This window comes from Streptomyces sp. NPDC001606 (assembly GCF_053596835.1).
Map to the genome: position 1 here is coordinate 1 of NZ_JBSFHC010000011.1, position 111,482 is coordinate 111,482.

105 protein-coding genes, 1 pseudogene and 1 riboswitch (1 of these 107 running past the window's edge) are annotated in these 111,482 nt (G+C 72.2%); of the genes and pseudogenes, 48 read left to right on the top strand and 58 right to left on the bottom strand.

The features are described from left to right. From ACWCV9_RS20510 to ACWCV9_RS20520, 3 genes are all read left to right on the top strand, one after another. Positions 1-360 (top strand): acetyl-CoA carboxylase biotin carboxyl carrier protein subunit (locus ACWCV9_RS20510; protein ID WP_450788453.1); only part of this gene is annotated, 360 nt, incomplete at its 5' end. 83 nt (positions 361-443) lie between these two features. Further along, positions 444-893, top strand: a complete 450-nt coding sequence (locus tag ACWCV9_RS20515) for a hypothetical protein (protein ID WP_450788454.1) — start codon at positions 444-446, stop codon at positions 891-893. A 14-nt stretch (positions 894-907) separates the two neighbouring features. Continuing rightward, complete coding sequence (locus tag ACWCV9_RS20520) at positions 908-1,843, top strand: hypothetical protein (RefSeq protein WP_450788456.1); 936 nt, start codon at positions 908-910, stop codon at positions 1,841-1,843. Between the two features lie 30 nt (positions 1,844-1,873). On the opposite strand, the gene ACWCV9_RS20525 is transcribed toward ACWCV9_RS20520, so the two are convergent. Beyond that, the gene (locus ACWCV9_RS20525) at positions 1,874-2,806 is read right to left on the bottom strand and encodes a DeoR/GlpR family DNA-binding transcription regulator (RefSeq protein WP_450788457.1); all 933 of its coding nucleotides are present in this window, start codon (positions 2,804-2,806) and stop codon (positions 1,874-1,876) included. A 574-nt stretch (positions 2,807-3,380) separates the two neighbouring features. Here ACWCV9_RS20525 and ACWCV9_RS20530 point away from each other — a divergent pair. After that, positions 3,381-4,034: a hypothetical protein gene (locus tag ACWCV9_RS20530; protein ID WP_450788459.1), complete on the top strand. Its 654-nt coding sequence runs from the start codon at positions 3,381-3,383 to the stop codon at positions 4,032-4,034. A 149-nt stretch (positions 4,035-4,183) separates the two neighbouring features. Further along, entirely contained in the window at positions 4,184-6,082 is a 1,899-nt protein-coding gene (locus ACWCV9_RS20535; protein WP_450788460.1) for a hypothetical protein, read from the top strand. A 57-nt stretch (positions 6,083-6,139) separates the two neighbouring features. On the opposite strand, the gene ACWCV9_RS20540 is transcribed toward ACWCV9_RS20535, so the two are convergent. After that, positions 6,140-7,588 carry an NAD(P)H-quinone dehydrogenase gene (locus ACWCV9_RS20540; protein ID WP_450788461.1) on the bottom strand — a complete coding sequence of 483 codons (1,449 nt, stop codon included), beginning with the start codon at positions 7,586-7,588 and terminating at the stop codon, positions 6,140-6,142. Positions 7,589-7,703: 115 nt separating this feature from the next. Here ACWCV9_RS20540 and ACWCV9_RS20545 point away from each other — a divergent pair, with 115 nt between their 5' ends. From ACWCV9_RS20545 to ACWCV9_RS20555, 3 genes are all read left to right on the top strand, one after another. Then, positions 7,704-8,141, top strand: coding sequence for a gamma-glutamylcyclotransferase family protein (locus ACWCV9_RS20545; protein ID WP_450788463.1), 438 nt, complete (start codon positions 7,704-7,706; stop codon positions 8,139-8,141). Positions 8,142-8,263: 122 nt separating this feature from the next. Continuing rightward, entirely contained in the window at positions 8,264-9,088 is an 825-nt protein-coding gene (locus ACWCV9_RS20550; protein ID WP_385848483.1) for a purine-nucleoside phosphorylase, read from the top strand. 116 nt (positions 9,089-9,204) lie between these two features. Beyond that, positions 9,205-10,836: a phospho-sugar mutase gene (locus ACWCV9_RS20555; RefSeq protein ID WP_450788466.1), complete on the top strand. Its 1,632-nt coding sequence runs from the start codon at positions 9,205-9,207 to the stop codon at positions 10,834-10,836. A 932-nt stretch (positions 10,837-11,768) separates the two neighbouring features. Here ACWCV9_RS20555 and ACWCV9_RS20560 read toward each other — a convergent pair. Continuing rightward, positions 11,769-12,494, bottom strand: coding sequence for a PH domain-containing protein (locus tag ACWCV9_RS20560; RefSeq protein ID WP_450788468.1), 726 nt, complete (start codon positions 12,492-12,494; stop codon positions 11,769-11,771). Positions 12,495-12,630: 136 nt separating this feature from the next. Between ACWCV9_RS20560 and deoC the strand changes: the two genes are divergently transcribed. From deoC to ACWCV9_RS20575, 3 genes are read left to right on the top strand one after another with little or no spacing between them, the layout of a single operon-like run. Next, positions 12,631-13,590 carry a deoxyribose-phosphate aldolase gene (gene deoC / locus ACWCV9_RS20565; protein WP_450788753.1) on the top strand — a complete coding sequence of 320 codons (960 nt, stop codon included), beginning with the start codon at positions 12,631-12,633 and terminating at the stop codon, positions 13,588-13,590. Between the two features lie 6 nt (positions 13,591-13,596). Further along, positions 13,597-15,027, top strand: coding sequence for an aldehyde dehydrogenase family protein (locus ACWCV9_RS20570; protein WP_450788469.1), 1,431 nt, complete (start codon positions 13,597-13,599; stop codon positions 15,025-15,027). Then, positions 15,020-15,910, top strand: coding sequence for an aldehyde dehydrogenase family protein (locus ACWCV9_RS20575; protein WP_450788471.1), 891 nt, complete (start codon positions 15,020-15,022; stop codon positions 15,908-15,910). The genes ACWCV9_RS20570 and ACWCV9_RS20575 overlap by 8 nt, the downstream gene beginning before the upstream one ends. 103 nt (positions 15,911-16,013) lie before the next feature. On the opposite strand, the gene ACWCV9_RS20580 is transcribed toward ACWCV9_RS20575, so the two are convergent. From ACWCV9_RS20580 to afsQ1, 3 genes are read right to left on the bottom strand one after another with little or no spacing between them, the layout of a single operon-like run. Next, positions 16,014-16,619 (bottom strand): hypothetical protein, encoded by a 606-nt coding sequence (locus ACWCV9_RS20580; RefSeq protein ID WP_450788473.1) that lies wholly within the window; start codon positions 16,617-16,619, stop codon positions 16,014-16,016. Continuing rightward, positions 16,616-18,235, bottom strand: a complete 1,620-nt coding sequence (locus ACWCV9_RS20585) for an ATP-binding protein (RefSeq protein ID WP_450788475.1) — start codon at positions 18,233-18,235, stop codon at positions 16,616-16,618. The genes ACWCV9_RS20580 and ACWCV9_RS20585 overlap by 4 nt, the downstream gene beginning before the upstream one ends. Further along, a complete protein-coding gene (gene afsQ1, locus ACWCV9_RS20590; RefSeq protein ID WP_199272809.1) occupies positions 18,232-18,909 on the bottom strand; it encodes a two-component system response regulator AfsQ1 in 678 nt (225 codons plus the stop codon). Before afsQ1 ends, ACWCV9_RS20585 begins: the two co-directional genes overlap by 4 nt. Positions 18,910-19,124: 215 nt before the next feature. Here afsQ1 and ACWCV9_RS20595 point away from each other — a divergent pair, with 215 nt between their 5' ends. Further along, positions 19,125-19,865 carry a SigE family RNA polymerase sigma factor gene (locus ACWCV9_RS20595; protein ID WP_385843554.1) on the top strand — a complete coding sequence of 247 codons (741 nt, stop codon included), beginning with the start codon at positions 19,125-19,127 and terminating at the stop codon, positions 19,863-19,865. Positions 19,866-20,042: 177 nt separating this feature from the next. Here the strand turns inward: ACWCV9_RS20595 and ACWCV9_RS20600 are convergent, their stop codons facing one another. Further along, positions 20,043-20,645 carry a uridine kinase family protein gene (locus ACWCV9_RS20600; RefSeq protein WP_450788755.1) on the bottom strand — a complete coding sequence of 201 codons (603 nt, stop codon included), beginning with the start codon at positions 20,643-20,645 and terminating at the stop codon, positions 20,043-20,045. Between the two features lie 160 nt (positions 20,646-20,805). Between ACWCV9_RS20600 and ACWCV9_RS20605 the strand changes: the two genes are divergently transcribed. The 3 genes from ACWCV9_RS20605 to ACWCV9_RS20615 all read left to right on the top strand — a co-directional run bounded on the left by ACWCV9_RS20605 (position 20,806) and on the right by ACWCV9_RS20615 (position 22,236). Beyond that, the gene (locus ACWCV9_RS20605; RefSeq protein WP_450788477.1) at positions 20,806-21,210 is read left to right on the top strand and encodes a hypothetical protein; all 405 of its coding nucleotides are present in this window, start codon (positions 20,806-20,808) and stop codon (positions 21,208-21,210) included. 167 nt (positions 21,211-21,377) lie between these two features. Further along, positions 21,378-21,947, top strand: a complete 570-nt coding sequence (locus tag ACWCV9_RS20610) for a VanZ family protein (RefSeq protein ID WP_450788479.1) — start codon at positions 21,378-21,380, stop codon at positions 21,945-21,947. Between the two features lie 85 nt (positions 21,948-22,032). Further along, positions 22,033-22,236: a PspC domain-containing protein gene (locus ACWCV9_RS20615; protein WP_385843551.1), complete on the top strand. Its 204-nt coding sequence runs from the start codon at positions 22,033-22,035 to the stop codon at positions 22,234-22,236. A gap of 86 nt (positions 22,237-22,322) precedes the next feature. Here ACWCV9_RS20615 and ACWCV9_RS20620 read toward each other — a convergent pair whose 3' ends face one another. Together ACWCV9_RS20620 and ACWCV9_RS20625 are read right to left on the bottom strand one after the other, a co-directional pair. After that, entirely contained in the window at positions 22,323-22,682 is a 360-nt protein-coding gene (locus ACWCV9_RS20620; RefSeq protein ID WP_385843549.1) for an ATP-binding protein, read from the bottom strand. Between the two features lie 157 nt (positions 22,683-22,839). Next, the gene (locus tag ACWCV9_RS20625; protein ID WP_450788481.1) at positions 22,840-24,006 is read right to left on the bottom strand and encodes an adenosine deaminase; all 1,167 of its coding nucleotides are present in this window, start codon (positions 24,004-24,006) and stop codon (positions 22,840-22,842) included. Positions 24,007-24,134: 128 nt separating this feature from the next. On the opposite strand from ACWCV9_RS20625, the gene ACWCV9_RS20630 reads away from it, so the two are divergent. Beyond that, positions 24,135-24,896 (top strand): alpha/beta hydrolase, encoded by a 762-nt coding sequence (locus ACWCV9_RS20630; RefSeq protein WP_450788482.1) that lies wholly within the window; start codon positions 24,135-24,137, stop codon positions 24,894-24,896. A gap of 24 nt (positions 24,897-24,920) precedes the next feature. On the opposite strand, the gene ACWCV9_RS20635 is transcribed toward ACWCV9_RS20630, so the two are convergent. Further along, positions 24,921-25,880 carry a LysR substrate-binding domain-containing protein gene (locus ACWCV9_RS20635; protein ID WP_450788484.1) on the bottom strand — a complete coding sequence of 320 codons (960 nt, stop codon included), beginning with the start codon at positions 25,878-25,880 and terminating at the stop codon, positions 24,921-24,923. A gap of 62 nt (positions 25,881-25,942) precedes the next feature. Between ACWCV9_RS20635 and ACWCV9_RS20640 the strand changes: the two genes are divergently transcribed. Both ACWCV9_RS20640 and ACWCV9_RS20645 read left to right on the top strand, forming a co-directional pair. Continuing rightward, positions 25,943-27,232, top strand: coding sequence for an MFS transporter (locus tag ACWCV9_RS20640; RefSeq protein ID WP_450788486.1), 1,290 nt, complete (start codon positions 25,943-25,945; stop codon positions 27,230-27,232). Positions 27,233-27,395: 163 nt separating this feature from the next. Beyond that, positions 27,396-28,400 carry a sigma-70 family RNA polymerase sigma factor gene (locus tag ACWCV9_RS20645; protein WP_450788487.1) on the top strand — a complete coding sequence of 335 codons (1,005 nt, stop codon included), beginning with the start codon at positions 27,396-27,398 and terminating at the stop codon, positions 28,398-28,400. On the opposite strand, the gene ACWCV9_RS20650 is transcribed toward ACWCV9_RS20645, so the two are convergent. From ACWCV9_RS20650 to ACWCV9_RS20685, 8 genes are all read right to left on the bottom strand, one after another. Continuing rightward, on the bottom strand, positions 28,293-28,679 hold the full coding sequence (locus ACWCV9_RS20650; RefSeq protein ID WP_450788488.1) for an STAS domain-containing protein: 387 nt from the start codon (positions 28,677-28,679) through the stop codon (positions 28,293-28,295). The two genes, ACWCV9_RS20645 and ACWCV9_RS20650, sit on opposite strands and share 108 nt — an antisense overlap. 38 nt (positions 28,680-28,717) lie before the next feature. Beyond that, entirely contained in the window at positions 28,718-29,302 is a 585-nt protein-coding gene (locus ACWCV9_RS20655) for a Uma2 family endonuclease (protein ID WP_450788490.1), read from the bottom strand. Between the two features lie 95 nt (positions 29,303-29,397). Next, positions 29,398-30,675 (bottom strand): thymidine phosphorylase, encoded by a 1,278-nt coding sequence (locus ACWCV9_RS20660; RefSeq protein ID WP_385843574.1) that lies wholly within the window; start codon positions 30,673-30,675, stop codon positions 29,398-29,400. Positions 30,676-30,755: 80 nt separating this feature from the next. Continuing rightward, positions 30,756-31,160: a cytidine deaminase gene (locus ACWCV9_RS20665; protein ID WP_385843540.1), complete on the bottom strand. Its 405-nt coding sequence runs from the start codon at positions 31,158-31,160 to the stop codon at positions 30,756-30,758. Beyond that, positions 31,157-32,443, bottom strand: coding sequence for an ABC transporter permease (locus ACWCV9_RS20670; RefSeq protein ID WP_450788492.1), 1,287 nt, complete (start codon positions 32,441-32,443; stop codon positions 31,157-31,159). The genes ACWCV9_RS20665 and ACWCV9_RS20670 overlap by 4 nt, the downstream gene beginning before the upstream one ends. Then, a complete protein-coding gene (locus tag ACWCV9_RS20675; protein ID WP_450788494.1) occupies positions 32,443-33,570 on the bottom strand; it encodes an ABC transporter permease in 1,128 nt (375 codons plus the stop codon). Before ACWCV9_RS20675 ends, ACWCV9_RS20670 begins: the two co-directional genes overlap by 1 nt. Continuing rightward, positions 33,567-35,093 carry an ABC transporter ATP-binding protein gene (locus ACWCV9_RS20680; RefSeq protein WP_450788756.1) on the bottom strand — a complete coding sequence of 509 codons (1,527 nt, stop codon included), beginning with the start codon at positions 35,091-35,093 and terminating at the stop codon, positions 33,567-33,569. Before ACWCV9_RS20680 ends, ACWCV9_RS20675 begins: the two co-directional genes overlap by 4 nt. Before the next feature lie 269 nt (positions 35,094-35,362). Further along, entirely contained in the window at positions 35,363-36,418 is a 1,056-nt protein-coding gene (locus ACWCV9_RS20685; RefSeq protein ID WP_450788496.1) for a BMP family lipoprotein, read from the bottom strand. A 467-nt stretch (positions 36,419-36,885) separates the two neighbouring features. On the opposite strand from ACWCV9_RS20685, the gene ACWCV9_RS20690 reads away from it, so the two are divergent. Further along, positions 36,886-37,197, top strand: a complete 312-nt coding sequence (locus ACWCV9_RS20690; RefSeq protein WP_385843535.1) for a hypothetical protein — start codon at positions 36,886-36,888, stop codon at positions 37,195-37,197. A 100-nt stretch (positions 37,198-37,297) separates the two neighbouring features. Here ACWCV9_RS20690 and ACWCV9_RS20695 read toward each other — a convergent pair whose 3' ends face one another. Continuing rightward, complete coding sequence (locus ACWCV9_RS20695; RefSeq protein WP_450788497.1) at positions 37,298-38,536, bottom strand: amidohydrolase; 1,239 nt, start codon at positions 38,534-38,536, stop codon at positions 37,298-37,300. 1,214 nt (positions 38,537-39,750) lie between these two features. Between ACWCV9_RS20695 and ACWCV9_RS20700 the strand changes: the two genes are divergently transcribed. The 3 genes from ACWCV9_RS20700 (at position 39,751) to ACWCV9_RS20710 (ending at position 41,277) form a co-directional block, all read left to right on the top strand. Further along, the gene (locus tag ACWCV9_RS20700) at positions 39,751-39,987 is read left to right on the top strand and encodes a hypothetical protein (RefSeq protein WP_450788499.1); all 237 of its coding nucleotides are present in this window, start codon (positions 39,751-39,753) and stop codon (positions 39,985-39,987) included. An 8-nt stretch (positions 39,988-39,995) separates the two neighbouring features. Next, on the top strand, positions 39,996-40,937 hold the full coding sequence (locus tag ACWCV9_RS20705) for a DUF2637 domain-containing protein (protein ID WP_450788501.1): 942 nt from the start codon (positions 39,996-39,998) through the stop codon (positions 40,935-40,937). A 142-nt stretch (positions 40,938-41,079) separates the two neighbouring features. Next, positions 41,080-41,277, top strand: coding sequence for a hypothetical protein (locus ACWCV9_RS20710; RefSeq protein WP_450788502.1), 198 nt, complete (start codon positions 41,080-41,082; stop codon positions 41,275-41,277). A 98-nt stretch (positions 41,278-41,375) separates the two neighbouring features. On the opposite strand, the gene ACWCV9_RS20715 is transcribed toward ACWCV9_RS20710, so the two are convergent. From ACWCV9_RS20715 to ACWCV9_RS20730, 4 genes are read right to left on the bottom strand one after another with little or no spacing between them, the layout of a single operon-like run. Then, positions 41,376-42,542: a hypothetical protein gene (locus tag ACWCV9_RS20715; protein ID WP_450788504.1), complete on the bottom strand. Its 1,167-nt coding sequence runs from the start codon at positions 42,540-42,542 to the stop codon at positions 41,376-41,378. A 38-nt stretch (positions 42,543-42,580) separates the two neighbouring features. After that, complete coding sequence (locus ACWCV9_RS20720) at positions 42,581-43,516, bottom strand: N-acetylneuraminate synthase family protein (protein ID WP_450788506.1); 936 nt, start codon at positions 43,514-43,516, stop codon at positions 42,581-42,583. Positions 43,517-43,530: 14 nt separating this feature from the next. Further along, entirely contained in the window at positions 43,531-44,748 is a 1,218-nt protein-coding gene (locus ACWCV9_RS20725) for a cytidylyltransferase domain-containing protein (RefSeq protein ID WP_385843524.1), read from the bottom strand. A gap of 20 nt (positions 44,749-44,768) precedes the next feature. After that, positions 44,769-46,079, bottom strand: a complete 1,311-nt coding sequence (locus ACWCV9_RS20730; protein ID WP_450788508.1) for a DUF6716 putative glycosyltransferase — start codon at positions 46,077-46,079, stop codon at positions 44,769-44,771. 198 nt (positions 46,080-46,277) lie between these two features. Between ACWCV9_RS20730 and ACWCV9_RS20735 the strand changes: the two genes are divergently transcribed. From ACWCV9_RS20735 to ACWCV9_RS20745, 3 genes are all read left to right on the top strand, one after another. Further along, positions 46,278-47,255, top strand: a complete 978-nt coding sequence (locus tag ACWCV9_RS20735; protein ID WP_385843521.1) for a glycosyltransferase family 2 protein — start codon at positions 46,278-46,280, stop codon at positions 47,253-47,255. After that, positions 47,252-48,586 (top strand): alpha-2,8-polysialyltransferase family protein, encoded by a 1,335-nt coding sequence (locus ACWCV9_RS20740; protein ID WP_450788510.1) that lies wholly within the window; start codon positions 47,252-47,254, stop codon positions 48,584-48,586. Before ACWCV9_RS20735 ends, ACWCV9_RS20740 begins: the two co-directional genes overlap by 4 nt. Before the next feature lie 111 nt (positions 48,587-48,697). Next, positions 48,698-49,843: an acyltransferase family protein gene (locus ACWCV9_RS20745; protein ID WP_450788511.1), complete on the top strand. Its 1,146-nt coding sequence runs from the start codon at positions 48,698-48,700 to the stop codon at positions 49,841-49,843. Here ACWCV9_RS20745 and ACWCV9_RS20750 read toward each other — a convergent pair. Continuing rightward, positions 49,828-50,478, bottom strand: a complete 651-nt coding sequence (locus tag ACWCV9_RS20750) for a TetR/AcrR family transcriptional regulator C-terminal domain-containing protein (protein ID WP_450788512.1) — start codon at positions 50,476-50,478, stop codon at positions 49,828-49,830. The two genes, ACWCV9_RS20745 and ACWCV9_RS20750, sit on opposite strands and share 16 nt — an antisense overlap. 71 nt (positions 50,479-50,549) lie before the next feature. On the opposite strand from ACWCV9_RS20750, the gene ACWCV9_RS20755 reads away from it, so the two are divergent. Continuing rightward, positions 50,550-51,920 (top strand): FAD-dependent monooxygenase, encoded by a 1,371-nt coding sequence (locus ACWCV9_RS20755; protein ID WP_450788514.1) that lies wholly within the window; start codon positions 50,550-50,552, stop codon positions 51,918-51,920. 36 nt (positions 51,921-51,956) lie between these two features. Here the strand turns inward: ACWCV9_RS20755 and ACWCV9_RS20760 are convergent, their stop codons facing one another. After that, positions 51,957-53,537, bottom strand: a complete 1,581-nt coding sequence (locus tag ACWCV9_RS20760; RefSeq protein WP_450788516.1) for an acyl-CoA mutase large subunit family protein — start codon at positions 53,535-53,537, stop codon at positions 51,957-51,959. A gap of 92 nt (positions 53,538-53,629) precedes the next feature. Between ACWCV9_RS20760 and ACWCV9_RS20765 the strand changes: the two genes are divergently transcribed. After that, positions 53,630-54,448 carry a L,D-transpeptidase family protein gene (locus ACWCV9_RS20765; protein ID WP_450788758.1) on the top strand — a complete coding sequence of 273 codons (819 nt, stop codon included), beginning with the start codon at positions 53,630-53,632 and terminating at the stop codon, positions 54,446-54,448. Between the two features lie 201 nt (positions 54,449-54,649). Here ACWCV9_RS20765 and ACWCV9_RS20770 read toward each other — a convergent pair whose 3' ends face one another. The 6 genes from ACWCV9_RS20770 to ACWCV9_RS20795 form a co-directional block, all read right to left on the bottom strand. Further along, complete coding sequence (locus ACWCV9_RS20770) at positions 54,650-55,897, bottom strand: hypothetical protein (RefSeq protein ID WP_450788517.1); 1,248 nt, start codon at positions 55,895-55,897, stop codon at positions 54,650-54,652. Beyond that, the gene (locus ACWCV9_RS20775) at positions 55,897-56,559 is read right to left on the bottom strand and encodes an RNA polymerase sigma factor (RefSeq protein WP_450788519.1); all 663 of its coding nucleotides are present in this window, start codon (positions 56,557-56,559) and stop codon (positions 55,897-55,899) included. The genes ACWCV9_RS20770 and ACWCV9_RS20775 overlap by 1 nt, the downstream gene beginning before the upstream one ends. 276 nt (positions 56,560-56,835) lie before the next feature. Then, positions 56,836-57,225 carry a hypothetical protein gene (locus ACWCV9_RS20780; protein WP_385843510.1) on the bottom strand — a complete coding sequence of 130 codons (390 nt, stop codon included), beginning with the start codon at positions 57,223-57,225 and terminating at the stop codon, positions 56,836-56,838. A 185-nt stretch (positions 57,226-57,410) separates the two neighbouring features. Beyond that, positions 57,411-57,977: a hypothetical protein gene (locus ACWCV9_RS20785; RefSeq protein ID WP_450788521.1), complete on the bottom strand. Its 567-nt coding sequence runs from the start codon at positions 57,975-57,977 to the stop codon at positions 57,411-57,413. Positions 57,978-58,069: 92 nt separating this feature from the next. Beyond that, complete coding sequence (locus ACWCV9_RS20790; protein ID WP_450788523.1) at positions 58,070-58,771, bottom strand: DUF4328 domain-containing protein; 702 nt, start codon at positions 58,769-58,771, stop codon at positions 58,070-58,072. Between the two features lie 218 nt (positions 58,772-58,989). Next, positions 58,990-60,672, bottom strand: a complete 1,683-nt coding sequence (locus tag ACWCV9_RS20795; protein ID WP_450788525.1) for a beta-N-acetylhexosaminidase — start codon at positions 60,670-60,672, stop codon at positions 58,990-58,992. A gap of 154 nt (positions 60,673-60,826) precedes the next feature. On the opposite strand from ACWCV9_RS20795, the gene ACWCV9_RS20800 reads away from it, so the two are divergent. From ACWCV9_RS20800 to ACWCV9_RS20835, 8 genes are all read left to right on the top strand, one after another. Then, on the top strand, positions 60,827-61,375 hold the full coding sequence (locus ACWCV9_RS20800) for a 2-oxo-4-hydroxy-4-carboxy-5-ureidoimidazoline decarboxylase (protein WP_450788526.1): 549 nt from the start codon (positions 60,827-60,829) through the stop codon (positions 61,373-61,375). 183 nt (positions 61,376-61,558) lie between these two features. Then, entirely contained in the window at positions 61,559-61,939 is a 381-nt protein-coding gene (gene sdhC, locus ACWCV9_RS20805; RefSeq protein ID WP_385843504.1) for a succinate dehydrogenase, cytochrome b556 subunit, read from the top strand. A 5-nt stretch (positions 61,940-61,944) separates the two neighbouring features. Continuing rightward, entirely contained in the window at positions 61,945-62,427 is a 483-nt protein-coding gene (locus ACWCV9_RS20810) for a succinate dehydrogenase hydrophobic membrane anchor subunit (RefSeq protein WP_385843502.1), read from the top strand. Positions 62,428-62,446: 19 nt separating this feature from the next. Next, the gene (sdhA, locus tag ACWCV9_RS20815; protein ID WP_450788528.1) at positions 62,447-64,201 is read left to right on the top strand and encodes a succinate dehydrogenase flavoprotein subunit; all 1,755 of its coding nucleotides are present in this window, start codon (positions 62,447-62,449) and stop codon (positions 64,199-64,201) included. Beyond that, positions 64,201-64,962 (top strand): succinate dehydrogenase iron-sulfur subunit, encoded by a 762-nt coding sequence (locus tag ACWCV9_RS20820; RefSeq protein WP_450788530.1) that lies wholly within the window; start codon positions 64,201-64,203, stop codon positions 64,960-64,962. Before sdhA ends, ACWCV9_RS20820 begins: the two co-directional genes overlap by 1 nt. A 107-nt stretch (positions 64,963-65,069) precedes the next feature. Then, a complete protein-coding gene (locus ACWCV9_RS20825) occupies positions 65,070-65,612 on the top strand; it encodes a hypothetical protein (RefSeq protein WP_450788532.1) in 543 nt (180 codons plus the stop codon). 39 nt (positions 65,613-65,651) lie between these two features. Next, positions 65,652-66,077 (top strand): VOC family protein, encoded by a 426-nt coding sequence (locus tag ACWCV9_RS20830; protein ID WP_385843496.1) that lies wholly within the window; start codon positions 65,652-65,654, stop codon positions 66,075-66,077. Between the two features lie 63 nt (positions 66,078-66,140). Beyond that, the gene (locus tag ACWCV9_RS20835) at positions 66,141-66,869 is read left to right on the top strand and encodes a TetR/AcrR family transcriptional regulator (RefSeq protein ID WP_385843494.1); all 729 of its coding nucleotides are present in this window, start codon (positions 66,141-66,143) and stop codon (positions 66,867-66,869) included. A 9-nt stretch (positions 66,870-66,878) separates the two neighbouring features. Here the strand turns inward: ACWCV9_RS20835 and ACWCV9_RS20840 are convergent, their stop codons facing one another. Both ACWCV9_RS20840 and ACWCV9_RS20845 read right to left on the bottom strand, forming a co-directional pair. Beyond that, on the bottom strand, positions 66,879-68,423 hold the full coding sequence (locus tag ACWCV9_RS20840; protein WP_450788533.1) for an ABC transporter substrate-binding protein: 1,545 nt from the start codon (positions 68,421-68,423) through the stop codon (positions 66,879-66,881). A 274-nt stretch (positions 68,424-68,697) separates the two neighbouring features. Next, complete coding sequence (locus ACWCV9_RS20845; protein ID WP_385843491.1) at positions 68,698-68,937, bottom strand: SCO4848 family membrane protein; 240 nt, start codon at positions 68,935-68,937, stop codon at positions 68,698-68,700. 97 nt (positions 68,938-69,034) lie between these two features. On the opposite strand from ACWCV9_RS20845, the gene ACWCV9_RS20850 reads away from it, so the two are divergent. Continuing rightward, a complete protein-coding gene (locus ACWCV9_RS20850) occupies positions 69,035-70,270 on the top strand; it encodes a D-alanyl-D-alanine carboxypeptidase family protein (protein ID WP_450788535.1) in 1,236 nt (411 codons plus the stop codon). Here ACWCV9_RS20850 and ACWCV9_RS20855 read toward each other — a convergent pair. Further along, a complete protein-coding gene (locus tag ACWCV9_RS20855; protein WP_450788537.1) occupies positions 70,218-71,141 on the bottom strand; it encodes a YihY/virulence factor BrkB family protein in 924 nt (307 codons plus the stop codon). The two genes, ACWCV9_RS20850 and ACWCV9_RS20855, sit on opposite strands and share 53 nt — an antisense overlap. A 115-nt stretch (positions 71,142-71,256) precedes the next feature. Between ACWCV9_RS20855 and ACWCV9_RS20860 the strand changes: the two genes are divergently transcribed. Then, the gene (locus ACWCV9_RS20860; RefSeq protein WP_450788539.1) at positions 71,257-72,543 is read left to right on the top strand and encodes an FAD-binding protein; all 1,287 of its coding nucleotides are present in this window, start codon (positions 71,257-71,259) and stop codon (positions 72,541-72,543) included. A 38-nt stretch (positions 72,544-72,581) separates the two neighbouring features. Further along, positions 72,582-73,322: an SDR family NAD(P)-dependent oxidoreductase gene (locus tag ACWCV9_RS20865; protein WP_450788541.1), complete on the top strand. Its 741-nt coding sequence runs from the start codon at positions 72,582-72,584 to the stop codon at positions 73,320-73,322. Here the strand turns inward: ACWCV9_RS20865 and ACWCV9_RS20870 are convergent. The 5 genes from ACWCV9_RS20870 to ACWCV9_RS20890 all read right to left on the bottom strand — a co-directional run bounded on the left by ACWCV9_RS20870 (position 73,319) and on the right by ACWCV9_RS20890 (position 78,484). Beyond that, positions 73,319-73,894 (bottom strand): 2'-5' RNA ligase family protein, encoded by a 576-nt coding sequence (locus ACWCV9_RS20870; RefSeq protein WP_450788543.1) that lies wholly within the window; start codon positions 73,892-73,894, stop codon positions 73,319-73,321. The genes ACWCV9_RS20865 and ACWCV9_RS20870 overlap by 4 nt on opposite strands. 192 nt (positions 73,895-74,086) lie before the next feature. After that, on the bottom strand, positions 74,087-75,112 hold the full coding sequence (gene trpS, locus ACWCV9_RS20875) for a tryptophan--tRNA ligase (RefSeq protein ID WP_450788545.1): 1,026 nt from the start codon (positions 75,110-75,112) through the stop codon (positions 74,087-74,089). A gap of 156 nt (positions 75,113-75,268) precedes the next feature. Then, positions 75,269-76,717, bottom strand: a complete 1,449-nt coding sequence (locus ACWCV9_RS20880) for a glycine hydroxymethyltransferase (protein ID WP_385843482.1) — start codon at positions 76,715-76,717, stop codon at positions 75,269-75,271. 42 nt (positions 76,718-76,759) lie between these two features. Then, positions 76,760-76,849: riboswitch (ZMP/ZTP riboswitch) on the bottom strand. A gap of 82 nt (positions 76,850-76,931) precedes the next feature. Further along, positions 76,932-78,116: a glutathionylspermidine synthase family protein gene (locus ACWCV9_RS20885; RefSeq protein ID WP_450788547.1), complete on the bottom strand. Its 1,185-nt coding sequence runs from the start codon at positions 78,114-78,116 to the stop codon at positions 76,932-76,934. A 26-nt stretch (positions 78,117-78,142) separates the two neighbouring features. Next, a complete protein-coding gene (locus ACWCV9_RS20890; protein ID WP_450788549.1) occupies positions 78,143-78,484 on the bottom strand; it encodes a hypothetical protein in 342 nt (113 codons plus the stop codon). Between the two features lie 127 nt (positions 78,485-78,611). Between ACWCV9_RS20890 and ACWCV9_RS20895 the strand changes: the two genes are divergently transcribed. After that, positions 78,612-79,457, top strand: a complete 846-nt coding sequence (locus ACWCV9_RS20895; RefSeq protein WP_450788760.1) for a DMT family transporter — start codon at positions 78,612-78,614, stop codon at positions 79,455-79,457. Positions 79,458-79,461: 4 nt separating this feature from the next. Here ACWCV9_RS20895 and ACWCV9_RS20900 read toward each other — a convergent pair. Next, positions 79,462-79,970, bottom strand: a pseudogene (locus tag ACWCV9_RS20900) (ATP-binding cassette domain-containing protein); the annotation flags it as partial. Between the two features lie 383 nt (positions 79,971-80,353). Then, positions 80,354-81,754 (bottom strand): MocR-like pyridoxine biosynthesis transcription factor PdxR, encoded by a 1,401-nt coding sequence (pdxR, locus tag ACWCV9_RS20905; RefSeq protein ID WP_450788551.1) that lies wholly within the window; start codon positions 81,752-81,754, stop codon positions 80,354-80,356. A 46-nt stretch (positions 81,755-81,800) separates the two neighbouring features. On the opposite strand from pdxR, the gene ACWCV9_RS20910 reads away from it, so the two are divergent. From ACWCV9_RS20910 to ACWCV9_RS20920, 3 genes are read left to right on the top strand one after another with little or no spacing between them, the layout of a single operon-like run. Next, positions 81,801-82,301, top strand: a complete 501-nt coding sequence (locus ACWCV9_RS20910; RefSeq protein WP_385843477.1) for a carboxymuconolactone decarboxylase family protein — start codon at positions 81,801-81,803, stop codon at positions 82,299-82,301. A gap of 38 nt (positions 82,302-82,339) precedes the next feature. Further along, on the top strand, positions 82,340-82,741 hold the full coding sequence (locus tag ACWCV9_RS20915) for a carboxymuconolactone decarboxylase family protein (RefSeq protein ID WP_450788762.1): 402 nt from the start codon (positions 82,340-82,342) through the stop codon (positions 82,739-82,741). Beyond that, positions 82,738-83,460, top strand: a complete 723-nt coding sequence (locus tag ACWCV9_RS20920) for an isocitrate lyase/PEP mutase family protein (protein ID WP_450788552.1) — start codon at positions 82,738-82,740, stop codon at positions 83,458-83,460. The genes ACWCV9_RS20915 and ACWCV9_RS20920 overlap by 4 nt, the downstream gene beginning before the upstream one ends. Positions 83,461-83,466: 6 nt before the next feature. Here the strand turns inward: ACWCV9_RS20920 and ACWCV9_RS20925 are convergent, their stop codons facing one another. From ACWCV9_RS20925 to ACWCV9_RS20965, 9 genes are all read right to left on the bottom strand, one after another. Continuing rightward, positions 83,467-84,423 carry an ABC transporter substrate-binding protein gene (locus tag ACWCV9_RS20925; protein ID WP_450788554.1) on the bottom strand — a complete coding sequence of 319 codons (957 nt, stop codon included), beginning with the start codon at positions 84,421-84,423 and terminating at the stop codon, positions 83,467-83,469. Position 84,424: 1 nt separating this feature from the next. Continuing rightward, a complete protein-coding gene (locus ACWCV9_RS20930; RefSeq protein ID WP_450788556.1) occupies positions 84,425-86,347 on the bottom strand; it encodes an ABC transporter permease in 1,923 nt (640 codons plus the stop codon). Then, positions 86,347-87,411 carry a quaternary amine ABC transporter ATP-binding protein gene (locus ACWCV9_RS20935; protein ID WP_450788558.1) on the bottom strand — a complete coding sequence of 355 codons (1,065 nt, stop codon included), beginning with the start codon at positions 87,409-87,411 and terminating at the stop codon, positions 86,347-86,349. The genes ACWCV9_RS20930 and ACWCV9_RS20935 overlap by 1 nt, the downstream gene beginning before the upstream one ends. Further along, on the bottom strand, positions 87,411-88,940 hold the full coding sequence (locus ACWCV9_RS20940) for a GMC family oxidoreductase (protein WP_450788560.1): 1,530 nt from the start codon (positions 88,938-88,940) through the stop codon (positions 87,411-87,413). The genes ACWCV9_RS20935 and ACWCV9_RS20940 overlap by 1 nt, the downstream gene beginning before the upstream one ends. Positions 88,941-88,984: 44 nt before the next feature. Next, positions 88,985-90,505, bottom strand: a complete 1,521-nt coding sequence (locus ACWCV9_RS20945; RefSeq protein WP_450788562.1) for an aldehyde dehydrogenase family protein — start codon at positions 90,503-90,505, stop codon at positions 88,985-88,987. A gap of 254 nt (positions 90,506-90,759) precedes the next feature. After that, positions 90,760-91,749 (bottom strand): malate dehydrogenase, encoded by a 990-nt coding sequence (locus ACWCV9_RS20950; protein WP_450788564.1) that lies wholly within the window; start codon positions 91,747-91,749, stop codon positions 90,760-90,762. A gap of 354 nt (positions 91,750-92,103) precedes the next feature. After that, positions 92,104-93,315, bottom strand: coding sequence for a DUF2690 domain-containing protein (locus tag ACWCV9_RS20955; protein ID WP_450788565.1), 1,212 nt, complete (start codon positions 93,313-93,315; stop codon positions 92,104-92,106). Between the two features lie 312 nt (positions 93,316-93,627). After that, positions 93,628-94,095, bottom strand: coding sequence for a DUF3017 domain-containing protein (locus ACWCV9_RS20960; protein ID WP_450788567.1), 468 nt, complete (start codon positions 94,093-94,095; stop codon positions 93,628-93,630). Beyond that, complete coding sequence (locus tag ACWCV9_RS20965) at positions 94,085-94,939, bottom strand: bifunctional methylenetetrahydrofolate dehydrogenase/methenyltetrahydrofolate cyclohydrolase (RefSeq protein ID WP_385843464.1); 855 nt, start codon at positions 94,937-94,939, stop codon at positions 94,085-94,087. The genes ACWCV9_RS20960 and ACWCV9_RS20965 overlap by 11 nt, the downstream gene beginning before the upstream one ends. A 263-nt stretch (positions 94,940-95,202) precedes the next feature. Between ACWCV9_RS20965 and ACWCV9_RS20970 the strand changes: the two genes are divergently transcribed. The 4 genes from ACWCV9_RS20970 (at position 95,203) to ACWCV9_RS20985 (ending at position 98,795) form a co-directional block, all read left to right on the top strand. Further along, positions 95,203-95,790, top strand: coding sequence for a hypothetical protein (locus ACWCV9_RS20970; protein WP_450788569.1), 588 nt, complete (start codon positions 95,203-95,205; stop codon positions 95,788-95,790). A gap of 160 nt (positions 95,791-95,950) precedes the next feature. Beyond that, positions 95,951-96,700 (top strand): FHA domain-containing protein, encoded by a 750-nt coding sequence (locus ACWCV9_RS20975; RefSeq protein WP_385843462.1) that lies wholly within the window; start codon positions 95,951-95,953, stop codon positions 96,698-96,700. Further along, complete coding sequence (locus tag ACWCV9_RS20980) at positions 96,697-98,217, top strand: protein kinase domain-containing protein (protein ID WP_450788571.1); 1,521 nt, start codon at positions 96,697-96,699, stop codon at positions 98,215-98,217. Before ACWCV9_RS20975 ends, ACWCV9_RS20980 begins: the two co-directional genes overlap by 4 nt. Positions 98,218-98,339: 122 nt before the next feature. Then, positions 98,340-98,795 carry a hypothetical protein gene (locus tag ACWCV9_RS20985; protein WP_385843459.1) on the top strand — a complete coding sequence of 152 codons (456 nt, stop codon included), beginning with the start codon at positions 98,340-98,342 and terminating at the stop codon, positions 98,793-98,795. Positions 98,796-98,898: 103 nt separating this feature from the next. Here the strand turns inward: ACWCV9_RS20985 and purH are convergent, their stop codons facing one another. Both purH and purN read right to left on the bottom strand, forming a co-directional pair. After that, positions 98,899-100,467, bottom strand: a complete 1,569-nt coding sequence (gene purH / locus ACWCV9_RS20990) for a bifunctional phosphoribosylaminoimidazolecarboxamide formyltransferase/IMP cyclohydrolase (RefSeq protein WP_450788573.1) — start codon at positions 100,465-100,467, stop codon at positions 98,899-98,901. Beyond that, positions 100,464-101,102, bottom strand: coding sequence for a phosphoribosylglycinamide formyltransferase (gene purN, locus ACWCV9_RS20995; RefSeq protein WP_450788575.1), 639 nt, complete (start codon positions 101,100-101,102; stop codon positions 100,464-100,466). Before purN ends, purH begins: the two co-directional genes overlap by 4 nt. Positions 101,103-101,374: 272 nt before the next feature. On the opposite strand from purN, the gene ACWCV9_RS21000 reads away from it, so the two are divergent. After that, complete coding sequence (locus ACWCV9_RS21000; protein WP_450788576.1) at positions 101,375-102,205, top strand: hypothetical protein; 831 nt, start codon at positions 101,375-101,377, stop codon at positions 102,203-102,205. Here the strand turns inward: ACWCV9_RS21000 and ACWCV9_RS21005 are convergent. Continuing rightward, positions 102,202-104,073: a cell division protein PerM gene (locus ACWCV9_RS21005; RefSeq protein ID WP_450788577.1), complete on the bottom strand. Its 1,872-nt coding sequence runs from the start codon at positions 104,071-104,073 to the stop codon at positions 102,202-102,204. The two genes, ACWCV9_RS21000 and ACWCV9_RS21005, sit on opposite strands and share 4 nt — an antisense overlap. A 62-nt stretch (positions 104,074-104,135) precedes the next feature. Here ACWCV9_RS21005 and ACWCV9_RS21010 point away from each other — a divergent pair, with 62 nt between their 5' ends. Continuing rightward, positions 104,136-105,107, top strand: a complete 972-nt coding sequence (locus tag ACWCV9_RS21010; protein ID WP_450788579.1) for an RNA polymerase sigma factor — start codon at positions 104,136-104,138, stop codon at positions 105,105-105,107. Between the two features lie 102 nt (positions 105,108-105,209). On the opposite strand, the gene sucD is transcribed toward ACWCV9_RS21010, so the two are convergent. The 5 genes from sucD to ACWCV9_RS21035 all read right to left on the bottom strand — a co-directional run. Continuing rightward, entirely contained in the window at positions 105,210-106,094 is an 885-nt protein-coding gene (sucD, locus tag ACWCV9_RS21015; protein WP_450788581.1) for a succinate--CoA ligase subunit alpha, read from the bottom strand. A 28-nt stretch (positions 106,095-106,122) separates the two neighbouring features. Beyond that, a complete protein-coding gene (gene sucC / locus ACWCV9_RS21020) occupies positions 106,123-107,301 on the bottom strand; it encodes an ADP-forming succinate--CoA ligase subunit beta (RefSeq protein WP_450788582.1) in 1,179 nt (392 codons plus the stop codon). Positions 107,302-107,627: 326 nt separating this feature from the next. Further along, positions 107,628-108,818 (bottom strand): VWA domain-containing protein, encoded by a 1,191-nt coding sequence (locus ACWCV9_RS21025; protein ID WP_450788584.1) that lies wholly within the window; start codon positions 108,816-108,818, stop codon positions 107,628-107,630. Next, positions 108,815-111,208, bottom strand: coding sequence for a DUF5682 family protein (locus ACWCV9_RS21030; protein WP_450788586.1), 2,394 nt, complete (start codon positions 111,206-111,208; stop codon positions 108,815-108,817). The genes ACWCV9_RS21025 and ACWCV9_RS21030 overlap by 4 nt, the downstream gene beginning before the upstream one ends. Beyond that, on the bottom strand, positions 111,205-111,482 hold the 3' portion of the coding sequence (locus ACWCV9_RS21035; RefSeq protein WP_450788588.1) for an ATP-binding protein. The gene runs 853 nt beyond the window's last position; only the last 278 of its 1,131 coding nucleotides appear in the window; its start codon lies off the right edge, out of view; the stop codon is at positions 111,205-111,207. The genes ACWCV9_RS21030 and ACWCV9_RS21035 overlap by 4 nt, the downstream gene beginning before the upstream one ends.

A 111,482-nucleotide genomic window follows, 5' to 3' on the forward strand; every position in this document is an offset into this window, starting at 1 on the left:
GAGACGGTCGTGGTCGAGGTCGGCGGCAAGCGCCTGGAGGTCTCCCTGCCCTCCTCGCTGGGCATGTCGCTGGCCCGTACCGGTCTCGCGGCCGGTGCCAAGCCCAAGCGGCGGGCCGCGAAGAAGTCCGGCCCCGTCGCCTCCGGTGACACCCTCGCCTCCCCGATGCAGGGCACCATCGTCAAGGTCGCCGTCGAGGAGGGCCAGGAGGTCAAGGAAGGCGACCTGATCGTCGTCCTGGAAGCCATGAAGATGGAACAGCCCCTCAACGCGCACAAGGCCGGCACCATCAAGGGCCTGTCCGCCGAGATCGGCGCCTCCATCACCTCCGGCGCCGCGATCTGCGAGATCAAGGACTGAACAACCGCAGTAGAAGCGTGAGTTGGCCCCCGGTGTCGTCACACCGGGGGCCAACTCGCTTTGCCGTTCCCTAAGCTGGCCGGGTGGATTTCGTCTTCACCGTCACCTTCGCGGAGCCGGGCCGAGCCGCCGAGCTGCGCACCTGGCTGAGGCATGAGGAGCCGGCCTGGGAATCGGCGCTGGAGCTGATCGACGGCCCGGACGGCGGGGTCATGCGGTTCAGGGGCCCCCGGGCCGAGGCGCTCGTCCGGTACGCGCAAGTGCTGATGGCCTGGCTGAACGAGCGAGGTCCGAACGCCCCCGCCCTCACCCTCGCCGTGGAAACGCCCCGGATGCGACGGAGCGTCGAACTCACCGGCCAAGCGGCCGACCGGGACACGCTCGCGCGTCTGGTCAGCGAGCTGACCGCTGCACCGGAACCGGGCCCGGTAACGGGCATCCAGGTCACCGGCGGGACCCACTACATGGGTCCCGCGCGCCACACCTCCCCCGGTCCCGTCCTCGACCCCGATGACGACTGGGACCGGGAGTGAGGGAGCGGTAGCCGGTGGGAGACATCGCCAAGGGGGCCCTGGGGGGCGGCTGGACGCTGCTCGTCGGCTGGGTCCTGCCGACCGCGCTGAACCTGTCCGTGTTCCTGCTGGCGGTCGCCCCCAGCCTGCACCGCCCCGCGTTCCTGTCCGGGCACTGGCCCGCGACAGGGGGCCGTACGGCACTGCTGCTCCTCGTCGCGGCCGTGCTGCTCGGCCTGGTGCTCAACGCCCTCCAGACGCCCCTGTACCGCCTCCTGGAGGGCTATGCGCTGTGGCCGCCGGCGGCGTACGAGCGCGGCTGCCGGACCCAGCTGGCCCGTCGGCGGCGTACGGCCGAGCGGCTGGCGGGCATCCCGGCGGGCTCGACCATCCGGCGGGGTCTGCTCGCCGAGAAGCTGAGCCGCTATCCGGTCAGCGACGAGCAGATCGCCCCGACCCGGCTCGGCAACGCCATCCGCCGCTTCGAGGAGTACGGCCACGACCGCTACCGGCTCGACACCCAGGTGCTGTGGAACGAGCTGATGAGTGCCGCCCCGGAGTGGGCCCGCAGGCAGCACGACACCGCCCGCACGAGCGTGGACTTCTTCGTGGCCCTGCTGTACGGCCATGCGGCGGTGGCCGGCGCGGCGTGCGCCGCGCTGGCGTCCGGGCGGGCCGACCGCCCGGTGCTGGTGGTCACGGGTGTCGTACTGATCCTGCTGATGCCCCTGTGGTACCACGCGGCGGTGGCCGCCACCGACGAGTGGGCGGCGGCGATGCGCGCCCTGGTCAACCTGGGCCGCAAGCCGCTGGCCGAGGCGCTCGGTCTGGTGCTGCCGGGCGATCTGGAGCAGGAGCGCGCCATGTGGCAGCTGGTGACCCGCATGTCCCGCAGGCCCTATGCCCCGGCAGCGGCCACCGCCTTCGCCCCCTACCGGGTCAGGCCTCCCGAGCCCCCCGCCGCGCCCTGAGCCCCGCGGCCGGGCGGGCGGCGGGCGGCCTCAGCGGCGCCGCAGGTCGGCGACGCGTCCCCGCTCGCCGGCCGGCTGTTCGCCCAGTACTCCGCGCAGCCCGCCTCCGGGCACGCCCCGCCGCGGCCCCGGCAGGGACGCGCGTCGCGCCGGGGCCTGCTCACCCCCCGAAGGGACTCCGCCCGCCCCGGCCACGGCGATCTGCACCCCCTGATCGGCGAGGGCCTGCAACTCGGTGCCGGCGCGGTCGTCATGGCCGGGCGGCTCGTCGGTGACCAGCCGGGTGATGAGGTCCGTCGGCACGGTCTGGAACATGGTGTCCGTGCCCAGCTTGGTGTGGTCGGCGAGGACCACGACCTCCGCGGCGGCCTGGACGAGGGCCCGGTCGACGGATGCCGAGAGCATGTTGGAGGTGGACAGCCCGCGTTCGGCGGTGAGCCCGCTCCCGGAGAGGAAGGCCTTGGACACTCTCAGCCCCTGGAGGGACTGTTCGGCGCCGGAGCCGACCAGGGCGTAGTTGGAGCCGCGCAGGGTGCCACCGGTCATCACGACCTCCACCCGGTTGGCATGGGCCAGGGCCTGTGCGACGAGGAGGGAGTTGGTGACGACGGTCAGGCCGGGGACCCGCGCGAGCCGGCGGGCCAGCTCCTGTGTGGTCGTACCCGCCCCGACGACGATGGCCTCGCCCTCTTCGACGAGGCCCGCCGCGAGGTCGGCGATGGCCGTCTTCTCGGCGGTCGCGAGATGGGACTTCTGCGGGAAGCCCGACTCGCGGGTGAAGCCACCCGGCAGTACCGCACCGCCGTGCCGGCGGTCGAGGAGTCCTTCTGCCTCCAGTGCCCGCACGTCCCGCCGTACGGTCACTTCGGAGGTCTGGACGACGCGGGCGAGTTCACGGAGCGACACCGCACCGTTCGCTCGCACCATTTCGAGGATCAATTGGCGACGTTCAGCAGCGAACACGAAACTGACAGTAACCCCAGCGACCGTCTGCTTTCAGCAGTTTGCGCCGAATAACAGAAGTTGTTCGTGCGACAGGGTGGGAAGTGGTATAGGGCCTATCCACCCCGACTATGCCGCCCGCATGCGCGGCAACTCCCCGTGACCAGCGGGAACCCGGAACCGGCCGCCCGGCCCCGCCCCGCTCGCCCACAGGCCGCCGGCGGCGCTCCCGATCGAAGCCGGGCGCCACGGGACCACCCCTGACCCGCAGGGATCGGAACGAGCTGATCAATCGTCAAGAACCGTTTGCTGACGGACAGTCCGTACTCGTACCCTACTGGTCACCATCCGAACCAGCGGCCCACGTCTTCTCGTGAGCACCGGGAACGCGATCGCCTCGCCGGCACCACGTGCGCGGCAACCGCCGTCGCGTCCCCACCCTGCGAACATCGACCGACCGACAGCTACGGGGTGCTGTGGCCGCGCGGTGTGCCCCCGACGGGCTCTCAGGGATGCCCCCGAGCGGCGCCCGGGCCTCGCCCACCGGCACGTATGAGCGCTGTGCGCCCTCATGCGGCCCGAGGAGGTCGAGCACGTGCACGCGGCACCGTTCCGCCCCGACGACGGGGACGAACCGACGGCGTTCTGCGACGAGTCCCTGCGCTGCCGCTCGGCGGGCGGCGTCTACCTGATGGCCGCCGTGGTCCTGCCCGCCCGCGCCCTGGCCCCCGTACGCGAGACGCTGCTCTCCGCACTCCTGCCCGGCCAGCGCAAGCTGCACTGGCGCAGCGAGTCGCGGGCGAGGCGCCGTACCCTCACCGCGCAGGTGACGGCCAGTGCCCCGGAGATCGTGGTCGCCACCGCCTGCCGGATGGAGAACCGCCGTCAGGAGCGCGCCCGGCGCAAGGCCCTGGAGATCCTGCTCGCGGCCGTGGCGGAGCGCGGGGTGACGCGGGTCGTCCTGGAGTCCCGCGGTTCGGTGCGGGACCGGTCGGACACCTCCGGGCTGCACGGACTGCGCCGCGCCGGGGTCCTCCCCTCCGCGCTGCGCGTGGAGCACCTGCCCGGCCCCGAGGAACCGGCGCTGTGGAGCGCGGACATCGCCGTGGGCGCCTTCGGCACGGCACTGGACGGCGACCCGGCGCACTGGTCGGCGCTGTCGGCCGGGGCGAAGACGTCGGTGCTCGGCTGCGGGCAGTGCGGCGCGGCGCACGACCCGTGCTCGGCCGCATGGCCGCATGGCCGGTGACGCTGCCCCGAGCGGCGGCCCTGAGCAGCGCGAAGGCCAGGTGTCCGTCGTCCGGCGGATGACCTGGCCTCACTTCCGGAGCCTCCTGGCCCCGGCCATTCCACTCTGCCTCCCCGGTGGGACGCGGTCAAGCAGAAGGGGCACCACGCATGGGTGAACTGGACATACAGCAAGAAACGCTGGCAGACGAGGACTACGCCGAGCGGCTCGACGTCCTCCAGGAGCGCGTCGCCGCGCTGGTGGTCAGGGACCGCAGATCGGTGGAGGCCACGGCCGAACGGCTCGTCCAGGACGCGACGGTGGACACCGGGCACTCCCCGGAGACGGCGACCGAACTGCTCTCCTGTGTGGTGGACCCGCGCAAGGTCCGCGGAGCGCAGATCCGTACCCACCGGGTGCGCGGCAACCGGGTGCTCCATGTGCTGCGCACCACGGTGTGGACGCCGCTGCTGCTGGTGGACGCGACCAACGGGCGGTTCGTCGTGGGCCAGACCTATCTGTCCGACCCGGCGGTGGGCGAGAAGGGGTCGCCGCGGCTGGCGCTGCCCGCGCCCGAGTCCGCGCCGGACGCGCCCTCGCTGATCTACCGGGGTACCCGGGCCGCGGTCGCGAGCGCCCTCGACGCCAACGCCGACTACGTCCTGAACAACAACAACTGGCGGGACGACATCGCGGCCAACGGTGTGCTGATGCCGCTGCTGGCCGGTCATGTCGAGTTCCGGTTCACGGACGGGACCCCGCGCCAGGCCGTCGGTGTGGTGGACGGCTCGTCCCGGACCGCCTCGGCCCACTCCCTGCTGGGGCTGAAGGAGTCGGCGATCCTGGCCATGGATCCGCTGGAGCAGCGGCGCTGGCTCGGCAAGCTGGTGCGCCGGCTGGCGAAGGAGACGACCGCGCTGGCGGACACCGAGGAGTACCGCCCCGAGGAGCTGCGGTCCATCGAGGCGAGGGTGAACGCGCTGACCGCCGAGGCCGACCTCATCGTCGGCTGGGGCTGGTCGGACCAGGCCATCCCGCAGCAGCGGAACAGCAGGTCCAGCTATGTGAGCACGCTCAACCTGGCGCTCGGCGCGCAGAACATCGAGCCGAAGGCGTTCTCGGCCGAGGCGCAGAAGACACTGCTCGCCGAGCGCGCGGTCAACACGCTGGCCGACTACGGCCTGATCAGCGCCGACGAACTGGTCTTCGCGCTGGGCCGGGAGAACCTCGCGGCCGTGGCCGGCAAGCTGGGCTTCGGGCCGCACCGGGACGAGCGGTGCGCCTGGGTGATCAGGCTGCTGACCACGCCCGCCGCGGCCGAACGCAGGGTCATCAACGAGGTGCTGGGCGCCCGGTCGTTCTCCGCCAAGAACCGCTCGCCGTACGCGATCGAGCTGGCCCTGCGCTCGTTCTCCGGGCAGGACGCCCAGTTGCTGGAGCGGGCCCGCAACGCGGCGGTGCACGCGCTGTGGAAGCGGGCCGGCGGCGAGTGGACGCTGGAGCCCCGGCCGGAGGAGGCGGACCTGGCCCTGCTGGAGCACCATGCGCTGGCGGAGGTGGACAGGGGGGAGAGCGGCCCGCACTGTGACGAGGTGGCGGCGCGCGCGGTGGTGCCGCTGCTGGCGCTCGGCGGTCTGGGCGTGGACCGGGGGTCGGCCGCCTTCCGTGGGCAGGCCTCGGTGGTGCTCGACAAGATGATCACCAACGCCTGGGGCATCCGGCAGCTGATGGCGGTGGTCCGGGCCTCCCGGGCCGGCCGACCCTTCCCCCGCCTCGACGAGGAGGGCCGGGAGATCCCGGAGACGGAACTGCCCAACACCCCGGCCAGCAACAACGACTGGCTGCGCGAGAAGGTGCTGATGAAGCCGACCGACACCCCCGTCTCGGAGGCCGACAAGGCGCGGCAGCGCCTGTTGAGCGGACTGGCGGAGGCGCGGGCCGGCTTCGACACGTACCGCGAACTCATGGAGCCGCACTACCAGTCGCTCAAGGGCGACGCCTGGAAGGAGGCCATGGCGGGCACCGCCGCGCTGACCAGGGATCTGAACCTGTATGTCGTAGCGGAGTGAGCCCCGCTTCCGGTACGGCACACCCCCTGGTGCGCGGCACCAGGGGGTGTCGGGGCGTCAGGCCTCGGCGCCCGCCTTGCGGGTGTGCAGCTGGCGCGCCACCTCCGCGATCGAGCCGGAGAGGGAGGGGTAGACGGTGAACGCGTTGGCGATCTGCTCGACCGTCAGGTTGTTGTCGACGGCGATGGAGATGGGGTGGATCAGCTCGGAGGCGCGGGGCGCGACGACCACACCGCCGACGACGATCCCGGTGCCGGGCCGGCAGAAGATCTTCACGAAGCCGTCCCGGATGCCCTGCATCTTGGCGCGCGGGTTGCGCAGCAGCGGCAGCTTGACGGCCCGGGCGTCGATCTTGCCGGCGTCCACGTCGGCCTGGCTGTACCCGACGGTCGCGATCTCGGGGTCGGTGAAGACGTTCGAGGACACGGTCTTCAGGTTCAGCGGGGCCACGGCGTCGCCGAGGAAGTGGTACATGGCGATACGGCCCTGCATCGCGGCGACGGACGCGAGGGCGAAGACGCCGGTCACGTCACCGGCGGCGTACACGCCCGGGGCGGTGGTGCGCGACACCTTGTCGGTCCAGATGTGCCCGGACTCGCGCACCTTGACCCCGGCCTCCTCCAGCCCGAGCCCGGCGCTGTTGGGGATGGCGCCGACGGCCATCAGGCAGTGCGTACCGCTGATGACGCGCCCGTCGGCGAGGGTGACCTCCACCCGGTCGCCGACGCGCTTGGCGGACTGCGCGCGGGAGCGGGCCATCACGTTCATGCCGCGGCGCCGGAAGACGTCCTCCAGCACGGCGGCGGCGTCGGGGTCCTCGCCGGGCAGCACGCGGTCGCGGGACGACACGAGCGTGACCTTGGAGCCCAGCGCCTGGTAGGCGCCGGCGAACTCGGCACCGGTCACACCGGAGCCGACGACGATCAGCTCTTCCGGCAGCTCGGTGAGGTCGTAGACCTGGGTCCAGTTGAGGATGCGCTCGCCGTCCGGCTGGGCGTCGGGCAGCTCGCGGGGGTGACCGCCGGTGGCGAGGAGGACGGCGTCGGCGGTGAGGGTCTCCTCGGTGCCGTCGGCGGAGGTGACGACGACCTTCCGGGAGCCGTCGAGGGCCTGCATGCCCTCCAGCCGGCCGCGGCCGCGCATGACCCGGGCGCCGGCGCGCGTCACGGACGCCGTGATGTCGTGCGACTGCGCGAGCGCGAGCCGCTTCACCCGCCGGTTGACCTTCCCGAGGTCCACCCCGACCACCCGGGCCGCCTGCTCCAGCGGCGGGGTGTCGTCGGCGACGATGATCCCCAGCTCCTCGTAGGAGGAGTCGAAGGTGGTCATCACCTCGGCCGTAGCGATAAGGGTCTTCGACGGCACGCAGTCGGTCAGCACCGACGCTCCGCCCAGACCGTCGCAGTCGACGACGGTCACCTCCGCCCCGAGCTGAGCGGCCACCAGCGCCGCTTCGTATCCGCCGGGTCCGCCACCGATGATCACGATCCGAGTCACGTATCCCATTGTCCCGCACCCTTCAAGGTGCTACTGCCCGGGGGAGGAAAGCCCCCTTCACAGCTGCCGCGGCGCCGTCGCCGGGGCGTGAAAGGGAACGTTTTCGCTGCCGTACCCTCTCTCCATGTCGCTCTATGCCGCGTACGCCGGCAACCTCGACGCGCGTCTGATGTCCCGCCGCGCCCCGCACTCCCCGCTGCGCGCCACCGGCTGGCTGGACGGCTGGCGGCTGACCTTCGGCGGCGAGCAGCTCGGCTGGGAGGGTGCGCTGGCGACGATCGTCGAGGACCCGCTCGCGCAGGTCTTCGTGGGCCTGTACGACATCGCCCCGCCGGACGAGGAGTCGCTGGACCGCTGGGAGGGCGTCGGCCTCGGCGTCTACCGCCGGGTCCGGGTGCGCGTGCACACCCTGGACGGGGACGAGCAGGCCTGGGCGTACGTCCTGAACGGCTACGAGGGCGGTCTTCCCTCCGCCCGCTACCTGGGCGAGATCGCCGACGCCGCGGAGTCCGCGGGCGCTCCTCACGACTATGTGATGGAACTCCGCAAGCGCCCCTGCTGAGCCGGCCCCCGCGCGTTTCCTCCCTCTTCGCCCGCCCTTGTGGAAAACGACAAGACAACGAAGCCAATCCCGTGGCCTACGTCATCTACGCGCGTAGGCGAATACCGGCTACCCTCGTCGTCGTGAACGCATCTCTTCTTCCGGACGACATCCAGGGCGACCCGTACGCCGCCGCCGACGCCGCCGCCGCACGCCTGCGCGAACTCACCGGCGCCGAGACCCACGACGTCGCCCTCGTGATGGGCTCCGGCTGGGCTCCGGCCGTCGACGCGCTGGGCGCCCCCGACGCCGAGTTCCAGGTCACCGAGCTGCCCGGCTTCCCGCCGCCGGCCGTCGAGGGGCACGGCGGCAAGATCCGCTCGTACACCTTCGGTGACAAGCGCGCCCTCGTCTTCCTCGGCCGCACCCACTACTACGAGGGCCGTGGCGTCGCCGCCGTCGCGCACGGTGTGCGCACCGCCGTGGCCGCCGGCTGCAAGACGATCGTGCTGACCAACGGCTGCGGCGGTCTGCGCGAGGGCATGCGCCCCGGCCAGCCGGTGCTGATCAGCGACCACATCAACCTGACGGCGACCTCCCCCATCGTCGGCGCCAACTTCGTCGACCTGACGGACCTGTACTCGCCGCGCCTGCGCGCCCTGTGCAAGGAGATCGACCCCAGCCTCGAAGAGGGCGTCTACGCGCAGTTCCCCGGCCCGCACTACGAGACCCCGGCCGAGATCCGCATGGCCCGCGTCATCGGCGCGGACCTGGTCGGCATGTCCACGGTGCTGGAGGCCATCGCCGCCCGTGAGGCGGGCGCCGAGGTGCTGGGCATCTCCCTGGTCACCAACCTCGCGGCCGGTATGACCGGCGAGCCCCTCAACCACGAGGAGGTCCTCCAGGCGGGCCGCGACTCGGCCGCCCGGATGGGCGAGCTGCTGGCCCAGGTACTGGGCAAGCTGTAAGCACCCCGCAAGGGCCCTCGCCCACCCTCACCGACCGCGTCGGGAGGGTGGGCGGACGGGGGTCCGGGGGCAGAGCCCCCGGTGGAGCAGGCAAACACGGAGAGGTTGATCCCAAGGTGCACGACGATCTCATCGCCCGGGCCACGGCATGGCTCGCCGAGGACCCGGACGCGGAGACCCGCGACGAACTGGCCAAGCTGATCGAGGCCGGGGACGTGACCGAGCTGTCGGCCCGCTTCAGCGGCACGCTCCAGTTCGGCACCGCGGGCCTGCGGGGCGAACTCGGCGCCGGTCCGATGCGCATGAACCGCTCGGTCGTCATCCGCGCGGCCGCCGGTCTCGCCGCCTACCTGAAGAAGAACGGCCAGGGCGACGGAGTCGTCGTCATCGGGTACGACGCCCGCCACAAGTCCGCCGACTTCGCCCGCGACACCGCCGCCGTGATGACCGGCGCCGGCCTGCGGGCCGCCGTACTCCCCCGCCCGCTGCCCACCCCGGTCCTGGCCTTCGCCATAAGGCACCTGGGCGCGGTCGCGGGCGTCGAGGTCACCGCCAGCCACAACCCGCCCCGGGACAACGGCTACAAGGTCTACCTCGGCGACGGCTCCCAGATCGTCCCGCCCGCGGACGCGGAGATCGCCGCCGAGATCGACGCGATCGTCTCGCTGAACGACGTACCCCGCCCGGACTCCGGCTGGGAGACCCTGGACGACGCGGTCCTGGACGCCTACCTGGCCCGCACCGACGCGGTCCTGGCCCCCGGCTCCGCGCGCGGCGCCCGCACGGTCTACACCGCGATGCACGGCGTCGGCAAGGACACCCTCCTCGCCGCCTTCGCCCGGGCCGGCTTCCCCGAGCCGGTGCTGGTCGCCGAGCAGGCCGAGCCGGACCCGGACTTCCCGACGGTCGCCTTCCCCAACCCGGAGGAGCCGGGCGCGATGGACCTGGCGTTCGCCCGGGCCCGCGCGACCGACCCCGACCTGGTGATCGCCAACGACCCCGACGCCGACCGCTGCGCGGTGGCCGTCAAGGACGGCGCCGACTGGCGGATGCTGCGCGGCGACGAGGTCGGCGCGCTGCTCGCCGCCCACCTGGTGAACCGCGGCGTCCAGGGCACCTTCGCGGAGTCGATCGTCTCCTCCTCCCTCCTCGGCCGGATCGCCGAGGAGGCCGGGCTGGCGTACGAGGAGACCCTCACCGGCTTCAAGTGGATCGCCCGGGTGGACGGCCTGCGCTACGGCTACGAGGAGGCCCTCGGCTACTGCGTCGACCCGGAGGGCGTCCGCGACAAGGACGGCATCACCGCGGCGCTCCTCGTCACCGAGCTGGCCTCGCAGCTCAAGGAAGAGGGCCGTACCCTCCTCGACCTCCTGGACGACCTGGCCGTGCAGCACGGTCTGCACGCCACCGACCAGCTGTCGGTCCGCGTCCAGGACCTCTCGCTCATCGCCGACGCGATGCGCCGCCTGCGCGAGCAGCCGCCGACCGAGCTGGCCGGGCTGCCCGTCACGCGCGCGGAGGACCTGACCCGGGGCACGGAGAAGCTGCCGCCCACCGACGGCCTGCGCTACACGCTGGACGGCGCCCGGGTGATCGTCCGCCCGAGCGGCACCGAGCCGAAGCTGAAGTGCTACCTGGAGGTCGTCGTCCCGGTGGCCACCCACGCCGACCTCCCGGCAGCCCGCACCCGCGCGGCGGACCTCCTGACCGCAATCAAGCGGGACCTCTCCACGGCGGCCGGCATCTGACCCCGGCCCCCCGCACATCCCCACCGCGCCCCGGCCGTCACCCTGTGACGACCGGGGCGCGGTCGTCGTCCTGCCGCCGGGTGCCCTACGGGCATCGCAGGAGCCTGCTACTGCCACCCGCACCCCGTCCCAGCGGGGGCGGAGCAGCCAGACCGCCGGGAGCGGCGCAGCCGAACCCCCAGGGGCCGGAGCGGCCGAACCCCCGAGGCCGGGGCAGCCGGACCGCCGGGATCGGCGTCAGCCGAACCCCCGGGCCGGGGCAACCGAACCCACGGGGCCAGCGCAACCGAACCCCCGGGGCCAGCGCAACCGAACCCCCGGGCCGGGACAGCCGAACCCCCGGGGCCAGCGCAACCGAACCCCCGGGCCGGGGCAACCGAACCCCCGGGGCCAGCGCAACCGAACCCCCGGGCCGGGGCAACCGAACCCCCGGGGCCAGCGCAACCGAACCCTCGGGCCGGGGCAACCGAACCCCCGAAGCCGGGGCAGCCGAACCCCCGAAGCCGGGGCAGCCGGACCCCCGAAGCCGGGGCAGCCGGACCCCTGGGGTGCGGGCGCGCCGGGATCGGCGCAATCAGACCCACGGGGGTGCGGGCAGCCGGACCGCCGGGGCCGGCGTCAGCCGCCAGAAGCCACGTGCGGCCACCGCGGCACAGGCGGACACCACCAAGGCCGCGCCGAAAACGCCCCCACCCGACGAGCGCCACCGCGCCGTTCCCAGCCGCGGAGACGGCGATCGCACGGAACACCCCCTGCCACGACCACCAGCAGACCGAGCCCGGCCCGCCACACGACACGACGACACCCAGCCACCCGCGCCCCACACGGCCGCCTGCTCACCGCCGTAACAAGACCGCGCCCACGTCACCACCGTGACGCAGGCGCCACCCCGCCCACCGGGCGGGCCCCCACGCCCCTCCCCGGAGGAGTCCTCAGCCCAGCGCCAGCAGGATTCCCAGCAGCACCGCTCCCGCGATCACCGGCGCCAGTACCTCGTACGCCCACCGCACGGTGATCTCGCCCTGGGCCTGCTCCGCCTCGCCGCGGCGGTCCAGCAGTTCGCGCAGGTCGTCCATGGCCTGGTCGAACTCCGCGCGGGTCGGCCCGCTGGGGACGCCCGCTCCGGCGCCCGCGCCCGGGCCGCCGAGCGAGCCGAAGCCGCCGAGTCCGCGGCCGCCACGGCCGCCGAACAGCCCGCCTCCGCCGGCGCCGCCCCGGGCCGCGTCCGCCGCGGCCCGCGCCGTGCGCGCCTCGGCCTTCTTGCGGGCGCGCAGCGACACCGGGATGGACCACAGCTGGTACTTCTTGCCGGACTTGGCGACGACCTCGTTGGAGAAGCCGGAGCGCAGTGCGCTCACCTCGCCCCAGGGCACGGTGATCAGCCGGAAGGGGTTGCGGATCCGCAGTCGGTCCTCGCCGGCGAAGACGGCCGGGCGGAGGGTGAAGGCGATCACCAGCGGGACGATCAGGATCAGCGCGGCCAGCGCCAGCCAGGGCGCGCGGCCATGGCCGTGGACCAGCGCGTCGATGCCCAGCCAGCCCACGACCGCGAGCAGCAGCACCCCGCCCGCGATGCCCAGGGGCGAGCGGTAGACGCGGTCTTTGACAGCGGGCGCCGAAGGCTGGGGCGCGGGTGACTCGTGGTCCGGGGTCGTCATGGCCCCGATTGTGCACGACAGCATCACCGGTATCCCCACGCGCCCCGGCGGCACCGCTCATCCGTGATCCACTCCGGCAGAACGAGCACCGGGGCTGTACAGCCGCTACGCGCGTAGATATGCTCGTCTGGTGACCATGCCCACCACTGCTCCCCCAGCACACGCGCTCACCGACGTCACCGCGTCCGACAGCACGCTGCGCCGCTTCCTGCACGGGCTGCCCGGCGTCGACGCGGTCGGCCTGGAGGCGCGGGCCGCGTCTCTCGGCACCCGTTCCATCAAGACCACCGCGAAGGCGTACGCCATCGACCTCGCCATCTCGATGGTCGACCTGACGACGCTGGAAGGCGCGGACACCCCGGGCAAGGTCCGGGCGCTCGGCGCCAAGGCGGTCCACCCCGACCCGACGGACCGCACCACCCCGGCCACGGCCGCGGTCTGCGTCTACCCCGACATGGTGGCCGCCGCCAAGGAGGCCGTCGCCGGTTCCGGCGTCAAGGTCGCCTCGGTCGCCACCGCCTTCCCGGCCGGCCGCGCCGCCCTCGATGTGAAGCTCGCCGACGTCCGCGACGCGGTCGCCGCGGGCGCCGACGAGATCGACATGGTCATCGACCGGGGCGCGTTCCTCGCGGGCAAGTACCTGAAGGTGTACGACGAGATCGTCGCCGTGAAGGAGGCCTGCGGCCCGGCCGCCCGGCTGAAGGTCATCTTCGAGACCGGCGAGCTGTCGACGTACGACAACATCCGCCGCGCCTCCTGGCTCGGCATGCTGGCCGGCGCCGACTTCATCAAGACCTCGACCGGCAAGGTGGCGGTGAACGCCACTCCGGCGAACACCCTCCTGATGCTGGAGGCCGTACGCGACTTCCGTGCCCAGACCGGCATCCAGGTCGGTGTGAAGCCGGCCGGCGGCATCCGCACCACCAAGGACGCCGTCAAGTTCCTCGTCCTGGTCAACGAGACCGTCGGCGCGGACTGGCTGGACAACCACTGGTTCCGCTTCGGCGCCTCCTCGCTGCTGAACGACCTGCTGATGCAGCGCCAGAAGCTGGCCACCGGCCGCTACTCCGGCCCCGACTACGTGACGGTGGACTGATCGATCATGGTTTTCGAGTACGCACCGGCGCCCGAGTCCCGCTCGGTCGTCGACATCGCCCCCTCCTACGGCCTGTTCATCGACGGCGAGTTCGTCGAGGCGGCCGACGGCAAGGTCTTCAAGAGCATCTCGCCGTCCACCGAGGAGGTCCTCTCCGAGGTCGCCCAGGCCGGCTCCGAGGACGTGGACCGGGCCGTCAGGGCCGCCCGCAAGGCCTTCGAGAAGTGGTCCGCGCTGCCCGGTTCCGAGCGCGCCAAGTACCTCTTCCGCATCGCCCGCATCATCCAGGAGCGCAGCCGTGAGCTGGCCGTCCTGGAGACGCTGGACAACGGCAAGCCGATCAAGGAGACCCGCGACGCCGACCTTCCCCTGGTCGCCGCGCACTTCTTCTACTACGCGGGCTGGGCGGACAAGCTCGACCACGCCGGCTTCGGCGCGAACCCGCGTCCGCTGGGCGTCGCGGGCCAGGTCATCCCGTGGAACTTCCCGCTGCTGATGCTGGCCTGGAAGATCGCCCCGGCGCTGGCGGCCGGCAACACGGTCGTGCTGAAGCCGGCCGAGACGACCCCGCTGTCCGCGCTGTTCTTCGCGGACATCTGCCGCCAGGCCGGGCTGCCCAGGGGTGTCGTCAACATCCTGCCGGGCTACGGCGACGCGGGCGCCGCGCTGGTCGCGCACCCCGACGTCGACAAGGTCGCCTTCACCGGCTCCACCGCGGTCGGCAAGGAGATCGCGCGGACCGTCGCGGGCACCCGCAAGAAGCTCACCCTGGAACTGGGCGGCAAGGGCGCGAACATCGTCTTCGACGACGCTCCGATCGACCAGGCGGTGGAGGGCATCGTCACCGGCATCTTCTTCAACCAGGGCCAGGTGTGCTGCGCGGGCAGCCGGCTGCTGGTCCAGGAGTCGGTCCAGGACGAGCTGCTGGAGGCCCTGAAGCGCCGGCTGTCCACCCTCCGGCTCGGCGACCCGCTGGACAAGAACACCGACATCGGCGCGATCAACTCCGCCGAGCAGCTGGCCCGGATCACCGCGCTCGCCGACCAGGGTGAGGCGGAGGGCGCCGAGCGCTGGTCCCCGGCCTGCGAACTGCCGGCGTCCGGCTACTGGTTCGCGCCGACGGTGTTCACCAACGTGACCCAGGCGCACACCATCGCCCGCGACGAGATCTTCGGCCCGGTGCTGTCGGTGCTCACCTTCCGCACCCCGGACGAGGCGGTCGCCAAGGCGAACAACACCCAGTACGGCCTGTCGGCGGGCATCTGGACCGAGAAGGGCTCCCGGATCCTGGCGGTCGCGGGCAAGCTCCGCGCGGGCGTGATCTGGTCCAACACGTTCAACAAGTTCGACCCGACCTCGCCGTTCGGCGGTTACAAGGAGTCGGGCTTCGGCCGCGAGGGCGGCCGCCACGGCCTGGAGGCGTACCTCGATGTCTGAACCGAACCGTCTGAGCGTCTTCAAGACCTACAAGCTGTACGTCGGCGGGAAGTTCCCGCGTTCCGAGAGCGGCCGGGTGTACGAGGTGACGGACTCGAAGGGCAACTGGCTGGCCAACGCACCGCAGTCGAGCCGTAAGGACGCCCGGGACGCCGTCGTGGCCGCGCGCAAGGCGTTCGGCGGCTGGTCCGGCGCGACCGCCTACAACCGGGGCCAGGTCCTGTACCGCGTCGCGGAGATGCTGGAGGGCCGCCGCGAGCAGTTCGTGCGCGAGGTCGCCGACGCGGAGGGCCTGTCGAAGTCGAAGGCGGCCGCGGTCGTGGACGCGACCGTCGACCGCTGGGTCTGGTACGCGGGCTGGACCGACAAGATCGCCCAGGTGGTCGGCGGCGCCAACCCGGTCGCGGGCCCGTTCTTCAACCTGTCCTCCCCGGAGCCGACCGGTGTGGTCGCCGTGCTGGCGCCGCAGGAGTCGTCCTTCCTGGGCCTGGTGTCGGTGCTCGCGCCCGTGATCGCCACCGGCAACACGGCGGTGGTGGTCGCGAGCGAGAAGTCCCCGCTGCCGGCGCTCTCCCTGGCCGAGGTGCTGGCCACCTCCGACGTGCCGGGCGGTGTGGTGAACATCCTGTCCGGCCGTACGGCGGAGATCGCGGCGCCGCTGGCCGCGCACCAGGACGTCAACGCGATCGACCTCGCGGGGGCGGACGAGGAGCTGGCGAAGGAGCTGGAGATCGCGGCGGCCGACAACCTCAAGCGCGTACTGCGTCCCCAGGATGTGGATTACTCCCAGACGCCGGGGATCGAGCGGATGACCGCGTTCCTGGAGACGAAGACGGTCTGGCACCCCACGGGTTCGCTGGGCGCGTCCGGCTCGTCCTACTGACGGCAGGCCACCAGGACGAGAGCCGCGCCTTCCCCCCGTCCGGGGAAGGCGCGGCTCTTCCGTTTCGGCGGTCGGTGGGGCGGCGCGTGCGCGAGCAGGCGCGTCAGGACTTCCCCGTCACCCTGCTCGTCGGCGGCTGTGCGCTGCCCGGGTGGTTGCGCACCGGGTCGGTGCACTCGTAGCGGCTCGGCGGCGCCGGGGGCGGGCCCGCCAGGATGACCGATCCGTCGCCCTCCGTCGCCGCCGAGTCGGACAGCGTGCACACCAGCTGGGCCAGGGCGTAGGAGGTGAGCCGGCTCGGGGCGGTGCTCAGGCGGAGCGCGTCCTCGGGGTCCCGCGGGCCGGGCCCGGACACGCTCAGGCCGCCCGGCACATACGTCGTGTAGCCCGCGGAGCGCTCCGCGGCGGACGGCGAGGCCGCGAGCTGGTCCAGCAGGCCCTGGGCCACGATCACCCGGCGCTTGGCGTCCGGCGTGCCCTCGGGGACGGGCACCGTGCGGTCGACGGCCACCAGGGACGCCCCGCACAGCAGGAAGACCTGCACGGGCACGCCGTGCGCGGTCTGCGTGGACCGGTCCGGCCCGGCCAGCGAGCACGGCACCCGCGAGGGCGCCGCGCCGAAGTCGGTCGGCACCTCCGTGGCGCGGATGCCGCAGCCGGTGAGCAGCGCGCCCAGGAGGGGCAGCGCCAGCAGGCGTCGTACGGTCATGACCCCTCCTTTCCGGAACCGGAATCGTCCGTGTCGGCCGTCGTGCTCTTCTTGCTGTCGTCGGGTTTCTCCTGCGGCTCGTCCGCCGGCTGCTCGGTCAGCTGCGAGGCGTCCCGCGGCAGCCGCAGGGTGAACACCGCGCCGCCCTCGGGCGAGTTGGCGGCCGTGATCCCGCCGCCGTGGATGTGGGCGTTCTCCAGGGCGATGGACAGGCCGAGCCCGCTGCCCTCGGAGCGGGGCCGGGAGGCGCTCGCCTTGTAGAAGCGGTCGAAGACGTGCGGCAGGACGTCCTCGGGGATGCCGGGGCCGTGGTCGCGGACCTGGATCACCACCGAGTCGTCCGACTCCCGCACCGAGACCCGGACCGGCGACCCGCCGTGCTTGAGCGCGTTGCCGATCAGGTTGGCGAGGATGACGTCCAGGCGGCGCGGGTCGAGCAGGGCGTGGATGCCCCGCTCGGCGTCCAGCTCGACGGCGTCCAGCCAGGCGCGGGCGTCGATGCAGGCGGTGATCTGGTCGGCGACGTCGACGTCGTCCAGGACCAGCCGGGCGGTGCCCGCGTCGAAGCGGGTGACCTCCATCAGGTTCTCGACCAGGTTGTTCAGCCGCCGGGTCTCGCTCACCACCAGCCGCACCGCCGGTTCGATCATCGGGTCGATGCTCCCGGACTCGAACTCCAGCTCCTCCTCCAGCACCTCCGTGACGGCGGTGATGGCGGTCAGCGGCGTCCGCAGCTCGTGGCTCATGTCGGCGACGAACCGGCGGGACGCCTCGTCCCGCGCCGCCATCTCCGCGACCCGCTGCTCCAGCGCCTCGGCCGCGTTGTTGAACGTCCGGGACAGGTCCGCGAGTTCGTCGGTGCCGGACACCCGCAGCCGGGTGTCGAGCCTGCCCTCGCCCAGCCGCCGGGCGGCGACACCGAGCCGGTGCACCGGCTTCAGCACGGTCGTGGCGGCGGCCTGCGCGAGCAGCGCGGCGCCGATCAGCGCGAGCCCGGTGGCGATGCCCAGCGACCAGGCCAGCGAGTTGAGGTCCTTCGCCTCCGGCTCCAGGGATTTCGCCATGTAACCGGTCGGCCCGCCGCCGATCACCCGGGTACCGGCCACCAGGTAGGGCGTGCCGTGGTCCACGACCCGCTGCCAGTACAGGTGGTACGGCTCCTTGTTGGTGCCGGTGACCTGCTGCCGCTTGTTCACCGCGGCGCGCAGCGTCTTCGGCACGTCCTCCAGCGAGAAGCCGTTGATGCCGCCCGAGTTGCCGTACACCGTACGGCCGTCGGTGTCCTGGCCGACCAGCAGCACGCTGAAGTGCTGGCTGCTCGCGGCCATCTGGCCCGCCGCGTGCTGGAGTTCGTCCTGGGTGGGGTGCGCGGGCAGGGCGCCCGCGCGGTTCTGCATCTCCTGCCGGAAGTCGCGCAGCACCGCGTCCTGGGCGCGGGTGAGCACGGCTTCCCGGTTGAGCCAGTAGGCGATACCGGACGCCGACACGGCGGCCGTGAGCGCCACCAGCCCGAACACGACGACCAGTCGCAGCCTGAGGCTGGTGAACCGCAGCCGCGACAGATTTCCCTTGCGCCCCGCGGCCCAGCCGCGCAGCCCCCCTCGCGTATCGGTCACTGAGGCGAGTCCAGGCGGTAGCCGACACCACGGACGGTACGGATCAGGGTCGGTGACGACGGCACGTCCTCGACCTTGGCGCGCAGCCGCTGGACACACGCGTCCACCAGCCGGGAGTCACCGAGGTAGTCGTGCTCCCAGACCAGCCGCAGCAGCTGCTGGCGGGAGAGCGCCTGACCGGGCCGCCGGCTCAGTTCGAGCAGCAGCCGCAGCTCGGTCGGGGTCAGCTGGAGGTCCTCGCCGTTCTTCGTCACGGTCATCGCCGACCGGTCGATGACCAGGTTGCCGAAGGTCGCCGAGTCGCTGGACTCCCGTTCCCCGCGCCGCAGCACGGCCCGGATCCGGGCGTCCAGCACCCGGCCCTGGACCGGCTTGACGACATAGTCGTCGGCCCCGGACTCCAGGCCGACCACGACGTCGATGTCGTCGCTCCGCGCGGTCAGCAGGATGATCGGCAGCTGGTCGGTGCGCCGGATGCGCCGGCACACCTCGAACCCGTCGATGCCGGGCAGCATCACATCCAGCACGATCAGGTCCGGCCGCTGCTCGCGCAGCAGCTTCAGACCGTCCTCGCCGCTGGCGGCGGTCGCGACCCGGTGTCCCTGGCGCGTCAGGGAGAGCTCCAGGGCCGTACGGATGGCGTCGTCGTCCTCGATCAGCAACAGGGAAGGCACGGGCTCATTCTGGCCCATGGACGGCCGGTCGTACGACCTGCGGGCGTCATGCCCTCGCCTTTCGTTCCCGCGCGGACCCCTGTGACAGGTCTGTGACAGTCGGCGGACACGGCCATGAAGTCGCCCCGGCAGTCTTTTGGGCACGGGCCGGACGGGGGAGCCACAGCCGGCCCGGCAAGACCGAGTCGCCGGAAGTCCACGACGGGGAGCGCGAGATGAACACGCTGCACAGCATCAGCACCAGCGCAGTGGTCACGCGTCTGCACGACGTGCACCGGGGATCCGAGAAGTCCGGTGCCGTGAGCGGGCGGGGGTGCGCTCGCGGCACCGGGCGTCAGCACACCGCGTTCATGACGGTGATCGACGCCCGCACGGGGGCAGCACACGGGGGAACCGCGTACAGGGAGGACTCGGGGGAGCAGCGCCGTTCGCTGACCGAGGCGGAGTTCACCGCCTATGTCCAGGAGCGCCGCGCCTCCCTGTACGCCACCGCCTACCACCTGACCGGCGACCGCTTCGAGGCCGAGGACCTGCTCCAGAGCGCGCTGTTCTCGACGTACAAGGCGTGGGACCGGATCAGCGACAAGGCGGCCGTCGGGGGCTATCTGCGGCGGACGATGACGAACCTGCACATCAGCGCGTGGCGCCGCCGCAAGCTGAACGAGTACCCGACCGAGGAGCTGCCGGAGACGCCCGGCGAGACGGACGCGATGCGCGGCACCGAGCTGCGCGCGGTCCTCTGGCAGGCGCTGGCCCGGCTGCCCGAGCTCCAGCGCACCATGCTGGTCCTGCGCTACTACGAGGGCCGCACGGACCCGGAGATCGCGGAGATCCTCGGCATCAGTGTCGGCACGGTGAAGTCCAGCATCTGGCGGTCGCTCCGCCGGCTGCGCGAGGACGAGGTCCTCAGCTTCGGCCGTGACGAGGAGAACGCCTTCGGCGAGCTGGTCGCCTGAAGGACGGGGGTCACTGGGGGGTGACCTCGGGGGGGAACACGGGGGAAAACGGGGGGCAACGGGGGAACCACTGGGGGGTGGATCCACGGGGGATCACGGGGGAAAGAGGAACGGGACTGGTGGGCCGTAGGCCTGACCGGTCCCGCTTCCGTTTCCCCGGGCCTATTGCCCGGGGGCCTACGCCACCGGCTGCTGCCGTGCGGGCCGTCCGTCGCCCGCCGCCGCCAGCCGGTCCAGTGCCTCGTCCCGGTCGCAGGGGTACGCGCCGAGGGACACCTGCCGGGCGATGATCGACCGCTCCGCGCGCATCAGCCGCCAGCCGCGGCGCAGCAGGAACGGCACCGACTTGCGGCCCTCCCGCAGATCCCGCAGGAAGCGCCGCCGGAAGGTGGTGACCGATCCGCGGGTCAGGCACAGCGCGTCGGCGAGCAGACCCAGGTCCCGGCACCGCCCGACGATCTCCGCGGCGAAGATGCCCTCCGCGATGAACAGCGGGGTACGGCCGATGTCCAGCGTCTTCTCACCGGTGCGGGCGCTCAGCGCGATGTCGTACACCGGGACCGGTGTGGCGCCCGTGGTGCACAGCCGGGTGATGGCCTCGATGGCGACGTCCGCGTCCCAGGACTCCGGGTGGTCCCAGTCGATGTCGGAACTCCCGTCCACCAGCGGCAGAGTCGGGTCGTCACCTTCCTTGTAGAAGTCGTCCAGACGCAGGACGGGAAGCCCGGAGCGGGCGGCGACGAGGGACTTGCCCGAGCCCGAGGGGCCGCACAGCAGCACGACACGGGCGGGGGACGGGGGATGAATGCTCACGGAACACCAGTTTGACGCATGGCGGGCCGCCTGCCGACCCCGCGGGTCGGCTTTTGAGCGTGACTCCCGCCTCAACTACCCTACGTGTCGACGCCCTTACCCTGCGCACCAGAAGGTGGCACCAGCGATGGCCCCACACACCCCCTCCCAGCACCTCACCACGCGGCGCGCCCTGGTCGCCCTCGCGACCGCGGGGGCGGCCCTGGGCGCGGGCGCCGCGACCGCGCACGCGGACGCGGCCCCCTCGCTCGTGGAGGTGCCCTGGCGGCCGACCTCGCTCGGCCACATCGACCCTCAGGCGGGTCTCACGGTCCTCACCGGCACGGTCGGCTATGTCACCGGACCCGTCGCCGGCCTCAAGCCCAACCCGCTGGCGGGCACCGGCGTCGACCCCCTGGACAACGGCGTGGGCACCCAGCTGGCCGACTTCAAGCCGGTGGGCTCCCAGATGCTGACGGCGCCGCTGGCCGAGGCCCAGTCGCTGGGCGGGGTGCCGGTGGTCGGGCAGGTGCTGAAGGTGCTGGGACACTGACCCCGGATACGGGGGTGCGTGTCCTCGGGGTGGCGGGGAGACGCACCCCGCCGGTCGTGCGGTCCGAGGAAAGCGAAACCGGCGGCCGGGCGGTCGCAGCCCAGGGTGCCCGGACGGAAACGCTCCGATGCGGAACCGTTCGCGCCCGGGGTGGCGTCTTGGGGATCGTGCAGCGTCAAGGCTCCATCGGCGGCACCGCCGCGATCCGCATCCGTGCGACGGGAAGCATCCTCCTCGTCGCACACCTCACCCTCGTCGCCTGGCTGATGCTGCGCCCCCTGGACGTGCCCTGGGTGCTGCCGCCCAACCTGCACCCGCTGGCCGGCATCCGGGCCGACCTCGCGCTCGGCTGGCCGGGCGCGGCCAAACCCCTCGGCGAGGGCCTCGCCCTGCTCGCACCGCTCGGGGTGCTGCTGCCCATGGCGCACGGCCGCCTCGGCGTCTCGCCGGTCGCCTCCCTGCTGCGCACGGCCGCCGCGAGCACCCTGGTCTCCGTCGGCATCGCCCTGCTCCAGACCGGCGTGCCGGGCCGGGTCGTGGACGTCGACTCGCTGCTGCTGAACACGACCGGGGTGATCCTGGCCCATCTGGCCGTGGTCCCGGCGGCCCGGGTCCGGCTGCGGCGCCGGGACGCGCGGGCGGGCGCGGAGCGCGAGGGCAGCGAGCCGGTCACCGTCCAGGAGGAGCTGTCTCAGGGTCGTACCCCGACGATTCCCAGGGTCGGGATCGCCCCGTAGAGCGATGCTTCGTCCGCTTCGTCTCCGTACCGTGGAAGGCAGTTGAGCGACACCGCCACCCACGGACCACCACGGAGGAGCAGCCATGACCGCCCTTGCCCGCCCCACCCACGGCCGCATGATCGGCGGCGTGTGCGCCGCCCTGGCCCGCCGCTTCGGCACGTCGGCGACGACCATGCGGGTGATCTTCCTGCTGTCCTGCCTGCTGCCCGGCCCCCAGTTCCTGGTCTACATAGCGCTGTGGATCCTGCTGCCCGCCGAGGACAAGACCGTCACCGCCGCCTGGTGAGCCGCCCGCGCACGAACGCCGCTGGGACGCTCCCGGACAGCTCCGGAGCGCCCCAGCGGCGTCGAGCGGAAGTCGACGGCGGCCGGTCAGCCGAGCGGGATCCCGTTCACCGGCAGGCCGTGCGTGGGCAGACCCGTCTTGCCCACCGGCAGGCCGCCGAGCAGCTTGCCGACCGGGGCGGTCGGGCCGCCGGCGAGCACCTGCTCGACGACCGGCTGAGCGGCGGCCACGCCGGCGCTCAGCGCACCCTGCCCCTGGGCGAGCGCCTGGGTGGCACCCGGCAGCGCCTTGCCGACGTTCTCGGCCGGCAGCGTCTTGGTGACGCTGTCCAGGGCCTGGGTGGCGTCGGGGGTGGCCGGGGCGGCGTTGGCCGCGCCCGCGCCGACGGCGGCGAAGGCGGCACCGAGGGCGGCGACGCCCAGGGTCTTGGCAGCAGACTGCTTCATGGTGAATGCGTTCCTTGAATAGGGGAAACAGGAGACGGGAGATCACAAACGATCTGAGCGGTCCACGACCGTAAACACGCACACCCGCCCACCGCAAACACCGAAATGCGGACGCCATGTGAAAGTGCGTCCGCATTCCGGGACGGAGTCCGACCCGCTACTCGCCCGAGGAATCCGCAAAGTCGCTGGTCGTGGCCGTCTGCTGGAACAGCCATTCGGATTTCAGCTCGGCATATCCGGGCTTGATGACGTCATTGATCATCGCGAGTCGTTCATCGAAAGGAATGAACGCTGATTTCATCGCATTGACGGAGAACCACTGGAGGTCGTCGAGCGTGTAACCGAACGCCTCGACGAGGTGCTCGAATTCCCGGCTCATACTGGTGTGCGACATCAGCCGGTTGTCGGTGTTCACGGTGGCCCGGAAGTGCAGCCGGCGCAGCAGCCCGATCGGGTGCTCGGCGTACGAGGGCGCGGCCCCGGTCTGGAGATTGGAGCTGGGGCACAGTTCGAGCGGGATCCGCTTGTCCCGGACGTAGGCGGCCAGCCGGCCGAGCCGTACCGTGCCGTCCTCGCGGATTTCGATGTCGTCGATGATCCGCACCCCGTGCCCGAGCCGGTCCGCGCCGCACCACTGGAGCGCCTGCCAGATGGACGGCAGCCCGAAGGCCTCGCCGGCATGGATGGTGAAGTGGTTGTTCTCGCGCTTGAGGTACTCGAAGGCGTCCAGGTGCCGGGTGGGCGGATATCCGGCCTCGGCACCGGCGATGTCGAATCCGGCCACTCCGGAGTCCCGGTAGCGGTTGGCGAGTTCGGCGATCTCCAGGGAGCGGGCCGCGTGCCGCATGGCGGTGAGCAGAGCGCCGACGCGGATCCGGTGGCCGTTCTCCCGGGCGAGCCGCTCGCCCTGCCGGAAGCCCTCGTTGACCGCCTCGACCACCTCCTCCAGGGTCAGTCCGCCACCGAGGTGCTGCTCGGGCGCGTACCGCACCTCGGCGTAGACGACCCCGTCCTCGGCGAGGTCCTCGGCGCACTCCCGGGCGACCCGGACCAGCGCCGCACGGGTCTGCATCACGCCGACGGTGTGCCGGAAGGTCTCCAGATACCGTTCCAGCGAACCGGAGTCGGCGGCCTCGCGGAACCAGAGGCCCAGCTTGTCGGGGTCGCTCTCGGGAAGATCCCGGTACCCGGTCTCCTGGGCGAGGGCGACGACGGTGCCCGGACGGAGCCCGCCGTCGAGATGATCGTGCAGCAGAACCTTGGGCGCCCGGCGGATCTGGTCCGGCGTCGGGACGGTCCCTTTCGGTGCAGTCTGGCTCGTCATTTCCGCACTGTAACGCCTACGCGCGTAGAAGGCGGCCCTTTCGACGCCACCGCTTCTTTTTCCGTCGATACGCAACGGTGACCGCACGTACGGGTTTCGTACACCGCGCCTTCTGACACTGTTCTGTCATGGGACAGCAAGCGACGCCGGTCCGAACGGCCAGGCTGGGGAAGGCAGTCGGCCCGCAGCCGACGGCGGTGAGCGGAGCGGTGCTGCTGCTCCCCGGCGGTGAGGAGGTCTCCGACCGCAGGCCGTCCGCCGTGCGGGCGGCGGTCGCGCTGCGCTCCCTGGGCCGGCGGCTCGCTCGCGCGGGGCGGGCCGAAGGACTCGCCGTGCACACCGTCCACTACCGCTGCCGGGGCTGGAACGGCAGCGCGGCACAGCCGGCCGCCGACGCCGAGTGGGCCGCCGACGAGGTCGTACGGCGCTACGGCGACGTTCCCGTCTGCCTGGTCGGGGTGGACATGGGGGGACGGGCGGCGCTGCGGGCCGGCGGGCACGAGGCCGTCAACTCGGTGGTGGCGCTTGCTCCCTGGCTGCCCGAGGACGATGTCGCCGCGCCCCCCGAGCCGGTGAAACAGCTGGTGGGGCGGCGGGTGCTGATCGTGCACGGCACGAACGACGAACGGACCGACCCCGAGCTGTCGTTCCGGTACGCGGCGCGGGCGAAGAAGGTCAACCGGGAGGTGTGCCGGTTCGAGGTGCACTCCGACGGGCATCGCCTGCGCGGGCACCGGGACGAAGTGGCCTGGCTGGCCGTGGACTTCATGCGGGGCGCGCTGTTCGGGGAGGCGCTGTCCCGGCCGGTGGAGGACGCGCTCGCGGCTCCGCCGCCCATCGGGCTCCGGATGCCGTTGGCCGTGGGCTTCGGGAGGTCGCTGCGGCCGTGAGTCCCGCGCGCCCCGGCCGGCCGCTCAGGGAAGCAGGCTGCCCCTGCGCGACAGCAGGAACTTCTTGAAGGCGGCCACCGGCGGAGTGTCCGGGCGGTCGGCCAGCCAGGCGACGCCGATCTCGCGGGCCGCCCTTGGGGCGGTGACGGTCAGTTCCACGACCCCCGGCCGGGGGACGGTGGGCGGGGGCAGCAGGGCCACCCCGAGGCCCGCCGCGACCAGGCCGCGCAGGGTTTCCGCCTCCTCGCCCTCGAAGGCGATCCGGGGCCGGAAACCGGCCTCCTGGCACAGGTCGTCGGTGATCCGGCGCATGCCGTAACCGGGTTCCAGGGTGACGAAGGTTTCGTCGGCGGCTTCGGCCAGGCGGATGCGGCGGCGGCCGGCCAGGCGGTGCTCGGCGGGGACGACAAGGCGGAGCTTCTGCTCGTCCAGCCGGCGGGCGACCAGGTCGGGGGCGTCCGGGACCGGGGAGGTCAGGCAGAGGTCCAGTTCACCGGCGCGCAGCCGCTCCAGCATGGCCTCGCCGTGGTTCTGCACCAGGCTGAAGCGGACGCGCGGGTGGTCGGCGCGGAAGGCGTGCAGCAGGCCCGGTACCGTCTCGGCGCCCATGGTGTGCAGAAAGCCGAAGGCGACCTTGCCGGTGGCCGGGTCGGCGTCGGCGCGGACCTCCTCGGCGGCGCGCTCGATCTCGGCGAGGGCGCGTTCGACGGAGGCGAGGAAGGTGCGGCCGGCCGTGGTCAGGGAGACGGTGCGGCCGTGCCGGGCGAACAGGTCGACGCCGAGGTCCTGCTCCAGCCGGGCCATCGCCCGGGACAGGGTGGACTGGGGTACGTCCATCTCCAGGGCGGCGCGGGTGACGTGCTCGGTGCGGGCCACCCCGGCGAAGTAGGCGAGGCGCGGCGCGAGCAGCCTCGACATCTCGTTCATGTCTTGTCTGTCACCGGATGGTGACAGGCGCCCCTGTGACCTCTGCTGATGCACCATGGGAACGATTATGGCCGTTTCATGCATTGGACGGATGAGCGGTGCGTGCCTACGGTCGAAGCATGTCTCCCGCCAGTACCGGGGCGTCCACCACCGTGGGCGCCGTATCGTCCGTACCCTCCCGCGAAGTCGCCGCCGACTCCCGGATGACGCCGGGCGGCCCCGGCTACCGCCGGATGAGCCTCGCCCTCTTCCTCGCCGGTGTCGCGACCTTCGCCCTCCTCTACTCCACCCAGGCGCTGCTGCCGCTGATCTCCGGGGAGTTCGGGGTCGCGGCGAGCGAGGCGAGCTGGACGGTGGCCGCCGCGACCGGTGGGCTGGCCCTGTTCGTGCTGCCCATGAGTGCCCTGTCGGAGCGGTTCGGCCGCCGTACGGTGATGACCGCGTCGCTGGCGGTCGCGGTGACGGTCGGCCTGCTGGTGCCCTTCGCGCCGTCGATCGGCGCGCTGGTGGTGCTGCGGGCGGTGCAGGGTGCCGCGCTGGCCGGGCTGCCGGCCTCGGCGCAGGCCTATCTGGCCGAGGAGGTCCGGCCCAAGGCGCTGATCACGGCGATCGGGCTGTTCGTCGCGGGCAACAGCGTGGGCGGGATGAGCGGCCGGGTGATCACCGGCTGGGTGGCCCAGGAGTGGGGCTGGCGGGTCGCGGTCGGGGTGATCGGCGTGATCGCGGTCGGCTGCGCCGTCGCCTTCCGGCTGCTGCTGCCGGCGCCGCGCCACTTCACGGCCGGCTCGCTGCGGCCCCGGGTGCTGCTCGGCACGGTCCGCGACCACCTGGCGAACCCGCTGCTGCGCCGGCTGTACGCGATCGGCGCGCTGTTCATGACGGTGTTCGGCGGCGTCTACACGGTGATCGGCTACCGGCTGACGGAGGCGCCGTTCGGGCTGCCCCAGGGCATCGCGGGCTCGATCTTCCTGGTCTACCTGGTGGGCACGGTGTCCGCGTCCGTGGCCGGCCGGCTGGTGGGCCGGCTGGGCCGCCGGGGCGCGCTGTACCTGGCGGGCGGTACGACGACGGCCGGTCTGCTGCTGTCGCTGGCCCCGGCGCTGCCGCTGGTCCTGCTGGGCCTGGTGCTGATCACGGCGGGCTTCTTCGCGGGGCACGCGGTCGCCTCCTCGGCGGTCAGCAGGACGGCCACGCACGGCCGCGCCCAGGCCTCCGCCCTGTACCAGTCGATGTACTACATCGGCTCCAGCGCCGGCAGCACGGTCGGTGCGCTGGCCTTCCGCGCGGACGGCTGGAGCGGCACGGTCGCGGTGGGGCTGCTGGCGGTCGTCGGGGTGGTCGCGATCACCGTCGCCGGTTCGCGGGCGGCCCGGGTGGCGGCGCGGCGGGAGCCGGTTCCGGCGCACTGACACCGGTGGGCCGCTGCCCGACCCATTCGGTCAGATTCGTACACAAGCCGTCCGAGCTGGACTTTTTCCGGCTCGGGCGGCCGTTGTCAGTGGGGTGCGGTAGCTTCCGAAGTGCTGGGGCGCGAGGACGCGTGACGGTTACGGCCACAGGGGTGGGTGGACGATGGGCAACGGCACGGCGACGGCGGATCTCGAGGTCGCACTGGAGAAGCACCGGACCGAACTGACCGGGTACTGCTACCGGATGCTCGGTTCGTCCTTCGAGGCCGAGGACGCGGTGCAGGACACCCTGGTCCGGGCCTGGCGGAGCTACGGGTCGTTCGAGGGCCGCTCCAGCCTCCGCTCCTGGCTGTACCGGATCGCGACGAACGTGTGCCTGGACATGCTGTCGGCCGGGAGCAAGCGGGCCCGCCCGATGGACCTCACCGATTCGACCCCGCTCGCGCAGGCGGCCCTGTCGCCCCGCCCGGACCACACCTGGCTGGAGCCGATGCCGGACGCCCGGGTGCTGCCGTCGGTGGCGGACCCGGCGGAGGCCGCGGTCGCCAAGGAGTCCGTCCGGCTGGCGTTCATGGCGGCGCTCCAGCAACTGCCGCCCAAGCAGCGGGCGGTGCTGATCCTGCGCGAGGTGCTGGCCTGGCGGGCGAGCGAGGTCGCCGAGCTGCTGGGCACCACCGTCGCCTCCGTCAACAGCGCGTTGCAGCGGGCCCGGGCCACGCTCGCCGAGCGCGCGGACGCGGGCGCCGACGCGGCGGTGTCCGACCCGCTGGACGAGGAGCAGCGAAAGCTCCTGGACCGCTATGTGCAGGCCTTCGAGGGGTACGACATGACGGCGCTGACGGCGCTGCTGCACGAGGACGCCGTCATGACGATGCCGCCGTTCGACCTGTGGCTGCGCGGTCCGGCCGACATCACCGGCTTCATGACCACGCTCGGCTCCGCCTGCGCCGGGTCCCGGCTGCTGCCGGTCCAGGCGAACGGCCTGCCGGGCTTCGCGCACTACAAGCCGGATCCGGAGCAGGGCGGGTTCAGCCCCTGGGCGGTGCAGGTCCTGGAGATCTCAGCCGGCCGGATCACCGGATTCCACTGCTTCCTCGACGCCCAGCGATGGTTCCCGCTGTTCGGCCTCCCGCTCCGTCTGGAAGCGGAGTCCGGTCAGCTCGAGTAGCGCGGCCAGTGCGGCGTCGGGGTCGCGCAGCCGGATCCGCCCGCCGGCCCGGCGGGCGGTCAGCTCCAGCCGCGCCAGCAGCTCCACGGCGGCCAGCCCCGGCGGCCCGAGCGCCCCCACGTCGACCACGACCACCCCTCCCCCGCGCCCCTCCAGCAGCCCCCGCACCTCGGCGCACAGCTGTGCCACCGCCTCCCGGGCCAGGGGGCCGCGCAGCACCAGCACGGCAGGGGTCTCGTCCTCCACATGCGGTAGACCGGCGGAGCGCGCGGAACTCATCGCCGGGAGCCGGTCTCCCCGGTGTGCGGGGCGGCAGGTCAGTCCACGGGGAACTCGCCGGTGTCGATCGTCAGGTCGAAGGGCGCCGGGAGCGTGATGGGATCACCGAACTTCACGGCGCTGAGGACCCGGTACACCTCGCCCTTCGGCTCCCCGTAGAGGGTCGCGGTGGGGCCACCGGGGGCCCAACGGTCGACGAGGACGTAGAGCGGAATACCTGTGGTGGCGTACGCGGCGGGCTTGCTCACCCGGTCGTGCCGCGCGTTGGTCTTGGAAGTCACCTCGACGACCAGTTCGGCGACGGCGCCTGGGATGTGGGAGTCCGACTCGCCGCACTCCTGAACGGGGGCCACCAACAGGTCCGGGATGAACATGCCGAGCCGCGACGGCACGGCGATGGCCTGCGTCTGATAAATACCCCAGTCCTCGGGGATCACGGAGTAGAGGCGACGCTGGATGCGGGCCGCGATCACGTTGTGGCGGACTGCGGGAGGGGGTGACACGGTGATGATCCCCTCGATGATCTCCACCTTGCTGCCCTCGGGCCATTCCATCTCCTCCCAGTACCGGACGAGGTCGTCCCAGTTCTGGTCGGGGTCCTGGCTCACGGTGAGTGCGCTCATGGCGGTCTCCTTCGGTGCGTCACCGATCCCAGCATGCCGAACGGGACCGGCGGTGGTCCGCCGGTCCCGTTCACTCGGAAGGGGAGATCCCCTGGTCAGGCGATGCGTTCCAGCACCACCGGGGAGGGGGTGAAGGCGGTGCCCGGGGCGGCGATGTCGTAGGAGCCCTCGATGGCGTTCAGGGCGTAGTCGAAGCGCTCCGGGGTGTCGGTGTGCAGGGTGAGCAGGGGCTGGCCCTCGGTCACCGTGTCGCCGGGCTTGGCGTGCATCTCGACGCCCGCTCCCGCCTGCACCGGGTCCTCCTTGCGGGCGCGGCCGGCGCCGAGGCGCCAGGCGGCGATGCCGATGTCGTAGGCGTCCAGGCGGGTGAGGACACCGCTCGACGGGGCCTTGATCACGTGCTGCTCGCGGGAGGTGGGCAGCGGGGCGTCCGGGTCGCCGCCCTGGGCCGCGATCATCCGGCGCCACACGTCCATCGCCGTACCGTCGGCCAGCGCCTTCGCCGGGTCGGCGTCCTTCACCCCGGCGGCGTCGAGCATCTCGCGGGCCAGCGCGATCGTCAGCTCGACCACGTCCTTGGGGCCGCCGCCCGCCAGGACCTCGACCGACTCACGGACCTCCAGGGCGTTGCCCGCGGTGAGGCCGAGCGGGGTGGACATGTCGGTCAGCAGGGCCACGGTCTTCACACCGTGGTCGGTGCCCAGACCGACCATGGTGGTCGCCAGCTCGCGGGCGTCCTCCAGGGTCTTCATGAAGGCGCCGGTGCCGACCTTCACGTCCAGGACCAGCGAGCCGGTGCCCTCGGCGATCTTCTTGGACATGATGGAGGAGGCGATCAGCGGGATCGCCTCGACCGTGCCGGTGACATCGCGGAGCGCGTACAGCTTCTTGTCCGCCGGGGCCAGACCGTCGCCGGCCGCGCAGATCACGGCGCCCGTGGTGTCCAGGACGTGCAGCATCTCCTCGTTGGAGAGCAGGGCACGCCAGCCCGGGACGGACTCCAGCTTGTCCAGGGTGCCGCCGGTGTGGCCGAGGCCGCGGCCGGACAGCTGCGGGACCGCGGCGCCGCAGGCGGCGACGAGGGGGGCCAGGGGCAGCGTGATCTTGTCGCCGACGCCGCCCGTGGAGTGCTTGTCGGCCGTCGGGCGGGACAGCGACGAGAAGTCCATGCGCTCGCCGGAGGCGATCATGGCCGCGGTCCAGCGGGCGATCTCACGGCGGTTCATGCCGTTGAGCAGGATCGCCATGGCGAGCGCGGACATCTGCTCGTCGGCGACCTCGCCGCGGGTGTAGGCGTCGATGACCCAGTCGATCTGCTCGTCGGTCAGCTCGCCGCGGTCCCGCTTGGTGCGGATGACGGAGATGGCGTCCATGGCCATGGCGGGTGTCGTTCCTTCCGGGAGGTGCGAAGTGTGCGGCCCCCCTGCGAGCGGGGCAGGGGGGCCGTACGGCATTACGAGGTGAGATGCTCCGGGCCGAAGGCCTGGGGCAGCATCTCGGCCAGCGGGAGGATGCCCGCCGGGGTGTCCAGGAGCAGCTCCGGGCCCCCGAACTCGTAGAGGAGCTGGCGGCAGCGGCCGCACGGGACCAGCAGGCCGCCGGTGCCGTCCACGCAGGTGAAGTGCGTCAGGCGGCCGCCGCCCGTGCGCTGGAGGTCGGAGACCAGTCCGCACTCCGCGCACAGGCCGAGGCCGTAGGAGGCGTTCTCCACGTTGCAGCCGGTGACCGTGCGCCCGTCGTCGACCCGGGCCGCCACGCCGACCGGGAAGCCGGAGTAGGGGGCGTACGCGTGGGACATCGCCTCGCGCGCCACCTCCCGCAGCGCCTCCCAGTCGAACCCGGCGTCGGCGCCCGTCACTTGCCCTGGCCCTTCCGGTACCGCATGCCGTCCGCCTTCGGCATCCGCAGGCGCTGCGCCGACAGCGACAGGACGAGCAGGGTGACGACGTACGGGGTGGCGCCCACGAAGTCGCTCGGGACCTCGTCGGTGAGCAGGTACCAGACCAGGACCATGCCGGCCCAGCCGAGGCTGATCAGGCCCTGGAGCACGGCCTTCTGGTACAGCTTCCAGGCGCCCAGCGCCACGAGCAGGACGACCAGCAGGAGCAGCAGGGCGTGCACGGTGGTGCCGCCGTTGCGCAGCTGGAGCGCGTCGGAGTAGCCGAACAGCCCGGCGCCCATCGCGACGCCGCCCGGGCGCCAGTTGCCGAAGATCATCGCCGCGAGGCCGATGTAGCCGCGGCCGCCGGTCTGGCCCTCCAGGTAGGTGTGCGAGGTGACCAGGGCCAGGAAGGCGCCGCCGAGGCCGGCGAGACCGCCGGAGACGGCCACGGCCGCGTACTTGTACGTGTAGACGTTGACGCCGAGCGACTCCGCGGCGGTCGGGTTCTCACCGCAGGAGCGCAGCCGCAGGCCGAACGGGGTGCGCCACAGCAGCCACCAGCTGCCGACGAACAGCACCACGGCCAGGATCGTGATCACGGACAGGTTGGTGACCAGGCCGCCGAGGATGCCGGCGAGGTCGGAGACCAGGAACCAGTGGTGCTTCTCCACCGAGGCCAGGGCGTCGGAGAGGCCGGGCACCGTGATCTGCGGCAGCGAGTCGACCGGCGGGGACTGCTTGGGGTTGCCGCCCGCGTCGGCCGCCTTGCCGGTGGTGAAGAAGACCTTGGCGAGGTACTGGGTGATGCCGAGCGCGAGCAGGTTGATCGCGACACCGGAGACGATGTGGTCGACGCCGAAGGTGACGGTGACGACCGCGTGCACCAGGCCGCCGAGGACACCGAAGGCGACACCGCAGAGCAGGCCCAGCCAGGGGCTGGTCTGCCAGCCGATCCAGCCGGCGCCGAAGGTGCCGAGGATCATCATGCCCTCGAGGCCGATGTTGACCACGCCGGACCGCTCGGACCACAGACCGGCGAGACCGGCGAGGCCGATCGGCACCGCGAGGCCGACGGCGGCGCTGACCTGTCCGGCGGAGTCGAGCTGGTCGGAGCCGGTGATCATACGGACGGCGGCGACGAGCAGCAGGGCACCGGCGATGATCATGAGGATCTGGCCGAGCGAGCGGCCGGAGCGCTGGGGGGCGTTGCCCGCCTTGGGCGCCGCGGGCGGCGGCGCGTCGGTCATCGTGGCAGTCATCACGCCACCTCCTGATTCTTCGTCGTGGCGGCGGCCAGGGCGGCGAGTTCCGCGCCGACCTTCTGCTGCTGGCGCTTGAGGCCGTAGCGTCGTACGACCTCGTAGGCGATCACGACGCAGAGGACGATGACGCCCTGGATGACGCCGAGGATCTCCTTGTCGTAGCCCTGGAACTCCAGGTGGTTCGTGGTGCGCTCCAGGAAGCCCCAGAGCAGGGCGCCGAGCGCGATGCCGACCGGGTTGTTGCGGCCGAGCAGGGCGATGGCGATGCCGGTGAAGCCGATGCCGGCGGGGAAGTCGTTGCTGAAGGCGTGGCTGTCGTTGAGCAGGGTCGGCATGCCGATCAGACCGGCCACCGCACCCGAGATCAGCATGCTGGTGAGGACCATCTTCTTCACCGACACACCGCTCGCGGAGGCGGCGCTCTCGGACTGGCCGACCGTGCGCAGGTCGAAGCCGAACCGGGTGCGGCCGAGCACGAACCAGTAGGCGACACCGACGATGACGGCGAGGAAGATGAACCCCCACAGCTCACCGGCCGGGCCGGTGTTGATGCTGAAGAAGTACGAGGACGTCGGCAGCGGCTTGGTGGAGACGACCGTGCCGCCCTCCTCCAGCTGGGCCAGCTTGCCGGGCTGGAGCAGATAGCCGATGACCGCGGTGGCGATCGCGTTCAGCATGATCGTCGAGATGACCTCGCTGACGCCCCGGGTGACCTTGAGGACACCGGCGATGGCCGCCCACAGGGCGCCGGTCGCCATGGCGCAGATCATGATCAGCGGGATGGCGATCCAGCCGGGCAGCGTCAGCGCGCCACCGAGCACGGCGGCGAAGAACGCGGCGATCCGGTACTGGCCGTCGACGCCGATGTTGAACAGGTTCATCCGGAAGCCGATGGCCACCGAGACACCCGCGAGGTAGTACGTCGTCGCCTTGTTGAGGATGTAGACCTGGCTGTCGCTGGCGAAGCCGTAGGTCACCATGTCGTTGAAGGCGGGGCCGGGGTTCTTGCCGGTCGCGAGGATCACCAGGGCGGTGATGACCAGCGCGGCGACGACCGCGAGCACCGGTGCCGCGATGCCGAGGAGCAGCCGCTCCTTGTCGATCCGTGAGGTCAGCTTGTTCATCGCTCGTCGTCCTCTGTGTGCTCCAGGTGGCCGGAGGCCGCACCCGTCATGGCGGAGCCCAGCTCTTCGGGGGTGATGGTGGCGGGGTCGGCGTCGGCGACCAGGCGGCCGCGGTACATCACCCGCAGGGTGTCGGAGAGGCCGATCAGCTCGTCCAGGTCGGCGGAGATCAGCAGCACCGCCAGGCCCTCGCGGCGGGCCTCGCGGATGTAGTCCCAGATGGCCGCCTGGGCACCGACGTCCACACCGCGGGTGGGGTGGGCGGCGATGAGCAGCTTGGGGTTGTGGCTCATCTCCCGGCCGACGATCAGCTTCTGCTGGTTGCCGCCGGACAGCGAGCCCGCGGTCACGTCGATACCGGGGGTGCGGACGTCGTACGCCTGCACGATCCGCTCGGTGTCGGCGCGGGCCGCCTTGATGTCCAGCAGGCCGCCGCGCGAGTTGGGCTTCTCGCTGACGTGGCCGAGGATGCGGTTCTCCCACAGCGGCGCCTCGAGCAGCAGGCCGTGCCGGTGGCGGTCCTCGGGGATGTAGCCGATACCGGCCACGCGGCGGGCGCGGGTGTCGATGTGCGAGATGTTGGTGCCGTCGAGGGTGACGACGCCGGAGTCCGGGTGGCGCATGCCCATGATCGCCTCGACCAGTTCGGACTGGCCGTTGCCCTCCACACCGGCGATGCCCAGCACCTCGCCCTTGTGGATGGTGAAGGTGATCTCGTCGAGGATGATCCGCTCGATGCCGTCGAGCCCCGTCTGGGTGAGGTGCAGCCCGGTGACGTCCAGCATCGGGACGTCCGTGACCGTGGACTCCTCGGTCTCCGGGGTGGGCAGCTCGCTGCCGACCATCAGCTCGGCGAGCTGCTTGGGGGTGGTGGCGGACGGTACGGCCGTGCCCACCGTGGTGCCGCGCCGGATGACGGTGATGTCGTCGGCGACCGAGAGCACTTCGCCCAGCTTGTGCGAGATGAAGATGACGGTGAGGCCTTCGGCCTTCAGCTCGCGCAGGTTGGCGAAGAGCGCGTCGACCTCCTGCGGCACCAGCACCGCGGTCGGCTCGTCCAGGATGAGGATCTTGGCGCCGCGGTAGAGGACCTTGAGGATCTCCACGCGCTGGCGGTCGGCGACGCCCAGTTCCTCCACGAGGACGTCGGGGCGGACGTTCAGGCCGTACGCGTCGGAGATCTCCTTGATCTTCGCGCGGGCCTTGCCGCCGATGCCGTACAGCTTCTCCGCGCCGAGGACGACGTTCTCGAGGACGGTGAGGTTGTCGGCGAGCATGAAGTGCTGGTGCACCATGCCGATGCCGCGGGCGATGGCGTCGCCGGGGTTGTGCAGGACGACCTGCTCGCCGTTGACCGTGATGGTGCCCTCGTCCGGCTGCTGCATGCCGTAGAGGATCTTCATCAGGGTCGACTTGCCGGCGCCGTTCTCACCGCACAGGGCGTGGACGGTGCCCGTGCGGACCGTGATGTCGATGTCGCGGTTGGCGACGACGCCGGGGAAACGCTTGGTGATGCCGCGCAGTTCGACGGCAGCGGGAGGGCTGGACGCGTTGATGGCGCACTCTCCTGGGGGGAAAGGGGCTGCGTAGGGGAGGGCTGGGCGTCGGCGACGCTAGCGCGGCAACTCCGTGCTACACGCGTAGAGTTGACACATTGTTATGGCTCGGCGAGGGGGTCCCGAAGGCTCCCCCGCGCCGAGCCGAGGTCCGCTGGACGGACCTGATCCGACGGGTCCTCGGACCGCCCGGGCGCTGGGGCCGCGGGCGGGTCCGGGACCCCCGGACCGTCAGATCACGGGGTGGTCTTGACCTTGATCTTGCCGTCGACGATGTCCTTCTTCGCGGCGTCCAGCTTGGGCTGGATGTCGGCGATGAAGCCACCGCTGGTGGCCAGCGAGACGCCGCCCTTGGCCAGCGAGTAGACGTTGTTGCCGGACAGCGGCTTGCCGTCGTGGACGGACTTGATGAAGTCGTAGACGCCGACGTCGACGTTCTTGACCATGGAGGTCAGGATCGAGCTCTTGTACTGCGCCAGACCCGGGATGTTGTACTGGTCCGAGTCCACGCCGATGGCCCAGGCGCCCTTGACGCCGTGCACGGCCTCGATCGCGCCGTTGCCGGAGGATCCGGCCGCCGTGTAGATCACGTCGGCGCCGCCGTCGAGCATGCCCTGCGCGGCCTCCTTGCCCTTGTCGGGGCTGGAGAAGCCGGAGGTGTCCGAGCCGTGCGACAGGTACTGGGTGTCGACCTTGATCTTCTTGTTGGTGTCGTGGACACCCTGGACGTAACCCGCCTCGAACTTCTTGATCAGCGGGCTGTCGACACCGCCGATGAAGCCGACGTGGTCCTTCTTCGTCTTCAGCGCGGCCGCGACACCGGCGAGGTAGGAGCCCTGCTCCTCGGTGAAGGTGATGCTGTTGACGTTGCTGCCGCCGACCACGGCGTCGACCAGGCCGAAGGAGGTCTTCGGGTACTTCTTCGCGACCTGCTCGACGGCGGGCGCGTAGGTGTAACCGACGGCGATGATCGGGCTGTAGCCGGCGTCCGCCAGGTCGGTCAGGCGCTGCACACGGTCCGCGGGGGTGTCCGAGGACTTCGCGGTCAGCTCCTTGATCGAGCCGCCGAACTCCTTCTGGGCCTTGTCCGCTCCGCGCGCGGCGGAGTCGTTGAAGGACCGGTCACCACGGCCGCCGACGTCGTAGGCGAGACCGATCTTGACACCCTTGCCTCCGCCGGAGGACGGCGAGGTGCCGTTGTTGTCGGACGAGGTGCTGCCACAGGCTGTGGCAGTCAGTGCGAGGGCTGCGGTGGCGAGACACGCAGCGGAAAGCTTGGCTACCCGGCGCACGGGAAGGCTCCTTCACCTGACCTGAGCGCCTTGTCGGCGCTTGATGTGAGCACCATGCCAGTGCTCGGGCCGAGACGCCCCCATCGGCGTCGGCTTCGCGGCATCGTAACGCGCGTAGATGTCAGAAAAACACCCCTCTCGAAGCCGTTATCGATTCGAGGCAAACACTGCCTGAACTCGGGGTCTGTGATCTCTCACGCCGTCGTCGCGCACAGGGCACGAATGGCTTACGGGTGTGTTGCGCCGGACAGCGGAACCTCTCGCTCCGCCTGCCCGGCCTCCGGGAGGCGGCCCGGCAGGTTGATCGAACACCCTTGCAAGCCGCCTCCCGCTTGGCTAGCTTGACCGCGGCGATCTTCGGCTTCTGACCAAAGTCGATCTTTCCGATCGTCCGATCATCCAGATCTTCTGGATCGACCAAGGGGGAACTCTTGAATTTCCGTAAGGCCGTATCCGCCGCTGTCGGCGTGGGTCTCACCGCCAGCACCGCGCTCGTCGTCCTGGCGGCCACGCCCGCCTCCGCCGACTCCACCTGCACCACCTGGACGTCCAAGAACGGTGGCACCGCCTACGGCAAGTGCACCGGCGGCGACACCCGCTTCAGCGTGCACCGCGTCTGGGCCGTGTGCGTAGGCCCGAACGGCCACACCTTCAACATGGAGGGCAACTGGGTCAACACGCGCAAGGGCGAGACCTCCCATGCGACGTGCAGCTCGGACCCGGGACACTCCGGCGTCGGTGTCCTCCGGATGAAGATCGAGACCGACGAGCCGGTCTGATCCTGCCCGGCAGGGCTCTGCCCGGGAGAAGGGCCTGTATACGACAGAAGGCTGTCCGGCATCGCGCCGGGCAGCCTTCTGCCGGTGCCGCTGCTGCGGCTCAGTCCTCCATGGGGGACCTGGCGTCCAGGCAGGCCGCCGCCGTGAACATCTCGACGCCGACCGTGATCGCGTGCTCGTCGGCGTCGAAGTCGCCCTGGTGCAGATCGCGCACCGTGCGCTCGCCGGGCCGGCGGACGCCGAGCCGGGCCATGGCGCCCGGCACATGCTCCTGGTACCAGGAGAAGTCCTCGCCGCCGAGGCTCTGCTCGGTGCTCTCGACGGAGTCCCGCCCCCGCCGGGCGGCCATGGCGCGGCGCAGCAGCTCGGTGGAGTCCTTGTCGTTCACCACCGGCGGCACCCCGCGTACATAGGTGATCTCCGACTTGGCCCGGTGCAGGGTGGCGACCTCGTCGATGGCGGCGTGCACGATGTCCGGGGCCTGCCGCCAGGCCTCCAGGTCCAGGCAGCGCACGGTGCCGGACAGCTCGGCGTGCTGCGGGATCACGTTCGGCGCGTGTCCTGACTCGATCCGCCCCCAGGTCAGCGCCAGCCCCGCCCGGGTGTCGAGCCGGCGGGCGATCAGCGCGGGCACGTCCACGGCGACCCGGGCGGCGGCGGTGACCAGGTCGGTGGTCAGATGCGGCCGGGCGGTGTGGCCGCCGGGCCCGTCGAGGGCGATCTCCAGCCGGTCGCAGGCGCTGGTGATCGCCCCGTGCCGCAGCCCGATCTTCCCGGCGTCCACCCGGGGGTCGCAGTGCACCGCGAGAATCCGCCCGACGCCGGACAGCACCCCGTCCTCGATGGCGTCGAGGGCACCGCCGGGCATCAGCTCCTCGGCGGACTGGAAGACCAGCCGCACCGGCCGGGGCAGCAGCCCCTTGGCGTGCAGGTCCGCCAGCACCAGCCCGGCCCCGAGCACCACGGTCGTGTGCACGTCGTGTCCGCACGCGTGCGCCCGGTCCGGCACGGTCGACCGGTACGGGCAGTCGGTCTTGGTGTCCGGGATGGGGAGGGCGTCGATGTCGGCCCGCAGCGCCAGCAGCGGCACCGCCGACCGCTCCCCCTCGGCGAGTCCGATGTCGCACACGAGTCCGGTTCCGGCGGACAGGACGCGGGGCCGCAGCCCGGCCTGCTCCAGCCGCTCCTTGATCGCGGCGGTGGTTCGGAACTCCTGGTTGCCCAGCTCGGGGTGCATGTGCAAGTCGCGGCGGAACGCGACGAGTTCGGTGTGCAGGGACTCGCTCAGCACCCCGGGGAGCACATCCCCCGCGAGGCCGGCCTCGGACTCTAGGGACATCAATTGCTTCACCCTCTGAAGGGTAGGACGCCCGGCCGGTCAAGTACCCCTGGATCAACAAAAGTTCAGCCCGTTAGGGGAATAAAATCTGACCGGCGGACGCATGGCGGCGGACTCTGATGGGTAAAACCCTTGTTTCCTCCTTCCACGCATACCACGTCACGCCACGATCACGCGCGCGATGTCCACGCACCGGACCCCCCGGACGCGCCCTCCGGCGGCGGGAAGGCGCGGCCGCCGGCCCCCTGCGGAAGCAGTCGGACACCACGGTGACCTCGATCATGGGCGAGCGCGCTGCCGGCGGGCTCCCGCCACAGGCGCAGGTCGGCGGAGAGACGGCCGTCGGACGAGTGGGCCACGAGGGCCGTCCGCGACGAGCGAGACGGTTGGCCTCGTCCCGCACGGGGGCGGTGAGGCCGTCCATGGCGCCGATGGAGTCGGGATGCATGGAGACGTAGGGCGCCTGCTGCTCGTCCGTCAGGTCCGCGCACGACACCGTCGGTGTCGCTCGTGACGTCGGTCCAGTCCCGGCCGGACCCCACCAGGTCGTCGTCGGCCGTCAACGCCCGCAATTTCGGTGCCCACTTGGCGTCCGCTTCCGCGTCCGCCTTCAACTGCTCCCATTCGTCCCACGGCGCGGGTAAAAGATCAAGCTGCGGAGGAACTCGCCCCTAATTTACTTTTAGTCCGCTCTTCGAGTGACGAATTATTCCGTATCGCGCGTATGTGGGGTGCCGCGCCCCGACATGGATAATCTGCGACCCCATCCGCACGTCACACGGGAGAAGAAAAAAATGGGGACCATGCTCGTCTGGACGGTTATCACATGTACTTCCCTCTGTACCGCAGGGTCCATTTTCGTACGACCCCACCAGCTCCGAATGCGGCAGACCGACACCGTGGAATTGCGGCGATGGCGTCGCATGGGGGAAGTGCTGCAGCGCGAGGTGCGGACCATGAGTGACGCACCGGGCTGCTCCGACGGCAGGAAATCCTAACAATCCGCTCCAGGGGCTGCGGCCGGAAGAGAAACAGCCCCTACCCTCTGAGGAAACTTTTCTTCTGATCCCGCCATCGTCGCGTACCACCTGCTTTTCCATTTCTCATACAGGATGGGCATAGGGCCGAACGACACCGAGACAAGGTGTTTGTCCGGCTACTTTCTTCACTCTTTTGCCGCACACCCATCGCCGCCTGGTGCCGTTAGTTGCAGCATGACGAAGGCTCTGAGGGTGCGTCCCGTGCGACTGGGTTCTTATACCTACCTGCCGGCAACCGCCGAAATGCACAGCGCCAAAGGGGTTCTGATGAGGGGCGGTCTCCCTGTCACACTGGAGGCGACCGAGGAGATCCTCCAGGAATTCATGGACAGAATGAACTCGCTGGAGAGTGACATCTCCCAACGCTGGGCGGGCGCGGACACCTGGTTCCGTCTTTCACCGACGGAATGACATCGCCCATGCAACACGAGACAATGGGATCGTACCCGGATTTCCCCGCCGACTATGCCGACGACTACTACCACGGCAGGGGGCGGCACCGGTCGCCCACCGAGGATTTCCCGCACCCTCTGGTCCCCCCGGACTCGGGCTGGGACCCCGCGGAAGAACTGGCCTACATGCTCCGGGACACCATGGAGGAGCAGAGCAGGATCCCGGGCCCGCGCTATGAGGACCACCCCGTGGCTCCGGAGCCGAAGACGCCCCGCGAGGCCCTGGTGGAACTCACGGCGGAGCTGCCCCCGGTGAAGGCGGCTCCGCGGGGCCACCGCAAGGACCGCCGGAGACAGCGTCCCGGCAGGATCCGGATCGCCAGCTGTCTCATCGCCGCCGCCGCGACCGTCATCGCTTCGGGAGTGAGCATCTTCGGTGGCCTGATCGCCTACGACCCGCTGCGCTTAGTGGCGGCGGCCCGGACGGAGAGCGGGGTGGTCTCCTGGTGGCCTGTGCTGGTGTTCGGCCCCTGGCTGGTGGCGTCGCTGTCCATCCTCCGGGCGGCACTGCACCAGCGCCGGGCCTTGCACTCCTGGTCCGTCCTGCTGGTGTTCTCCGCCATCGCCATGGCCCTGTGTGTGGCGCAGGCGCCGAAGAACATCGTGGACACCGTGGCCGCCGCGCTGCCGAGTCTCGCCTCGCTGGCCTGCTTCCAGCAGGTGGTGCGGCAGGTCACCCTGACCAGACCGCCCCGGCGGACCTTCCCCCGGCACCGGTCCCAGCCTTCCGAGAAGGCGGCCGTGGAGGAAGCGGCGGCGCCCCAGGAGGGCACGCCGTACACGAGCGGCGACCTGCCACCGGGGGACTTCGCGGGACCGGTGGGAGGGGTGGGGGCCGGCGGTCCTGCGGCCCACGACCCGCTCTCCGGTCACCCGCGTCGCTTCGGGTGGCCCGGCGACCGTCCCTGACCGTTCTCACGGCGGCGCCGCCGAGCCGGGGTCCGCTTCCGCCTGGCACAGCTGGAGGTTCCACATCGATGCGCAGTTTCCGTACGCCGGTGCGGGCAGCCGCCGTCCGGCCCGCCCGGGGCCGGACGGCCGGGGGTGGCGCGTGAACACCCTTGTCTCGGCGCCCCCGCTCCTGCCCGACGTCGCCCGGCTCCGGCCCCGCCAGCAGATGGGCATCGACTGTGCCGACTGCGGCCTCCCGCTGGGGCCGAGAGGCCGGGTGCTGGGCGAGGTGCGCTACCGCGGACTGCCGTTCCGGCTCTGGGTCTGCCCGACCGGCTGCGGCACCACCCCGACCTAGGGTCTTTCTTCCGGATCAGGCCGGCCCCGAGCGACCGCACGACCTGGCCGACCCGCGACACGGCAAGATCCGGAAGAGAGGCCCTGGGGGGCCGTCCGTCACGCCGGGGTCACCGCCGTCAGCCGGTGGACGTCGCGGGCGGTGCCGGTCACGCCCGACAGGAAGCCCTGGGCGCGGGGGGACGCGGAGTCGGTGAGCCAGCTCGGGTCGATGTCGCAGACCGCCACCCGGACCCCGGTGCCGGTCAGCGCCAGCGGGAGGGTGTGGACGACCGTGGAGGGGAAGCTGAGGATCGTACGGCCGATGGGGCCCCTGCGGGCGATCAGTTCCAGCGGCAGGTCCGGGCGGACTATCTCCAGGCCCGTCTCGGCGGCGAGGCGGTGGAGTTTGCCGGTGTTCTCGCGCCGGTGGGCGAAGTAGCGGGTGGCGCCGTGGGTTTTGGCCAGGTTGCGGACGGCTTCGAGGTAGCGGTCGCCGTCCACCACACCGGTTTCCACCAGTGACGTACCGACCATGTCGGCGCCCTTGGTGATGCGCGGCGGGCCGAAGCGGGCCCGGGTCCAGGCGAAGTCGTTCGCCGTGACCGTCACTCCGTCCGGCGTCTGGGTCACCGGCATGGAGGAGAAGATCTCCACCCGGTGCCGGTCGCTCGGGGTGAGGCGGCGCCGGGCCGAGGCGGAGACCGGGGCGAAGAGCAGGTCCCGGGGGCCGCGGCGGCCGCCCTTGCGGTGCCAGCGCACCAGGCGTTCGCCGCGGGCGAGCTGGGCGACGAACTCCATGGTCGCGGTGCCGTCGTCCACGACCACCAGGTCGCGGGCGCGGGTGATCGTCAGCAGCAGCTGCACATAGCGGGAGAAGGGGTCCCCCATGACGATGCGGTCGGCGCGGCGCAGCGCACCGGCCAGGCCGCCGATCGTCGCGAACGGGGCCGTCGTACCGCCCCGCGCCTCCTCCCAGCGCACCCGGTACCCCTCGTCCCGGGCCAGGTCGGCCATGCGGCGCAGCTGGCCCCGGGTCATGGGGTCGGTCGGGGACAGGACGACGACGGTGAGTTCCGCGCCGGTGCGGGGCGAGTCGCCGGTCACCGTCCGCCGCACCTGCGTCGGCACGCACGGCAGCGGCGCGGCCGGCCCGGTGCCGTCCGGGTCCGCGCCGTGCAGGCCGTGCAGGTGCGCCCACTCCAGTACGTTCAGCAGCTGGACGGGGCTCTCCACGAAGGCGAGCGTGCGGGGAGGGTGGCCGGCGTGACCGGCGCGGGGGCTCATCGGCGTACGACCGTCCCGTCGTAAGGGAATCAGAACGCTCAGACCGCGACCGGCTCGCCGGCCGCGGCCGCGATCTCCGCCTCGGCGACGACACCGGTGACCCGGCGCAGCTTCTTCATCGGGCCCAGCTCGGAGTCGTAGACCTTCTTGACGCCGTCGCCGAGGGAGGCCTCGATGGTGCGGATGTCGCGGACCAGGCGGGTCAGGCCCTGCGGCTCGACGGAGGCGGCCTGGTCGGAGCCCCACATGGCGCGGTCGAGGGTGATGTGGCGCTCCACGAAGGTGGCGCCGAGGGCGACCGCGGCCAGGGTGGTCTGGAGGCCGGTCTCGTGGCCGGAGTAGCCGATCGGGACGTTCGGGTACTCCTTCTCCAGCGTGTTGATCACGCGGAGGTTCAGCTCCTCGGCCTTGGCCGGGTAGGTGGAGGTGGCGTGGCACATGAGGATGTTGTCGCTGCCCAGCACCTCGACCGCGTGGCGGATCTGGCGCGGGGTGGACATGCCGGTGGAGAGGATGACCGTACGGCCGGTGTCGCGCAGGGCGCGCAGCAGCTCGTCGTCCGTGAGGGACGCGGAGGCGACCTTGTGGGCGGGCAGGTCGAACTTCTCCAGGAAGGCGACCGCCTCGGTGTCCCACGGGGACGCGAACCAGTCGATGCCCTTCTCCTTGCAGTACGCGTCGATCTGGCGGTACTCGTCCTCGCCGAACTCCACCCGGTGGCGGTAGTCGATGTAGGTCATCCGGCCCCAGGGGGTGTCGCGCTCGATGTCCCACTGGTCGCGCGGGGTGCAGATCTCCGGGGTGCGCTTCTGGAACTTCACGGCGTCGCAGCCGGCCTCGGCGGCCACGTCGATGAGCTTGAAGGCGTTCTCCAGCTCACCGTTGTGGTTGATGCCGATCTCGCCGCAGATGTAGACGGGGCGGCCGGGGCCGACCTCGCGCGAACCGAACGTGCGCAGACGGGAGTTGCTCATGACTGGGGGTGTCCTTACTCGGGGAGGGAATCGAGAGAGGGGCCGAGGATCCAGCTGGCGATCTCTCGGATCGCGCCGTCACCGCCGGGGACGGTGGTGACCGCGCGTGCGGCGCCGCGTACGACGTCGTGGGCGCTCGCGACCGCCACGGGCCAGCCGACGAGGGCGAAGCACGGGAGGTCGTTGACGTCGTTGCCGACGTAGAGCACGCGCTCCGGCGCGATGCCCTGCTCCTCGCACCACTGCTTGAGGGCGAGGTCCTTGCGGTCGATGCCGTGCAGCACCGGGAGCTTGAGCTTCCGGGCGCGGGCGGCGACCACCGGGTTCTGTTCCGTGGACAGGATCAGCATCTTCAGGCCGCTCTTGCGCAGGGCCGCGATGCCGAGTCCGTCGCCGCGGTGCACGGAGACGAACTCCCGTCCCTCGGAGTCGATCAGCACCCGGTCGTCGGTCTGGGTGCCGTCGAAGTCGAGGACGACGGCGTCGATGTCGTCGTAGGTGGGGAGGGCGCCCGGGCGGTCCGCGTCGAAGAGCGGGGCGAGCGCGCGGGCGCGGGCGAGGTCGTGCGGGTCGTCGATCTCCAGGACCCGGGCGGGGTCGGTGCGGACGAGTTCCGTACGGCCGAAGAAGCGGTGCTGGTGCTTGCGGAAGCCGGCCGCGTCCATCGCGTAGGCGGCGCCGGTCTCCAGGAAGTCCTGGGGGCGGTCCTGGCGGCGGGGGCGGAAGGACTTGTCGTGGTTGACGCCGAAGCCGCCCTCGGCCGTCTCGTCGGAGTGGCGCCACACGAAGCCGTGGAAGGGGGCGACGGTGACGGCGGTGTCGGCGCCCTGCTCGGCGACCGCGCCGGCGACGCCGTCGACGTCCTCGCGGACGAGGAAGGGGCTGGTGCACTGGACGAGTACGACGACGTCGACGGCGGCGCCGTGCAGGGCCTCGTGGGCGTCCATCGCGTGCAGCACGGCCGCCTCGGAGGTGGCGGTGTCACCGGCGATGGCGGCGGGGCGCAGTACGACCTCGGCGCCCGCCTCGCGGGCCGCGTTCGCGATGGCCCGGTCGTCGGTGGAGACGACCACGTCCGTGACCAGCCGGGTGGCCAGGCACTCGCGGACCGCGCGGGCGACGAGGGGGACGCCGCCGATGGGGGCCAGGTTCTTGGCGGGCACTCCCTTGGAGCCGCCCCGGGCGGGGATCACCGCGAGGATGCGGCGCACGCCGACTGCTGTCTCGGACACGGTTTCCACTCCTTGGGGGTTCACAGCTCGCCCATGCGGCGGATCACGGGGGCCACGCGCTGCACGCCGTGGCGGTAGGCGCCGCGCGCGGCCCGGCGGACGATCTGGCGGACCGGTCCGGGTGCCTTGTCGGCGGCGGGCGCGCCGGGCAGCGGGGCGCCGTCGGGGCCGAGGTGGTGCCGGGCGAGGATGCCGGGCAGATAGCCGGGGGCGGTGCGGGGGGTGTAGTAGGGGGTGAGGGGCGGCAGCCCGCCCGGGCGGTCCAGCAGCTCGGCGATGCGGGCGCGGGCCGTGTCGAAGGCCGTCTCGTAGCCGCCGTCGGCGGCCACGCCCTGCCGGGACACCCACTCCTCGTCCGGCACCGGCCGGTGTCCGGCGTCGAGCTGGTCCCAGGAGGCGAGGCAGCCGGAGCCGGTGAAGTGGTGGTTGCCGAGCATCTCGCGCACCCCGAGGTCGGTCAGGACGACCGTGGGGATACGGCGGTGCAGGGCCTCCAGCGCGGCCGTGGAGCTGACCGTCACCAGCAGGTCGGTGCGGTCGAGAACCTCGCCCATGTGGCCGTACACGAGGCGGAAGTTGGCAGGCAGCTCCTTGCCCTGGACCAGCTTCTGGTACGGCAGCTCCTCGATGTGGGTGGTGTGTTCCCCGGGCTTGGAGCGCAGTTTGAGCAGCACCTCGCGCTCGGGGTGGCGGCGGGCGTGCTCGATGAGCCGGTCCAGCAGATAGGTGCGGTCCCGCCGGTTGTCGGGGACGGACGGCTGGGCCGCGAACACCACCGTGTAGGGGTCGTGTTCACCGGTGTACGGCGCTCCGCCGAGGAAGGGCAGCGCGACCTCGGTCACCGCGGAGGCGTCGGCCCCCACCCCCTCGTACACGGCCCGGAACCGGTCCGCGTCATGGCGGGAGTTGGCGAGGACGAGGTCGGCGCCGTGCCGCAGCAGCAGCCCGTCGGCGAGCTTCTCGTAGACGACGCCGACGTATCCGGTGACCACCACCGGACGCGGGCCCGTGCCCCAGGCGTTGCGCAGCCCGTGCAGCATCGCCTGCACACCGCCGCCGACCAGGGCGAGGACGAGGATGTCGTACGGCTCGGCGGTCATCGCACGCAGGAACTCGACGCCGGTGACCTCGCTCAGGGAGTCCGCCCGGACGCCGACTTCCTGAAGCTGGCGGGGGGTCGGTGTGGCGCGCCCCCGCAGGAGGTAGCCGTCGAGCCGGACCCCGGCAGCCGCCGGAGTGAGGCGCTGCGCGGTGAGCGCCCCCCACTTCCACCGGGTGTCGGAGTCCGCCAGAACGGCGACCCGCAGGGACTTCGTTGCACTTGCTGGCACGCCGAAGACGCTAGGAAGGCATTCCGAGGTTCCGCCCAACCGGAATGCAACAAACGGTTAACAGCACACCGCCGAATGGCGAATCGGCCCGGGAACTCCCCCCGAAAAAGCCCGGTTCACAGCTTCGCCACGTGTCGTTCACCCGGTATCAAGCGAAGCGTCAAGACGAATGACGGGCTTCCCCCTAACGTCCCTGACGTGGTCAAGCTCTCCGTCATCGTGCCGTTCTACAACGTGCAGCAATACGCGCCCGACACCCTCACCAGTCTGGGTGCGAACGCGCGTGAGGACTTCGAATTCATTCTCGTCGACGACTGTTCCCGCGACGGGACCCCAGAGATTCTCGCGCGCGCCGAGCGCGAACTGCCGGGGGCCGTGCTGGTCCGGCACGAGAAGAACGGCGGGCTGGCGACCGCGCGCAACACCGGGATCGACCGGGCGCGCGGCGAGTATCTGACCTTCCTGGACGGCGACGACTGGCTCGCCCCCGGCTACTTTCCCCGGCTGGTCGCCGCGATGGACGAGCTGGGCTGCGACTTCCTGCGCACCGACCATGTGCAGTGCACGGCGCGGGCGCGCAGCGTGGTCCGGGTGCCGGTCGGCCGGCGGAACGTGGTGCTGGACCCGCGCGAGGCGATACTGCCCGCCGACCGGTCCACGTCCGTGGACTACCCGTACGCGTGGGCGGGCGTCTACCACCGCCGGCTGCTGGAGCGGGGGCTGCTGCACTTCACCGACGGGCTGCGCACGGCCGAGGACCGGCCGTGGATCTGGAAGCTGCACCGGGAGGCCGAGTCCTTCGCCGTGGTGAGCCTGCTCGGGGTGTTCTACCGGCGCGGGGTCGCGTCCTCGCTCACCCAGATCGGCGATGTGCGGCAACTCGATTTCATTCGGGCGTTCGATCAGGTCATCGCGGAAACCGCCCTGGACCGGGAGGCCGCACGGTTGTTGCCGAAGGCCGTCCGCACCTATTGCGCCATCATTTCCCATCATCTGGGAACCATCGAAAGGTTCGAGCCCGCGGTGGCGAAGAAACTGAAATCCCTGAGTGCCGCCGCGCTGCGGCGCATGCCGCAGGACGTGCTGGACGAGGCGCTGGACTCGATGGACATCCAGCGCGCCTCCCGGCTGCGCCGGCTGCGCCGCCGTCCCGCCGCCGCGGGGGCCGCCGCGTGACCACACAGATCTTCCAGGCGTCGACGCTGTACGGCACGGCCACGCTCGCCGCCGCACTGGACTCCGGCTGCTTCCGCCCGGCCGACCGGCGGATCCTGCTGGTCTGCAACAACGCGGCCGCACCGGAGATCACTCCGGCGCTGGACCAGGCGCCCGGCTTCGAGCGGCTGCGGGACCGCTTCGACGACGTCGTCTCGTACAACGCGGCGATCTTCCCCTTCCACCCGGGTGGCTGGGCACCCCGCGCGGACGACCTGCCGCTCTGGGAGCGCTATCTGCGCCACGAGTGGCAACTCGGCTCCGACGACGTGGAGTTGGCGGTCGAGTCGATCCAGGTCAACCCGTCCCTGGCGCTCGCGCAGATCTTCACCGGCGCCCCGGTCACGGTGTACGCCGACGGACTGATGAGCTACGGCCCGACCCGCAACAAGATCGACCCGCTGGTCGGCACCCGGGTGGACCGGGTGCTGCACCTGGACCTGGTGCCGGGCCTGGAGCCGCTGCTGCTCACCGAGTTCGGGGTGCCCGGCGAGCTGCTGCCGAGCCCGGCCTTCACCAAGGTGCTCGCCGAACTCGCCCAAGAGGCCGCGGAGTTGCCGGACATCGACGAACCGGCGCTGCTGCTGGGCCAGTACCTGTCCGCGCTGGACATCCTCACCGCCGAGCAGGAGGAGGCGCTGCATGTGCGGATGCTGCGCGGCGCGGTCCGGCTCGGCCACCGCAAGGTGGTGTTCAAGCCGCACCCCTCGGCCCCGGCCCGCTACACCCGCTCCCTGGAGCAGGAGGCGGAGCGGCTGGACGCCGAGCTGACCGTGCTCGACACCCCGGTGCTGGCCGAGGTGCTGTACCAGCGGATGCGTCCCGCGCTGGTCGTCGGCTGCTTCTCCACCGCGCTGCTCACGGCGCAGGCCCTGTACGGCCTTCCGGTCGCCCGGGTCGGCACCGAACTGCTGCTGGAGGGGCTGACGCCGTACGAGAACAGCAACCGGGTCCCGGTCACCATCGTGGACGCGCTGCTGCCGGAGCTGACCGACGGGGCCGCCGTCACCGAGCAGCGCCGCGGCATGACCGTCGAGGCGCTGAGCGGGCTGGTGCGCGCGGTGGGCTTCGCGATGCAGCCGAAGATCCTGCCGGGGCTGCGCCCGGAGGCCGAGGGCTGGCTGGCCCGGAACCTGGACGCGCACACCGCGCGCTACTTCAAGCGGCGGCGCCTGTCCGCACTGGCCCTGCCCGGCGGAGTTCCGGCGCAACTGGCCTTCATCCCCCGCAACGCAACAGTCCGCCGCGTGGCCCGCAAGGCCCGCAGCCTGCGCCGCAGCGCACGCGGCTGACGGTCTCCGGGCCGGTGTCGCCGGCCCGGGGACCGTGCCCGGGTGCCGGGTCGGTTCGTGGCAGGTACGCAGGACGTTCGTGGCAGGCACGCAGGAAGGAAGAATCCGTATATGCCCGCTCCCTCTCCCGGGCTTGCCGCCGAGGCGGGGCCTGTCATACCCCGGGCGGCCGCCGGCCGGGTCCTCGCGACGGGTCGCCGGGGCCGGCTGTTCGCCCTGGACGGTCTGCGGCTGGTGGCCGCGCTGCTGGTCTGCCTCTACCACTACGCCGGTCGCGGCGGCACGGTCGCCGGGTCCTGGCACGGGGACCCGCGGCACATCTTCCCCACCCTGTACCGGGTGGCCGTGTACGGCTGTTTCGGTGTGCAGTTCTTCTTCGTCATCAGCGGCTTCGTGATCTGCATGAGCAGCTGGGGCCGCACCCTGGGCGACTTCTTCCGCTCCCGGGTCGCGCGTCTGTACCCCGCCTACTGGGTGGCCCTGGTGCTGGTCACCGGCGCGGCCGCGGCGCTGCCCGTCGTGGTCCACCCGGTGCGGCCGGACGAGTTCCTGGTGAACCTGACGATGCTCCAGCAGCCGATGGGCGCGACCCGGGTTCTCGGCGTGTGCTGGACCCTCTGGGTCGAGGTGCGCTTCTACGTGCTGTTCGCCCTGCTCGTCGTGGTGCGCGGGGTGACCTACCGCCGGGTGGTGCTGTTCGCCAGTGTCTGGACGGCGGCCGCGGTGCTGTGCCACAGCTCCGGCAACGACCTGCTGAACCAGCTGGTCATGCCCGAGTACGCGCCCTACTTCACCGGCGGGCTGGCCCTGTATCTGATCCACCGCTTCGGCAGCGATCTGCTCGCCTGGGGCATCGTCGCGATGTCCTGGCTGCTGGCGCAGAGCGAGGCCACGCGCGGGCTGTGGGGCCCGCATCCGCACCGCGATCCGTACGTCGTGATGCTCGTCGTCACTCTCGCCTTCGCCGCCGTCGCCGCCGTGGCGCTGGGCTGGACCCAGTGGGCCTCCTGGCGCTGGCTGGTCACGGCGGGCGCGCTGACGTACCCGTTCTACCTGGTCCATGAGCACCTGGGCTGGTTCGTCATCCGGGTGCTGCACCGGGGCCTGGGGCTGCCGCCGTGGCCGACGCTCGCCCTGACCGTGGTGGCCATGCTGGTGCTGGCCTGGCTGATCCACCGGCTGGTGGAGAAACCGTTCGGGCCGCGGCTGAAGCGGGCGCTGAAACCGTCGCCGGCCCGCGCTCAGCCGATGCCGTAGCGCGCCTCCACTCCCGCGATCACGACCGCCAGTCCTTCCTCGAACTGGCGGTCGTAGTCGTCGAAGAGCACCTTTCCGGCCTCGGCCGCGAGCGGGTGGTCGGCGAGCCGGCGGGCCCGCTCCCCGATGTCGTACCCCTGCTGGGGTTCGTCCGGGCGGGGCTGCATGCCCTGCTCCTCGGTGACGAAGCCGAGGGTGTACAGGTGCGCCGCGCGGAACGCCTGGACGGCCTGGACCAGGGTGAAGCCCGCGCCGGTGAGGAACCGCAGGTTGGCCTCCAGCTCGGGGGCGTGGTCGGTGCCGGTGAAGCGTGAGCCGCTGAACACCTTGGCGCCGTCGCGGTAGCCGAGCAGTGCGGTGCGCAGCCCGCGGTTGACCTTGCGCAGCCGCTCCTGCCAGGTGTCGTCCGGGTGGTGCGCGGTTCCGGCGACCATCCGCCGGTACATCTCCGTCGCCATCTCGTCCAGCAGTGCCTGCTTGTCCTTGAAGTGCCAGTACAGGGCGGGCGCCTTGACGTCCAGCCGCTGGGCGATGGCGCGCAGGGTCAGGCCGTCCAGGCCGACCTCGTTCAGCAGGTGCAGCGCGGTGTCCGCGACCCGGCGGCGGTCCAGGGGGGCGCGTTTCTCGGGGCTCACCCTTGACACTTTAACAGCGTTAAGGGCATCCTTGCGAGCGACGGAACTTAACGACGTTAAGGAGAGCTGGGATGGATGTCGTGATTGTCGGCGCGGGGCCGACCGGTCTCACCCTCGGTATCGACCTGGCGCGGCGCGGAGTGGACGCGGTGGTGCTGGAGCGGGCCGACGGCCTGTTCCCCGGCTCACGCGGCAAGGGCCTCCAGCCGCGCACCCTGGAGGTCTTCGACGACCTGGGCGTGCTGGCCGGGATCCGCGCGGCGGGCGGTCCGGTGCCGCCACGGCTGATGTGGCGGGACGGCACACCGGCCGACACCAGCCCGATGTTCGACCGGATCACGCCGGACGAGGGCACGCCGTACGCCGAACCGTGGTCGATCGCGCAGTGGCGGACCCAGGAGGTGCTGTACGCACGGCTGCTGGAGACGGGCGGCAAGGTCGCCTTCGGCCACGAGGTGACGGGCGTGGAGCAGGACGCGCACGGGGTGCGGGTCGGCCTCGCCGACGGTACGACGCTCGGCGCGCGGTATATCGTCGCGGCCGACGGCGGCCGCTCGGCCATCCGGCGCGCCGTGGGCGTCGGCATGACCGGGGAGACGGTGGACCCGGCGCCGTTCCTGGTGGCGGACGTGCGGATCGGCGGCCTGGACCGGGAGCACTGGCATGTGTTCCCGGGGGACGAGGGGACCGTCGTCGGCCTGTGCCCGCTGGCCGGCACGGACCGGTTCCAGCTCCAGGCGCGCCTGGCGGAGGACGAGGCGGTGGACCTCTCCCTCGACGGACTGCGCAGGCTGGTCGCCGCCGGCACCCACCTGGACGCCGGGGACCTGGCCGAGGTGCACTGGGCCTCGGAGTTCCGGCCTCGCGCGGCCCTGGCCGACCGCTTCCGGGTGGGCCGGGTCCTGCTGGCCGGCGACGCCGCGCACATCCACTCCCCGGCCGGCGGACAGGGGCTGAACACCAGCGTGCAGGACGCCTACAACCTCGGCTGGAAACTGGGCGCGGTGCTGCGCGACGGGGCCCCGGAGACGCTGCTCGACACCTACGAGGAGGAGCGCCGGGCGAACGCGGCCGCGATGCTGGAGCTGTCGACGGGCGTGCACCGCGGCGAGGTGCGCCGGGGCCGGGCCACGGTCCAGCTCGACGTCGGGTACCGGACGTCGTCCCTGAGCGCGGAGACCCGCAAGCACCCGACCGGCGTCCAGGCGGGCGACCGGGCCCCCGACGGCACGGTGAACGGCGTCCGCCTCTTCGACACCTTCCGCGGCCCGCACTGGACCCTGCTCGGCGCGCCCGCACCGCGCCCGGGCATCCGAGCCCTGCCCGCAGCCCCCGCCGGCTACGGCCCCGGAGTCTTCCTGATCCGCCCGGACGGCCACATCGCCTGGACGGGCGACACGACGGCGGGCCTGGAGTCCTACCTCCCCACGGTCGGCCTCTGAACGGCCGCGGCCGCCCCTACGGGGTATCCGCCCGGATCAGAACGCGTCCGACGGCACATAAGCGCCCCACACCTCGCGGAGCGCGCCGCACACCTCTCCCACCGTCGCCCGCGCGCGCAGGGCTTCCTTCATCGGGTAGAGGACGTTGTCCTCGCCCTCCGCCGCCTTCTTCAGGGCGGCCAGGGCCGAGTCCACCGCGCCCTGGTCCCGCTCCGCGCGGAGCCGGCGCAGCCGCTCGGTCTGCCGGGCCTCGATCGCCGGGTCGACGCGGAGTGGCTCGTACGGCTCCTCCGCGTCCAGCTGGAAGCGGTTGACGCCCACGACCACCCGCTCGCCGGAGTCCGTCTCCTGGGCGATCCGGTAGGCGTTCCGCTCGATCTCGGCCTTCTGGAAGCCCCGCTCGATCGCCGCGACCGCCCCGCCGAACTCCTCCACCCTGCGCATGAGGGCGACGGCCGCCTCCTCCACCTCGTCCGTCATCCGCTCCACCGCGTACGAGCCGGCGAACGGGTCCACCGTCGCCGGTACGTCCGTCTCGTACGCCAGCACCTGCTGCGTCCGCAGCGCCAGCCGGGCCGACTTGTCGGTCGGCAGCGCGATGGCCTCGTCGAAGGAGTTGGTGTGCAGGGACTGGGTGCCGCCGAACACCGCCGCGAGGGCCTGTACGGCGACCCGGACCAGGTTCACCTCCGGCTGCTGGGCGGTCAGCTGCACCCCGGCCGTCTGGGTGTGAAAGCGCAGCATCAGCGACTTCGGGTTCCGCGCGCCGAACTCCTCCCGCATCACCCGCGCCCAGATCCGCCGCGCCGCGCGGAACTTCGCGACCTCCTCCAGGAGCGTCGTACGGGCCACGAAGAAGAAGGACAGGCGGGGGGCGAAGTCGTCGACGTCCATCCCGGCCGCGACCGCCGTCCGCACGTACTCGATGCCGTCGGCGAGCGTGAAGGCGATCTCCTGTACGGGCGAGGCGCCCGCCTCGGCCATGTGGTAGCCGGAGATCGAGATCGTGTTCCACTTCGGGATCTCGGCGGTGCAGTAGCGGAAGATGTCCGCGGTCAGCCGCAGGGACGGCTTCGGCGGGAAGATGTACGTCCCGCGCGCGATGTACTCCTTCAGCACGTCGTTCTGGATCGTCCCCGTCAGCCGGTCCGCCGGGACGCCCTGCTCCTCCGCCACCAGCTGGTAGAGCAGGAGCAGCAGGGCCGCCGGGGCGTTGATCGTCATCGATGTCGAGACCTGGCCCAGCGGGATGCCGTCGAAGAGGACGCGCATGTCCTCGATCGAGTCGATCGCCACACCGACCTTGCCGACCTCGCCGTGCGCGAGGGGCGCGTCGGAGTCGTGGCCCATCTGGGTGGGCAGGTCGAAGGCGACCGACAGCCCGGTCGTGCCGTGCTCGATCAGCTGCCGGTAGCGGGCGTTGGACTCGGCCGCGGTGCCGAAACCGGCGTACTGGCGCATGGTCCAGGGGCGGCCGGTGTACATCGTCGGGTACACGCCCCGGGTGAAGGGGTAGCCGCCCGGTTCGCCCAGGCTGACGGCCGGCTCCCAGCCGTCCAGCGCCGACGGGCCGTAGACCGGCTCGATCGGCAGCCCCGACTCCGACTCACGCGCCATGGATGCCTCGCCTCCGCGGTACGGCAGTACGTCCGTCACTTCTCACCATGCCCGCTCGTTCGGCGGCGGTCACGCGGGGAAGCATCCTCGGCATGAAGCTGCCGGGCGGCCCCGCCGCCGTACGAGCCTGTGCCGTCACCCTCACGGCCCTCACCGCCCTCACTGCTCTCGTCGGCTGCACCGTCCAGCCCGCGGGCACGGACGGCAGACCCGGCGGGCCGGTACCCGCCCGGACCCGGTCCCAGGCCCCGCCCGGCGCGCGGGCGGCGACGCCGTCCCCCGCCGTGCTGTGGCGGCGCGGCGACAGCGGGCCGGGCGTGCGCGAGCTCCAGGCGCGGCTGCGGCAGCTGGACTGGCTGTTCGACGGGCCGACGGGGTCGTACGACGATCTGACCGAGCGGGCGGTCAGCGGCTTCCAGGGCAAGCGGGGGCTGCCGCGGACCGGCGAGACGGACACCGCGACCTGGCGGCGGCTGCTGGCGATGACGCATGCGCCGGGGAAGTGGGAGCTGTATCTGATGGGCGGCCAGCCGGCCGCGGCGCCGGACCCGCGCTGCCTGACCGGGCGGGTGCTGTGCATCAGCAAGACCAGCCGGACGCTGCGCTGGATGATCGACGGGCGGACCGTGTCGACCATGGCCGTGCGCTTCGGCGTGCAGTACACCCCGACCCGCGAGGGTGTGTTCCACATCTACTGGAAGTCACGGAACCATGTGTCGACGCTCTATCACTCGCCGATGCCGTACGCGATGTTCTTCAGCGGAGGCGAGGCGGTGCACTACTCGTACGACTTCGCGGCGCGCGGTTACGCGGGCGGCTCGCACGGCTGCGTGAACGTCCGGGACGAGACGGCGATCGCCCGGCTGTTCGCGCAGGTGCGGGTGGGCGACAAGGTCGTCGTCTCCTGGTGAGGCGTTCGGGGCGCGGGCGGGACCGGGGGAACGTGTCCCGCCCGCGCCATGCGCACGAGCCACGGGTACGGGGGGAACCCCGGCTCAGTGCTACGGCCGATGACCAGTCGGCTCACTCAGTACTGCGTACAAGGCCCCGGAAACGTCACACCTGGCGCCAAGAAATTTTTCGCGAATTTCCGGGGAGGAAAAAACCGCAGGTCAGCTGGGGTGCGGGGCGGGCGAGGAGGGGGTGGCGGCCGCCTTGGGCTGCCCGGCGCCCGTCGCCCCGGTGGTGCTCTTCGGGTGGGAGCCCTTGCCGGTGCCGCCAGCCGTGCCGCCGGAGCCGGCCGCAGGGCCGTTGCCCTTGGCCGAGCCGTGGCCGGGGTGGCCGCTGCTGTGACCGGGGTGGGTGCCGGAGCCCCCGTGGCCGGGGTGGCCTGTGCCGTGGCCGGGGTGGGTGCCGGTTCCGCCGTGGCCGGGGTGGGAGTCGCCCTCGCCCTGGCCGCCGCCGTCCTGCTCGCCCTTGCCCTTGTCCTTGCCCTGGCCCTGGCCGTTGCCGTTGCTCTTGCCCTCGCCCTTGGCGCCCTGGTCCTGCCCCTGGCCGGAGCCGCCCTTGCCGCCGCTCGCCGCGCCGGAACCGCCCCAGCCGCCCGCGTCGCCGGAACCGCCCCAGCCGCCCGCGTCGCCGGAACCGCCCGAGCCGCCCTCGCCGCTGCCCAGGACGACCTTGCAGTACGACTTCACCCGGTTGGAGCCGCCCGCCAGCTTTTCCAGGGCGCGCTTGCGGCCGGTGTCCAGGTCCTTGCCGTCCCGGAGGTCCCGGCAGGCCGAACCGGCCCCGCTCCACCGGCCGGCGGCGCCGGCGGACGGACGGGTCTCGTCCGGCGCGGCGGCCTCGCCGGACGTAGCGCCCCGGTCGGCCGGTGCGCTGCCGTTCGCGGTGCCCGGGCCCTGGCCGGTCGGGGAGGGCGAGGTGAGCGGCCGTCCGTCGGCGGAGGCGGCGGGCCCCGGCTCCCGGTGGCCGAACGGCACGGGCAGCACACCGCTGCCCGCGGCGACGGCGACCCCGCCGAGCGCGCTCGCGGCCACCGCCGCGGCGAGCGCGAGGCGCACCGGGCGGCCCCAGCGCGGGCGGCCGGAGATTCCGGTACGGCCCGGGAAGCCGATCCGGACCAGACCCGCGTCGGAGCCGTTGCCGAAGGCGCGGAAGCGCCGGCCGGAGGCGCCCGCGGTGGCGGCGGGCTCGGCCGCGGCGGTGTCGCGGGCCGTGCGGAACGCGGCCAGGGCGGCCTGCTCACCGGGCAGTTCGGCGGTGCCGCCGGCTGTCCGCGCGGACAGCGCGCCGAGCGCCTCGGAGAGGCGTTCGGCCTGGTCACGGGCGCGGGGGTCGACAGCTTCCAGCGGCTCACCGCGCAGCAGACGTTCCGCCGTCTCCCGGTTCAGCCACCTGTACTGCTCGTCGGCCATCACATGTCCTTCTGCGTCCGCGCGCGTGTATGCGTCACAGTTGCGGACGTCACCGTGCCCTGGCGCGGTTCTCGCGGGGGCGGCAGCGCATCGAGCCCGCCCATGGATTCCGGATCGTCGCCGAGCAGCTCCGCGAGCCGCTTCAGGCCGCGATGGGCGGCGGTGCGGACGGCACCCGCGCGTTTGCCGAGCGTCTCGGCGGCGGTCTTGGCGTCCAGGCCGACCACCACGCGGAGCACGACCGCCTCGGCCTGGTCCTGCGGGAGCCGGGCGATGAGGGAGAGGGTGCGGTCGGTGGTGAGGGCCTCGATGGCCTCGCCCGCGGTGTCGGAGTCGGCGGCGCGTCCGGTCAGCTCCGTCTCGTCGCCGCCGATCGCGGGCCGGCGGCCGCGCATGCGTATGTGGTCCAGGGCGCGGTTGCGGGCGATCCGGGCGGCCCAGCCGCGGAAGCGGTCGGCGTCGCCGCTGAACCGGTCGAGGTCGCGGGCGATCTGCAACCAGGCCTCGGACGCGACGTCCTCGGCGTCCGGGTCGCCGACGAGCGTGCGTACGTATCCCAGCAGCCGCGGATGCACTGCGCGGTACACCGTACGGAACGCGGTCTCGTCTCCGTCCTGTGCCGCACGCACCGCGGCGGTCAGCTCCGCGTCGTCCCCCAGCACCGCACTCCCTTACGCCTGTCTTCGGTCGGCGCGAAAGGCACGTTACGGCGTCAAACCGCTCCCCGTCCATGTCCATAGAAGATGCAACTAACTCGTGATCGAGTGCTGATGTGCGCAGAGTGAGGGCCGTTGGGGACTGAGCGCGCCCGGGGTGTGACAGAAAACGCATCCACGGCGCTGAAGGAAGTACGGGCCGCGCGCGGCCCGTCCGCGCGACGGCCGGGGCCTCTCCTGTGGGGGGTGGCGGCCCCGGCCGTTGCCTGTGGGGGGCTGCGCTCACCCCGTGGAGGCCGTGGCGTCCCGGCACAGCAGGCGGAGCGAGCCATGGCCGCGGTAACAGCGGCGGGCCTCGTCGACGGGGTCCCAGAGTCGGCCGTCCGGGGTGCGGACCCAGTGCTCGCCGCCGGTCGCCCACCATTCGGCACCGGTCTGGCGGACCAGCACCTCACCGGCGTAGGCGCCGAAGCCGCGCAGCACGGTCTCGACCGCCGCGTACGGTGCGCCCTCGCGCCGTATCTCCTCGATCATCCGGTCCACGCGCCACAGGCTCTGCGCCGTGTAGTCGAGGCGCACCCGGGCGCCCTCGCGCATGGCCGCCACCGCGTCCGCGGCCCATCGCACGGGCTTCGCCGCGGCGTGCGGTCTGGTCTCCTGCTGTGCAGTCACGTACTGGGGGGTCACATGGGTCACATACGGAAGAGCGAGCGCGGCGGATCATCCGTCACGGCCGATCGGCGTCTTTCTGCAACCCGCCCAGGACCGCCCCAGCTCCGTCGCAAGACGGTCACAGCACCCGCTCACGCCCGAGGTTTGGCGCCGTGCGTCCCCGGCGGCGGGCCGGCCGGTCCGGCTCAGGCCCCCGCGTCGGCCTCGCTGCGCGCGCGGCGCGAGACCACCGCGCGCAGCACCCGGCGGCCCTCGACCGAGATCTCCAGGGCGCGGCGCAGGGCCTGGCGGCCGTGGTCGCCGAGGATCTCCAGCACGGTGGTCTGCCGGCGCAGCTCGGCGGCGACCAGCGGCGGCAGGTCCGCGGTGTCCCCCTTGCGCCCAGCGTCGGGGCCGGCCGGGTCGGCGCTGCCGTCGGCGGCGGGGTCGAGCAGCCGGTGGATGCGCAGGGAGGCGACCGAGCAGGCGTCGGCCCAGGGGCGCAGCGTGTCGGCGGTGCGCTCGGCCGGGGCGGTGTCCAGCATGCGGCGGGCCAGCAGCGCGGGCTCGTCCCCGGCGGGGGCCGGGCCGAGCGCGGCGCGGGCCTTGTCCAGGCTCACGGCCCAGTCGGAGCCGTCGGCGAGGTGCCCCCACAGCGGCCGCAGCAGCTCGTCGTCGCCGTCGAGCAGGGGCAGGCATCGCTCAAAACAAGCCAGCCCACCGGCGGCCAGCGCGCGCTCGTCCGCCTGTGCGATCAGTTCCACCAGGCTCATGAAAAGCCTCCCTCGCCGGGGCTCCGACCGATACGGAGCCCGCACTTCCCCTTACTGCGTGCAAGGGACCGGGAGTGTCACTGTGATCGTTTTCAGCCATACAGAGGCGCCGGCGCCGGGCCGTACAGCGCCTTCTGGTGCTGCATCCGGGTGAGGTGGACGACCACCACGATGGCCAGCGCGGCGGCCGCGGCGTCGACCGCGTCGGACAGCAGCATCAGCGCGGCGGCGTTGCGCAGGGTGGTCGGGTCGTCGGCGCGGGAGTAGACGGTGTACGCGACCCGGCCGAGGAGCATCGTGCTGATCCACAGGGTCCACCAGGCGGTGACCGGCGCGCGTCCGGTCCGCGAGCCCAGCGGAAGGCTGGCGTCCCAGACGTCCTCGACGATCCGGCGCGGGAACCACAGGTTCACGATCGGGCAGAACCAGCCGCCGATGGTCCAGCCGCGCCGCATCCGGTGCAGGTCCGGGCGGAACACCTCGGCGTTCACCCGCACCCGCCACAGCCAGCACAGATAGACGACCGCCGCGGCCAGCAGGGTGATCCCCTGGCAGAGGCCGGCCATGTTGTACACGGTGTCGGCGCGGTCGGCCCGGTGGATCACGGCGGAGCCGGTGGCCCCGCCGAGCAGCTCACCGGAGACGCTGAACTCCATCCAGTCGGCGACGACGGCGAACAGGTCGGCGGCGATCACCACACCGAGCAGCGTGGCGGCGGCCCGGCCGAGCCCCACCGGCGAGCGCAGGACGGCACCGGGCGTGAAGGGCGGGGCGGCGGGCATGGGCGAGGTCATGTGGAGATCCCCCGGGTGAAGCAGAAGCGCGGGCACGGCCGTCGTACGGCCGGACGCGCGATCTTGGAAAAACGGTCAACGGAACATACGGGCCGACGCCCCGGCACGTCCACTCGGTTCCCGTCGCCCCACCTCGGCCCGGCCGGGCCCCCGCCGCGTCCCTCGGCCCGGCCGGTTCCCGCCGCGTCCCTCGGCCCGGCCGGTTCCCGCCGCGGCCCTCAGCCCAGCCGGCCGGCCAGCGCCGTGAAGGCCGCCCAGGACAGCGCGGGGGTGCCCGGGTCCCACAGCTTCTGCACGGTGGCCCGCAGCGGCATCCGGATCCCGGCCGCGACCTGCGCCTCCGTCTGCGCGTTCGGGAAGTCGCACCACACGGCGAAGGAGCCGCCGGCGATCCGGCCGTCGTAGCGCGCCGGCACGGCGGCCGTGCCGCGCAGCACGCGCGGGTTCCACTGCTGGTAGATCCGCTGTCCGGTCGGATACACGAAGGTCTGCGGCTGCCCGAGGACGTAGTAGAGGAACTCGTCGTTGTAGTTGAGCACCGTGCGGCCCGCGCTCAGATAGTCCAGCGGCGGGCGGGCGCCGATCTCCTTGCCGGTCCAGTAGGCGACCTGGAGATCGCCCGCGGGCTGCACGGAGGTGCCGCGGTAGAAGCCGTCGTTCCAGGCCCGTGCGGTCTTGGCGTGGGCGCGGACGGTGGCGGCGCGGGCGTTCAGCCAGCCGGTGGCGAGGTCGGCGACCGTGCCGCCGGAGCCGTAGGCGGCCCGGGCGGCGGCGGCCAGCTGCGGATACGACGTCTGCGGGTTCCGCACGGTCAGCGCCTGGTACTCGTCGCCGCCGAGGTGCCACTGGCCGCCGGTGAACAGGCCCGCGTACTCGTTCAGCAGATCGTCGACGAGCTTCGCGGAGGCGGGCTTGGAGATGTCGATCGCGCCCTTGGTGGCGATCCCGCTCGCGTTGCGCAGCTGGAGGTCCGGGTGGGCGGCGAGCACGGCGCCCAGATGCCCGGGCGAGTCGATCTCCGGGACGACGGTGATGTGCCGGCTGTCCGCCAGCGCCACGATCCGGCGGACCTGGGCCTTGGTCAGGTGGACCGGGGAGACGATCTCGGGGTGGCTGGTGGACTCGATCCGGAAGGCCTGGTCGTCGGAGAAGTGCAGGCCCAGCTCGTTGAACTTCAGGTCCCCCAGCTCGCGTATCCGGTCCTCGATCCAGGCCTCGCTGAACGGCTTGCGGGCGATGTCCAGCATGAACCCGCGCACCGGCTTGGCGGGTGCGTCCCGGACCACCCCCTCCGGGGCCGTGCCGCCGCCGTGGACCTCCTGCTTCAGGGTGCGGGTGCCGTAGAAGACACCGGCCTCGCCGGGCCCGCTGATGTCGACCCGTCCGCCGCGCACGGTCATGGTGTACGACTCCTGGTTCCCGCCCCCGCCCCCCAGCGCCAGCCGCACATCGCCCGCCCGTACGTCGTCCCGCTCCCCCGCGTACGTCAGCCCCAGCTCCCCGGCGATCAGCCGGCCCTCGTCGGCCAGGGCGCCGTCGCCCACCACCACCCGGTCGCCCTTGCGGGGCTGCCAGCCGGGCCCGCGCGCCGGGGTGTGGGAGCGGACCGCGGGTATCGTGCGCGGCGTCTGCGACAGCGGATAGGACCGGCTGGGCCGCGGCGACACGCCGGCCGGTGGCGGGGCCGTACCGGAGGTCGTACCGGGCGACACGCCGAGGCGTCCGCCGTCCGAGCCGGACGCCGTCCGCCCCGCGTCGGCGGAGTGCCCGCCGCCGCCGGCCGACGAGGCCCACACCCCGACACCCGTTCCGAGCGCCACGGTGCCGACGAACGCCGCCGCCACCACCGCACGCTTCCGTATCACCTGCTGCGCCGTTTCCCGGCGCCTGTGCTGGGTCACCCTGCCAACGTACGACCGAACGGCGCCACACCCGTCACCCAGGCGTTCCGAAACTCTTCCGTCCGGGTGAAATTCAGGCATCGCACGGACACACCGTGACCACTCTCGATAGCCTGACGACACACCTTTCACAAGATCCCCTGCCACATCACCCGTGACGCGAGGACCTACGCTGCCCGGCCACCCGCTCCCTCACCTCCCCACGCCCCTGGCCGCCTTCAACGCGGCCCCGGCCGACGAGGCCCGCGCCCTGCTCCTGCGCTGTCTGCGCAGCCTGCGCTGGTCCGACCGGGTGACCGAGCACCGCCCCTATCCGGATCTGGCCGCACTGCTGGCCGCGGCGGACGAGGCGGCGTACGACCTCTCCCCGGCCGACCTGGCCGAGGCGCTGGCCGGCGAGTCGCTCCCCGAGCTGCCGGCGGACACCTACTCCGCGGCCCATATGGCGCTGAGCGCCGCGAACGCCGCGTACGAGTCCAAGTTCGGCCATGCGTTCGTCATCTACCTGGGTGACGTCCACCCGGACGAAACCCTCGATCACATCCTCGAAGGAATCCGGTCACGATTGACAAACGATCCGGAGGACGAACGGGTGACGACGGCGGAGGAACTCAGGCGGCTGGCGAGAAGCCGGCTGACCGCGGCCCTGGGCGCCGCGCGAACGAGCATGACCAGCCCAAAGGCACCCGCATCCGGCATCTGAGCGAGCCGTCCGCCGCACATCCGATAACCCATCCGGTGCCAGTTCGATCACACAAGTAGGCCCCCTGTAAGCGACACAGGTTGGCCTGGATACGATGCTGAGGGCCGGTGGACCGTACCCGGCCGGGCCCGACCGACAGAGAAGCCGGCGCGGCCCTAGTCCCCGCTCCCGGAGGGTTCTTCCGTGCCGGCTGGAACGCTGTACCGCGGCCGGGAAGGAATGTGGTCCTGGGTGGCTCATCGAGTCACCGGCGTCCTCATTTTCTTCTTCCTGTTCGTCCACGTGCTGGACACCGCTCTCGTCCGTGTCAGCCCCGAGGACTACGACAAGGTCGTAGCCACCTACAAGACGCCGATCGTCGCGTGCCTGGAGTACGGCCTCGTCGCCGCCATCCTCTTCCACGCCCTCAACGGCCTGCGCGTCATCGCCGTCGACTTCTGGTCGAAGGGCCCCCGCTACCAGAAGCAGATGCTCTGGAGCGTCGTCGGGGTCTGGCTCGTGCTGATGATCGGCGCGATCTACCCGGTCCTCGGCCACGCCGCTCGTGTTCTGTTCGGGAGCTGAGATCCATGGCCACCACTGAATCCACCGCGTCCGGAGTCGGCCCCGTCGAGGGTGCCCCCGTCTACACCGTCGACAACCCGGCCCCGCTCATCGAGGCGCCGCGCAAGCGCACCAAGAAGACCCCGCGTTCCACCCGGGGCAACTTCGAGATGGCGGCCTGGCTCTTCATGCGCCTGTCCGGCATCGTGCTGGTCGTCCTGGTCCTCGGCCACCTGCTGATCCAGCTCGTGCTGGACGGCGGCGTCTCCAAGGTCGGCTTCGCCTTCGTGGCCGGCCGCTGGGCGTCCCCGTTCTGGCAGGTCTGGGACCTGCTGATGCTGTGGCTGGCGATGCTGCACGGCGCCAACGGCCTGCGCACGGTCATCAACGACTACGCGGAGCGGGCGGCCAGCCGTATGTGGCTGAAGGCCCTGCTCTACACCGCCACGGTGTTCACCATCCTGCTCGGCACGCTGGTGATCTTCACCTTCGACCCGAACATCCGCTAGGCACGGGGCTGCGAGAAACATGAAGATCCACAAGTACGACACCGTCATCGTCGGCGCCGGCGGCGCGGGCATGCGCGCCGCCATCGAGGCGACCAAGCGCAGCCGCACCGCGGTCCTGACCAAGCTCTACCCCACCCGCTCCCACACGGGCGCCGCGCAGGGCGGTATGGCCGCCGCGCTCGCCAACGTGGAGGACGACAACTGGGAGTGGCACACCTTCGACACGGTCAAGGGCGGTGACTACCTGGTCGACCAGGACGCCGCCGAGATCCTGGCGAAGGAGGCCATCGACGCCGTCCTCGACCTGGAGAAGATGGGCCTGCCGTTCAACCGGACCCCGGACGGCGCCATCGACCAGCGCCGCTTCGGCGGTCACAGCCGCAGCCACGGCGAGGCGCCGGTGCGCCGCGCCTGCTACGCGGCCGACCGCACCGGCCACATGATCCTCCAGACGCTGTACCAGAACTGCGTCAAGGAGGGCGTGGAGTTCTTCAACGAGTTCTACGTCCTGGACCAGCTGATCACCGAGGTCGACGGCGTCAAGAGGTCGGCCGGCGTGGTGGCGTACGAGCTGGCCACCGGCGAGATCCACATCTTCCAGGCGAAGGCCGTCATCTACGCCTCCGGCGGCTGCGGCAAGTTCTTCCGGGTGACCTCCAACGCGCACACCCTGACCGGTGACGGCCAGGCCGCCGTGTACCGGCGCGGGCTGCCGCTGGAGGACATGGAGTTCTTCCAGTTCCACCCGACCGGCATCTGGCGCATGGGCATCCTGCTGACGGAGGGCGCCCGCGGTGAGGGCGGCATCCTCCGCAACAAGGACGGCGAGCGCTTCATGGAGAAGTACGCGCCGGTCATGAAGGACCTCGCGTCCCGTGACGTCGTCTCCCGCGCCATCTACACGGAGATCCGCGAGGGCCGCGGCTGCGGTCCCGAGGGCGACCACGTCTACCTGGACCTGACCCACCTGCCGCCGGAGCAGCTGGACGCCAAGCTCCCGGACATCACCGAGTTCGCGCGGACCTACCTCGGTATCGAGCCGTACACGGACCCGATCCCGATCCAGCCGACCGCGCACTACGCCATGGGCGGCATCCCGACCAACGTCGAGGGTGAGGTCCTGGCGGACAACACCACGGTGGTCCCGGGTCTGTACGCGGCCGGCGAGGTCGCCTGTGTCTCCGTGCACGGCGCCAACCGGCTCGGCACCAACTCGCTGCTGGACATCAACGTGTTCGGCCGCCGCGCGGGCATCGCCGCCGCCGAGTACTCGGCCAAGAACGACTACGTGGAGCTGCCGGAGAACCCGGAGTCCCTGGTCGTCGAGCAGATCGAGCGCCTGCGCAACTCCACCGGCACCGAGCGGGTGGCCACCCTGCGCCGTGAGCTCCAGGACTGCATGGACGCCAACGTCATGGTGTTCCGCACCGAGCAGACGATCAAGGCGGCCGTCGAGAAGATCGGCGAGCTGCGGGAGCGCTACCGGAACGTGGCGATCCAGGACAAGGGCAAGCGGTTCAACACCGACCTGCTGGAGGCCGTCGAGCTGGGCAACCTGCTGGACCTGGCCGAGGTCATGTGCGTCTCGGCGCTGGCCCGCAAGGAGTCCCGCGGCGGTCACTACCGCGAGGACTACCCGAACCGCGACGACGTCAACTTCATGCGCCACACCATGGCGTACCGCGAGGTCGGCGCCGACGGGACCGAATCCATCCGTCTCGACTACAAGCCGGTCGTCCAGACCCGCTACCAGCCGATGGAGCGTAAGTACTGATGGCTACCCCTGTTCTGGACAAGGTCGAGGCGGAGTCCGCGGCCTCCCCGTACATCACGGTCACCTTCCGGATCCGCCGGTTCAACCCGGAGGTCGCGGCGGAGGCCGTGTGGGAAGACTTCCAGGTGGAGATCGACCCCAAGGAGCGGGTCCTCGACGGCCTCCACAAGATCAAGTGGGAACTCGACGGCACCCTCACCTTCCGCCGGTCGTGCGCGCACGGCATCTGCGGCTCGGACGCGATGCGGATCAACGGCAGGAACCGCCTTGCCTGCAAGACGCTGATCAAGGACATCAACCCCGAGAAGCCGATCACGGTCGAGCCCATCAAGGGCCTGACGGTCCTGAAGGACCTGGTCGTCGACATGGAGCCGTTCTTCCAGGCGTACCGGGACGTCATGCCGTTCCTGGTCACCAAGGACACGAACGAGCCGACGCGCGAGCGCCTTCAGTCGCCCGAGGACCGGGCGCGGTTCGACGACACCACGAAGTGCATCCTGTGCGCGGCGTGCACCTCGTCCTGCCCGGTGTTCTGGAACGACGGCCAGTACTTCGGTCCGGCCGCCATCGTGAACGCCCACCGCTTCATCTTCGACAGCCGTGACGAGGCGGGCGAGCAGCGGCTGGAGATCCTCAACGACCGCGACGGCGTGTGGCGCTGCCGCACGACCTTCAACTGCACGGACGCCTGCCCGCGCGGTATCGAGGTCACGAAGGCGATCCAGGAAGTGAAGAGGGCGCTGATCACCCGGCGCTACTGAGCCGACGCCTGGCACAATGCGAGGGGCCGTTCTCCCGGTGACCGGGGGGACGGCCCTTCGTCGCAGTACCCACACACACGGCATCTTCGTCATCGGGGGGCAGCAGCATGTCCGAGCAGAATCCGTACCAGAACGGCGGCGGTGGATGGGGTCCGGGGCAGCCGCCCGCGCAGCCGCCGACCCCGCCCGCGCAGCCCGGTTACGGCTACCCCAACCCCGCCCCGGCGTACGACGCCGCCGGGTACCCCGAGGTGCCGGGGCCGGGCTTCCCCCAGCAGCAGGGGGCTCCGGCGCCGATGGGCGGCGCACCGCTGGTGGCCATCGGGGACATCACGGTGACGGGCGATCAGATCGTCACCCCGGCCGGCACCATGCCGCTGCGCGGTGCGGTGTGGAACGCCACCGACATGTCGCACACCGAGGAGAAGATCCCGTCGCACGCCATCGTGCTGGCGATCATCTTCTTCATCTTCTGCCTGCTCGGCCTGCTCTTCCTGCTGATGAAGGAGAAGAAGACCACCGGCTACGTGCAGGTCACCGTGACCAGCGGCGGCCGGCACCACCAGACCATGATCCCGGCCACCGGTCCGGAGACCTTCCAGATGGTCATGGGCCAGGTCAACTACGCCCGTTCGCTCAGCAGCATGTGAATCACGGGTCGCGGCCGCTCCGGCGCCTATTCTGACGGTATGTCAGACGACCAGTCGTACGAACCGCTCGGATTCGACAACGTCCTGCTGCCCGTCGGGGACCTCGGCGCGGCCGTCGGCTTCTACGAGCGCGCCGGGTTCGCGGTGGCCTTCCGTTTCGACGAGGCGGGCATCGCGCTGCTGAAGGTCGGCGGCGAGACGCCCGGCATCCTGCTGCGGCACGAGGAGGTGCTGGGGCACCGGCCGCCGCCCTGGCCCTCGCCGCGGGTGTGGATCGAGGTGGCGGACGCCCGTACGGCGGCCCGCTCGCTGGCGGCGGCGGGCATCGCACCGCTCGACGGGCCCTTCCCGGTGGCCACCGGCTGGACGGTGGAGATCGCCGACCCGTGGGGCAACGTCATCGGGTTCACGGACTACACCAAGCGCCCGGAGCTGGGCCGCAGCGGCCGCCTGGTGGCGAGCTGAGCGGGCCGGGCCGGCGGCCGACCTGGTCCGAGGGCGCCCGCGTCACTCGTTAGGCTCTGCATCGTGCCCGTGAAGTACGACGGCCCCGAGGCGGCCGGCTCCCCCAGCAGCAAGTCCGAGCAGACCCGCGCGCTGATCCTGGAGACCGCGATGCGGATGTTCCAGGAGCGCGGGTACGACAAGACGACCATGCGGGCCATCGCCCAGGAGGCCGGGGTCTCGGTCGGCAACGCCTACTACTACTTCGAGGGCAAGGAACACCTGATCCAGGGGTTCTACGACCGGATCGCCGCCGAGCACCAGCAGGCGGTGAGGGAGGTCCTGGCCCGGGAGACCGACCTGGAGGCGCGGCTCGCGGGCGTGCTGACCACGTGGCTGGACATCGCGCGGCCGTACCACGAGTTCGCGGTGCAGTTCTTCAAGAACGCCGCCGACCCGGACAGCCCGCTCAGCCCCTTCTCGCCGGAGAGCGAGCACGCCCGCGAGCAGGCGATCAGCGTGCACCGGGAGGTGCTGGCCGGCTCGAAGACGAAGGTGGCGCCCGAACTCCGGGAGGTGCTGCCGGAGTTGATGTGGCTGTCCCAGATGGGGCTGATCCTGTACTGGATCTTCGACCGGACGCCGGGGCGCGAGCGCAGCTACCGGCTGGCGCGGCGCGGGGCCCGGCTGACCGCGCGCGGGGTCTCCCTGGCCCGGTTCCGGGTGCTGCGCCCCCTGGTCCTGGAGGTCCACGAGCTGTTCACGGACTTCCTGCCGGGCATGACGAGGGCGCTGCCGGATCCGGGCCGGTGAGCGGACCGGTCAGATCCACTGGAGGCGCCACAGGCGGAACACGCCCGTGCCGTCGTCCAGGTACTGGCCGCCGCCCACGTCCTCGGTGCTGACCACGTACTCCTTGCGCTGCCACAGCGGGATCAGCGGCACGTCCCGGGCCACGTCGGCCTGGATGTCGCGGAAGTCCTTCGCGGCCCGGGAGCGGTCGGTGTACTGCTGGCTGTCCTGGATGAGACGGTCGACCGCCTTGTTGCTGTAGCCGGTGCTCATCGTGGAGCCGGTGCCGACGAGCGCGGAGCCGAAGGTGTCCGGGTCGGGGTAGTCGGCCACCCAGCCGACCGCCCAGGCGTCCATCTGCCCGGCGGCCCAGCGCTTCTGGAAGTCGGTCCACTCATAGCCCTTGACGTCCACCTGGAACAGACCGCCCGCCTCCAGCTGCTTCTTCAGCGTCGCGGCCTCCTGCTCGCCGGCGCCCCGGTTCCGGCCGTAGCCGAAGGTGAAGCGGACGGGCAGGGAGACCCCGGCCTCGGTGAGCAGCGCCCGCGCCTTCTGCACGTTCTGCGTCGGGTACGCGTCGAAGAACGAGGTGGTGTGGCCGGTGATGCCGGTCGGGATCAGCGAGTAGAGCGGGTCGACGGTGCCCTGGTACACGGTGGCGGCCAGCTGTTCGCGGTTGACCAGCCAGGCCAGCGCCTGCCGTACCCGGGGGTCGTGCAGCGGTGAGCCGGCGCGGGTGTTGAGGTACAGGTTGCGGGTCTCGGAGCTGTCCGACTCGGTGATGCGGCTGTTCGGGTCGCTGGGGTTCAGCTGGGACAGCACGCCCGGCGGCAGGGTGCGGCTGGCCACGTCGATCTGCCGGGACTTCCAGGCGTTGTTCAGCTGGTCGGAGTCGGTGTAGTAGCGCAGCTCGACCGGGCGTCCGGTCCCGCTGAGGTAGCCCTTGTAGCGGGAGTTGGGGTCGAGGTCGGCCTTCGCGCCCTTGGTGTACGAGGTCAGCGTGTAGGGGCCGGTGCCGTCGACGGAGGTGCCCTTGCGCAGGGCGTTCGCCGGGTACTTGTCCTTGTCCACGATCGAACCGGCGCCGGTGGCCACCTTCAGCGGCCAGGTGGCGTCCGGGGTCGACAGATGGAAGGTCACCTTCCTGGTGCCGTCGACGGTGACCGAGCCGAGGGTGCCGAAGAGGGAGGCCGGGCCGACATCGGAGTTGATCTTCTTGACCCGGTCGAAGGAGTACTTCACATCCTCGGCCGTCATCGCCCGGCCGCTCGGGAAGGTGATGCCGTCGCGGAGCGTGCACTGGTACGTCTTCGAGCCGCTGCCCACGAAGGAGCAGCTCTGCGCCGCGTCCGGGACCGGCTCCACGCCGCCCGGCTCGAACGTGAGCAGTGTCTGGAAGACGTTGCTGAACAGGGCCCAGGAACCCGCGTCGTACGCGCCGGCCGGGTCCAGGTCCGTGACGGCGTCCGTCGTACCGACCGTGATCGTCTTGTTCTTGTCCTCCTGCGACGGCAGCAGCTGCCAGCCGCCGATTCCCACGGCCGCGAGCACGAGCAGCGTCACGAGAATGCGCATGCGAACAGATCGCATGGTGGTGCCCTCCCCAGGCCCTTCCAGGCCCTACCCCTGGACCAGCACGAATGAGCCACTTCCCCAGAGTGGCGCGGCTCACCTAATCACACCGGTTTCACCTGGGGGAAGGGCTTTCTGACCAGTAGGCGCAAGAACTTACCGAAGCGTTGTTATCCCCCTGTTTCACAGGCCCTCCACACCGGAGCGATCGTTTCCGGCAGCCGGGTGGTGTGAGAAAGGTCCCGGGTGGGGTGCGGCTCCTGCCCGGGTGAGGGGGTCAGGGGGTGTGGCGGAGGGTGCGGAGACTGCGCAACCCGATGGCGCCGATGGCCGTCCCCAATACGAAGGACACGACGGCCAGCAGCAGGTGGACCCAGAAGTAGGCGGTCGGGTGGCCGTGGTGGAAGGCGAGCCCGCTGGCGTCCATCCATAGATTCTTGACGAAGGTGACCCAGATGACCCAGGACCACACCCCGAAAGCGAGCAGGAACCAGGAGACCGGGCGGCTTAGCTTCATGCGACCAGTATCGCCGTCCGCGCTCCGGCTCCGTGCCGGGGGTGGTGGTGAGGCGGGACGTGGAACTTCGCCGTCCGCGCCAGGTACGTTTCCCAGCGTGCCCGCACCCAAGAAGACCAGCCGACGCCTGCTGTCGGCCGCCTGTGTCACCCTGCTGTCGCTGTCCGTCGCCACCCCCGCCGCCCTCGCCGCCCCCGCCCCCTCCGCGAGTGCGACCGCCACACCCCCGAACGGCATGTCCACCGTGGGCGGCGCCCGGCTGGGCCAGGCCGGTACACAGGTGAACCTCGCCCCGGGCGTGCCCGTGCTGCCGAAGGACCTCACCGCGCTGTCCTGGATCGTCTCGGACGCCGAGTCCGGCGACGTACTCGCCGCGCACAACGCGCACTGGCAGCTGCCCCCGGCCAGCACGCTGAAGATGCTCTTCGCGGACACCGTGCTGCCCCGCTTCCCGAAGACCATGGAGCACAAGGTCATCCCCGGGGACCTGGCCGGCATGGGTGCCGGGTCGAGCGTGGTCGGGATAAAGGAGGGGCGCTCCTACTCCGTCCACGACCTGTGGCTCGGGGTCTTCCTGCGCTCGGGCAACGACGCCGTGCACGTCCTCGCGCACATGAACGGCGGTGTCCGGCAGACCGTCCAGGACATGCAGCAGCACGCCGACGAGCTCCAGGCGGACGACACCCACGTCGTCTCGCCCGACGGGTACGACGAACCGGGCCAGGTGTCGTCGGCGTACGACCTGACGCTGTTCGCCCGGTCCGGCTTGCAGAAGAAGGACTTCCGGGACTACTGCTCGACCGTGCGCGCCACCTTCGAGTCCGGTGAGATCCGCAACACCAACCGGCTGCTCAGCGGGGACACCGATGTGCCCGTCTACCAGGGCATCGCCGGGGTGAAGAACGGCAACACCACGAACGCGGGCGCCACCTTCACCGGCGTCGCCGAGCGCAACGGCCGGGTGCTGCTCGTCACCGTGATGAACCCGCAGAAGCACGAGCACAACGAGGTCTACAAGGAGGCCGCGCGGCTGCTGGACTGGGGCTTCCAGGCGGCCGGCAAGGTCACGCCGGTGGGCGAGCTGGTGCCGCCGAAGAGCGTCGCCGCCGCCAGCGGCCGGCCCAGCGCGGGCGCCTCCGCGCAGGGCGGCTCGGGGACCGGCGGACCCGCGGCGAAGCCGGTGGCCGGCTCGGCCGCCGGGGGCGGGGCCGGCGGGGTGGGCACCGCGCTGGCCATCACGGGCGGCGCGCTGATGGTGCTCGCAGCCGCCGCGTTCCTGGTCAACCGCCGTTGGCCGCTGCCGGACCTGGTACGCCGGCGGACGCGTCCGTGACACCTTCCGGCGCCGCCGTCTCGGTGTGCTGGGTGGCCGTCCAGGACGCGCAGTACAGGACCAGCTTCGAGGTGAAGTTGATCCACAGCAGCAGCGCCACCGGGACGCCGAACGCGCCGTACATGCTCTTCGCGGCGATCCCCTGGATATAGCCGCTGAGCAGCAGCTTCAGCAGTTCGAAGCCGACCGCGCCGAGCAGTGCCGCGACCAGCAGGCGGCGGCGCGGCGGCTCGACGCCGGGCAGCAGGGTCAGGACGTAGAGCAGTACGAGGAAGTCGGCGAGCGCGGCGACCGCGAACGCGGCGATCCGGAGCAGGACCACACCCCAGCCGTGGCCGCTCAGCCCGAGCAGCCCCGAGAGCCCGCCGACGGCGGCCGAGGCGAGCGTGGACGCGGCGAGCGTGATCAGCAGGGCGCCGCCGAGCCCGAACAGGATGCCGGCGTCCTTGGCCTTGGTGACCAGCGGGTTCTCCGGCCGGTCGGGCAGCTCCCAGACCGCGCGCAGACAGTCCCGGGTCTGGCCGACCCAGCCGATGCCGGTGAACAGCAGCAGTGCGCCCGCGATGACGCCGACGGTGCCGGCGTTGTCCACCAGCGAGGTCAGGTTCAGCTGGTTGGAGATGACCCCCGGGAACTGCTCGGCGATCTTGTGCTCGACCGTCTTCTGCCGGCCGGGACTGAGCGTGGCGGCGCTGACCGCGGCCACCAGGGTCAGCAGCGGGAACAGCGCCACGAAGCTGATGAACGTCATCGCCGCGGCCAGCCGCGACCACTTCACCCGGTCCAGCCGCTCGTACGACCGCCAGGCGTGGGTGGCCGTCAGCCAGGTGACGGCCGGCCCGATGACGGGCAGCTTCTTGAGCCAGTCCATGATCCTCTCCTGCCCCGAGGACGCGCTGGTATGACATCCCACTAATCACCCATTGTGTGGAGTGGGCGAATGTTCAGTAACTAACCACCCATACAGGGGCGATACGGTCACCGACATGCCTGGAGACACCGTTTCCGTCATCCGTCCGCGCACGTACGAGGAGGCCGCGGCCGCCGTACGCGACTGCGGGACCCGCGGCACCGTCGCACGCGGTTCCGGCCGGGCGCACGGGGACGCGGCACGCAACGCGGGCGGCGCCGTCCTCGACATGGCCGGCCTCGACCGGATCCATGTCGTCGACGCCGCCGAGGGCCTCGTGCTGTGCGACGCCGGCGTCTTCCTGCACCGGCTCGCCGAGGTGCTGCTCCCGCTCGGCTGGTTCGTGCCGGTCGCCCCCGGCCCCCGCCCGGTGACGGTCGGCGGGGCGATCGGCGCCGACCTGCACGGCCCGAACCAGCATGTCTCCGGCTCCTTCTCCCGCCATGTGCTGTCGCTGGAGATGCTCACCGCCGACGGCGAGGTCCGCACGGTACGGCCGGGCACCCCGCTGTTCGAGGCGACGGCCGGCGGGATGGGCCTGACCGGCGTGATCCTCACGGCCACGATCCGGTTGCTCCCGGTGCGGACGTCGTATCTGACCGTCGACACCGAACGCGCCCCCGACCTCGACGTCCTGATGGACCGTCTGGCCGCCGCCGACCACCGCTACCGCTACTCCGCCGCCCGGGTCGACCTGACCGCCCGGGGCGCGGCGACCGGCCGCGGCGTCCTCGTCCGCGGCGACCACACCCCGCCCGACGCCCTCGGTGCGAGCCCCTGGCGGCGGCTGTCGGCCGCCCTGCCCCGCACCCCGCTGCCCGCGGCCCCCTCCGCCCGGCTCGGCCGGATCGCCGCCGGACTCGTGGACGGCCTGTGGTTCCACACCGTCCCCCGGGCCCGCACCGGCGAACTGCGGCGGCTGTCCGCTTCCTTGCGCCCCCTGCACGCCCTGCCCCAGGGAGGCCGCGGTGTCGTGCCGTACCGGTTCGTCGTCGGGCACGGCCAGGAGGAGACCCTGCACCGCATCGTGCGGCGCGTGGCCGGCCGGCGGGGTGCGGCCGGTCCGGGTGTGCTGAAGCGCTTCGGCGAGGCGGACCCCGGCTGGCTGTCCTTCCCGCTGCCCGGCTGGAGCCTCGCCCTGGAGTTCCCGGCCGCGCTGCCCGGGCTCGCCGGGCTGCTCGACACCCTGGACGAGGAGGTCGCCGCGGTCGGCGGCCGGGTCTGTCTGGCCGCGGACGGCCGGCTGCGCCCCGATCTGCTCGCCGCGATGTACCCGCGACTGGGCGACTTCCGCTCCCTGCGGGCGGACCTGGACCCACGCGGGGTCTTCGTCTCGGACCTGGCCCGCCGCCTGGGCCTGTGACGACCACTGCACGCCCGGCCCGTCTTCCAGGAGTTGTCGTGAAGGACGCCTTCGGCCTCCCCCAGTCCCTGCTCGTGCTCGGCGGCACGTCCGAGATCGCGCTCGCCACCGCCCGCCGGCTGATCGCCCGCCGCACCCGTACGGTGTGGCTGGCGGGCCGCCCCTCCCCCGCGCTGGAGCGGGCCGCCGAGACCCTGCGCGCGCTCGGCGCCGACACCCGCACGGTCGACTTCGACGCCCTCGACCCCGAGTCCCACGAGACCGCGCTCGGCAAGGTCTTCGCCGAGGGCGACATCGATCTGGTGCTGCTCGCCTTCGGCATCCTCGGCGACCAGGCGCACGACGAACGCGACCCGGTACGGGCCGTGCGGGTCGCGCAGACCAACTACACCGGCGCCGTCTCCGCCGCGCTGGTCGCCGCCCGGGCGCTCCAGGCGCAGGGGCACGGCTCGCTGGTGGTGCTGTCCTCCGTCGCCGGGGAACGCGCCCGGCGCGCCGACTTCATCTACGGCTCCAGCAAGGCCGGTCTGGACGCCTTCGCCCAGGGTCTCGGCGACGCGCTGCACGGCACCGGCGTGCACGTCATGGTCGTACGCCCCGGCCCGCTGCGGGCGGCGGGCCCGCTGGGCACGACCCCGGAGGCGGTGGCCACGGCCATCGAACTGGGGCTGCGCCGGGGCTCGGAGGTGGTGTGGGTGCCGGGACGGCTCCGGCTGCTGATGTCGGCGCTGCGCCACACCCCGCGCCCGCTGTACCGACGGCTCCCCTTGGAGGTCTAGGAGACCGTGCTGCGGTCCGCCCCGCGCAGGGCCTGCGGCGGCACCAGCGCGCCGCCGAAGCTGTACTCCCGCAGCTTGCGCCACACCTCGTCGGCGCCCTGCTGGTACAGCGCGAACCCGGTGCACGGCCACTCCGCCTCGAACCCGGCCAGCTCCTCGAAGGCGCGGTCCATCGCCGCCTCCTCGATGCCGTGGGCGACGGTGACATGCGGGTGGTAGGGGAACTGGAGCTCGCGCGCCACCGGCCCGGAGGAGTCCCGGACCCGCTGCTGGAGCCAGGTGCAGTCCTCGGCGCCCTCGACGACCCGGACGTAGACCACCGGGGACAGCGGGCGGAAGGTGCCGGTGCCGGACAGCCGCATCGGGAAGGGCCGGCCGGCCGCGGCGACCGCGCTGAGGTGCGCGTCGACCGCCGGCAGGTCGGCCTCGTCCACCTCGGTCGGCGGCAGCAGGGTGACATGGGTGGGGATGCAGTGAGCCGCGGCGTCGCCGAAGCCCGCGCGCCGCTCCTGGAGCAGGCTGCCGTGAGGCTCCGGAACCGCGATCGACACGCCGATCGTTACGGTCCCCACGTCGTCTCCTGTCGTCGCGTCTGTCGTCTTGTCACAGCCGTGCCGTCCGGCCGTCGGCTATCGACTGTACGGCCATGGAAGTCCTGTGGGCAGGCGCAGCGGAAGTGATGTGCAGCGCTCCGCCCACGAGGACGTGTGTACGACCGTGCGCCTCAGCGCCGGTCCGTGCGGCGCGGCGCCGGTCCGTGCCCCTCAGTGCCTCGGCGGGAGGAAGCCCACGCGGTCGTACGCCTGCGCCAGCGTCTCGGAGGCGACGGCGCGCGCCTTCTCCGCACCCTTGGCGAGGATCTTGTCGAGGCTCTCGGCGTCGTCCAGGTACTGCTGGGTGCGCTCCCGGAACGGGGTGACGAACTCGACCATGATCTCGGCGAGGTCGGTCTTGAGCGCGCCGTACATCTTGCCCTCGTACTCCTGCTCCAGCTCGGCGATCGAGGTGCCGGTGAGCGTGGAGTAGATGGTGAGGAGGTTGGAGACGCCCGGCTTGTTCTCCGCGTCGTAGCGGATCACGGTGTCGGTGTCGGTGACGGCGCTCTTGACCTTCTTGGCGGTGGTCTTCGGCTCGTCGAGCAGGTTGATGAGGCCCTTCGGCGTGGACGCCGACTTGCTCATCTTGATCGACGGGTCCTGGAGGTCGTAGATCTTCGCCGTCTCCTTGAGGATGTACGGCGCCGGGATCGTGAACGTCTCGCCGTAGCGGCCGTTGAACCGCTCGGCCAGGTCCCGGGTCAGCTCGATGTGCTGGCGCTGGTCCTCGCCGACCGGCACCTGGTGGGCCTGGTAGAGGAGGATGTCCGCGACCTGGAGGATCGGGTACGTGAACAGACCGACGCTCGCCCGGTCGGCGCCCTGCTTGGCGGACTTGTCCTTGAACTGGGTCATCCGGCTGGCCTCGCCGAAGCCGGTGAGGCAGTTCATGACCCAGGCGAGCTGGGCGTGCTCGGGGACGTGGCTCTGCACGAAGAGGGTGCAGCGGTCCGGGTCCAGGCCGGCGGCCAGCAGCTGGGCCGCGGCGAGGCGGGTGTTGGCGCGCAGGTCCGCGGGGTCCTGCGGGACCGTGATCGCGTGCAGGTCGACGACCATGTAGAAGGCGTCGTGGGATTCCTGGAGGGCCACCCACTGGCGGACGGCACCGAGGTAGTTGCCGAGGTGGAACGAACCGGCGGTGGGCTGGATGCCGGAGAGCACGCGAGGTCGATCAGCGGTGGCCATGTTGCCCATTGTCTCATCGGCTGGGGGGGTTGTTGGCCCGGGAGGTGGGGGGGTGGTTCGGGGCGCGGGGGGCTGCGGGCCGTCCGTGGCTGGTCGCGCCCCGCGGCGGAGCCGCATATGGATGCGGCCCCGCGCCCCTGGGTTGGCTGCCCCTTGGGGCGTCGGTCAGCCCAGGTCGATTTCCGGGTACAGCGGGAAGCCCGCCACCAGGTCCGTTGCCCGCTGGGCGATTTCCTGGGAGACCTTCTCGTCCAGGACGTGGGCCGCCTTGGAGGGGGCGCCGGACTTGGTGGTGCCCGGCTCGGTGGTGGTCAGGACGCGGTCGATCAGGCCCGCCACCTCGTCCATCTCCGCCGTGCCGAGGCCACGGGTGGTGAGCGCGGGGGTGCCGACGCGGATGCCGGAGGTGTACCAGGCGCCGTTCGGGTCGGCCGGGATGGCGTTGCGGTTGGTGACGATGCCGGAGTCGAGCAGCGCCGCTTCCGCCTGGCGGCCGGTGAGGCCGTAGGAGGTGGCGACGTCGATCAGGTTGAGGTGGTTGTCCGTGCCGCCCGTCACCAGGGTGGCGCCGCGGCTCATCAGGCCCTCGGCGAGCGCGCGGGAGTTGTCCACGATGCGCTGGGCGTAGTCCTGGAAGGCGGGCTGCCGCGCCTCGGCGAGGGCGACGGCCTTGGCGGCCATGACGTGCGGGAGCGGGCCGCCGAGGACCATCGGGCAGCCGCGGTCGACCTGGTCCTTGAGGGAGTCGTCGCACAGGACCATGCCGCCGCGCGGGCCGCGCAGCGACTTGTGGGTGGTGGTGGTGACGATCTGGGCGTGCGGGACCGGGTCGAAGTCGCCGGTGAGGACCTTGCCCGCGACCAGGCCGGCGAAGTGCGCCATGTCGACCATGAGGGTCGCGCCGACCTCGTCGGCGATCTCGCGCATGATCCGGAAGTTCACCAGACGGGGGTACGCGGAGTAGCCGGCGACGATGATCAGCGGCTTGAAGTCCCGGGCCTGGGCGCGCAGGGCGTCGTAGTCGATGAGGCCCGTCGCCGGGTCGGTGCCGTAGGAGCGCTGGTCGAACATCTTTCCGGAGATGTTCGGGCGGAAGCCGTGGGTGAGGTGGCCGCCGGCGTCCAGGGACATGCCGAGCATGCGCTGGTTGCCGAAGGCCTGGCGCAGCTCGGCCCAGTCGGCCTCGGTGAGGTCGTTGACCTGGCGGGCGCCGGTCTTCTCCAGGAAGGGCGCCTCGACGCGGTCGGCGAGTACGGCCCAGAAGGCGACGAGGTTGGCGTCGATGCCGGAGTGCGGCTGGACGTAGGCGTGCCGGGCGCCGAACAGGGCCTTGGCGTGCTCGGCGGCCAGCGACTCGACCGTGTCGACGTTGCGACAGCCGGCGTAGAAGCGGCGGCCGACGGTGCCCTCGGCGTACTTGTCGCTGAACCAGTTGCCCATGGCCAGCAGGGTGGCCGGGGAGGCGTAGTTCTCGGAGGCGATCAGCTTGAGCATCTCGCGCTGGTCGGCGACCTCCTGGCCGATGGCGTCGGCGACCCGCGGCTCGACCGCGCGGATGACGTCGAGCGCCGCGCGGAAGGCGGTGGACTCGGTGGAAGGGTGCTGCTTCGGCATGGGGACCTCCGGACGGCGTGCGTACAACTCATGTACAGCGTTACGTTCGGCCCAGGCGCACGGCACTGTTTTCCCGCCGGGCCGCTCCCCGATGGTCCGTCCCATCCCAGCGCGCCAGTCACGGCCCGCTGATCAGCCTACCGGGCGCGTCGCGCGGCGCAGGTCCCGCGTCCACCATGCGAGCGACACCTCTCGCCGGGGTGCGGCCGGCGGATCAGAGGATCACATGGGGCAGGAAGCGGGCGTACTCGTCGGTGATCAGGCCGGTGGACTCGCGGATGCCGAGCCCGGCCGGTTCGCCGCGGACGGTCCAGGCGCCCAGCACCACGTGGTTGCCGTCGAAGGCGGGCAGGGGTGCGAGCTGCTGGTAGCAGCTGGGTTCGTCGCGTACGACGGGTTCGGCGCCCGGCGGGTGGACGGTGACGCCCTCGCCCTCGCGGCCGAGGAGCGGCTTGGCGACGTAGCCGTGGGTGCCGGCCAGGTCGCGGGGGCCGTCCAGGTAGGCGGGGAGGAGGTTGGGGTGGCCGGGGAACAGCTCCCAGAGGACCGCCAGCAGGGCCTTGTTGCTGAGCAGCATCTTCCAGGCGGGCTCGATCCACAGGGTGCTGCCGGTGCCGCCGCCGTTGTCGAGGGTGTCGAGGACATGGCCGCCGAAGGCGTCGGTGGTGAGCCATTCCCACGGGTAGAGCTTGAAGAGGGCGCGGATGAAACGGAGCCGGTTGTCGACGAAGCGGCCGGAGAGGGTGTCCCAGCCGATCTCCTCCATGGGCAGCCAGTCGGTGTCGAGTCCGGCCTGTTCGGCGGTCTCCTTCAGATAGGCGACCGTCATCAGGTCCTCGCCGAGTTCGTCGGCGGCGGAGTGCGCGAAGTGCAGGGGGCTGCCGGGCGGGAGCAGCGGGGCCTGGGCGCGCCAGGCGTCGACCAGCCGTTCGTGCAGGGAGTTCCACTGGTCGGCGCCGGGGAAGCGGTCCTCCATCCAGAACCACTGGGGCGACGCGGCCTCCACCAGGGAGGTGGGCGTGTCGGCGTTGTACTCCAGCAGCTTGGCCGGGCCGGTGCCGTCGTAGCGCAGGTCGAAACGGCCGTAGAGGGAGGGGAGCTCGGCGCGGCGGGTCCAGGACTCGGCGACCGCCGCCGCCACCCGCGGGTCGGTGATGCCGAGGTCGGCGAGGCGGTCGCCGGTCACCAGGTGGTCGGCGGCCGCCAGGCACATGCGGTGCAGTTCGCCGACCGTGTCCTCCAGCGCCTCGACCTCGGGCAGGGAGAAGACGTAGTAGGCGCTCTCGTCCCAGTAGGGGCGCAGGGAGCCGTCGGGGTGGCGGGTGAGCGGGTAGACCAGTCCCTGTTCCTCGACGGTCTGCTGCCAGCCGGGACGGGGCGTGGTGGTGCGGCGTTCCATGCGGGGTGTCCGACCGGGTGTCCGGCTCAGCCGCCGGAGCTGTGGTAGTGGCTGCCGCCGAAGCCGCCGCGGTGGACCCCGCTGCCGCCGGAGGAGCCGCCGGAGCTCTTGCGGGGCGGGGTGAAGGAGCCGCCGCTCACCCAGGAGCCCTTCTTCTTGCCGCCGTAGTACCAGTCGCCGTCCACGGACGTGACGGACGTGCAGTTCTTGTCGGAGACGGCCTTGTACCCCTTGGCGGCCTGGTAGCTGTCGCGGTCGACGCAGCGCTTGTCCGGGTCGGAGGAGCAGGCGGTGAGGGCGGCGGCCAGCAGGCCCATGCCGCCGAGGATCACCGTGCCGGACCGCAGTCGCCGTCGTGTGTCGGCCATGTCCGTCTCCCCCGTGTGTCGTGACCGCTTCCTTCGTTTCGGCGGTCAGCCTAGAGAACGGTAAGAGCGCAGGCCCAAGTGGGTGACCGGTAGGGCCTTCTCCTAGAGTCCCTTTGTGCTCTTTGGAATGGTGTGCGCCCTTGGCGCGGCGGTCTGCTTCGGTACCGCGACGGTGTTGCAGGCGGTGGCCGCGCGGACGGCCGGTACGGGCGAGGGGGGCGAGGCGGCACTGCTGCTGCGGGCGATGCGGCAGTGGCGGTACATCGTCGGGCTGGCGCTGGACGGGATCGGCTTCCTGTTCCAGATCGCCGCGCTGCGCTCCTTGCCGATCTATGCGGTCGGCGCGGCCCTGGCGTCCAGTCTCGCGGTGACCGCGGTGGTCGCGGCGCGGCTGCTGAAGGTGCGGCTGAGCGGCACGGAGTGGGGCGCGGTGGGTGTGGTGTGCGCCGGGCTCGCGATGCTGGGGCTGGCGTCCGGGCCGGAGGGCGACCGGGCCGGCTCCGACACCCTGCGGTACGCGATGCTCGCGGTGGCGGCCGCGATGCTGCTGCTCGCGTTCGCGGGCGGACGGCTGTCCGGCGGGGCGCGGGCGCTGGTGCTGGGGCTGGGGGCCGGTTTCGGGTTCGGGGTGGTGGAGGTGTCGGTACGGCTGATCGACTCGCTCCGGCCCGCGGACCTGTTCACCAACCCGGCGGCCTATGCGCTGGTCATCGGCGGCGGCGCCGCCTTCATGCTGCTGACCTCCGCGCTGCAACGCGGTTCGGTGACGACGGCCACGGCCGGTCTGGTGATCGGCGAGACGCTCGGCCCGGCGGCGGTGGGCGTGATCTGGCTCGGCGACCGCACCCGGGAGGGCCTGGCCTGGCTGGCGGTGCTGGGCTTCGCGGTGGCCGTCGTGGGCGCCCTGGCGCTCGCCCGGTTCGGCGAGGCACCGGCGGCGACTGAGGCAGAGGCGGAGGTCGAGGCGTCCTGACGGCTCAGGCGTCGGAGAGCTGGTGGAAGGCCAGTCGCGCGTAGAGCGGGCTGGTCTTCAGCAGTTCCTCGTGCGTGCCCGTGGCGCGGACCCGGCCGTCCTCGACGACCGCGATCCGTGCGGCGCCGCGCACCGTGGAGAGGCGGTGCGCCACCGCCAGCACGGCGATCCGGGTGGACAGTTCGCGTACGACGTCCCGCAGCGCCGCCTCGTTGACCGCGTCCAGCTGTGAGGTGGCCTCCTCCAGGAGGAGCAGCCGGGGTTTTCTGAGCAGGGCCCGGGCGATGGCGACGCGTTGGCGTTCGCCGCCGGACAGGGAGACGCCGCGATGCTCGATCCGGGCGTCGAGATCCCCGCCCAGCCGGGCCACGAGGGGTTTCAGCCGGGTCGCGGCGAGGACGTCCCGAGCTCGTCCTCGCCGACGCCGTCGAGGGCGTAGGCGAGGTTCTCCCGCAGTGAGCCGGCCATGACGGGGGCGTCCTGTACCTCCAGGGAGAAGGACCGCAGGGCGGGTTCGGGGCGGCCGGGGTAGGTGAACGTGACGTCCTCGAAGACGGCGACGGAAGCGGACGGGCGGGACTCCGGGCGCGGGTCCGGGCGGATGGCGGCGGACCGGTCCGGTGCCGGCTCCACCGGCAGGGCGGTGATCTCGGCCACCCTCAGAAACGACCAGCAGGAGACTAGCTGCGAAATCTCCTGATTTCACGGGAGTTGGCTGCTTCAGGGGCTCAACGCACGAACCCCGCCTCCGGAATCGGAGGCGGGGTTCGGTTCGAGCGCCGGGCAGGCCTTGCACCTGCATTTCCCCGCAGGAAGCGGGGCGTCTTTCCTTGGACCACCAACGCACTGCCGGTCACCGGGTTTTCCGGCGGCCTTGCGTGATCAACTGTACCCCATCACGGGAGTACCCGGCACAGTGCGTCCAGCGCTCCCGCCCAGGCGCTGTCCGGCGGGGTGCCGTAGCCGACGACGAGGGCGTCCAGGGGTTCGGCGACGGCCTGTTCATGGCGGTGGAAGGAGAGGCCGTGCAGGGCCAGGCCCTGCCAGGCGGCGGCCTGGACCACCGACTGCTCGGTGCCGGGCGGCAGCCGCAGCACCGCGTGCAGGCCGGCGGCGATCCCGGTGACGCGGACGTCGGGCGCGCGGTCGGCGAGGGCCGCGGTGAGGGCGTCGCGGCGGCGCCGGTAGCGCAGCCGGGCGGAGCGGACATGGCGGTCGTAGGCGCCGGAGGCGAGGAACTCGGCGAGGGTGAGCTGGTCCAGCGCGCCGACGGTGTCCACATGGCCCTTCGCCGCGATCACCTCCTCGATGAGCGTGGGCGGCAGCACCATCCAGCCCAGCCGCAGGCCGGGGGCGAGCGCCTTGCTGGCGGTGCCGAGGTAGACCACCTGGTCGGGGTCGAGGCCCTGGAGGGCGCCGACCGGCTGGCGGTCGTAGCGGAACTCGCCGTCGTAGTCGTCCTCCAGGACCAGGCCGCCGGTGCGGCGCGCCCAGTCGACGACGGCCGCCCGCCGGTCCGGGTGCAGGGCGGTGCCCATCGGGAACTGGTGGGCCGGGGTGAGGAGCACGGCCCCGGCGTCGCCCAACGCGCGGGTGTCGGTGCCGAGTTCGTCGTACGGCAGGGCGGGGGTGGCCAGGCCGGCGGTGCGCAGCAGACGCCAGTACAGGTCCAGTCCGTACGACTCGACCGCCACCGTGCGCACCCCGCGCGCCCGCAGCGCCGGGCCGAGCAGCCGCAGGGCGTGCGAGAAGCCCGCGGTGACCAGGACGGAGTCCGGGTGGGCGCGCACGCCCCGGGCACGGGCGAGGTATCCGGCGAGGGCGGTGCGCAGTTCGGGGCGGCCGCGCGGGTCGCCGTAGCCGAGGGCGTCGTTCGGGGCGGCGGCGAGGGCGCGGCGGGCGGCCCTGAGCCACTCGGCGCGCGGGAAGGAGGCGAGGTCAGGGGTGCCGGGGACGAGGCTGTGGACCGGGCGGCCGGGTTCCCGGCGGTGCGGGGGCGCGGTCGCCGGGCGCTCGGGTGGCGGGGCCACGGCGCGGTCCGCCACCCGGGTGCCGGAGCCCTGCCGGGCGGTGAGCCAGCCCTCGGCGACCAGGTCGGCGTAGGCCTCGGCGACGGTGTTGCGGGCGATGCCGAGGTCGGCGGCGAGGGAGCGGGAGGACGGCAGCCGGGTGCCGGGGGCGAGGCGGCCGGTGCGGACGGCGTCGCGCAGCGCGTCGGTGAGGTTGCGGCGCAGCCCGCCGCCGCCGGACGGTTCCAGGTGCAGGTCCACACCCAAAGTGGCCCATGATTTCGCCATGGAAATGGACCATACTCCTGGGCTGCCCGGCTTCTAGGGTCGAGGCATGAGCACAGCACAGGAAACCGTCGAGTACGCCGCCGAACACGCCCCGCGGATGCGCTGGGCCCAGCACGCGCCCGAGGTCTACAAGGCGATGGTCCGGCTGGACGCCGCGGCCCGGCAGGGGCTGGACCCGAAGCTGGCCGAGCTGGTGAAGATCCGTTCCTCGCAGCTCAACCACTGTGCGTTCTGCCTCGACATGCACACCAAGGACGCGCTCGCGGCCGGTGAGAGCGTGGAGCGGATCGTGCAGCTCAGCGCGTGGCAGGAGTCGCGGCACTTCTACACGGAGAAGGAGCTGGCGGCGCTGGAGCTGACCGAGGCGGTCACGGTGCTCACCGACGGTTTCGTGCCGGACGAGGTGTACGACCGGGCCGCGCAGCACTTCGAGGAGGCCGAGCTGGCCCAGCTGATCGCGGCCATCGCGGTGATCAACGCCTGGAACCGGTTCGCCGTGACCACCCGGATGACCCCGGGCCACTACCAGGCGGGGCAGTACAAGTGAGCCGTACCCAGCTGCTGGACCGGCAGGTCGGCGCGGCGATGTCCGCGGTGAGCGCGGCGGCCAAGCGCGGGCTCGGCGACCCGGTCCTCGCCGAGCTGGTGATGATCCGCGCCTCCCAGCTCAACCACTGCGCGTTCTGCCTGGACATGCACCTTGAGGCCGCCCGGAAGAACGGCGAGTCGGAGGACCGCATCCAGCTGCTGAACGCCTGGGAGGAGGCCGGGGACCTGTTCAGCGAGCGGGAGCGGGCCGCGCTGGCCCTGACCGAGGCGGTCACCGTGCTCACCGAGGGCTTTGTGCCGGACGAGGTGTACGACCGGGCCGCCCGCCACTTCGAGGAGGCCGAGCTGGCCCACCTCATCGCTCTGATCACCGTCATCAACGGCTGGAACCGGATCATGGTCAGCCGTCGTACCGCACCAGGGGGTTACCAGCCATGAGCAAGGCCGACGAGTTCCGCGCGCTGCACCTGGGACGGGCCCCGGGCGATGCGCTGGTCCTGCCGGGTCCCTGGGACGCGGCGAGCGCGCGGGTCTTCGCCGAGGCCGGCTTCCCGGCGCTGGCCACGCCGAGCGCGGGCGTCGCCGCCAGTCTCGGCCACCAGGACGGGCAGACCCCGGCCGACGAGATGTTCGCGGCCGTCGCCCGGATCGCGCGGGCGGTGGACGTGCCGGTGTCGGCGGACGTCGAGGCCGGGTACGGGCTCGCGCCGAAGGAGCTGGTGGACCGGCTGCTGGAGGCCGGTGTCGTCGGCTGCAACCTGGAGGACTCCGTCGGGGGCACCCTCAAGGACCCGCGGGAGCAGGCCGAGTTCCTCGCCGAGGTGCGCGCGGCGGCCGGCGACCGGCTGTTCGTCAACGCCCGCGTCGACGTCTTCGTACACGGCGACGGCGACCCGGAACGGGCCATCGAGCGGGCCGCGCTGTACGTGGCGGCGGGCGCCGACTGCGTGTACCCGATCCTGGCGCCGGCCGAGGTGCTGCCGCTGCTGCGGTCGGCCGTCCAGGGTCCGCTGAACGCGCTGGCCCGGCTGGACGGCAGCGGCCCCTCGCCCGCCGAACTCGGCGGGCTCGGGGCCACCCGGATCACCTTCGGTCCGGGCCTCCAGCGCAAGGCCGCGGCCGCGGTCCGGGAGATCGCGGCCGGCCTGCTGGGCTGAGGACGCTCAGGACAGCCATCGCTTCCAGGTGGAGGGGTGGCTGTCCACCCACTTCCGCGCCGCCTGCTCCGGGCTGAGCTTCTGGTCCGCGATCATCAGGGAGACCTGGTCCTGGTCCTCCGTCGTCCAGCGGAACTTCTTCAGGAAGGCCGCCGCCCGCCCGCCGGACTTCGCGAAGCCGGCGTTGAGGTATTTCTTGAGCGGGGTGTGCGGGTAGGCGCAGGCGACCTTGGCCGCGTCCGCGTCGCAGCCCTCCTTGTACGGCGGCAGCTTCACCTCCGTCATGGGGACCTTCTTGAACAGCCACTGCGGCGCGTACCAGTAGGTCAGGAAGGGCTTCTTCTCCTTGGCGAACTGCTTGATCTGGGTGATCTGCGCCGCCTCGGAACCGGCGAAGACGACCTGGTAGTCCAGCTTCAGGTTCTGCACCAGAGCCTTGTCGTTGGTGACGTAGGACGGGGAGCCGTCCATCAGCTGGCCCTTGCCGCCGCTCTCCGCGGTGCGGAAGAGGGAGGCGTACTTGTTCAGGTTCCGCCAGTCGGTGATGTCGGGGTGCTGCCGGGCCAGATAGGTGGGCACGAACCAGCCGATGTGGCCGGTCACCCCGAGGCCGCCGCCGGGCACGATCGTCTTCTTGTCCTGGACGTACCGCTTCTCCTGGTCGGGGTGGCCCCAGTCCTCCAGGAGCGCGTCCACCCGGCCCTGGCTCAGCGCGTCCCACGCGGGCACCTCGTCCACCTGGACGGTGTCCACGCGGTAGCCCAGCTTGTGCTCCAGGATGTACTGGGCGACGGCCACATTGGACTGCGCGCCCACCCAGGACTGCACGGACAGGGTGACGGTCTTGGCGCCCTGCGCGTCGGCGAACGGGCTGGCCTGCTTGGTCATGTCGGCGGCACCGCAGCCGGTCAGCAGGAACAGCGCGGACACCGCTGCTGTCGCGACGGTCGTACGTACGCGCATGTCACGCTCCCTTCTTCGCGCGGCGCTCGGCCGGCTGGGTCACCCGGTCCAGCATCAGACCCAGGCAGACGATGGCGGCACCGGCCACCAGTCCGGTCGCGAGGTCGCCCTGGGCCAGGCCGAAGGCGACGTTGTAGCCGAGGGCGCCGCCGCCGACCAGGCCGCCGATGATGACCACGGCCAGCACCAGGACCACGCCCTGGTTGACGGCGAGCAGCAACGCCCGCCGGGCGAGCGGGAGTTGCACCTGCCACAGCTGCTGCCGGCCGGTCGCGCCGAGTGAGCGCGCCGACTCCAGCGCGGCCGGGTCGACCTGGCGCAGCCCCTGCGCGGTGATCCGTACGACGGCCGGGAGGGCGTAGACCACGGCGGCGGCCACGGCGGGCGCCCGGCCGACGCCGAACAGCGCCACGACCGGGATCAGGTAGACGAACTGCGGCATCGTCTGGAGGACGTCCAGGACCGGGCGCAGGACGCGTTCGACGCGGTCGCTGCGGGCGGCGGCGATGCCGGTCGCGAAGCCCAGCACCAGGGTGACGGCCACGGCCGCCAGCACCTGGGAGAGGGTGTCGAGCGAGGGCTCCCACACCCCGAGCACGCCGATCGCGGCCATGGCGAGGACGGCGGTCAGCGCGGTGCGCCAGGTGCCGATCAGCCAGGCCAGGGCGGCGACGATCAGCAGCACCGACCACCAGGGCAGCCACTGGAGTCCGTCGCGGACCGGGTCGAGCACCCAGGTGGTGAAGTGCCCCGCCCAGTCGGCCGTGCCGCCGACGACCGGGACGCCGGAGTAGAGGTGGCCGGTCATCCAGTCGACGGCGCGGTTGACCGGCTCGGCGATGTGCAGGGTCAGGCCGGCGGGCCAGTCCAGGGCGCCGAGGAGGCGGGCGGCCAGGGCGAGCGCCACGGTGACGGCGAGGACGTAGAGCCGGCCGATGGTCCTGGGGCGGGTACCGCCGTCGCCCGCCGCCGCGGTCACCCGGTCGAGGACGATCGCGAGCAGCACGATCGGGAGGCCGGCCGCCAGGGCGGCGCCCACGTCCACCGAGGCGAGGGCCTGGTAGACGCGGTCGCCGAGACCGCCGGCGCCGATGACCGAGGCGATCACGGCCATGGACAGCGCCATCATGATCGTCTGGTTGAGGCCGAGCAGCAGCTCGCTGCGGGCCAGCGGGATCCGGGCGGTCAGCAGCCGCTGCCGGCGGGTGGCGCCGAGCGACTCCACGGCCTCCAGGACCTCGGGGTCGGCGCCGCGCAGGCCGAGGGCGGTGAGGCGGGCCATCGGCGGGGCGGCGTAGACGACGGTGGCGAGGACGGCCGCGGGGACGCCGATGCCGAAGACCAGGACGACGGGGAGCAGGTAGGCGAAGGCCGGGAGCACCTGCATGGTGTCCAGGACCGGGCGCAGCGCGCGGTGCAGGCGCTCGGAGAGGCCGCCCGCGAGGCCGAGGAGCGCGCCGACGAGCACGGAGGCCAGGACGGCCACGACCATCAGCGCGAGGGTCTGCATGGTCGGCACCCACATGCCGAGGGCACCGCAGGTCAGCAGCGCGACCGCGGTACCGGCGGCGAGCCGGGGCCCGGCCAGGCGCCAGGCGAGGAGGGCGGTGAACGCGGTGACACCGGTCCAGCCCGCGGCGAGCAGGGTGAGGTAGACGGCGCGGACGGAGAGGACGACCGCGTTGCTGACGTACCCGAAGAAGTAGAGGAAGAGGGGGTGGGTGTCGCGGTTGTCGACGACCCAGTTGCTGGCCGCGGCCAGGGGCTTGTCCAGGTGGACCGTGAGGTGCTGCGGCCAGGAGCCGCCGTGCAGGAGGGGGAGGAGTACGGCGGTGAGGAGGGCGAGCAGGAGGAGTTTGCCCGCGGTACGGCTCTTCAGGACCCGGGGTGCGGCCGGGGCGGTCGGAAGACTGAGCGTTGCCATCAGACGGCCTCCGGGGTGCGCGGAGTGGGCACGCGCGGATCCACCCCGGCCACGACGTCCAGCAGCCGTTCGTGGTCCACGGTTCCCACGCACTTGCCGTCCGCGAGCACGCAGGCCGGAGTGCCGAGGGTGGCCACCGTCCTGATCGCGTCCGCGACCACCGCGTCCGGAGCCAGCGCGCCCGGGTGCTCGGAGCCGCCGCAGCCGCCCCACTTCATCGCCGTACGGACCGTCAGCACCTGCTCGCGCGGGACGTCGCGGACGAACTCGCGGACGTAGTCGTCGGCCGGGGAGCCGACGATCTCCTCCGGGGTGCCCAGCTGGACCACCCGGCCGTCGCGCATCAGGGCGATCCGGTCGCCCAGCTTCAGCGCCTCACTGAGGTCGTGGGTGATGAAGACCATCGTGCGGCCCTCCTCGCGGTGCAGCCGGACCACCTCCTCCTGCATGTCGCGCCGGATGAGGGGGTCGAGGGCGCTGAACGGCTCGTCGAAGAGCAGCACCTCGGGGTCGACGGCCAGGGCGCGGGCCAGGCCGACGCGCTGGCGCTGGCCGCCGGACAGCTGGCCCGGGCGGCGCTGCTCCATGCCCTCCAGGCCCACCTTGGCGACGAACTCGGCGGCGCGCTCGCGCCGTTCGGCCTTCGCCACGCCCTGGATCTCCAGGCCGTAGGCGACGTTGTCCAGGACCGTGCGGTGCGGCAGCAGGCCGAAGTGCTGGAAGACCATCGCGGCGCGGTGGCGGCGCAGTTCGCGCAGCCGGGCGCGGTCCATCGCGCGGACGTCCTCGCCGTCGATGGCGATCGCGCCGGCGGTGGGTTCGATGAGCCGGGTCAGACAGCGCACCAGGGTGGACTTGCCGGAGCCGGACAGGCCCATCACCACGAAGACCTCGCCCTTGCGGACGTCGAAGGAGACATCGCGGACGGCGGCGGTGCAGCCGGTGCGGGCGCGCAGCCCGGCGGGGTCGAGGGCGGCCAGCTCGGGGTCGGCGGGGACGCGCTCGGGCCGGGGGCCGAAGACCTTCCACAGGCCGGAGACGGAGAAGACGGGGGTACTACTCATCACGCACCGCCCCCGATCAGCTCGGCGGCTTTCTCCCCGACCATGAGCACCCCGATCATCGGGTTCACGGCGGTCATGGTCGGGAAGACGGAGGCGTCGGCGATCCGGATGCCGGACAGGCCACGGATCCGCAACTCCGGGTCCACCACGGCGAGTTCGTCGTCCACTGCGCCCATCTTGCAGGTGCCCGCCGGGTGGTAGACGGTGTGCGCCACCTTGCGGGCGTACTCGCTGAGTTCGGCGTCGCCGACGATCTCCGGGCCGGGGCACACCTCGCGCTTGAGCCAGCCGGCCAGCGGTTCGGACCGGGCGATCTCGCGGGCGATGCGGATGCCGTCGACCAGGGTCCGGCCGTCGTAGTCGTCCTCGTCGGTGAAGTAGCGGAAGTCCAGGGCGGGCTTGACCGAGGGGTCGGGGCTGGTCAGGTAGAGGCGGCCGCGGCTCTTCGGCTTGGGGATGTTCGGGGTCATCGAGACGCCGTACGCCGGGCGCTCGTAGCCGAGGCGCTCGGGGTTGTCCGTGAACGGGATCTGGTAGAAGTGGAACATCAGGTCGGGGCCCGCGTGTCCGGGGTCGCGGCGGACGAACAGGCCCGCGTCGGAGTCCATCGCGGAGTTCTCCGGGATCGGCCCGTGGGTCTCCCAGACGATGACCGACTCGGGGTGGTCGAGCAGGTTCTCGCCGACGCCCGGCAGGTCCTGTACGACGGGGATGCCGAGCGCCTCCAGATCCGCCCGCGGCCCGATGCCCGAGTGGAGCAGCAGCCGCGGCGAGTCGATGGCGCCGGCGCACAGCACGACCTCGCTCCGGGCCCGGATCAGCAGCTCCTCGCCGTCCTTGGTGCGCACCCGGACGCCCTCCGCGCGGCCCTGGTCGAACTCCAGCTTGTACGCCCAGGTCTCCAGCAGGAGCGTGAGGTTCGGGCGCTCGTCCAGCACCGGGTGGAGATAGGCCACCGAGGCGGAGGAGCGCTTGTTGTTCTCCGGGTGGTAGGCGAGGTCGAAGAAACCGACGCCCTCGGTGAACGGCTTGCGGTTGAAGCCCTCGACGCGGGGTACCCCGAGAGCGGACTGGGCGGCGTCGACGAAGTCGCGGGCGATGGCGTTCCGGTCCTTCTCGTCGACCGGGACGATGTTGTTCTTCAGACGGGCGAAGTAGGCCTCCATGGGGACGGCGCCCCAGCCCTTGGCGCCGGCGGCCTCCCACTCGTCCCAGTCGGAGGGCAGGGGCTTGAAGGCGATGAGGGTGTTGTGGGAGGAGCAGCCGCCGAGGACGCGGGCGCGGCTGTGCCGGATGTGGGAGTTGCCGCGTGGCTGCTCCACGGTGGGGTAGTCGTAGTCGAGTTCGCCGCCGAGCAGGCCCATCCAGCGGCGCAGGGTGAGGACGTCGTCGCGGCCGACGTCGCTGGGGCCGCCCTCGATGACAGCGACGGTGACCTCGGGGTTCTCGGTGAGGCGGGAGGCGATGACCGAGCCCGCGGTGCCGCCGCCGATGACGACGTAGTCGTAGATCTGGGTGTGCTGGGACATGGGAGGGGTACTCCAGGGTGGGGTCAGGCGTGGCGGGGTGTGGCTCAGCCGGCGAACCAGCGGACGGGCTTCGGGGCGAGGTTCTGGTAGACGTGCTTGGTCTCGCGGTACTCGGCGAGTCCGGTGGGGCCGAGTTCGCGGCCCACTCCGCTCTTCCCGAAGCCGCCCCACTCCGCCTGCGGCAGATAGGGGTGGAAGTCGTTGATCCAGACGGTGCCGTGGCGCAGCCGGGCCGCGACCCGGCGGGCCCTGGAGGTGTCGGCGCTCCACACGGCGCCGGCCAGGCCGTACTCCGTGTCGTTGGCGAGGCGGACGGCCTCCTCCTCGGTGCGGAAGGTCTCGACGGTGAGCACCGGGCCGAAGACCTCCTCGCGGACGACCTTCATCTCGCGGTGGCAGTGGTCGAGGACGGTCGGCTCGTAGAAGTAGCCGGTGGCGGGGCGGGTGGCGTCCGGCTCCGGGCGCTTGCCGCCGGTGCGCAGGACCGCGCCCTCGGCGAGGGCGGAGGCGACGTACGACTCCACCTTGGCGCGCTGCTGCTCCGAGACCAGCGGGCCGCACTCGACGCCCGGTTCGGTGCCCCGGCCGAGCCGGATCCGGCCGGCCCTGCGGGCGAGTTCGGCGACGAAGCGGTCCCGGACGGACTCCTCCACGATGAGGCGCCCGCCGGCCGAGCAGACCTGGCCGCTGTGGATGAAGGCCGCGTTGAGGGCCTGGTCGACGGCGGTGTCGAAGCCCTCGTCCGTGGCGCAGGCGTCGGCGAAGACCACGTTGGGGTTCTTGCCGCCGAGTTCGAGGGCGACCTTCTTCACGGTCGGGGCGGCGGCCTGGGCGACCTTGACCCCGCTGACCAGGCCGCCGGTGAAGGACACCAGGTCGACATCGGGGTGTTCGGCGAGCCGGGCGCCGACGGTGTGGCCGGGTCCGGTGACGAGGTTGGCGACGCCGGCCGGCAGCCCGGCCTCGACCAGCAGCTCCAGCAGCGCGATGGTGGTCATCGGGGTGATCTCGCTGGGCTTGACCACGAAGGTGTTGCCGGCGGCGAGCGCCGGGGCGATCTTCCAGCTGGCCTGGAGGAGGGGGTAGTTCCAGGGGGTGATCAGCGCGCAGACACCGACCGGCTCGTGCACCACGGTGCTGTGGATGTCCGGTGAGCCGGCGTCGACCACCCGGCCGGGGGCCTCGGCGGCGACCAGGTCGGCGAAGTAGCGGAAGGCGTCGGCGACACAGTCGATGTCGACCCGGCCCTCCTCGGCGGTCTTGCCCGCGTCCCGGCTCTCCAGCAGGCCGAGCGTCTCGCGGTCGCGTACGAGGAGATCGGCGACGCGGCGCAGCAGGGCGGCGCGGTCGGCGACCGGGGTGCGGGGCCAGGGCCCGTGGTCGAAGGCCTGGCGTGCGGCGGCCACGGCACGCTCGGCGTCCTTCTCGTCGCCCTCGGCGACCACGGCGAACGGCCGGGCGTCCGCCGGGTCGAGGATCTCCCGGGTCGCCCCGGAGATCGCTTCCAGCCACTCGCCTCCGGCGTGAATGGTCGCCTGGGCCTGTCGTTCCGTTCTGTCCGCCATGATCGGTGTTGCCTTCCGTTCCTGTTCGGTTCCCCTCGGTCACACGTGTGACCCCTCGGGGACCGTGGCCGCCTGCCCCAGCCCACAGAACGGCATGCGGAATCGGTGACCGAAAGTGTGCGGCGTCACGGAAAAACAGGAAGAAAAGCTGAGAAAACGGACACGTCTGGGCGGGAAGCAGTCGCCGGTACGTAGGCCACGAGCCCGCACGGCCAGGCCGTACGGGCTCGAAGTGCTGCCGGAGGCGGCGCGGGTCAGATGAGGCCGAGGCCGCGCACCGCGTCGCGCTCCTCCACCAGCTCCTGCACCGACGCGTCGATCCGCGCCCGCGAGAACTCGTTGATGTCCAGGCCCTGGACGATCTCGTACTTACCGTCCTTGCAGGTGACCGGGAAGGAGGAGATCAGGCCCTCCGGGACGCCGTAGGAGCCGTCCGACGGGATGCCCATGGAGGTCCAGTCGCCCTCGGCGGTGCCGTTGACCCAGGTGTACACGTGGTCGATCGCGGCGTTGGCGGCGGAGGCGGCCGACGAGGCACCGCGGGCCTCGATGATCGCGGCACCGCGCTTGGCGACGGTCGGAATGAACTCGTCGGCCAGCCACTTCTCGTCGTTCACCGTCTCGGCGGCGTTCTTGCCGGCGACGGTGGCGTGGAAGATGTCCGGGTACTGGGTGGCGGAGTGGTTGCCCCAGATCGTCACGCGCTTGATGTCGGCGACCGACGAACCGGTCTTCTTCGCGAGCTGGGTGACGGCGCGGTTGTGGTCCAGACGGGTCATCGCGGTGAAGCGCTCGGCCGGGACGTCCGGCGCGGCGGCCTGCGCGATGAGCGCGTTGGTGTTGGCCGGGTTGCCGACGACGAGGACCTTGATGTCGTCCGCGGCGTGGTCGTTGATGGCCTTGCCCTGCGGCTTGAAGATGCCGCCGTTGGCCTCCAGCAGGTCACCGCGCTCCATGCCCTTGGTCCGCGGCCGGGCGCCCACCAGCAGGGCTACGTTGGCGCCGTCGAAGGCGACGTTCGGGTCGTCCGTGATGTCGATGCCCTGGAGCAGCGGGAAGGCGCAGTCGTCCAGCTCCATGGCGGTGCCCTCGGCGGCCTTGAGCGCCGGGGTGATCTCCAGCAGGCGCAGCTTGACCGGCACGTCCGCGCCGAGCAGCTGGCCGGAGGCGATGCGGAAGAGCAGGGCGTAACCGATCTGGCCGGCCGCGCCGGTGACGGTGACGTTCACGGGAGTGCGGGTCATGGCGTTCTCCGTATGACAGCTGGCGGTGGGGCGTCACTGCCCCGGGCGGATGATCGATCTCTTGGCGTCAAGAGAGATCCAGCGGTCAGGCTATCGCGCATCCGGCATGCGAGACGTCCGGGGCGGTGTGGATCAGCCCACAGGCTCGGGGCGGAGGAGGCCGGGCGGCATGGAAAAGGCGGCCGCCCGTCCGGGAGAGGTAGGGACGGAGGCGGCCGCCGTTGGGGGTACCGGCTCACCGGACTCCCGTGGGGGGATACGGTTCGCGTGCCCCGGATCCGGCCGTCCATGCCTACGGATCCCGGGAATTCACCCGGATGCGCCCCCGGGCCGCTCCCCTCCCCCCGCATCGTCCTATTTCGTACAGCCCGTACGGCCGGAGGCGAGAGCGGCGCACGCGGTCGCCTCACCGGCGGACCGTACGGCGACCATCGGCGTGTAGGCGATCGCGTCGCCGGCGGCGGTGATCCGCCCGGTCTCCCGGAGCCTGCCCGCGGAGATCCGGACCTGGTCGCCCTGGGTGGCGCCGGTGATCCGGCCCCAGGCCGCACCGCAGGCCTTGCTGTAGCGGACCTCCAGGACCGTGGAGCCGACGGCGGCGCTCCTGGCGGTGATCACCAGGTCGCCGGTGCAGCCCATGGCCTCCGGGTCCTTGCCGGTGCAGGCGGCGCCGGCGCACTTGACGCCGGGCGGTGCGCTGACCTGCGTACGGGCGCTGGGGGCGGGCGACTTGGCGGTGTGCGCGTTCTTCGGGCCGCCGCCGTGGTCGGTGAAGAAGAAGACGGCGGCGATCACGGCGAGCGTGCCGACCAGGCCCGCGAGGAACATCGTCAGCCGCTGCCGGCGCTCGGCCCCTTCGGCGGCGGGCCGGGCGGCACCGGGAACGTCGGCGACCCCACCGGGAACACGGGCACCTGGAACACCGGCGCCGGGTACACCCGCGCCCGCGGCCGGGCGGGCAGTGGCTTTGGACGGCCCCCGGTATCCGGCCACTCCCCAGGAGTTGCCGCCCGAGCCGGCCCTGTCCGCCGGACCCGCCCCGCGGCCCCCGCCCTCCCGCGCCCCGGCGTCGGCCCCGGCCCTGGCGTCGGCGGCGGCGTCGGCATCGGCGGCCGTCGGCTGCGTCGGAATGGCCGGCGAGACGCCCGCCGGGCCGGCGACCCCCGGGAACGCGGTGGCGCCGCCGCGCGGACGGGCGGGCGGCCCGCCGGTCGCCTCCGCCGCCCCGAAGTCCCCGAGCGCCGCGCGGGCCTGGGAGATCCGGATCGCCTCCATGGTCCGGTCGTGCCGCATCTCCGACCGGCTCCAGGCGCGCTCGGCCAGCTCCCACATGGTGGTCAGATGGACCGGGCTGGTGCCGGTGACCTCCGCGAGCGCGACGATCGCCCCCTTGGGCGCGAGCAGCCGGCCGCCGAGATAGCGCTCCCAGGACGTCTTGCTGTAGCCCGTGCAGTCGGCCAGTGCCGCGATGCTCATGCCGCTGCGGTCGACGAGCCGCCGCAACTGGCTGGTGAACTCCTTGATCTGCGGATCCAGATCGTCCGGCAGGTCTTTCCAACGAGGCATCGCCACCCCCCACTTCCCCCGCTCAGTGCTACCCACAGAGATGTGTTGCCTAAGGATCCCAGTTCCCGGAGCGGGGGCGCACGGGAGCACGGGTCGCCTCGCTTCTGCACCCGGTGCTACGAGGTCTTCACACCGCAAATGGCACGGGCTGACGGAAGTGACGGAGCACGGACACCGTGGCGGAACGGTCACTTCCGTGCCACAGCGGGCGGACAGGCGTTGAACAGGCACTTCATGGCAGGGAAGGCTGACGGAGGACGGCGGTCCGTCCCTCTCGGGGGAGGGGACGGGCCGCCGTACCCGCGCCATGCGCTATCTGCTGATCGTGAAGTGCAGGGTGTCCTTCAGGAACGGGATCTGGAGCCACGGGCTGGGCTGGGCCATCATCGCGAGCAGGACGATCGCGAGGCCGAGGATCCCGTAGGTGGCGATGTCCGTGAAGCGGGAGCGGACGGCGAGCATGCCGACGCTGGGCAGCGTCCACCGCATCACCGCACCGGCCAGCAGGGCGGCGCCGATCAGCAGGGTGCCGACCCGGAACACGTCGAGCGCGGTCACCAGCAGCCCGATCGCCACCAGCCCGGTCACGGTGAGCATCGGCCACTGCCGCGCCGGGGCCGGGGCGGCACCGCCCGCGGCGCGTCCGCCGCCCTCGGGCCGCGCGGTGTCCCTGGTGATCCGCGGGAAGCGCCGGGTGGCGCGGGCGTCGCGCGCGGCCCGGCCGGCCGGCGCACCGGCCGCACCGTCGGCCGGCCGCCCCGCCGCCTGCTCAGCCGACACGGCGCTCCGCCGCCTCGACCACGTTGACCAGCAGCTGCGCCCGGGTCATCGGGCCCACTCCGCCGGGGTTCGGGGAGATCCAGCCGGCCACCTCGACGACGTCCGGGTGGACGTCACCCATGATCTTGCCCTCGGCGTTGCGGGACACACCGACGTCCAGGACGGCCGCGCCCGGCTTGACGTCCTCGGCGCGGATCAGGTGCGGGGAGCCGGCGGCCGCGATGACGATGTCGGCCCGCTTCAGATGGGCGGACAGATCACGGGTGCCGGTGTGGCACTGGGTCACGGTGGCGTTCTCGCTGCGCCGGGTGAGCAGCAGCGGCATCGGCCGGCCGATGGTCACGCCACGCCCCACGACCACGACCTCCGCACCCTTGATCTCGACGCCGTGGGCGCGCAGCAGGGAGATGATGCCGTTGGGGGTGCAGGGCAGCGGCGCGGGCTCGTTGAGGACGAGCCGGCCGAGGTTCATGGGGTGCAGACCGTCGGCGTCCTTGGCCGGGTCCATCAGCTCCAGGATCCGGTTCTCGTCGATGCCCTTGGGCAGCGGCAGCTGGACGATGTAGCCGGTGCAGGCCGGGTCCTCGTTCAGCTCACGGACGACCGCCTCGATCTCCTCCTGGGTGGCGGTGGCCGGCAGCTCGCGCTGGATGGAGGCGATGCCCACCTGCGCGCAGTCGCGGTGCTTGCCGGCGACGTACTTCTGGCTGCCGGGGTCGTCCCCGACCAGGATCGTGCCGAGGCCGGGCGTGACGCCCTTCTCCTTCAGCGCCGCCACGCGGGCGGTCAGATCGGACTTGATCGCGGCTGCGGTGGCCTTGCCATCGAGAATCTGGGCGGTCATGACCCCATCCTCGCGGATGACGGCCCCCCGGTTCCAATCCGGGTCCCCGAGGGCCGTACCCCCTGCCCGGCCGGGTGCCCGGACGATGTTGCACTTGCACAACTCCCCGGGCACCCGGCTGGACAAGCGACTATCCGGTCAAGAACGATGAGCAGAACAGTGCAGCGGGCAGCTCAACGGGGGGACGGACCGCATCTGTAGAACTCTCCTCCGTGCAGTGCCGCGCCTCGTCCCCGCACTTTGACCAACGGAGGAACACCGCCATGAGCTTCGGCGACCCGAACAACCCCTACGGGGCCCCGCAGGGCCAGCAGCCCGGCTACAGCTACCCGCAGCAGCCGCAGCAGCCCGGTTACGGCTACCCCGCCGCCCCCGCCTACCAGCAGCCCGGCTACCCGGGCGGCCCCATGGAGATGCCGGGGAGCGTGAAGGCGGCCCGGGTGTTCCTGTTCATCCTGGGCGGTTTCCAGGCGGTCGGCGGTGTGGTGATGTTCGCGGCCAGCGCCTGGTTCGCCAGCCGGTTCAAGGACCTCATGTCGTCCGAGAACAACGTCTCGTCGGCGGACGCGGACAAGGCCGCCAGCATCGGCGCGGGCGTGATCATCGTCTTCGGGGTGATCGTGCTCGCGTTCGCGCTCTGGGCGATCCTCACCGGCATGAAGTTCAGCAAGGGCCGGGGCGGCGTGCGCGTCTCCGCGATCATCTACGCCTCGCTCGTCACGCTGTTCAGCCTCCTCAGCCTGCTGGGCGCCAATGTCTTCGCGCTGCTCAGCCTGGTGCTCGGCATCCTGATCATCGTGTTCTGCGCCAACAGCAACGGCAGCTCCTGGTTCAACCGCCCGAACTACTGATCCGGCGCGCGGAACCGAACCCGCGCGCCCCGCGGAACGGTTCACGCCAATCCACCTCAAGGGCCGTGTCTCACCCGCTCAGGGGAGACACGGCCCTGGTGTGTTCGCCCTAGTCTGGCCCGGTAGCCGTCAGGCACCCGTCAGGCACGGGAGACGCACCTTGTACAGCATCATCGTCGTACCTCCGCCGACTCCGGAGGACCCACACCGGCGCGAGCGCCTCCGGCTGGCCCCCGGCGAGCGCCTCACCTTCGGCCGGGCGGCCGGCAACGACCTGACGATCCCGCACGACGGGGTCTCCCGCCGGGCCGGCGAGCTGGGCGCCCAGGGGGCGTTCTGGATACTGAGCAACCTCTCGGCACGGCAGACGTACGTCGTGGAGAACCCGGAGGGCGCCGGCGAGCACATCAAGGTCGGTCCCGGCCGGCTCGACGCACCGGTCCCGTTCGAGTTCTCCCGGATCGTGCTGCCCGCCGCCGGTGACCTGCTGGCGCTGGAGGTGTGGGCGCCGCGCCACGACTATCTGCGCGACGGGGCCGGGGCGGACGGCGACACCACCGCGCCCGCCTTCTCCGTCGACCGCACCACACGCTACTTCGCCGTCCTGGCCGCGCTGTGCGAACCGCGGCTGCGCGGCGACCCGCACGCCCCGCTGCCCACCGTCGACCAGGTCGTGGACCGGCTGCGCCCCGCCTGGCCGGCCGCCTCGCGCACCTCGGTGCAGTGGAACATCGACTACCTGGCCGTGAAGCTGCGCCTCAAACCCGGCCCCGAGGAGGCGGAGCAGGGGCCGCGGCTGAACGGCAAGAAGGAGTCCCTGGTCTCCCTCGCGCTCCGCTTCGACCTCGTACGGGAGGACGACCTGGCCGTCCTGGCCGGGACCGGTACGGCCGGCCGGGCACCCCGGTGACCGAGCCGTACGCCGTACCCGTGCCCCGGGGCTACCGGGTCGGCGTCTGGGAGGTGCGCGAGCCGATCGCGACGGGCGCCTTCGGCAGTGTCTACGTCGGCCGACGCGCCGGCGGCTCCCCGGAGCTGCCCCGCACCGCCGCCCTGAAGTTCCTGCCGACCGGCACCGGCACCCCGCGCCAGCTGACCCACCTGCGCGAACTCGTCGAGCGCGAGATCGCCCTGCTGGGCCGGCTCCGGCAACCCCGGCTGATCCGGATGTACGAGACCCTGGTCGTCGACGACCCGGACCACCCGGCGCTCGACGGCGCGACGGTCCTCGTCCTGGAACGCGCCGCGGGCTCCCTGGCCACCCTGCTCGCGGCCGAGCCCCGCCCGGCGGCCGGTCCCGCGCTGCTCGCCCAGATCTGCGCGGGCCTGACCCAGCTGCACCGCGCGGGCTGGGTGCACGGCGATCTGAAACCGGCCAACGTCCTGCTCATGCCGGACGGTTCGGCCCGGCTCGCCGACTTCAACATGGCCGCGGAACTCGAGGGCACCCACGCCTACACCCCCGCCTTCTCCACCCCCGACTACACCCCGCCCGAGCTGCTCTGGTCCGAGATCGGCGAACGCGGCCGCCGGATCCGCCCCTCCGCCGACGTCTGGGCGTACGGCGTCCTCGCCCACCTGGTGCTGACCGGCTCCTTCCCACTCCCCGGCGGCACCCCGTCGGCCCGCCGGGACGCGGCCGTCGCCTACGCCCGCGGCACCGACGAACTCCGTCTGTCCCCCGAACTCCCCACCGTATGGCGGGACGTCATCCGCGACTGCCTGGCCCGCACCCACGCCACCCGCGTCACCACACAGGCCCTGTCCCGCCGGGTGGCAGCCGCCTCCGGTACGACCCCCACCCCCCGCCTGTGCCGCCGTTCCCGCATCGCCCTGGCCGCGGTGTCGGCCACCCTCACCGCCACGCTGGCCTGGACCTGGGCCGCCCGGCCGGACGCCGCCCCCGGCCACCACGGCCCCACCCCGACCGCCCTCGCCTCCTACGGCTCGGCGGAACTCCGCACCGACAGGGGCGTCCCCGTCGCCTACCGCAAACTCATCGTGGACGCCGCGCACTTCTGCTCCCGGCGCGCGGTCACCCCCGCGCTGATCGCCGCGATGCTGAAGGCGGAGAGCGGCTTCGACCCGAACCTCTCCGACCCGGAGAACCAGGAGTTCGGCATCGCCCGCTGGACCCCGGGCGTGCTGCGCTGGTGGATGAACGACAACGGCATCCCCGCGCCCTCCACCCCGGCCCCGCCCCTCTCCCCCGCCCTCTCCATCCCCGCGATGGGCCGCTACCTCTGCTTCATCGACCCCCGCCTCAAGCCGGGCCTGCCCGGCGACAAGCGCCTGCTGATCGCCGCTGCCTACCGGACGTCGTACGCGAAAGTGAACGCCGCTCACGGAATCCCCCCTCGCTGGCGCGGCTACTGCACCCGGGTCGCCCACTACCTCAAGGAGTACACACCGCCGGCCACCAGCTGACCCTCAGACATCCGAGGTACCCCTCCCCCGGAACGGCTGCGACGCTGAAGCCACTTCGCCCCGCGGTGACCACGCCGGGGCGGAGCGACCGACACCGCACAACCGTTCACAAGGGGGAACACGTGAACCTCGCCAAGTCCGCCGCCCTGTTCGTCGCGGCCACCGCCCTGCTCGCCGGCTCCACGGTGGCGGCCACCGCCGCCGCACCGGACAGCCTCCAGCAGGTGGCCGACCACGTCCTCGCGGGCCACCCGAAGCCCCTCTCCGTCTCCGCCGACACGGTCCGCTACGACGGCCTGACCCTCACCAAGGCCCCGAAGAACAGGTCCGCCGCGAAGGACCTCGACTGCGCCTACGGCCACCTGTGCATGCTCGTCAACGGCACCAAGTTCGACTTCTACAAGTGCCAGACCTGGAACCTCGACAACTGGACCGGCGACGGCCCCTACACCAACAACCAGACCCCGGGCACGGTCGCCAAGTTCTTCAACCAGGACGGCAGCGTCCGCTGGACCTCCACGGCCTACGACGCCGGCACGGCCACCTGGGACCCGATCTGGTCCCTCCGCCCCTGCTGACCTGACACGACGACGGCCTCCGACCTCCCGGGGGAGGGCCGGAGGCCGTCGCGGTGCGCGGATGTCACCGACTGTGCGTGGTGGGGCGTACCGCCTGGGGGCGTCAGTGGAAGAAGTGGCGCGTTCCCGTGAAGTACATCGTCACGCCTGCCTTCTGCGCGGCTTCCACGACGAGTTCGTCGCGGATCGAGCCGCCCGGCTGGACGATCGCCCGGACGCCGGCGTCGATGAGGATCTGGGGGCCGTCGGGGAAGGGGAAGAAGGCGTCGGAGGCCGCGTAGGAGCCGCGGGCGCGGTCCTCGCCGGCCCGCTCGACGGCCAGCTTGCAGGAGTCGACGCGGTTGACCTGGCCCATGCCGACGCCGACCGAGGCGCCGTCCTTGGCCAGCAGGATCGCGTTGGACTTCACCGCGCGGCAGGCCTTCCAGGCGAAGGCCAGCTCGGCCAGCTCCGCCGGGGAGAGCGCCTCGCCGGACGCCAGGGTCCAGGTGGCCGGGTCGTCGCCCTCGGCCTGGAGGCGGTCGGCGACCTGGAGCAGGGCACCGCCGTCGACCTGCTTGATCTCGACGGCGTTCGCCGGGCCGTCCGGGGCCTTCAGCACCCGGATGTTCTTCTTCTTGGTGAGGGCCTCCAGGGCCCCCTCCTCGTAGTCCGGGGCGACGATGACCTCGGTGAAGATGTCGGCGACCTGCTCGGCCATCTCCTTGGAGACAGGGCGGTTGACGGCGATGACGCCGCCGTACGCGGAGACCGGGTCGCAGGCGTGCGCCTTGCGGTGCGCCTCGGCGACGTCCGCGCCGATCGCGATTCCGCACGGGTTGGCGTGCTTGATGATCGCGACACAGGGCTCGTCGTGGTCGTACGCGGCACGGCGGGCGGCGTCCGTGTCCGTGTAGTTGTTGTACGACATCTCCTTGCCGTGCAGCTGCTCGGCGTCGGCGAGGCCGCCCGTGCCGTCGACGTAGAGGGCGGCGGGCTGGTGCGGGTTCTCGCCGTAGCGCAGGGTGCTCTTGCGCTCGAAGGTGGCGCCGAGGAAGTCGGGGAAGCCCGAGTCGTCGGCGGGGGCGTAGCCGGTCGCGAACCAGGTGGCGACGGCGACGTCGTAGGCGGCCGTGTGCTGGAACGCCTCGGCGGCCAGGCGCTTGCGGGCGGCGAGGTCGAAGCCGCCGTCCTGGACGGCCGCGAGCACGTCGGCGTAGCGGGCGGGGTCGGTGACGACGGCCACGGACGGGTGGTTCTTGGCGGCGGCGCGGACCATGGAGGGGCCGCCGATGTCGATCTGCTCCACGCACTCGTCGTCCGAGGCGCCGGAGGCGACCGTCTCGCGGAACGGGTAGAGGTTGACGACGACGAGGTCGAAGGGCTCGACACCCAGCTCGGCGAGCTGCTCGCGGTGGCTGTCGAGACGCAGGTCGGCGAGGATGCCCGCGTGCACCCGCGGGTGCAGGGTCTTGACCCGGCCGTCCAGGCACTCGGGGAAGCCGGTCAGCTCCTCGACCTTGGTGACGGGGACGCCGGCGGCGGCGATCCGGCCGGCCGTGGAGCCGGTGGAGACCAGCTCCACACCGGCCGCGTGCAGGCCGCGCGCGAGGTCTTCCAGCCCGGTCTTGTCGTAGACGCTGACGAGCGCCCGGCGAATGGGCCGCTTCGTGCTCTCGGCGGTGGCGGTCACTGGATAACTACCTTTCGTCCCTCAATGCGATGGCCGTGCCGGGCGAGCCGCCCCACGACCTCGACGAGCAGCCTTCGCTCGACTTCCTTGATGCGCTCGTGCAGCGCGCTCTCGTCGTCCTCGTCCCGGATCTCCACCACGCCCTGCGCGATGATCGGCCCGGTGTCGACGCCGTCGTCGACGAAGTGGACGGTGCAGCCGGTGACCTTGGCGCCGTACGCGAGTGCGTCACGGACGCCGTGGGCCCCCGGAAAGCTGGGGAGAAGGGCCGGGTGGGTGTTGACGAAGCGTCCGCCGAAGCGGGTCAGGAACTCCTTCCCGACGATCTTCATGAACCCGGCGGAGACCACGAGGTCGGGCTCGTGGGCGGCGACGGCCTCGGCGAGCGCCGCGTCCCACTCCTCCCGGGTCGCGTAGTCCTTGACCCTGCGTACGAAGGTCGGCAGCCCGGCCCGTTCGGCACGGGCGAGCCCCTCGATGCCGTCGCGGTCGGCCCCGACGGCGACGATCCGCGCGCCGTACGACTCGGCTCCGGTGCGGTCGATCTCGTCCAGAAGCGCCTGGAGGTTGGTGCCGGATCCGGAGACCAGCACGACGAGGCGCTTGACCGCTGGGCCAGCGGGGGTGGCGGCCACGGTGGGGCCCTTTCTCGGGGAAACTGTGGAACTTGTACATTCGTACGAATGCTTCGTGTCCCTCGATACGGGGAACTCTACGAAGCAGCCGACCGTCAGCAACGATACCGGCACACTGGACAACCCCCACGGGGCGGGGGCGGGGCCGGAAGGTAGCGTCTGCGAGGAGCGGGTTCGGGAGTGTCGGGAACGCGGTTGTCGTGCGGTGCGTTCACGAAGTGACCGCCCGTTCCGTACCAGTCGGATTCACCTAGGGGAAGACGCTCATCTTGATGCCGGACCGCAGCCCGCGACTCCTCACGCTCCCCCCGCAGTCGGCGCCGGCCGGGGCGCACGTCACCGTGGTGCTGCGGGAGCGGCCGACCGCGCCGCCGGAGGCGTCCGGGAACGGACGGAACGGCGGCCGCCCGAGCGGTGAGCGCGGGGACGACAATCCGTTCGCGCCCCCGCCGGAGGGCTCCCCGGACCGCCCCTGGCAGCCGCGCCACCCGGAGGGGACGGGCGACGCCCCGGGTTCCGATGCGGGTCAGGGGCACGGTCCGGGTCAGGGGCACGGTCCGGGTGCTCCGTGGGGGAACCAGTGGAGCGACCGGCAGCCCGGGCGCTCCCCCGGCGGCTTCGGTGAGCGGCCCGGCGGCGGCCCGCAGGGCGGTCCGCAGGGTGGTCCGGGCGGCCCCGGTGGGCCCGGCGGGTCCGGCATGCGGTGGGATCCGACCGACCCCGCGCAGCGCCGCGCGCGCTACGCCCTGCTGTCCGGCATGTGGTCGGTCTTCTTCGTCCTCTTCGGCTGGCCGTACGTCGCCCTGCTGCTCGGCGCGCTGGCCCTGTACTGGGGTACCAGCGCGCTGCGCGCCACGTCGCGCCCGAACGGCCCCGGCACCCCGGCCGTCGGTCCCGGCCGCCCCCAGCTGACAGCGGCCATCGGCGGCCTGATCACCGCCTCCCTGGCACTGCTGCTGGTGGCGTCGACCTTCACGGTCCAGCTGGTCTACCGGGACTACTACACCTGCCTCGACGACGCCCTGACCCACGAGGCCAAGCAGTCCTGCGAACAGCTGCTGCCGCAGCAGCTGCGCGGGGTGCTGGGGGCCGAGAACGGCTAGAGGCCGTCCTTCGGCGGCTCCGGTGCCCGTTCTGGTCCCGGTTCCGGTTCCGGCGACACCTCCCGTGCCGGTGTGCGGTCCGGGTCCTGCGGCGTGGGCTCCTCGAGCTGTGTCCGGGGTCCGGCCGGAGGCCACGGCGCCGGCGGCCAGGGGGTCGGCGGCGCGGGGGGTGCCGGGGGCTGTCGTACCGGGTCGTCGGGGAGGGGGAGGTCATCGGGGGCTGCCGCTTCCCTGAGGGCTGCCACTTCTCTCAGGGCCGCCGCTTCCTTCAGGGCCGCCCAGCGGGAGGCGCGCGCGAGATCGTCGTGCCAGTCCGAGGGGTAGGGGTCGGCGGTGGCGTCGACCGGAAGGACCTCGTACATGTCGTCGGCGTCGATGTCCCCGGCCTCGGCCGCACCCGCGTCCTTGGGCGACACCGGCGGCACCGGCTGCACCGGCTGCACGGAGGACGTGGACTTCTCGACGGGCGCCGGCTTCTTGTCCGCTTTCCTGTCCGGCTTCTGGTCCGGCTGCTTCACCGGCTCCGCTCCCTGCACGGGGATGGCCGCCCCCCGCCCGCGCCGGCCGCGCAGCCGCCACGCCCGTACGACCAGCGCGACCGGCAGGCCGGTCACCGCCGTCCACGCCCCGGCCGCTCCGCCGGTCTGCCACCACACCGGACCGAAGCGGACCAGCGCGGCCACGCCCAGCGGGCCGCCCGCCAGCTCGGCGAGCAGCGCGAGGATCCCGGCGCAGAGCCCGGCCGTGAGCAGCACCACGGCGGCGGTACGCCCCGCCGACCAGCGCATCTGTGGGGGCTCCCCCGGCTGCCCCCGCGCTGGCCGCCGTACGGACGCCCGCGCCACGAACCATCCCGCCGTCACCCCGGCGGTCAGCGGCACCAGTCCCGCCGCCCAGTTCAGCGGTGTCCCGGCGCCGGGGTCGGGCACGGCCGCGAGCAGCGGGAACGGCGGCAGCAGCGGGGCGGGGTCGGAGACGAGCGCGTGGATCGGGTGCCCGGCGCCGAGCGTGAAGCCCGGGCCGAGGGCGTAGGAGTCGGCCCACACCGCCGCGTTGGGGATCAGCGCGATGCCGAGCAGCAGCACGGCGAACCGGCCCGTCCAGCCCTCCGTCAGCTGGAGGAAGGAGGCCCGTGCCGTGTCGCCGTGCCACGCCAGTGACGTGCCGAGCAGCAGCGCTCCGCCGCCGAAGAGCACGGCGGTCGCCGCACCGGCCGCGCGGACGGCCGTACCGAGCCGGGCCCGGGCGTCCGCGCCGAACACCAGCCGCCGCACCGGCCCCGGCAGTACCACCAGCACGCTGAGCAGGGGTTCGCGTGGGCGGCCGTGCGCCGTCCACACTCCGGCGGCGGCCGCGCCCGCCGCGACGAGCGGCAGACAGACCGTCACCCAGGGCCCTTCGGGGCGCAGTTCGCCGCCCGAGCAGTAGAGGGTGGCCGCGCCGCCGACGGCGAGGTAGCCGAGGACCACGCCCGTCCACACGGTCCGGGCCGGCACCGGGGGCGGTCCGTCGGGCTCGGTGGGGGCGTCCGTGGCGTCCCGGGCCGCCCGGTACACCAGCCACACCGGCAGTGCGAGCAGCAGCAACGGCGTCACCCCGACCGGCAGGGGGGCGCCGGAGAGGGTCTCGGTGCGGACCAGTTCCACGCCGTGCGCCAGCAGCCACAGCGCGGCGGCGACATGCAGCGCGCCGTCCGGCCCGCTGTCCGGGTACGGCGAGCTGATCCACATCCCGAGGACGAGCACGGCGAGCGAGCCGAGGCCGAGTCCGGCCGCGACCACACCGGCCAGGAGGCTCGCGGCCAGCCCGGGCGAGCGGTCGCGCACCCGGGCGAGCAGGGACGTCGGCGACGGTCGGCGAGCGGTCATCTGGGTCACCCCGCCATGCTCCCAACGACACGCGCTTTCCCGTCGTAACAGGCGAACCTCCGATGTGTCGCTCAATATACGTTTATGTTCTTTTTCGCACGGAAGGACGGTGCCGCACGGTGACGACGCAGAGCACTGCCGGCCCGCTGCCGCCGCCGAAGGAACGCCGACGCCTGCGCGCGGCCCGCTCTCTGACACGGGATCAGGAGCCGTCGGCGCCGGAAGCGGAGGGTCCGGCGCCGCTGACGCCCGCTCAGGCCTTCGACGCGCTGTACGCCTTCTGCGCCCCCGCGCTCGTACGCCAGACCTATCTGCTCACCGGGCGGCGCGAACTGGCCCGCGAGACCGTGGAGCGGGCCTTCCAGCTCGCCTGGCAGCGCTGGCCCGAGGTGGCCGCGGACCGGGACCCGGCGGGGTGGGTACGGGCGGTGGCGTACGACTGCGCGCTCTCCCCCTGGCACCGCTTCCGCCCGCGCTACCGCACCCCGGAGCCACCGCCCGCCGACCCGGCGGACCGGGCGCTGCTGCACGCCCTGCTCCGGCTCCCGCCCTCCTACCGCCGCACCCTCGTGCTGTACGACGGGGTGGGCCTCGATCTGCCGGAGACGGCGGCGGAGACGGAGGCCAGCACCCCGGCGGCCGCCAACCGGCTGACCCATGCGCGCGAGGCGGTGGCCGCGCGGGTGCCCGAGCTGGCCGACACCGCGCTGCTGCACCGGCGGCTGGCCGAACTGGCCTCCACGGAGCGGCTGCGCGCGGCGCGGGCGGAGCCGGTACGGCGGGAGTGCGAACGCCGGAACGCGTTCTGGACGCGGGCGGCGATCGCGTTCACGGTGACGATCATCGGGGCGACGACGCTCACGCTGCGGACGGCGCCGACGCACTACGAGGCGCCGATCGCCCCGGCGCAGGCGGTACGGGGTGTTCCGGCGCCGGTCGCCCTGGGGCCGCTGTCGCGCGAGCAGCAGGCTCTGCGGGCGAAGCTGCGCGCCACGCCGGGCGGGCGGGAGAGGGTGCTGCCGGAGGCGTGGTGAGGGCCGGTGTCCCCTGTGGGGCCTCCGCGGGGCTGCCGATACGCCGGTAGGCCCGTCCCGGGGAAGCGGGACGGGCCTACCGGCGTTCTACTGCTGCGACGCTCAGGCGCTCAGGATCTCCCGAGCCAGCTTCGCCGTCTCGGTCGGCGTCTTGCCGACCTTGACGCCGGCGGCCTCCAGGGCCTCCTTCTTGGCCTGTGCGGTGCCGGAGGAGCCGGAGACGATGGCGCCGGCGTGACCCATGGTCTTGCCCTCGGGCGCCGTGAAGCCCGCGACGTAGCCGACGACCGGCTTGGTCACGTTCTTCGCGATGAAGTCCGCGGCACGCTCCTCGGCGTCGCCACCGATCTCACCGATCATGACGATCAGCTCGGTGTCGGGGTCGGCCTCGAACGCGGCGAGCGCGTCGATGTGCGTGGTGCCGATGATCGGGTCGCCACCGATGCCGACGGCGGTCGAGAAGCCGATGTCACGCAGCTCGTACATCATCTGGTACGTCAGCGTGCCGGACTTCGAGACCAGGCCGATGCGGCCCGGCTTGGTGATGTCGCCCGGGATGATGCCGACGTTCGACTGGCCCGGGGTGATGATGCCGGGGCAGTTCGGGCCGATGATCCGGGTCTTGTTGCCCTTCTTGCCGGCGTACGCCCAGAAGTTCGCCGAGTCGTGCACGGCGATGCCCTCGGTGATCACGACGGCCAGCGGGATCTCGGCGTCGATGGCCTCGACGACCGCGTCCTTGGTGAACTTCTCCGGCACGAAGATGACGGAGACGTTGGCGCCGGTCTTCTCGATGGCCTCGGCGACCGTCCCGAAGACGGGTACCTCGGTGCCGTCGAAGTCCACGGTCTGACCCGCCTTGCGCGGGTTCACGCCGCCCACGACGTTCGTGCCGTCCCCGAGCATGAGCTTGGTGTGCTTCATGCCGGTGGCGCCGGTCATGCCCTGGACGATGACCTTGCTGTCCTTGTTGAGCCAGATAGCCATGGTGTGTTGGTGTCCTCGTCCTGAGTGCTTACTTGGCGGCGTGGGCCAGCTCGGCGGCCTTGTCGGCCGCGCCGTCCATGGTGTCGACGCGCTGCACCAGCGGGTGGTTGGCGTCGGTGAGGATCTGCCGGCCCAGCTCGGCGTTGTTGCCGTCGAGGCGGACGACGAGCGGCTTGGTGACGTTCTCGCCGCGGTCCTCGAGGAGCTTCAGGGCCTGCACGATGCCGTTGGCGACCTCGTCACAGGCGGTGATGCCACCGAAGACGTTCACGAAGACGGACTTGACGTCCGGGTCGCCCAGGATGATCTCCAGGCCGTTCGCCATCACCTGGGCGGAGGCGCCACCGCCGATGTCCAGGAAGTTGGCGGGCTTGACGCCACCGTGGTTCTCACCGGCGTACGCGACGACGTCCAGGGTGCTCATGACGAGACCCGCGCCGTTGCCGATGATGCCGACCTCGCCGTCGAGCTTGACGTAGTTGAGGCCCTTCTCCTTGGCGGCCGCCTCGAGCGGGTTGGCGGCAGCCTTGTCGTGGAGCTCGTCCCACTCGTGACGGAACTCGGCGTTGTCGTCCAGCGACACCTTGCCGTCGAGGGCGATGACGTCACCGGAGGCGACCTTGGCCAGCGGGTTGACCTCGACCAGGAGGGCGTCTTCCTTGATGAAGGTGTCCCACAGGCGGATGAGGACGTTCACGACCTTGTCGGCGACCTCGGCCGGGAACTTCGCGGCCTCGACGATCTCACGGGCCTTCGCCTCGTCCACACCGTCGATGGCGTCGATCGGCGTCTTGGCGACGGCCTCGGGGCGGGTGGCCGCCACCTCCTCGATCTCCATGCCGCCCTCGACGGAGGCGATGGAGAGGAAGGTGCGGTTGGCGCGGTCCAGGAGGAAGGAGACGTAGTACTCCTCGACGATCTCCGGAGCCGTCTCGGCGATCATCACCTTGTGGACCGTGTGGCCCTTGATGTCCATGCCGAGGATGTTCTCGGCGTGCTTGACGGCCTCGTCCGTGGAGGCGGCCAGCTTGACGCCGCCGGCCTTGCCACGGCCGCCGACCTTCACCTGGGCCTTGACGACAGACTTGCCACCGAGGCGCTCGGTGGCTGCGCGGGCCGCCTCAGGCGTGTCGATGACTTCACCGGCCAGCACCGGTACATCGTGCTTGGCGAAGAGGTCCCTCGCCTGGTACTCGAACAGGTCCACGCGCTTCCGTCCCTATCAGTGATCTCGCGGTTCGTTGGATGCGTGGGCGTGCCGCGAAGGGCAACGTGACGTCCGCTTGTCACAAGGGAGGCGCACACGGTGTCCGAGCGCGCGGCATGTCCGTCTCGCAGGTTATCTCTGCTTGCGGGGGGCCTCTAAATCGCGGGTCACACCCGAGCGGTGATACCTGTCACATGATGCCGGGTTTCCTGACACAGGGTGCCGTAATCCATGTGAATCGCAGTGATCTGCTCCGCACGGGCCGAGGGCGTTCGGCCGTCCGGGTGCACCCGCCCCGGCGGCCTCCTGCCGCTCCGGAGCCGGTGTCACACCGGGTCCGGTATCGGCAGCGGCCGCTTTTCCAGGGCCGCCGCCATCACCTCCGGGAACAGATCGGGGGTGCAGGCGAAGGCGGGCGCGCCGAGCGCCGCGAGCGCCGCCGCGTGCTCCCTGTCGTAGGCGGGCGCGCCCTCGTCGGACAGCGCCAGCAGCGTCACGAACTGCACCCCGGACGCCTTCATCGCCGCGACCCGCTTGAGCATCTCGTCGCGGATGCCGCCCTCGTAGAGGTCGCTGATCAGCACCACCACGGTCTCGGCGGGCCGGGTGATCTGCGCCTGGCAGTAGGCGAGCGCCCGGTTGATGTCCGTGCCCCCGCCCAGCTGGGTGCCGAAGAGCACGTCGACCGGGTCGTCCAGCTGGTCGGTGAGGTCGACCACCGCGGTGTCGAAGACGACCAGCCGGGTGCTGATCGACCGCATGGAGGCGAGGACCGCGCCGAACACCGACGCGTAGACCACGGACGCGGCCATCGAACCGGACTGGTCGATGCAGAGGACGACCTCCTTCCGCACCGATCGCGCCGCCCGCCCGTAGCCGATGAGCCGCTCCGGTACGACCGTGCGGTGCTCGGGGAGGTAGTGCTTGAGGTTGGCCGCGATGGTGCGGTTCCAGTCGATGTCGTGATGGCGCGGGCGGTGCACACGGGCGCTGCGGTCGAGGGCGCCGGTGAGCGTGGCCCGGGTGCGGGTAGCGAGCCGCTTCTCCAGCTCCTCGACCACCTTGCGCACCACCGCGCGCGCCGTCTCCCTGGTCGTCTCCGGCATGGCCTTGTTGAGCGAGAGCAGGGTGCCGACCAGGTGGACGTCGGCCTCGACCGCCTCCAGCATCTCCGGTTCCAGCAGCAGCGAGGCGAGCCCCAGCCGGTCGATGGCGTCGCGCTGCATGACCTGGACGACGGAGGACGGGAAGTAGGTGCGGATGTCCCCGAGCCAGCGCGCCACGGACGGCGCCGACGCCCCGAGCCCCGCCGCACGGTCCCGCCCCGCCTGCGGTCGGTCCCCCTTGCCGTAGAGCGCGGCGAGTGTGCCGTCCATCGCGGCGTCCCGGCCGGAGAGCGCGCATCCGGTGCCGTCGGCCTGGTCGCCGCCGAGCACCAGCCGCCAGCGCCGTAGCCGCTCCCGCGCCGGGTCACCGCCCGCGTCCAGCGCCGTCACGGTCGATTCGCTCGTCGTCATGTCCCCACCCCCGCAAGGCTGTTGTCGTCCCTCGTCGCCGGCTCCCCGTCCAGGCCCAGCAGCAGCCGCAGCACCGGCAGCACCGCGTCCGCGCGCTCGGTGTCGGGATCGGCGGCGAAGCCCGGTGCCGTGCCGGTCCCGGCCGGCCGTCCGTCCGGCGCCCCGGGTCCGCGCCGGACCAGCTCGCCGAGCGTGCGGCGCACACCGGGGTCGTACGCCGCGAAGGTGCGCCGCAGCAGCGGCAGCACGTCGACGAACGCCTCCGCCGGTACGGCCGTCAGCCAGCTGTCGACCAGGCCGAGCAGCCGCTCGTCGTGCACCAGCAGCATCCCGCCCCCGCCGCCGACGAAGCCCTCGATCCAGGCGGCGGCGTCGGCGGGCGGGGTGCCCGGGGACAGCGCCAGTCCCATGAACCGCGCCGCCTCCTCGGGCCGCACCGCACCGTCGTCCAGCAGCAGCCGCACCGCCCGCCCCCGGACCACTCCGGGCACGCTGTCCCGCGACGACAGCGTCCGCAGCACGGCGCGCCAGCGGCCCCGCAGATCGCCGTGTCCGCCGGCGGCCGGTGTCTCCGCCAGCATGGCGACCGCGGTGTGCACGGCGTCCACATGGCCGCGCATCTCCTCCGCCGCGTCGGCGTCGAGGGCGGCGCAGGCCGGTGGCAGGCCGACGAAGATCCGCTCGGCCAGGGCCGCCGCGACCCCGCTCAGCGCGCCGGTGTCGGTGCCGCGGACGTCTCCGTAGCGCAGCGAGCGGACCAGGGCGGGCAGCGCCTGGGCGAGGTGGCCGACGTCGGTGGCGAGGGCCGCCCGGTCGGCGAGCACCCGCATGACCACGGGCAAGGCGTCCGGCAGGCCGGCCAGCAGGCACCGCTCGGCGAGGTCGGTGACCTCGGCGAGGGCACGCGCGGCGGTGGCGTCCGCCTCCGCCTTCGCTTGTGCCGCGGCGAGCACGGTCGTCCCCCAGACTCCCGCCTCGGCCACCCGCACCGACAGCTCCGGCTCCCAGCGCAGCCGCCAGGTCTCCCGGAAGGTGCCCGTGCTCCCCCGGGACCGGGACGGCTCGCCCCAGTCGATCCCGAGCAGCCGCAGCCGGTGCAGCAGTCTGCTGCGGGCCGTGTCGGTCTCCTTGCGCAGGTCCAGCTCCAGCTCGCGCTCGAGCGCCTCCGGCTTGAGCCGCAGGGTGCGCTGCTGCTTGGCCAGGTCGCGCTGGAGAGGTACGGCGGGGGCCGCGTCCGGGACCTCGCCGAGGACGTCCCCCACCACCAGCCGGTCGTGCACCAGCGCCAGCGGCACGTCCGAGCCGTCGCACATCACCGCGCGCACCGCGTCGGTGGTCTCCCCCAGGCCGGGCAGCGGGCGGCCGCGCATCGCCGCGAGCGTCTCGGCGAGCCGTACGGCCTCGATGACGTGCGCGGAGGACACGATCCGGTCCTCCTCGCGCAGCAGCCCGGCCACCTTGGTCAGCCACCGTTCCACGGGGCGGTCGGGGGCCCGGAACAGATGGCCGTACCAGCCCGGGGAGTCGATGCCCGCGCCGTATCCGCCCGCCCGGGCCAGCCGGCGGTGTGTCCAGGGCACCCAGGTCATGTCGGTCTTGACCTTGGGCAGCCCCTTGAGCAGGGCCCGGTCGGCGGTGACGGTGGTCCTCTGCCGCAGCGCGGGCACATGCCAGGCTCCGCAGACCACGGCCACCGCGTCGCCGAACTCCTTGGCGGCCGCGCGGAGCCGGAGCCGCATGTGCGCCTCCCGCACCAGGTCCCGGGGGCGCCCGCCCACGCCGTAGCGCTCGCGCAGCGCCTCCATGGCCTCGGCCAGCGCCGCGAAGGGGGCGAACGGGTCCCGGTCGCCGGGCCCCCGGTGCTCGACGACGTCCTCCCACCAGCGCTCGGGGTCGTCGTACCCGGCGGCCTCGGCCAGCACGGCGAGAGGATCGACCCGGACGTCCTCCGCGGCCCCGGCCGCGTCCGCCCCGGCCTCTGCGTCGGCGGCGCGCGGCTCCCCGGGCTCCCCGGCCCCCTCTGCCTCCTCCCGGTCCTGCCAGGCGAGCGTGTGGACCGCCGGGAGGTCGATGAAGCGGGCCGTGACCCCGTGCTCCAGGGCCCAGCGGACGGCCACCCACTCGGGGCTGAACTCGGCGAACGGCCAGAACGCCGAGCGGCCCGGCTCGTCCACGGCATGGGCGAGGAGGGCGACCGGCGGCCGCATCCCGGGGGCGGCGGCCAGCGGGATCAGCGCGTCGGCCTCGGGCGGGCCCTCGATCAGGACGGCGGCCGGGCGGGCGGCGTCCAGCGCGGCCCGCACCGCGCGCGCGGAACCCGGCCCGTGGTGCCGCACGCCCAGCAGGAGCGGCCCGCCCCCGGATCCGGTGGGCCGGCTCGGGCCGGTCATGCGCTCACCTCCCGGCAGGCCCGGTAGAAGTCGGTCCAGCCGTCGCGCTCGCGCACCACGGTCTCCAGGTACTCCTGCCAGACGACCCGGTCGGCGGCCGGATCGCGGACGACGGCACCGAGGATGCCGGCGGCGACATCGCCGGGGCGCAGCATGCCGTCGCCGAAGTGGGCCGCGAGCGCCAGGCCGTTGGTGACGACCGAGATCGCCTCGGCCGTGGACAGCGTGCCGCTCGGCGACTTCACCTTCGTACGGCCGTCGGCGGTGATGCCGT

Excerpts from the sequence above, each read along its gene's own strand:
- ACWCV9_RS20535 (WP_450788460.1), top strand. The coding sequence starts at position 4,184 with ATGGGTGAACTGGACATACAGCAAGAAACGCTGGCAGACGAGGACTAC.
- ACWCV9_RS20540 (WP_450788461.1), bottom strand. The coding sequence starts at position 7,588 with ATGGGATACGTGACTCGGATCGTGATCATCGGTGGCGGACCCGGCGGA.
- ACWCV9_RS20545 (WP_450788463.1), top strand. The coding sequence starts at position 7,704 with ATGTCGCTCTATGCCGCGTACGCCGGCAACCTCGACGCGCGTCTGATG.
- ACWCV9_RS20560 (WP_450788468.1), bottom strand. The coding sequence starts at position 12,494 with ATGACGACCCCGGACCACGAGTCACCCGCGCCCCAGCCTTCGGCGCCC.
- deoC (WP_450788753.1), top strand. The coding sequence starts at position 12,631 with ATGCCCACCACTGCTCCCCCAGCACACGCGCTCACCGACGTCACCGCG.
- ACWCV9_RS20570 (WP_450788469.1), top strand. The coding sequence starts at position 13,597 with ATGGTTTTCGAGTACGCACCGGCGCCCGAGTCCCGCTCGGTCGTCGAC.
- ACWCV9_RS20575 (WP_450788471.1), top strand. The coding sequence starts at position 15,020 with ATGTCTGAACCGAACCGTCTGAGCGTCTTCAAGACCTACAAGCTGTAC.
- ACWCV9_RS20580 (WP_450788473.1), bottom strand. The coding sequence starts at position 16,619 with ATGACCGTACGACGCCTGCTGGCGCTGCCCCTCCTGGGCGCGCTGCTC.
- ACWCV9_RS20595 (WP_385843554.1), top strand. The coding sequence starts at position 19,125 with ATGAACACGCTGCACAGCATCAGCACCAGCGCAGTGGTCACGCGTCTG.
- ACWCV9_RS20605 (WP_450788477.1), top strand. The coding sequence starts at position 20,806 with ATGGCCCCACACACCCCCTCCCAGCACCTCACCACGCGGCGCGCCCTG.
- ACWCV9_RS20615 (WP_385843551.1), top strand. The coding sequence starts at position 22,033 with ATGACCGCCCTTGCCCGCCCCACCCACGGCCGCATGATCGGCGGCGTG.
- ACWCV9_RS20620 (WP_385843549.1), bottom strand. The coding sequence starts at position 22,682 with ATGAAGCAGTCTGCTGCCAAGACCCTGGGCGTCGCCGCCCTCGGTGCC.
- ACWCV9_RS20625 (WP_450788481.1), bottom strand. The coding sequence starts at position 24,006 with ATGACGAGCCAGACTGCACCGAAAGGGACCGTCCCGACGCCGGACCAG.
- ACWCV9_RS20630 (WP_450788482.1), top strand. The coding sequence starts at position 24,135 with ATGGGACAGCAAGCGACGCCGGTCCGAACGGCCAGGCTGGGGAAGGCA.
- ACWCV9_RS20635 (WP_450788484.1), bottom strand. The coding sequence starts at position 25,880 with ATGGTGCATCAGCAGAGGTCACAGGGGCGCCTGTCACCATCCGGTGAC.
- ACWCV9_RS20640 (WP_450788486.1), top strand. The coding sequence starts at position 25,943 with ATGTCTCCCGCCAGTACCGGGGCGTCCACCACCGTGGGCGCCGTATCG.
- ACWCV9_RS20645 (WP_450788487.1), top strand. The coding sequence starts at position 27,396 with ATGGGCAACGGCACGGCGACGGCGGATCTCGAGGTCGCACTGGAGAAG.
- ACWCV9_RS20650 (WP_450788488.1), bottom strand. The coding sequence starts at position 28,679 with ATGAGTTCCGCGCGCTCCGCCGGTCTACCGCATGTGGAGGACGAGACC.
- ACWCV9_RS20655 (WP_450788490.1), bottom strand. The coding sequence starts at position 29,302 with ATGAGCGCACTCACCGTGAGCCAGGACCCCGACCAGAACTGGGACGAC.
- ACWCV9_RS20660 (WP_385843574.1), bottom strand. The coding sequence starts at position 30,675 with ATGGACGCCATCTCCGTCATCCGCACCAAGCGGGACCGCGGCGAGCTG.
- ACWCV9_RS20670 (WP_450788492.1), bottom strand. The coding sequence starts at position 32,443 with ATGACTGCCACGATGACCGACGCGCCGCCGCCCGCGGCGCCCAAGGCG.
- ACWCV9_RS20675 (WP_450788494.1), bottom strand. The coding sequence starts at position 33,570 with ATGAACAAGCTGACCTCACGGATCGACAAGGAGCGGCTGCTCCTCGGC.
- ACWCV9_RS20695 (WP_450788497.1), bottom strand. The coding sequence starts at position 38,536 with ATGTCCCTAGAGTCCGAGGCCGGCCTCGCGGGGGATGTGCTCCCCGGG.
- ACWCV9_RS20700 (WP_450788499.1), top strand. The coding sequence starts at position 39,751 with ATGACGAAGGCTCTGAGGGTGCGTCCCGTGCGACTGGGTTCTTATACC.
- ACWCV9_RS20705 (WP_450788501.1), top strand. The coding sequence starts at position 39,996 with ATGCAACACGAGACAATGGGATCGTACCCGGATTTCCCCGCCGACTAT.
- ACWCV9_RS20715 (WP_450788504.1), bottom strand. The coding sequence starts at position 42,542 with ATGAGCCCCCGCGCCGGTCACGCCGGCCACCCTCCCCGCACGCTCGCC.
- ACWCV9_RS20720 (WP_450788506.1), bottom strand. The coding sequence starts at position 43,516 with ATGAGCAACTCCCGTCTGCGCACGTTCGGTTCGCGCGAGGTCGGCCCC.
- ACWCV9_RS20745 (WP_450788511.1), top strand. The coding sequence starts at position 48,698 with ATGCCCGCTCCCTCTCCCGGGCTTGCCGCCGAGGCGGGGCCTGTCATA.
- ACWCV9_RS20755 (WP_450788514.1), top strand. The coding sequence starts at position 50,550 with ATGGATGTCGTGATTGTCGGCGCGGGGCCGACCGGTCTCACCCTCGGT.
- ACWCV9_RS20760 (WP_450788516.1), bottom strand. The coding sequence starts at position 53,537 with ATGGCGCGTGAGTCGGAGTCGGGGCTGCCGATCGAGCCGGTCTACGGC.
- ACWCV9_RS20765 (WP_450788758.1), top strand. The coding sequence starts at position 53,630 with ATGAAGCTGCCGGGCGGCCCCGCCGCCGTACGAGCCTGTGCCGTCACC.
- ACWCV9_RS20770 (WP_450788517.1), bottom strand. The coding sequence starts at position 55,897 with ATGGCCGACGAGCAGTACAGGTGGCTGAACCGGGAGACGGCGGAACGT.
- ACWCV9_RS20785 (WP_450788521.1), bottom strand. The coding sequence starts at position 57,977 with ATGAGCCTGGTGGAACTGATCGCACAGGCGGACGAGCGCGCGCTGGCC.
- ACWCV9_RS20790 (WP_450788523.1), bottom strand. The coding sequence starts at position 58,771 with ATGACCTCGCCCATGCCCGCCGCCCCGCCCTTCACGCCCGGTGCCGTC.
- ACWCV9_RS20810 (WP_385843502.1), top strand. The coding sequence starts at position 61,945 with ATGGCCACCACTGAATCCACCGCGTCCGGAGTCGGCCCCGTCGAGGGT.
- sdhA (WP_450788528.1), top strand. The coding sequence starts at position 62,447 with ATGAAGATCCACAAGTACGACACCGTCATCGTCGGCGCCGGCGGCGCG.
- ACWCV9_RS20820 (WP_450788530.1), top strand. The coding sequence starts at position 64,201 with ATGGCTACCCCTGTTCTGGACAAGGTCGAGGCGGAGTCCGCGGCCTCC.
- ACWCV9_RS20825 (WP_450788532.1), top strand. The coding sequence starts at position 65,070 with ATGTCCGAGCAGAATCCGTACCAGAACGGCGGCGGTGGATGGGGTCCG.
- ACWCV9_RS20830 (WP_385843496.1), top strand. The coding sequence starts at position 65,652 with ATGTCAGACGACCAGTCGTACGAACCGCTCGGATTCGACAACGTCCTG.
- ACWCV9_RS20840 (WP_450788533.1), bottom strand. The coding sequence starts at position 68,423 with ATGCGCATTCTCGTGACGCTGCTCGTGCTCGCGGCCGTGGGAATCGGC.
- ACWCV9_RS20845 (WP_385843491.1), bottom strand. The coding sequence starts at position 68,937 with ATGAAGCTAAGCCGCCCGGTCTCCTGGTTCCTGCTCGCTTTCGGGGTG.
- ACWCV9_RS20855 (WP_450788537.1), bottom strand. The coding sequence starts at position 71,141 with ATGGACTGGCTCAAGAAGCTGCCCGTCATCGGGCCGGCCGTCACCTGG.
- ACWCV9_RS20860 (WP_450788539.1), top strand. The coding sequence starts at position 71,257 with ATGCCTGGAGACACCGTTTCCGTCATCCGTCCGCGCACGTACGAGGAG.
- trpS (WP_450788545.1), bottom strand. The coding sequence starts at position 75,112 with ATGGGCAACATGGCCACCGCTGATCGACCTCGCGTGCTCTCCGGCATC.
- ACWCV9_RS20880 (WP_385843482.1), bottom strand. The coding sequence starts at position 76,717 with ATGCCGAAGCAGCACCCTTCCACCGAGTCCACCGCCTTCCGCGCGGCG.
- ACWCV9_RS20885 (WP_450788547.1), bottom strand. The coding sequence starts at position 78,116 with ATGGAACGCCGCACCACCACGCCCCGTCCCGGCTGGCAGCAGACCGTC.
- ACWCV9_RS20890 (WP_450788549.1), bottom strand. The coding sequence starts at position 78,484 with ATGGCCGACACACGACGGCGACTGCGGTCCGGCACGGTGATCCTCGGC.
- ACWCV9_RS20895 (WP_450788760.1), top strand. The coding sequence starts at position 78,612 with ATGGTGTGCGCCCTTGGCGCGGCGGTCTGCTTCGGTACCGCGACGGTG.
- pdxR (WP_450788551.1), bottom strand. The coding sequence starts at position 81,754 with ATGGCGAAATCATGGGCCACTTTGGGTGTGGACCTGCACCTGGAACCG.
- ACWCV9_RS20910 (WP_385843477.1), top strand. The coding sequence starts at position 81,801 with ATGAGCACAGCACAGGAAACCGTCGAGTACGCCGCCGAACACGCCCCG.
- ACWCV9_RS20915 (WP_450788762.1), top strand. The coding sequence starts at position 82,340 with ATGTCCGCGGTGAGCGCGGCGGCCAAGCGCGGGCTCGGCGACCCGGTC.
- ACWCV9_RS20920 (WP_450788552.1), top strand. The coding sequence starts at position 82,738 with ATGAGCAAGGCCGACGAGTTCCGCGCGCTGCACCTGGGACGGGCCCCG.
- ACWCV9_RS20925 (WP_450788554.1), bottom strand. The coding sequence starts at position 84,423 with ATGCGCGTACGTACGACCGTCGCGACAGCAGCGGTGTCCGCGCTGTTC.
- ACWCV9_RS20930 (WP_450788556.1), bottom strand. The coding sequence starts at position 86,347 with ATGGCAACGCTCAGTCTTCCGACCGCCCCGGCCGCACCCCGGGTCCTG.
- ACWCV9_RS20935 (WP_450788558.1), bottom strand. The coding sequence starts at position 87,411 with ATGAGTAGTACCCCCGTCTTCTCCGTCTCCGGCCTGTGGAAGGTCTTC.
- ACWCV9_RS20940 (WP_450788560.1), bottom strand. The coding sequence starts at position 88,940 with ATGTCCCAGCACACCCAGATCTACGACTACGTCGTCATCGGCGGCGGC.
- ACWCV9_RS20945 (WP_450788562.1), bottom strand. The coding sequence starts at position 90,505 with ATGGCGGACAGAACGGAACGACAGGCCCAGGCGACCATTCACGCCGGA.
- ACWCV9_RS20950 (WP_450788564.1), bottom strand. The coding sequence starts at position 91,749 with ATGACCCGCACTCCCGTGAACGTCACCGTCACCGGCGCGGCCGGCCAG.
- ACWCV9_RS20955 (WP_450788565.1), bottom strand. The coding sequence starts at position 93,315 with ATGCCTCGTTGGAAAGACCTGCCGGACGATCTGGATCCGCAGATCAAG.
- ACWCV9_RS20965 (WP_385843464.1), bottom strand. The coding sequence starts at position 94,939 with ATGACCGCCCAGATTCTCGATGGCAAGGCCACCGCAGCCGCGATCAAG.
- ACWCV9_RS20970 (WP_450788569.1), top strand. The coding sequence starts at position 95,203 with ATGAGCTTCGGCGACCCGAACAACCCCTACGGGGCCCCGCAGGGCCAG.
- ACWCV9_RS21000 (WP_450788576.1), top strand. The coding sequence starts at position 101,375 with ATGCCGGACCGCAGCCCGCGACTCCTCACGCTCCCCCCGCAGTCGGCG.
- ACWCV9_RS21005 (WP_450788577.1), bottom strand. The coding sequence starts at position 104,073 with ATGACCGCTCGCCGACCGTCGCCGACGTCCCTGCTCGCCCGGGTGCGC.
- ACWCV9_RS21010 (WP_450788579.1), top strand. The coding sequence starts at position 104,136 with ATGTGTCGCTCAATATACGTTTATGTTCTTTTTCGCACGGAAGGACGG.
- sucD (WP_450788581.1), bottom strand. The coding sequence starts at position 106,094 with ATGGCTATCTGGCTCAACAAGGACAGCAAGGTCATCGTCCAGGGCATG.
- ACWCV9_RS21025 (WP_450788584.1), bottom strand. The coding sequence starts at position 108,818 with ATGACGACGAGCGAATCGACCGTGACGGCGCTGGACGCGGGCGGTGAC.
- ACWCV9_RS21030 (WP_450788586.1), bottom strand. The coding sequence starts at position 111,208 with ATGACCGGCCCGAGCCGGCCCACCGGATCCGGGGGCGGGCCGCTCCTG.